The organism is Micromonospora sp. NPDC048830 (assembly GCF_043198215.1).
Classification (GTDB): Bacteria; Actinomycetota; Actinomycetes; order Mycobacteriales; family Micromonosporaceae; genus Micromonospora.
In genome coordinates this window covers 1-114663 of the sequence record NZ_JBICUP010000017.1, presented here as the reverse complement: position 1 = coordinate 114663, position 114663 = coordinate 1, and the positions used below count along the sequence as shown (strand labels likewise).

At 72.5% G+C, this 114663-nt stretch carries 99 protein-coding genes, 1 tRNA gene, 6 pseudogenes and 1 riboswitch (1 of these 107 only partly in view); of the genes and pseudogenes, 52 read left to right on the top strand and 54 right to left on the bottom strand.

What is annotated here, in order from left to right; translation table 11 throughout:
- From ACGFIZ_RS16940 to pglX, 12 genes and pseudogenes are all read left to right on the top strand, one after another.
- A protein-coding gene (locus ACGFIZ_RS16940) for a metallophosphoesterase family protein (RefSeq protein WP_393420160.1) crosses the window boundary here: on the top strand, nucleotides 1-1112 show its 3' portion. 781 nt of this gene lie to the left of the window's left edge; 1112 of the gene's 1893 nt are visible here — the last part of the coding sequence; its start codon lies off the left edge, out of view; its stop codon occupies nucleotides 1110-1112.
- Between the two features lie 204 nt (nucleotides 1113-1316).
- A pseudogene (locus ACGFIZ_RS16935) lies at nucleotides 1317-1886 on the top strand (terpene synthase family protein); the annotation flags it as partial.
- Nucleotides 1883-3085 (top strand): cytochrome P450, encoded by a 1203-nt coding sequence (locus tag ACGFIZ_RS16930; RefSeq protein WP_393420158.1) that lies wholly within the window; start codon nucleotides 1883-1885, stop codon nucleotides 3083-3085. The pseudogene ACGFIZ_RS16935 and the gene ACGFIZ_RS16930, both read left to right, overlap by 4 nt.
- A gap of 365 nt (nucleotides 3086-3450) precedes the next feature.
- Nucleotides 3451-3816 carry an NAD(P)/FAD-dependent oxidoreductase gene (locus ACGFIZ_RS16925; RefSeq protein ID WP_393420156.1) on the top strand — a complete coding sequence of 122 codons (366 nt, stop codon included), beginning with the start codon at nucleotides 3451-3453 and terminating at the stop codon, nucleotides 3814-3816.
- A gap of 136 nt (nucleotides 3817-3952) precedes the next feature.
- A complete protein-coding gene (gene pglW, locus ACGFIZ_RS16920; RefSeq protein WP_393420155.1) occupies nucleotides 3953-8101 on the top strand; it encodes a BREX system serine/threonine kinase PglW in 4149 nt (1382 codons plus the stop codon).
- Nucleotides 8102-8167: 66 nt separating this feature from the next.
- On the top strand, nucleotides 8168-9310 hold the full coding sequence (locus ACGFIZ_RS16915; protein ID WP_393420153.1) for a helix-turn-helix domain-containing protein: 1143 nt from the start codon (nucleotides 8168-8170) through the stop codon (nucleotides 9308-9310).
- Nucleotides 9311-9481: 171 nt separating this feature from the next.
- The gene (locus ACGFIZ_RS16910; RefSeq protein ID WP_393420151.1) at nucleotides 9482-9871 is read left to right on the top strand and encodes a hypothetical protein; all 390 of its coding nucleotides are present in this window, start codon (nucleotides 9482-9484) and stop codon (nucleotides 9869-9871) included.
- Complete coding sequence (locus ACGFIZ_RS16905) at nucleotides 9858-10040, top strand: hypothetical protein (RefSeq protein WP_393420150.1); 183 nt, start codon at nucleotides 9858-9860, stop codon at nucleotides 10038-10040. The genes ACGFIZ_RS16910 and ACGFIZ_RS16905 overlap by 14 nt, the downstream gene beginning before the upstream one ends.
- A gap of 239 nt (nucleotides 10041-10279) precedes the next feature.
- The gene (locus tag ACGFIZ_RS16900) at nucleotides 10280-11554 is read left to right on the top strand and encodes an AAA family ATPase (protein WP_393420148.1); all 1275 of its coding nucleotides are present in this window, start codon (nucleotides 10280-10282) and stop codon (nucleotides 11552-11554) included.
- Nucleotides 11544-12383: a hypothetical protein gene (locus ACGFIZ_RS16895; protein WP_393420146.1), complete on the top strand. Its 840-nt coding sequence runs from the start codon at nucleotides 11544-11546 to the stop codon at nucleotides 12381-12383. Before ACGFIZ_RS16900 ends, ACGFIZ_RS16895 begins: the two co-directional genes overlap by 11 nt.
- Before the next feature lie 13 nt (nucleotides 12384-12396).
- On the top strand, nucleotides 12397-14130 hold the full coding sequence (locus ACGFIZ_RS16890; RefSeq protein ID WP_393420144.1) for a DUF262 domain-containing protein: 1734 nt from the start codon (nucleotides 12397-12399) through the stop codon (nucleotides 14128-14130).
- A 34-nt stretch (nucleotides 14131-14164) separates the two neighbouring features.
- The gene (pglX, locus tag ACGFIZ_RS16885) at nucleotides 14165-17659 is read left to right on the top strand and encodes a BREX-2 system adenine-specific DNA-methyltransferase PglX (protein ID WP_393420142.1); all 3495 of its coding nucleotides are present in this window, start codon (nucleotides 14165-14167) and stop codon (nucleotides 17657-17659) included.
- Between the two features lie 64 nt (nucleotides 17660-17723).
- Here the strand turns inward: pglX and ACGFIZ_RS16880 are convergent, their stop codons facing one another.
- The 14 genes from ACGFIZ_RS16880 to ACGFIZ_RS16815 all read right to left on the bottom strand — a co-directional run bounded on the left by ACGFIZ_RS16880 (nucleotide 17724) and on the right by ACGFIZ_RS16815 (nucleotide 26195).
- Nucleotides 17724-18287 (bottom strand): PIN domain-containing protein, encoded by a 564-nt coding sequence (locus tag ACGFIZ_RS16880; RefSeq protein WP_393420140.1) that lies wholly within the window; start codon nucleotides 18285-18287, stop codon nucleotides 17724-17726.
- A complete protein-coding gene (locus ACGFIZ_RS16875) occupies nucleotides 18287-18769 on the bottom strand; it encodes a helix-turn-helix domain-containing protein (RefSeq protein WP_393420138.1) in 483 nt (160 codons plus the stop codon). The genes ACGFIZ_RS16880 and ACGFIZ_RS16875 overlap by 1 nt, the downstream gene beginning before the upstream one ends.
- A gap of 544 nt (nucleotides 18770-19313) precedes the next feature.
- Nucleotides 19314-20069 (bottom strand): hypothetical protein, encoded by a 756-nt coding sequence (locus ACGFIZ_RS16870; RefSeq protein WP_393420136.1) that lies wholly within the window; start codon nucleotides 20067-20069, stop codon nucleotides 19314-19316.
- Between the two features lie 5 nt (nucleotides 20070-20074).
- Nucleotides 20075-21100: a hypothetical protein gene (locus ACGFIZ_RS16865; RefSeq protein ID WP_393420134.1), complete on the bottom strand. Its 1026-nt coding sequence runs from the start codon at nucleotides 21098-21100 to the stop codon at nucleotides 20075-20077.
- 247 nt (nucleotides 21101-21347) lie between these two features.
- Entirely contained in the window at nucleotides 21348-21755 is a 408-nt protein-coding gene (locus ACGFIZ_RS16860) for a hypothetical protein (RefSeq protein WP_393420191.1), read from the bottom strand.
- 1 nt (nucleotide 21756) lies between these two features.
- Nucleotides 21757-22416, bottom strand: coding sequence for a hypothetical protein (locus ACGFIZ_RS16855; protein WP_393420132.1), 660 nt, complete (start codon nucleotides 22414-22416; stop codon nucleotides 21757-21759).
- Nucleotides 22413-22673: a hypothetical protein gene (locus ACGFIZ_RS16850; RefSeq protein ID WP_393420130.1), complete on the bottom strand. Its 261-nt coding sequence runs from the start codon at nucleotides 22671-22673 to the stop codon at nucleotides 22413-22415. The genes ACGFIZ_RS16855 and ACGFIZ_RS16850 overlap by 4 nt, the downstream gene beginning before the upstream one ends.
- A gap of 3 nt (nucleotides 22674-22676) precedes the next feature.
- Nucleotides 22677-22940 carry a hypothetical protein gene (locus ACGFIZ_RS16845; RefSeq protein ID WP_393420128.1) on the bottom strand — a complete coding sequence of 88 codons (264 nt, stop codon included), beginning with the start codon at nucleotides 22938-22940 and terminating at the stop codon, nucleotides 22677-22679.
- 166 nt (nucleotides 22941-23106) lie between these two features.
- Nucleotides 23107-23307, bottom strand: coding sequence for a DUF397 domain-containing protein (locus tag ACGFIZ_RS16840; RefSeq protein WP_393420126.1), 201 nt, complete (start codon nucleotides 23305-23307; stop codon nucleotides 23107-23109).
- A gap of 79 nt (nucleotides 23308-23386) precedes the next feature.
- Nucleotides 23387-23671 (bottom strand): hypothetical protein, encoded by a 285-nt coding sequence (locus ACGFIZ_RS16835; protein WP_393420124.1) that lies wholly within the window; start codon nucleotides 23669-23671, stop codon nucleotides 23387-23389.
- Between the two features lie 386 nt (nucleotides 23672-24057).
- Complete coding sequence (locus ACGFIZ_RS16830; protein ID WP_393420122.1) at nucleotides 24058-24696, bottom strand: hypothetical protein; 639 nt, start codon at nucleotides 24694-24696, stop codon at nucleotides 24058-24060.
- 16 nt (nucleotides 24697-24712) lie between these two features.
- The gene (locus tag ACGFIZ_RS16825) at nucleotides 24713-24973 is read right to left on the bottom strand and encodes a hypothetical protein (RefSeq protein WP_347669942.1); all 261 of its coding nucleotides are present in this window, start codon (nucleotides 24971-24973) and stop codon (nucleotides 24713-24715) included.
- 165 nt (nucleotides 24974-25138) lie between these two features.
- Complete coding sequence (locus ACGFIZ_RS16820) at nucleotides 25139-25354, bottom strand: DUF397 domain-containing protein (RefSeq protein WP_393420120.1); 216 nt, start codon at nucleotides 25352-25354, stop codon at nucleotides 25139-25141.
- Between the two features lie 4 nt (nucleotides 25355-25358).
- Entirely contained in the window at nucleotides 25359-26195 is an 837-nt protein-coding gene (locus tag ACGFIZ_RS16815; RefSeq protein WP_393420189.1) for a helix-turn-helix domain-containing protein, read from the bottom strand.
- Nucleotides 26196-26462: 267 nt separating this feature from the next.
- Between ACGFIZ_RS16815 and ACGFIZ_RS16810 the strand changes: the two genes are divergently transcribed.
- The 10 genes from ACGFIZ_RS16810 (at nucleotide 26463) to ACGFIZ_RS16765 (ending at nucleotide 44600) form a co-directional block, all read left to right on the top strand.
- Nucleotides 26463-26792 (top strand): DivIVA domain-containing protein, encoded by a 330-nt coding sequence (locus tag ACGFIZ_RS16810; RefSeq protein ID WP_393420118.1) that lies wholly within the window; start codon nucleotides 26463-26465, stop codon nucleotides 26790-26792.
- Entirely contained in the window at nucleotides 26789-27043 is a 255-nt protein-coding gene (locus tag ACGFIZ_RS16805; protein WP_393420116.1) for a hypothetical protein, read from the top strand. The genes ACGFIZ_RS16810 and ACGFIZ_RS16805 overlap by 4 nt, the downstream gene beginning before the upstream one ends.
- Nucleotides 27040-29082, top strand: a complete 2043-nt coding sequence (locus ACGFIZ_RS16800) for a hypothetical protein (RefSeq protein WP_393420114.1) — start codon at nucleotides 27040-27042, stop codon at nucleotides 29080-29082. The genes ACGFIZ_RS16805 and ACGFIZ_RS16800 overlap by 4 nt, the downstream gene beginning before the upstream one ends.
- Before the next feature lie 257 nt (nucleotides 29083-29339).
- Nucleotides 29340-31811, top strand: a complete 2472-nt coding sequence (locus tag ACGFIZ_RS16795) for an FtsK/SpoIIIE domain-containing protein (protein ID WP_393420188.1) — start codon at nucleotides 29340-29342, stop codon at nucleotides 31809-31811.
- Nucleotides 31808-32479, top strand: a complete 672-nt coding sequence (locus ACGFIZ_RS16790) for a hypothetical protein (protein WP_393420112.1) — start codon at nucleotides 31808-31810, stop codon at nucleotides 32477-32479. The genes ACGFIZ_RS16795 and ACGFIZ_RS16790 overlap by 4 nt, the downstream gene beginning before the upstream one ends.
- A gap of 109 nt (nucleotides 32480-32588) precedes the next feature.
- Nucleotides 32589-36416, top strand: a complete 3828-nt coding sequence (locus tag ACGFIZ_RS16785; protein WP_393420110.1) for a phage resistance protein — start codon at nucleotides 32589-32591, stop codon at nucleotides 36414-36416.
- A gap of 40 nt (nucleotides 36417-36456) precedes the next feature.
- A complete protein-coding gene (gene pglZ / locus ACGFIZ_RS16780) occupies nucleotides 36457-39153 on the top strand; it encodes a BREX-2 system phosphatase PglZ (RefSeq protein ID WP_393420108.1) in 2697 nt (898 codons plus the stop codon).
- Nucleotides 39150-40454: a BREX system ATP-binding protein BrxD gene (brxD, locus tag ACGFIZ_RS16775; RefSeq protein ID WP_393420106.1), complete on the top strand. Its 1305-nt coding sequence runs from the start codon at nucleotides 39150-39152 to the stop codon at nucleotides 40452-40454. Before pglZ ends, brxD begins: the two co-directional genes overlap by 4 nt.
- Before the next feature lies 1 nt (nucleotide 40455).
- Nucleotides 40456-42555 (top strand): DEAD/DEAH box helicase, encoded by a 2100-nt coding sequence (locus ACGFIZ_RS16770; RefSeq protein WP_393420104.1) that lies wholly within the window; start codon nucleotides 40456-40458, stop codon nucleotides 42553-42555.
- A 149-nt stretch (nucleotides 42556-42704) separates the two neighbouring features.
- On the top strand, nucleotides 42705-44600 hold the full coding sequence (locus ACGFIZ_RS16765) for a hypothetical protein (protein ID WP_393420102.1): 1896 nt from the start codon (nucleotides 42705-42707) through the stop codon (nucleotides 44598-44600).
- A 44-nt stretch (nucleotides 44601-44644) separates the two neighbouring features.
- On the opposite strand, the gene ACGFIZ_RS16760 is transcribed toward ACGFIZ_RS16765, so the two are convergent.
- The 8 genes and pseudogenes from ACGFIZ_RS16760 to ACGFIZ_RS16725 all read right to left on the bottom strand — a co-directional run.
- Complete coding sequence (locus ACGFIZ_RS16760) at nucleotides 44645-45064, bottom strand: PIN domain nuclease (RefSeq protein WP_393420100.1); 420 nt, start codon at nucleotides 45062-45064, stop codon at nucleotides 44645-44647.
- Nucleotides 45061-45270 (bottom strand): type II toxin-antitoxin system VapB family antitoxin, encoded by a 210-nt coding sequence (locus ACGFIZ_RS16755; protein ID WP_145820778.1) that lies wholly within the window; start codon nucleotides 45268-45270, stop codon nucleotides 45061-45063. Before ACGFIZ_RS16755 ends, ACGFIZ_RS16760 begins: the two co-directional genes overlap by 4 nt.
- Before the next feature lie 88 nt (nucleotides 45271-45358).
- Nucleotides 45359-46210: an alpha/beta hydrolase gene (locus ACGFIZ_RS16750; protein ID WP_393420098.1), complete on the bottom strand. Its 852-nt coding sequence runs from the start codon at nucleotides 46208-46210 to the stop codon at nucleotides 45359-45361.
- Nucleotides 46211-46297: 87 nt separating this feature from the next.
- On the bottom strand, nucleotides 46298-47743 hold the full coding sequence (locus ACGFIZ_RS16745; protein WP_393420096.1) for an alpha-amylase family protein: 1446 nt from the start codon (nucleotides 47741-47743) through the stop codon (nucleotides 46298-46300).
- A 595-nt stretch (nucleotides 47744-48338) separates the two neighbouring features.
- Nucleotides 48339-49625, bottom strand: coding sequence for a serine--tRNA ligase (serS, locus tag ACGFIZ_RS16740; RefSeq protein WP_393420094.1), 1287 nt, complete (start codon nucleotides 49623-49625; stop codon nucleotides 48339-48341).
- Nucleotides 49626-49738: 113 nt separating this feature from the next.
- Complete coding sequence (locus ACGFIZ_RS16735; RefSeq protein ID WP_393420186.1) at nucleotides 49739-50851, bottom strand: MerR family transcriptional regulator; 1113 nt, start codon at nucleotides 50849-50851, stop codon at nucleotides 49739-49741.
- A gap of 103 nt (nucleotides 50852-50954) precedes the next feature.
- Nucleotides 50955-52127, bottom strand: coding sequence for a saccharopine dehydrogenase family protein (locus tag ACGFIZ_RS16730; protein WP_393420092.1), 1173 nt, complete (start codon nucleotides 52125-52127; stop codon nucleotides 50955-50957).
- A gap of 24 nt (nucleotides 52128-52151) precedes the next feature.
- Nucleotides 52152-52322: pseudogene (locus ACGFIZ_RS16725) on the bottom strand (glutathione-dependent formaldehyde dehydrogenase); the annotation flags it as partial.
- Between the two features lie 113 nt (nucleotides 52323-52435).
- Between ACGFIZ_RS16725 and ACGFIZ_RS16720 the strand changes: the two are divergent.
- On the top strand, nucleotides 52436-55141 hold the full coding sequence (locus ACGFIZ_RS16720; protein ID WP_393420090.1) for a LuxR C-terminal-related transcriptional regulator: 2706 nt from the start codon (nucleotides 52436-52438) through the stop codon (nucleotides 55139-55141).
- A 1-nt stretch (nucleotide 55142) separates the two neighbouring features.
- Here ACGFIZ_RS16720 and ACGFIZ_RS16715 read toward each other — a convergent pair whose 3' ends face one another.
- The 9 genes from ACGFIZ_RS16715 to ACGFIZ_RS16675 form a co-directional block, all read right to left on the bottom strand.
- Nucleotides 55143-55691, bottom strand: coding sequence for a DsbA family protein (locus tag ACGFIZ_RS16715; protein WP_393420088.1), 549 nt, complete (start codon nucleotides 55689-55691; stop codon nucleotides 55143-55145).
- A gap of 65 nt (nucleotides 55692-55756) precedes the next feature.
- Entirely contained in the window at nucleotides 55757-56434 is a 678-nt protein-coding gene (locus tag ACGFIZ_RS16710; RefSeq protein WP_393420086.1) for a BON domain-containing protein, read from the bottom strand.
- Nucleotides 56435-56587: 153 nt separating this feature from the next.
- Nucleotides 56588-56995 (bottom strand): hypothetical protein, encoded by a 408-nt coding sequence (locus ACGFIZ_RS16705; protein WP_393420084.1) that lies wholly within the window; start codon nucleotides 56993-56995, stop codon nucleotides 56588-56590.
- A 132-nt stretch (nucleotides 56996-57127) separates the two neighbouring features.
- Nucleotides 57128-58138 carry an amidohydrolase family protein gene (locus ACGFIZ_RS16700; RefSeq protein ID WP_393420082.1) on the bottom strand — a complete coding sequence of 337 codons (1011 nt, stop codon included), beginning with the start codon at nucleotides 58136-58138 and terminating at the stop codon, nucleotides 57128-57130.
- A 32-nt stretch (nucleotides 58139-58170) separates the two neighbouring features.
- Nucleotides 58171-58935: an ABC transporter ATP-binding protein gene (locus ACGFIZ_RS16695; RefSeq protein ID WP_393420080.1), complete on the bottom strand. Its 765-nt coding sequence runs from the start codon at nucleotides 58933-58935 to the stop codon at nucleotides 58171-58173.
- A 55-nt stretch (nucleotides 58936-58990) separates the two neighbouring features.
- Complete coding sequence (locus ACGFIZ_RS16690; protein WP_393420078.1) at nucleotides 58991-59812, bottom strand: ABC transporter permease; 822 nt, start codon at nucleotides 59810-59812, stop codon at nucleotides 58991-58993.
- Entirely contained in the window at nucleotides 59809-60663 is an 855-nt protein-coding gene (locus ACGFIZ_RS16685) for an ABC transporter permease (RefSeq protein WP_393420076.1), read from the bottom strand. The genes ACGFIZ_RS16690 and ACGFIZ_RS16685 overlap by 4 nt, the downstream gene beginning before the upstream one ends.
- A gap of 68 nt (nucleotides 60664-60731) precedes the next feature.
- Nucleotides 60732-61799: an ABC transporter substrate-binding protein gene (locus tag ACGFIZ_RS16680; protein WP_393420074.1), complete on the bottom strand. Its 1068-nt coding sequence runs from the start codon at nucleotides 61797-61799 to the stop codon at nucleotides 60732-60734.
- Between the two features lie 362 nt (nucleotides 61800-62161).
- The gene (locus tag ACGFIZ_RS16675; RefSeq protein ID WP_393420072.1) at nucleotides 62162-63928 is read right to left on the bottom strand and encodes a GAF domain-containing protein; all 1767 of its coding nucleotides are present in this window, start codon (nucleotides 63926-63928) and stop codon (nucleotides 62162-62164) included.
- Nucleotides 63929-64019: 91 nt separating this feature from the next.
- Between ACGFIZ_RS16675 and ACGFIZ_RS16670 the strand changes: the two genes are divergently transcribed.
- From ACGFIZ_RS16670 to ACGFIZ_RS16655, 4 genes are all read left to right on the top strand, one after another.
- The gene (locus ACGFIZ_RS16670) at nucleotides 64020-64499 is read left to right on the top strand and encodes a cupin domain-containing protein (protein ID WP_393420070.1); all 480 of its coding nucleotides are present in this window, start codon (nucleotides 64020-64022) and stop codon (nucleotides 64497-64499) included.
- A complete protein-coding gene (locus ACGFIZ_RS16665; protein ID WP_393420068.1) occupies nucleotides 64492-65679 on the top strand; it encodes an FAD-dependent monooxygenase in 1188 nt (395 codons plus the stop codon). The genes ACGFIZ_RS16670 and ACGFIZ_RS16665 overlap by 8 nt, the downstream gene beginning before the upstream one ends.
- Before the next feature lie 470 nt (nucleotides 65680-66149).
- Complete coding sequence (locus ACGFIZ_RS16660; RefSeq protein WP_347669967.1) at nucleotides 66150-66512, top strand: STAS domain-containing protein; 363 nt, start codon at nucleotides 66150-66152, stop codon at nucleotides 66510-66512.
- Between the two features lie 49 nt (nucleotides 66513-66561).
- The gene (locus tag ACGFIZ_RS16655; protein ID WP_393420065.1) at nucleotides 66562-67032 is read left to right on the top strand and encodes an SRPBCC family protein; all 471 of its coding nucleotides are present in this window, start codon (nucleotides 66562-66564) and stop codon (nucleotides 67030-67032) included.
- Nucleotides 67033-67041: 9 nt separating this feature from the next.
- Here the strand turns inward: ACGFIZ_RS16655 and ACGFIZ_RS16650 are convergent, their stop codons facing one another.
- The 6 genes from ACGFIZ_RS16650 to ACGFIZ_RS16625 all read right to left on the bottom strand — a co-directional run bounded on the left by ACGFIZ_RS16650 (nucleotide 67042) and on the right by ACGFIZ_RS16625 (nucleotide 73867).
- Nucleotides 67042-67518 (bottom strand): hypothetical protein, encoded by a 477-nt coding sequence (locus ACGFIZ_RS16650; protein WP_393420063.1) that lies wholly within the window; start codon nucleotides 67516-67518, stop codon nucleotides 67042-67044.
- 119 nt (nucleotides 67519-67637) lie between these two features.
- On the bottom strand, nucleotides 67638-68702 hold the full coding sequence (locus tag ACGFIZ_RS16645; RefSeq protein ID WP_393420061.1) for a coiled-coil domain-containing protein: 1065 nt from the start codon (nucleotides 68700-68702) through the stop codon (nucleotides 67638-67640).
- A 4-nt stretch (nucleotides 68703-68706) separates the two neighbouring features.
- A riboswitch (cyclic di-AMP (ydaO/yuaA leader) is annotated at nucleotides 68707-68838 on the bottom strand.
- Between the two features lie 154 nt (nucleotides 68839-68992).
- Nucleotides 68993-69907, bottom strand: a complete 915-nt coding sequence (locus ACGFIZ_RS16640) for a cation diffusion facilitator family transporter (RefSeq protein WP_393420059.1) — start codon at nucleotides 69905-69907, stop codon at nucleotides 68993-68995.
- Between the two features lie 108 nt (nucleotides 69908-70015).
- Nucleotides 70016-72133, bottom strand: a complete 2118-nt coding sequence (locus ACGFIZ_RS16635) for a HelD family protein (RefSeq protein ID WP_393420057.1) — start codon at nucleotides 72131-72133, stop codon at nucleotides 70016-70018.
- 138 nt (nucleotides 72134-72271) lie between these two features.
- Nucleotides 72272-73276, bottom strand: coding sequence for an alpha/beta fold hydrolase (locus tag ACGFIZ_RS16630; RefSeq protein WP_393420055.1), 1005 nt, complete (start codon nucleotides 73274-73276; stop codon nucleotides 72272-72274).
- A 261-nt stretch (nucleotides 73277-73537) separates the two neighbouring features.
- On the bottom strand, nucleotides 73538-73867 hold the full coding sequence (locus tag ACGFIZ_RS16625) for a hypothetical protein (protein WP_145773112.1): 330 nt from the start codon (nucleotides 73865-73867) through the stop codon (nucleotides 73538-73540).
- A 533-nt stretch (nucleotides 73868-74400) separates the two neighbouring features.
- Here ACGFIZ_RS16625 and ACGFIZ_RS16620 point away from each other — a divergent pair.
- The 6 genes from ACGFIZ_RS16620 to ACGFIZ_RS16595 all read left to right on the top strand — a co-directional run bounded on the left by ACGFIZ_RS16620 (nucleotide 74401) and on the right by ACGFIZ_RS16595 (nucleotide 81649).
- Nucleotides 74401-74892, top strand: coding sequence for a DUF3145 domain-containing protein (locus tag ACGFIZ_RS16620; protein ID WP_347669973.1), 492 nt, complete (start codon nucleotides 74401-74403; stop codon nucleotides 74890-74892).
- Nucleotides 74893-75019: 127 nt separating this feature from the next.
- Nucleotides 75020-76750: a glycoside hydrolase family 3 protein gene (locus ACGFIZ_RS16615; RefSeq protein ID WP_393420053.1), complete on the top strand. Its 1731-nt coding sequence runs from the start codon at nucleotides 75020-75022 to the stop codon at nucleotides 76748-76750.
- A 93-nt stretch (nucleotides 76751-76843) separates the two neighbouring features.
- A complete protein-coding gene (locus ACGFIZ_RS16610; protein ID WP_393420051.1) occupies nucleotides 76844-77860 on the top strand; it encodes a glycosyltransferase family 2 protein in 1017 nt (338 codons plus the stop codon).
- A gap of 2 nt (nucleotides 77861-77862) precedes the next feature.
- Complete coding sequence (locus ACGFIZ_RS16605) at nucleotides 77863-80172, top strand: hypothetical protein (protein WP_393420049.1); 2310 nt, start codon at nucleotides 77863-77865, stop codon at nucleotides 80170-80172.
- A 71-nt stretch (nucleotides 80173-80243) separates the two neighbouring features.
- Nucleotides 80244-80720, top strand: a complete 477-nt coding sequence (locus tag ACGFIZ_RS16600; protein ID WP_393420047.1) for a hypothetical protein — start codon at nucleotides 80244-80246, stop codon at nucleotides 80718-80720.
- 2 nt (nucleotides 80721-80722) lie between these two features.
- On the top strand, nucleotides 80723-81649 hold the full coding sequence (locus tag ACGFIZ_RS16595) for a M48 family metallopeptidase (protein WP_393420045.1): 927 nt from the start codon (nucleotides 80723-80725) through the stop codon (nucleotides 81647-81649).
- Nucleotides 81650-81843: 194 nt separating this feature from the next.
- On the opposite strand, the gene ACGFIZ_RS16590 is transcribed toward ACGFIZ_RS16595, so the two are convergent.
- Both ACGFIZ_RS16590 and ACGFIZ_RS16585 read right to left on the bottom strand, forming a co-directional pair.
- Nucleotides 81844-82152, bottom strand: a complete 309-nt coding sequence (locus tag ACGFIZ_RS16590; protein ID WP_393420044.1) for a MerR family transcriptional regulator — start codon at nucleotides 82150-82152, stop codon at nucleotides 81844-81846.
- A gap of 75 nt (nucleotides 82153-82227) precedes the next feature.
- Nucleotides 82228-82944, bottom strand: a complete 717-nt coding sequence (locus ACGFIZ_RS16585) for a class I SAM-dependent methyltransferase (protein ID WP_393420043.1) — start codon at nucleotides 82942-82944, stop codon at nucleotides 82228-82230.
- 562 nt (nucleotides 82945-83506) lie between these two features.
- Here ACGFIZ_RS16585 and ACGFIZ_RS16580 point away from each other — a divergent pair.
- Both ACGFIZ_RS16580 and ACGFIZ_RS16575 read left to right on the top strand, forming a co-directional pair.
- Nucleotides 83507-84013 (top strand): helix-turn-helix domain-containing protein, encoded by a 507-nt coding sequence (locus tag ACGFIZ_RS16580; protein WP_393420041.1) that lies wholly within the window; start codon nucleotides 83507-83509, stop codon nucleotides 84011-84013.
- Nucleotides 84006-84374, top strand: a complete 369-nt coding sequence (locus tag ACGFIZ_RS16575) for a DUF4180 domain-containing protein (protein ID WP_393420039.1) — start codon at nucleotides 84006-84008, stop codon at nucleotides 84372-84374. The genes ACGFIZ_RS16580 and ACGFIZ_RS16575 overlap by 8 nt, the downstream gene beginning before the upstream one ends.
- 58 nt (nucleotides 84375-84432) lie before the next feature.
- Here ACGFIZ_RS16575 and fabF read toward each other — a convergent pair whose 3' ends face one another.
- The 6 genes from fabF to ACGFIZ_RS16545 all read right to left on the bottom strand — a co-directional run bounded on the left by fabF (nucleotide 84433) and on the right by ACGFIZ_RS16545 (nucleotide 90311).
- Nucleotides 84433-85659, bottom strand: coding sequence for a beta-ketoacyl-ACP synthase II (gene fabF / locus ACGFIZ_RS16570; protein WP_347666064.1), 1227 nt, complete (start codon nucleotides 85657-85659; stop codon nucleotides 84433-84435).
- A gap of 2 nt (nucleotides 85660-85661) precedes the next feature.
- Entirely contained in the window at nucleotides 85662-85901 is a 240-nt protein-coding gene (locus tag ACGFIZ_RS16565) for an acyl carrier protein (protein WP_007072348.1), read from the bottom strand.
- An 83-nt stretch (nucleotides 85902-85984) separates the two neighbouring features.
- A complete protein-coding gene (locus ACGFIZ_RS16560; RefSeq protein ID WP_393420036.1) occupies nucleotides 85985-86929 on the bottom strand; it encodes a beta-ketoacyl-ACP synthase III in 945 nt (314 codons plus the stop codon).
- A complete protein-coding gene (locus tag ACGFIZ_RS16555; RefSeq protein WP_393420034.1) occupies nucleotides 86926-88098 on the bottom strand; it encodes an acyltransferase domain-containing protein in 1173 nt (390 codons plus the stop codon). The genes ACGFIZ_RS16560 and ACGFIZ_RS16555 overlap by 4 nt, the downstream gene beginning before the upstream one ends.
- A gap of 101 nt (nucleotides 88099-88199) precedes the next feature.
- A complete protein-coding gene (locus ACGFIZ_RS16550) occupies nucleotides 88200-89438 on the bottom strand; it encodes a PucR family transcriptional regulator (protein ID WP_393420033.1) in 1239 nt (412 codons plus the stop codon).
- A gap of 78 nt (nucleotides 89439-89516) precedes the next feature.
- Complete coding sequence (locus ACGFIZ_RS16545; protein ID WP_393420032.1) at nucleotides 89517-90311, bottom strand: septum formation family protein; 795 nt, start codon at nucleotides 90309-90311, stop codon at nucleotides 89517-89519.
- A gap of 366 nt (nucleotides 90312-90677) precedes the next feature.
- Between ACGFIZ_RS16545 and ACGFIZ_RS16540 the strand changes: the two genes are divergently transcribed.
- Nucleotides 90678-90998, top strand: coding sequence for a hypothetical protein (locus ACGFIZ_RS16540; protein WP_393420031.1), 321 nt, complete (start codon nucleotides 90678-90680; stop codon nucleotides 90996-90998).
- Between the two features lie 140 nt (nucleotides 90999-91138).
- Here ACGFIZ_RS16540 and ACGFIZ_RS16535 read toward each other — a convergent pair whose 3' ends face one another.
- Nucleotides 91139-91783 carry a hypothetical protein gene (locus ACGFIZ_RS16535; RefSeq protein WP_393420030.1) on the bottom strand — a complete coding sequence of 215 codons (645 nt, stop codon included), beginning with the start codon at nucleotides 91781-91783 and terminating at the stop codon, nucleotides 91139-91141.
- A 257-nt stretch (nucleotides 91784-92040) separates the two neighbouring features.
- Between ACGFIZ_RS16535 and ACGFIZ_RS16530 the strand changes: the two are divergent.
- Nucleotides 92041-92241: pseudogene (locus ACGFIZ_RS16530) on the top strand (copper resistance protein CopC); the annotation flags it as partial.
- A gap of 143 nt (nucleotides 92242-92384) precedes the next feature.
- Here ACGFIZ_RS16530 and gltX read toward each other — a convergent pair.
- Complete coding sequence (gene gltX / locus ACGFIZ_RS16525; protein ID WP_393420028.1) at nucleotides 92385-93794, bottom strand: glutamate--tRNA ligase; 1410 nt, start codon at nucleotides 93792-93794, stop codon at nucleotides 92385-92387.
- Nucleotides 93795-93981: 187 nt separating this feature from the next.
- Between gltX and ACGFIZ_RS16520 the strand changes: the two genes are divergently transcribed.
- Complete coding sequence (locus ACGFIZ_RS16520; RefSeq protein WP_393420027.1) at nucleotides 93982-94431, top strand: SRPBCC family protein; 450 nt, start codon at nucleotides 93982-93984, stop codon at nucleotides 94429-94431.
- A 181-nt stretch (nucleotides 94432-94612) separates the two neighbouring features.
- Here ACGFIZ_RS16520 and aceE read toward each other — a convergent pair whose 3' ends face one another.
- Nucleotides 94613-97357: a pyruvate dehydrogenase (acetyl-transferring), homodimeric type gene (gene aceE, locus ACGFIZ_RS16515; protein WP_393420025.1), complete on the bottom strand. Its 2745-nt coding sequence runs from the start codon at nucleotides 97355-97357 to the stop codon at nucleotides 94613-94615.
- Nucleotides 97358-97937: 580 nt separating this feature from the next.
- Between aceE and ACGFIZ_RS16510 the strand changes: the two genes are divergently transcribed.
- From ACGFIZ_RS16510 to ACGFIZ_RS16480, 7 genes and pseudogenes are all read left to right on the top strand, one after another.
- Complete coding sequence (locus ACGFIZ_RS16510; RefSeq protein WP_393420023.1) at nucleotides 97938-98498, top strand: hypothetical protein; 561 nt, start codon at nucleotides 97938-97940, stop codon at nucleotides 98496-98498.
- Between the two features lie 206 nt (nucleotides 98499-98704).
- A complete protein-coding gene (locus tag ACGFIZ_RS16505; protein WP_347666076.1) occupies nucleotides 98705-99109 on the top strand; it encodes a YjbQ family protein in 405 nt (134 codons plus the stop codon).
- Nucleotides 99110-99351: 242 nt separating this feature from the next.
- Nucleotides 99352-99780: pseudogene (locus ACGFIZ_RS16500) on the top strand (MarR family winged helix-turn-helix transcriptional regulator).
- Nucleotides 99781-99831: 51 nt separating this feature from the next.
- A complete protein-coding gene (locus tag ACGFIZ_RS16495) occupies nucleotides 99832-102711 on the top strand; it encodes a transketolase C-terminal domain-containing protein (RefSeq protein ID WP_393420021.1) in 2880 nt (959 codons plus the stop codon).
- Nucleotides 102712-102823: 112 nt separating this feature from the next.
- Entirely contained in the window at nucleotides 102824-103261 is a 438-nt protein-coding gene (locus ACGFIZ_RS16490) for a DUF3052 domain-containing protein (protein WP_347666078.1), read from the top strand.
- 101 nt (nucleotides 103262-103362) lie between these two features.
- Entirely contained in the window at nucleotides 103363-103830 is a 468-nt protein-coding gene (locus tag ACGFIZ_RS16485; RefSeq protein ID WP_393420018.1) for a peroxiredoxin, read from the top strand.
- Nucleotides 103831-103912: 82 nt separating this feature from the next.
- Nucleotides 103913-103987: transfer RNA gene (locus ACGFIZ_RS16480), tRNA-Val, on the top strand.
- Between the two features lie 101 nt (nucleotides 103988-104088).
- On the opposite strand, the pseudogene ACGFIZ_RS16475 reads toward ACGFIZ_RS16480, so the two are convergent.
- Nucleotides 104089-104916, bottom strand: a pseudogene (locus ACGFIZ_RS16475) (PP2C family protein-serine/threonine phosphatase); the annotation flags it as partial.
- 11 nt (nucleotides 104917-104927) lie between these two features.
- The gene (locus ACGFIZ_RS16470) at nucleotides 104928-105107 is read right to left on the bottom strand and encodes a hypothetical protein (protein WP_393420016.1); all 180 of its coding nucleotides are present in this window, start codon (nucleotides 105105-105107) and stop codon (nucleotides 104928-104930) included.
- A gap of 257 nt (nucleotides 105108-105364) precedes the next feature.
- Between ACGFIZ_RS16470 and ACGFIZ_RS16465 the strand changes: the two genes are divergently transcribed.
- Complete coding sequence (locus ACGFIZ_RS16465) at nucleotides 105365-106162, top strand: alpha/beta fold hydrolase (protein ID WP_393420014.1); 798 nt, start codon at nucleotides 105365-105367, stop codon at nucleotides 106160-106162.
- Nucleotides 106163-106192: 30 nt separating this feature from the next.
- Here ACGFIZ_RS16465 and ACGFIZ_RS16460 read toward each other — a convergent pair whose 3' ends face one another.
- Entirely contained in the window at nucleotides 106193-107128 is a 936-nt protein-coding gene (locus ACGFIZ_RS16460) for a phosphotransferase family protein (RefSeq protein ID WP_393420012.1), read from the bottom strand.
- Between the two features lie 112 nt (nucleotides 107129-107240).
- Between ACGFIZ_RS16460 and ACGFIZ_RS16455 the strand changes: the two genes are divergently transcribed.
- The 3 genes from ACGFIZ_RS16455 (at nucleotide 107241) to ACGFIZ_RS16445 (ending at nucleotide 108852) form a co-directional block, all read left to right on the top strand.
- A complete protein-coding gene (locus tag ACGFIZ_RS16455; protein WP_393420011.1) occupies nucleotides 107241-107456 on the top strand; it encodes a hypothetical protein in 216 nt (71 codons plus the stop codon).
- Nucleotides 107414-107629 carry a GNAT family N-acetyltransferase gene (locus ACGFIZ_RS16450; protein WP_393420009.1) on the top strand — a complete coding sequence of 72 codons (216 nt, stop codon included), beginning with the start codon at nucleotides 107414-107416 and terminating at the stop codon, nucleotides 107627-107629. The genes ACGFIZ_RS16455 and ACGFIZ_RS16450 overlap by 43 nt, the downstream gene beginning before the upstream one ends.
- Nucleotides 107630-107700: 71 nt before the next feature.
- Nucleotides 107701-108852 carry a polysaccharide pyruvyl transferase family protein gene (locus ACGFIZ_RS16445; RefSeq protein WP_393420007.1) on the top strand — a complete coding sequence of 384 codons (1152 nt, stop codon included), beginning with the start codon at nucleotides 107701-107703 and terminating at the stop codon, nucleotides 108850-108852.
- A 31-nt stretch (nucleotides 108853-108883) separates the two neighbouring features.
- On the opposite strand, the gene ACGFIZ_RS16440 is transcribed toward ACGFIZ_RS16445, so the two are convergent.
- Complete coding sequence (locus ACGFIZ_RS16440; RefSeq protein ID WP_393420005.1) at nucleotides 108884-109087, bottom strand: hypothetical protein; 204 nt, start codon at nucleotides 109085-109087, stop codon at nucleotides 108884-108886.
- A gap of 82 nt (nucleotides 109088-109169) precedes the next feature.
- On the opposite strand from ACGFIZ_RS16440, the gene ACGFIZ_RS16435 reads away from it, so the two are divergent.
- Both ACGFIZ_RS16435 and ACGFIZ_RS16430 read left to right on the top strand, forming a co-directional pair.
- Nucleotides 109170-109694, top strand: coding sequence for a DinB family protein (locus ACGFIZ_RS16435; RefSeq protein WP_347666086.1), 525 nt, complete (start codon nucleotides 109170-109172; stop codon nucleotides 109692-109694).
- A gap of 148 nt (nucleotides 109695-109842) precedes the next feature.
- The gene (locus ACGFIZ_RS16430) at nucleotides 109843-111228 is read left to right on the top strand and encodes an IS1380 family transposase (RefSeq protein WP_393420003.1); all 1386 of its coding nucleotides are present in this window, start codon (nucleotides 109843-109845) and stop codon (nucleotides 111226-111228) included.
- A 593-nt stretch (nucleotides 111229-111821) separates the two neighbouring features.
- Here ACGFIZ_RS16430 and ACGFIZ_RS16425 read toward each other — a convergent pair.
- The gene (locus tag ACGFIZ_RS16425; protein ID WP_393420001.1) at nucleotides 111822-112799 is read right to left on the bottom strand and encodes a C-terminal binding protein; all 978 of its coding nucleotides are present in this window, start codon (nucleotides 112797-112799) and stop codon (nucleotides 111822-111824) included.
- A gap of 230 nt (nucleotides 112800-113029) precedes the next feature.
- Here ACGFIZ_RS16425 and ACGFIZ_RS16420 point away from each other — a divergent pair, with 230 nt between their 5' ends.
- The gene (locus tag ACGFIZ_RS16420; protein WP_393419999.1) at nucleotides 113030-113935 is read left to right on the top strand and encodes a LysR family transcriptional regulator; all 906 of its coding nucleotides are present in this window, start codon (nucleotides 113030-113032) and stop codon (nucleotides 113933-113935) included.
- 167 nt (nucleotides 113936-114102) lie between these two features.
- Here ACGFIZ_RS16420 and ACGFIZ_RS16415 read toward each other — a convergent pair.
- Nucleotides 114103-114564: pseudogene (locus ACGFIZ_RS16415) on the bottom strand (transposase); the annotation flags it as partial.
- Nucleotides 114565-114663 lie beyond the last annotated feature (99 nt).

Below are 114663 nucleotides of genomic sequence, written 5' to 3'. Positions count from 1 at the left end.
GACTGGCGTTCTTCGCGGGGCTGACCGGCCGGGCCAGCCGGACCATCGCCGGGCGCACCTACCGGGGCGCGCCGCTGATCCAGCACTCGCCGATCTTCCCGGCGATCGGCAACCACGAGGTGATGGGGCGCTGGTCCGACACGGCCGGCCTGGACGCCCAGTTCAACGACCCGCAGCCGGTGGAGGTCGCCCGCCGCCGCTGGCAGCAGACCCGGCCGGGTGGGATCGACGAGGCGACCTGGGTGAACCGGAACTCCTGGGACGTCACCACGTACGAGGAGATGTTCCCGTACCCGCGCAGCGCCGAGGGCGGGCCGCGCTGGTGGTCCCGGACCATCGGCGACGTACACGTGATCACCCTGTTCGCCACCCAGATCTGGCGGTCGGCCGCCCCCAACAGCCGGGGCAAGTTCTCCGAGTCCGGCGCCGACCTGAACGACGAGAGCAGGTGGGGCTACGGGCAGTTCATCTTCGAGCCGATCAAGGAGGGGTCGAGGCAGTACCGCTGGCTGGAGCGGGAGCTGGCCTCCACCGAGGCCCGGCAGGCACGCTACCGGGTGGTCATGTACCACCACCCCGGCCACGGCCTCGGCGACAATTCCGCGCCCCCGTTCACCGACCCGGTCCAGAAGATCACCCGGGACCCGGCGACCGGCGCGGTGACGGCGGTGAGCTACGAGTATCCGCTCGCCGACGACCACATCCTGCGCGACTTGGAGCCGCTGTTCAGTGCCACCGGGGTGAACCTGGTCCACAACGGGCACTCGCATCTGTGGAACCGGTTCCGCAACGCGGACGGGGTCAACTGGCTGGAAACGTCGAACGTGGGCAACAGCTACGGGGCGTACGACGTCGCCAGCGGCGCCTCGCGGAACCTGCCGGCGAGCCCCGACCACATCCGGCAGGGCGACCCGGGCGGCCTCGTCCCGGCGGTGCCGACCATCGCCCCGCTGACCGACGCCGCCGGCAAGCCCCTGCCGTACGTGTCCAGCAACGACATCACCGTCTTCTCGCTGCTCGACTCGGCTGCCGGGGTGGTGCGGTCGTACCGGTTCGACACCCGGCAGCCTGACTCCGCGGTGGTGCTCTTCGACGAGTTCCCGCTGGCCTGACCGGCGCCCGCTGACGGCGGCGGGAGGGCGGGCCAGACCCGGCCGTCCCTCCCGCCCAAGACCGGGCATGTCGGTGCACAGGTCGCGGACCGCCGAACGGCCGGCTCAGCCACCGGTGCAGCGCCCGCCGGTCGGCCGCCGCGTCCAGGTCGTCCGGCAGGCTCCAGACGTCCTTCGCGTACGGGGTGTCGTCGAAATCGCAAGCACGGCCGCACCTGGGACTTCGCTTCATTCATCGAAGAACGTGATCGGTGTATCGCGGGCGGCACCTTCTATCCGTGGGCGGAGTTCACCCTGGACATCGACCTAACCGCCGAACGTGCCCGGTACCCGGAGTACTTCCGGAACCTCGAACGGCTGGCGACCCGGTACCTCTCGCTGACCAACGACGTGTACTCCTTCCGAAACGACCTTCTGGTCGCCGATGACATGCTGAACTCGGTCGCTGTCCTGTGCATGAGCGAGCAGCTGTCGATCTCCGAGGCAATGCAAGAAGTGGCGGCGGCGGCCGAAGCGACCGAGCGGGAGTTCATCCGTCTCCGCGAGGAATTCATCACCGGCCATCCGGAGCTCGGTCCCGAAGCCCGTTCCTATGTGGACTGCCTTGGCGACGTCATGTCGGGGACGGTGCACTTCTTCCGGACCTCGCCCCGTTACCACGGCACCAACCACGACTGGTCCGAAATCGACCACGGCCGGGTCGTGCTGGACAGCGAACGGACCGTCTTCATCGGCGGTCACCGGGCGGAGCACGGCAGCGGACAGCAACGGTGAACGACCAGAGCACCCGCGTATGCCCGTATCCTTTCGGACCGGCCGAGGCGCTCGACCTCCATCCGCGCTACGCGCACCTGCGGTCGCACGAGCCGATCAGCCGGGTCCTCCTGCCCTTCGGCGGCCCGGCGTGGCTGGTCACCCGGTATGAGGACGTCAGGCTGGTCCTCGGAGACCCACGATTCAGCCGCGCGGCCGCGGTGGGCAGGGACGTGCCGCGGACCCGTCCGGCACGACCGAGGGCTACGTCGATCATCGCGATGGACCCGCCGGAGCACACCCGGGTGCGCCGCCTCATCGCCAAGGCGTTCACCGTGCGGAAAGCGGAGCGGTGGCGGGCGCACACCACCGAGATCGCCGAGGGGCTGGCGCGAGGGATGGCGGACCGCGGAAGCCCCGGTGACCTGGTCGGGGACTTCGCGGTCCCGCTGCCCATGGAAGTGCTGCTGGCGGTCATGGGTATCGCGCACGAGGACCGGGCCGCGCTGGCCGCAGCCGCCGGCGTCCTGGTGTCGGCCACGGCCCACACGGAAGCGGAGAACCACCAGGCGAGAAAGGACCTCGCGGGCCTGATCACCGCGGAGATCCGCCGGCGCCGCAGCCACCGGGCCGACGACCTGCTGGGCGACCTCGTCGCCGCCCGGGACTCCGAAGGCGGCCTGAGCGAACCGGAACTGATCGACCTCGCGGTCACCCTGCTCGCCGTCGGCTGGGAGACCACCGCCTGTGAGATCGCGAACTTCACCTACACCCTGCTCACCCACCCGCACCTGCTGGACGGCCTGCGCGGCAGCCGGTCGCGGATCGAGGCAGCGGTCGAAGAGTTGCTGCGCTACGTGCCGTTGAGCACCGCGGCGGAACTGGCCCGCATCGCCACCGAAGACACCGAGGTGGCGGGCACGCTCATCCGCCGCGGGGAGGCCGTTCTGCTCGCCATGCACTCGGCGAACCGGGACAGCCGTGCCTTCGCCCGGCCGGAGGACGTCGACTTCACCCCGCGGGGAACCCGGCATCTGGCCTTCGGCCACGGCCCGCACCGCTGCGTGGGCGCCGAACTGGCCCGGATGGAGCTCCAGGTCGCGCTCGGGACCCTGCTCGCCCGATTCCCCGGCCTGGCCCTGGCCGTGCCCGCCCGGGATGTGCCATGGCGGGCCGGTTCGACATTGCGCGCACCCAGCAGCCTCCTGGTGCGCTGGTGACCCCCGCCGGCATGTTCGGAGGTAGCCGATGGCTCGCCCGCTCAGCGTCACAGAGCTCCCGGCCGTTTCCGGGATCGTCGTCACCCGGCGGCATGGTCCGCCGCTGGAACTCAAGGCCACTCTGGTCGTGGGATCCGGCGGTGCCAGATCCACCGTCGCTCGCCTCGCGCACGCCCGTACGTATCGCGAGTATCCGGCTCTCACCTGCGGTTACTACAGCTACTGGTCGGACCTTGACTGTCCGGCGGGCCTCACCATCCGTGATCGCAGAGCCGCCGTGACCGTGCCGACACACGAAGGCACGACGTGCGTCGGCGTCGCCTGGCCGCGGCGGGAACTGCCCCGCATACGGCAGGACGTCGAGAATGAATACGTCGGGCTTTTTCCGCGAGGCGTGCGGCCCCGGCTGGGCCCTGGTCGGTGACGCCGGCCACCGGACCGATCCGATCGCTGCCAGCGGCATCACCCAGGCGTTCCACCAAGCGGAAATGCTCGCCCGGGCGGCACACCACGGTCTCACTCACCCCAGTGCCATGGATGACGCCCTGCGCTCGTTCTGGAAAACGCGCGACGCACGCAGCGACGCGTTGCACCGCGCCACCGAGGTTCTGGCGAGCCTGGCCTATTCCCCCGAGACCCTCGAACTGATTCAGCGGCCCTTCACCGACGACGGTCAGGGCTCGCTCGCCGGCATCCTCGAGACCCTGGGCGGAGCCGGGTACAGATCTTGAAAGGGTGGTGGAGAGGACCCTGTGGCGTGAACGTGGGCGTGTCGGTGGAGGTGGCGTTCGCTACCGAATCTTTCGCGACCGGTAAGGTGCGGAACCTGAGCCGGCACACGACGGCCGGGGGTGAAGGGGTCGGCCTATGCGTGAGGACTCGCCGCGCTGGGAGCAGATCAACGCCAGCGCCTACACCCATGAACAGGACGGGCTGCGCGAGCTGGGCGGCTACCTGCCGGACGCCGACCCGTACCACGTCTGGGCCAACGTCGAGTTCGTCGGCGCCGACGGCTCGATCAACGAGGTCGACGCGCTGGTGCTCACGCGCAGCGGCCTGTACGTGCTGGAGCTGAAGCACTGGCAGGGCGAGATCCGCGGCGACGGCACGCAGTGGGTGCGCCGGGCGCCGAACTCGCGGCTCATCCCCGAGGACAACCCGTACATCCTGGCCAACCGCAAGGCGAAGCGGCTGGCCAGCCTGATCCGCTACTACGCCAAGCAGCAGGGCCGGCAACACGAGACGCCGTACGTCGGGGCGGCCGTGTTCCTGCACGCCCGCGCGATGCGGGCGGAGCTGGACGCGATCGGCGGCCAGCACGTCTACGGGCTGGACGGGCACGACAAGGAGTCCAACCTCCCCAGCCTGAAGGCGTTCCTCACCGAGCTGCCGCGCAACCCCGACCACCTGGTGGACGAGGCGCGGGGCCGGCGGATCGTCGAGCTGGTGCGCGGTGCCAAGATCCGCCCCTCGGTGGCGGACCGCAAGGTCGGCCAGCTCCTGCTGCACCCGAAGCCGTTCGCCGAGGGGCTCGGCTGGCAGGACTTCCTCGCCGGCCACGCGCTGGACACCTCGCTGGTGCGCCGGGTGCGGTTCTACCTGACCAGCCGCGCCGCCGAGGACGAGGTGCCGGCCATCCGCAAGGCGGCGGAGCGCGAGTTCCGCCTGCTGCAGGGCATCCACCACCCCGGGGTGGCGCGGGCCCACGACCTGGTCGAGCACGCGTGGGGCCCGGCGGTCGTCTTCGACCACCAGCAGGAGTGGGTACGCCTCGACCAGTGGCTGCTGCGGCGCGGCGACTCGCTGACCCTGGCCCAGCGGCTGCAACTGGTGCAGGACCTCGCCGAGATCATCGACTACGCGCACTCGCGCCGGCTCGCCCACCGGGCGCTCTCGCCCCGGGCCGTCTACGTCGGCGACCCGGACGGGTCCCGCCCGACGCTGGTGGTGACCGACTGGCAGACCGGCGGGCGGCTGAGCGGAACGACGCAGCTCACCCGGCTGGGCCCGTCGAGCGACCCGGCCAGCCTGGAGCTGTTCTTCGACGACGAGGTCCGCCGCTACCAGGCGCCGGAGGCGGACGGCGCCACCCGCCTGCCGGGGCACCAGCTCGACGTTCTCTCGCTCGGCGCGCTGGCGTACCGGATCTTCGCCGGGGTGGCCCCGGCCGCCACGCCGGAGGAACTGGTCGACGCCGTCCGCGACAGCGGCCTGCGCCTGGCCGCGGCGGTCGACGCCATGCCGAACACGCTGATTACGCTGGTCTACGACGCGACGCGGGGCGATCCCGCCCAGCGGCTGTCCGGGGTGTCGGACTTCCGCGCCGGGCTGGAGGAGGTGTGGGACGAGCTGACCGCGCCGGAGCCGGAGCCGGTGGTCGATCCGCTCTCCGCGCACCGGGGCGACGTGCTCGACGGGGGCCTGGAGGTGAGGGACCGGCTGGGCTCCGGCGCCACCGCCGTCGCCCTGCTGGTCGCCCGGGCCGGCGAGGCTTCCCGAGAGCTGGTGCTGAAGGTCGCCCGGGACGAGCGGCACGAGGAACGGCTGACGGCGGAGGCGCGCGTACTCGCGGAGCTGAAGCACCCCCAGGTGGCCGCGCTGGTCGACGGCCCGGTCCGGGTCGGCGGCCGGACCGCCCTGCTCATGGAGTCCGCCGGCAGGCGGACCCTCGCGGAGGAGCTGCGCGGCGGCCGGCTCGCCCTGGACCTGCTGGAGCGGTACGGGCGGGACCTGCTCGACATCGTCGACTACCTCGACGGCCAGGGCGTCTGGCACCGCGACCTGAAGCCCGCCAACCTTGCGGCCCGCCCCCGCCCCAAGGACAAGCAGCCGCACCTGTGCGTCTTCGACTTCTCCCTGTCGTCGACGCCGGCCGACCAGCTCAACGCGGGCACCGTCGGGTACCTCGACCCGTTCCTCGGCCCCCCGCGGCGGCTGCGCTACGACGCGGCGGCCGAGCGGTTCGCCGCCGCCGTGGTGCTCTACGAGATGGCGACGGGCACCCCGCCCAAGTGGGGGGACAACGCCAATCCGGCGGCGGTCAGCGAGGAGGTGACCCTCGACCCGGCCGCGTTCGACCCGGAGGTCGCCGACCGGCTCGTGGAGTTCTTCGCCCGCGCGCTGGCCCGGGACGCGGCGGCCCGGTTCGACACCGTCGACGAGATGACCGACGCCTGGCGGGCCATCTTCCAGCAGGTCCCGAAGCCGGGGGCCGCCCCGGTCGGCCCGGTGCCGCTGGTGGCGGGGCTGACCCGCGAGTCGCCGCTGGAGGCCACCGAGCTGACCGCCCGCGCCCGCTCGGCGCTGGAACGGCTCGGCATCCACACCGTCGGCGAGCTGCTGGACGCCGAGCCGTCCGCGCTGACCCGCGCCAAGGGCGTGCCGGACGCCACCCGCCGGGAGATCCTCGCCCAGGCGCGGGCCCTGCGCGCGATGGTGCCCGGCGACACCGCCCCCAGCCCGGCCGACGAGCGGCCGGTGGCCGAGGGCGTGGAGGCGCTGTGCGCCACCCTGCTGCCCGCCCCGACCTCCCGCAACCACCGCGCGGTGGCCGTACTGCTCGGGCAGGCGCCGACCGACGCCGGCACGTTCCTGCGCTGGCCGGCGCAGAGCGAGGCCGCCCGCGCCACCGGCAAGGCCCAGCCGCAGATCTCCAAGCTGCTCACCGCCCAGGTCAAGGCGTGGCTCGGCAGCCCGGCGCTGGAGGCCGTACGCAACGAGATCGTCGCCCTGCTCGACGCCCGCGGCGCGGTGATGGCCGCGGAGGAACTGGCCCAGGCCATCATGGCCTCGCGCGGCTCCTTCACCCCCGACCCGAAGCGGCTGCCCCAGGCGATCGGCCTGGTCCGCGCCGCCGTCGAGGCCGAGCTGAGCACCGGCGGCGACGCCCGGGTTGCCATCCACCGGTTCCGTGGGTCCGGCACCGTCCTGGTCGGCCGGGAGCCGGACGACCCGGCGTCCGACGTCACCGCCGCCGACTTCCTCGAGTACGTCGTGCAGCTCGGCGGCCGGGCCGTCGAGTTGGCCGGCGGCGACCCCCTGCCGACTCGGCAGCGCGCCGTGGAGGAGCTGCGCCGGCTGCCGGTGCCGGCCGGCATGCCCAGCCTCGCCGACCCGCGACTCTTGCAGCTCGCCGCCGCCGGCAGCAACGACCGGGTCGCCGTCAACGCGCAGGGGCAGCTCTACCCGGTCGACATGCCGGCGGAGCGGGCCCTGCGGCTGTCGGTGGGCACCCTCATCGGCCAGCGGCTCACCGAGGAACAACTCCGCGACCGGGTGCACAGCCGTTTCCCGCGCGCGAGGAAGCTGCCCGGCCGGCCCACCCTCAACGACCTGCTGGCGGCGGCCGAGGTGCCGCTGACCTGGCACCCGCAGCAGGGCAGGTACGGCCCGCCGACCGCCCCGGCGTCGGTCACCGGCACCCGCGTGGGCGGCACCACCCACACGCCGCTGCTCGGGCTGTCCGCCGCCGACGAGGTGGGCGACCGGCTCGCCTCGGCCGTCGAGCGGCGGGCGTTCCTCGCGGTGCTGGCGCCGCTGCGCCGGCTCGGCCCCGCCCGGCGGGCGCTGCTGGCCCGGCTGCCGCTGACCGAGGTGGACGTGACGGCGATCCTGCTGGAGCGGCTGCGCGCGCTGGGCTTCCCGTGGGAGGCGATCGTGGCGGCCGACAGCGGCTCCACGCTGGACGCAGACTTCCGCAGCCTGATCGACCTGGTCCGGCACCAGGTCGTGCCGGCGCTGCGCGAGGCGATCGACGCCGCCGACCGGCCGGTGCTGATCACCGAGGCGGCCCCGCTCGCCCGGTACGGGCAGCTCGAACTGCTCCAGGAACTGGCCGACCCGACCCGGTCGCGGCCGGCGGCCCGACTGCTGCTGGTGCCCGCCCGACGTCCCGAGCCGGCGGTGCTGGACGGGGTGCAGTTGCCGCTCACGTCGCTGACCAGCCAGTCACTCTGGCTCGCGAACGAGTGGATCGAGGCGACGCCCATTCCAGCGGAGCCATTCCCTCGTGCCTGATGTCCGCCATGACCCTTTTGGCCTCCATGTCCTTGCACGTCAGCCGCAGTGTGCGAGAATCGCACTGTGGCTGACATCGACGCGAGGACGCTAGGCGAACGCATCCGAGATGCCCGCAAGCGTGCCGGCCTGAGTCAAGAAGACCTCGGGCGAGCGGCTGGTCTTGAGCGCACAGTCGTGAACAAGATCGAGCAGGGCATCCGCAGGATCACGGCACTCGAACTATCGGACGTCGCTGTTGCGATCGGTGTACGCATGTCCACGTTCTTCGAGGAGCCCGTGCCAGCGCTTGTCGCGCATCGGTCCAGCCAAGGGCTCGACACCGCAGACTCGCAGATCGACGCACTGCTCGCGAAGTTCGCCACCGAGGTCGAGTTCGTGGCCTCATTGGGCGTCAACGAGCTAGGCCTTGATGCTGCCGACGTGGTCGCTCGCGCCAACATCACGCGGCCTTTGACGAACACCGAGGCCGAGGCGCTTGCCGCAAAAGCACGCGAGTTGATGGCGCTCTCGGCGGAGGAGCCGATCAACCGGATCTCCGACTGTGTTGCCAAAGTCGGGCTGCTGGCGTTCTCCCGCGATATCGGCACGGACACCGCTGATGCGGGGACGGTTCTGTTGCCTCGTGGAGGCCTCAGTCTCGTCAACAGCGGTATGAAGATCGGTCGTAGGCGGCTCGCGTTGGCACACGAACTCGGTCACTATTTGATCGCGGACGCCTACACCATCGATTGGCGGGTCGCCGACCATCCCGATAACGCCGTCCCCACGGAGGCGTGCCTCGATCGGTTCGCACGCGCATTACTGCTACCCAAGACTGCGGTCACGCGGCAGTGGCCGGAGAAGGTTGCCCGATCTGGTGAGCACGGTGCGGCAACCCTCCTGGCAAGTGAGTTCCAGGTTGATATGGCAACCCTGGCAACGCGCTTGAAGGAATTGAGGTTGGCCGACAGTGAGACAGTCGCTCTGGTGCGTAGGTGTCGCACCACCAAGGCGGACATCGTTGAGATGAACCTGCGCGTTTCTCCCGAGGAGATGGAGGGGACGACAGTTCCCCGACCGTTTGCGGGTGCGGTGCTGCGGCTTGTGCGCGACGAGCGGATCAGCCGTGAGCGGGCTCTGGACTTGCTTCAAGGGACTTTCGACGAGGCGGATCTGCCGCAGATCCGCGAGCGACGCGCCGATGAGATTTGGGAATTCGTGTCGTGACGGTGCCCAACGATGCCTGGGTGTTCGATACGGGCCCGTTGAGGCACTTCGCGACGGAGGGGTGGTTGGGAGTTCTACGCTTCCTCGCCGGGGAGGATCCCATCTACATCCCCGATAGCGTCGAGCGCGAACTCAACAACCGCCGTCGAGCATGCGTCGGGTGCTCGCGCGGTGCTCGACGCTGACTGGATCCGCGTCCATCGATCGACCAGCTTGGACTTCAGCGAAGCGTTCGCTCGCTACGCCGATCGACTGCACGTCGACGGTAAGAACCTGGGCGAATGTGGAGTTCTTGCCATGGGAAAGATCTATGGGTGTCAAGTGGTGATAGACGACGCCGTGCCGCGTCAGATCGCGAAGGAAGAGGGCATTCGAGTTACGGCAACTGTGCCGTTGCTCTGCGATGCGATTCGCGCGAAGAGGCTCACGACGGTGATGGTTGAGGAGTTGGTCGACCGCCTACTAGAAAGCGGATACTATCTGCCCTTTGGTCGCGGCGGTTTCCGTCAGCATGTGCTGGAGCATGGGCTTCTGGAGTGCGACGAGCTTGAGCACGGCTGACGGTGATCGATCTGAAGGCGCGGCAGGCGAGCGGGTCGACGCCAGCTTCGAGGCGGCGCCGCTCGCCCGGTACGGGCAGCGCGAACCGCTCCAGGAGTTGGCCAACCCGACCCGGTCCCGGCTGGCGGCCCGGCTACTGCTGGTGCCCGCCGCCGTCCCGAGCCGGTGATCGCGGTGATTACGTCGCCAATCTGCCGTCATCTTGATATCAAGCGTCGCTCACTCCGCCGGCCAACTGGTCGCTTCACCTCGCCAACGAGTGAATCGAGGCATCTGGTCAGTACCGCGCCGGCGTCGGCTGGCCAGTCCGCGGTACAGGTCAACGTCAGCCTTGGCGGCTCCGCTGTGTCGCATTGCTGACACTCTTTGGGGCGGTTGCTGCCTTCGGGTCCTGCTACAAACGTGTGAATGCCCCTCCGCAGGATCGTGCTCGAAAACTACCGGTGCTTTCGCGACCGCCAGGAGATCGAGCTGGCGCCGGTGACCGTGGTGCTCGGCAAGAACAACACCGGCAAGAGCGTGCTGACCCGTGCGCCGCTGGTGATCGCCACCGGCTTCGACACGACGACGACGGCTCCGCTCGACCTGGATCGCCTCGATCCGCAGCCGGTCGACGGCTTCTCTGATCTGATCTTTGAGCAGACCCCGCATGCCAAGTTCTTCCTCGGCTTCGAGGTCGACGGACCGACGAAGTTCGCGATGGACGCGACCGTCCAGTTGTGGTCCGATCGCCAGACCGCCTTCGTCTCCGACCTTCGGCTCGTCCTCGCGGAGGAGGAGTTCCGTCTCGCCTGGGAGCCGACGTCGACAGCGGACGCGGACGTGGACGCGGAAAGCCTCTCGTACGAGATCAGGGTTCCCGGTCGGTCGCCGGTCGTCAGGCCCGTGCCCTTCGCCGGCCTCCGCCCCCAGGCCCTCGGCATTCCCGAGCTGGCTCCTCTGACGGACCGGCGCCTGGGCCTCTCTCTTGGGCCGATTCGATACCTCAGCGCCTACCGGGACCGTCCTGAGCGTCAACACCGCCTACCGCTCGGCACGCCAGGGGGTATCGGGGAGCAGGGACAGGGCACCCTCGGCATTCTTGCCCACGACCACGCGCGCAGGAAAGGGGAACTGCTCGGCCGGGTGAACGAGTGGTTGGCGCTGATCGCGCCCGGATGGTGGATCGAGGAGATGCCGGCAGGACCTTTGTGGTCGGCCGTGCTGAGGCGACGCGGCAGCCAACTGAAGGTCAATCTCGCCGATGCGGGCACCGGGCTCTCCCAGGTGCTGCCGATTCTCGTCCAGTGCGCGATGGACGAGCAGCGGGGCGCAGGCGACCTCCCGGCGCTGCAGATCATCGAGGAACCGGAGATGCACCTGCACCCGGGTGCGCATGCGGAACTGGCTGACATCTACCTCAGCACGGCAGAGGCCACCGGCACCCGCTTCCTGATCGAAACCCACAGCGAGACGCTGCTGCTGCGCCTGCGCAGACGAATTGCGGAGCAGAAATACTCGCCCGACATGGTCGGGGTCTACGTGGTGGAGCAGACGGACGGCGTGTCGACGGTGCGCCGGGTGGGGGTCGACGAGATGGGTGACCTGGGCGAGGACTGGCCGGAGGGCTACTTCTCGCAGGACTACCACGAGGTGCGGGCGCTCGCCTCCGCTCAGTTGCACCGGAGTGGCTATGCTTCTTGAGATCAAGACGGAGGTCTTCACCACCGGGGACCGATTCACGGTGGCCAAGCTGCTCGATCTGGCCATGACGGGCCGTCACGACTGGCGACCTGACAAGGCGACCGCCGAGAGCGCAGTCCGATTCGCCGAACTCCTGCCGTTCAGGTCGGTCAAGGAGTTCGTCCAGCAGGCGTTGGTGGAGGCGTCCAAGCCCGGAGGCGCGGAAGCCAGCGTGGCCGTCATCACCGTGGAACAGCTCAAGGAACTGCTCGCGGATCTCAGCCGACCCGCCGTGCTGGTGGTTGAGGACGAGATCAATGAGGGGTGCTTCCTTGTCGCGCTGGCGGAGGCGTTCGGCGAGTCCCGCATCCTGCGAGCCCTGCAGGAGGACTGGCTGGCCCTGGGGCATGCCGGCGGCAAGGACCGGATGGAGCAGTTTGTCGCGCGACGGCGGCAGCAGTTCTCGGTGTTGATCCGCGTCGCCGCATTGATGGACAGCGACCGGAAGCACGCGGGGCACCGTACCCGGAACGACACGTATGCCGCGCGCATCCTCGCCATCGACGGCATCACGGAGCTGCACATGTGGGAGTGCCGCGAGCTGGAGAACTACATCCCCTGCCGGGCCTGGGAGGAGAGCTTTCCCGGGCGGGCCCCGAAGGTGGATGCGCTTCGCCGGATGAGCGCGCAGAAGCGGCGCTACCTTGACGTCAAGGAGCACTTCGGCGGCAAGGCCCAGCCCTTGATCCCGGACGGGATCGGGCTCACGGAGGACGACTTCGCCGAGTTGGGGCCGGACGCCGTCGCCGAGCTGCGGGAGTTGCTCGCGATGATCTATCGGATCCTGTAGGACACTGGGCCGCATGCGTAGCGACCAGACCGAGATCCGACCCGATCCCACGGTCACGCTCATCGACAGCCTGCTCGATGACGTGGGCCGTGGGCTGGTCCGGGTTCCGGCGTTCCAACGCCCCTTCGTCTGGCGACCGAGTCAGATGCTGGACCTGTTCGACAGCATCGAGCGGGGCTATCCGATCGGTAGCCTGCTGGTCTGGCAGACCGACGAGCACGTGCGGTCGCTCGACCACATCGGCGGTATGGCGATCCCTCCACCTCCGTCGGGCCAGTCCATCTCCTACCTCCTCGACGGGCACCAGCGGGTGTCCACCCTGTTCGGGGTGCTGCGCCGTGGCGTACGCCCAGCGATAGCAGACGATGAACGGGAGTGGATCTGGCGCATCTACCGGGATCTGCGTAACGATCCGCTCGGAACGGACCGCTACCGGCACCAACGCGGGGACGGACGGTCGGTGCCCTCCCATCTGCTGCCGCTGTCGGTGGTGATGCGGACGATGGATTTCCTCGGGCACTTCCGTCGTGTCGAACTGAAGGCCAAGGATCCACGGCGTGTCGACATGCTGGTCCGGGAGGCGGACGCGGTGGCCCAGCGAATCAAGAACTACAAGCTCACTCTCGTCCGGCTCCAAGGTGCCAGCATCGATCAGGCGGTCAACGTCTACGCCCGGCTCAATCGCACCGGCACGCGGATGGAGCCGGACCAGATGGTGTCGGCGCTGACGTACAAGCCTGAGCGTCCTCCCCTGTCCGACAGGATCGATGAGATCGTCACGTCGATCGCGGAGACCGGCTTCGGTGAGCTGCCCCGGATCGCCGTCTTCCGCGCAATGCTGGCGGTCGCCGGCGAGCCCGACATCCTGTCGCCTCGCTGGGAGGTGGTCGCGCACGACATGCAGAACAAACTGCACGACGCCCTTCCCGACACCGAGCGCGCCGTCGGCCTGGCGGTGCGATTCCTCGAAGAAGAGATCCCGATGCCGCTGGCGCGGCTGTTGCCGTACTCGCATCAGCTCGTGCTGCTGGCCAAGTTCTTCCGACACTGCCCGAAGCCGACCAGGGAGCAGGTCGCGACGCTGCGGCGGTGGTTCTGGGTGACCTCCTGGACCAGCGCATTCGCGGGCGCGACTTCGACCATGCTGCGCCGAGCGCTGGAGGACATGCACAACTACGCGCTCGGCGTGAAGGAGCTGCCGGTCGCCAACGCCGACGTGCAGCCCATGCCGGACACCTTCAACCTCAACAGCGCCCGGACCAGGGCGTACGTCATCTGGGAGCTGAAGGAGTTCCGGCATCGACTCGATGTCATGGGCCAGCCGTTCGACGTGGTCAAGGTACTGGCCTCCGGCGAGGCGAAGAGCTACCGGCAGGTTGTGCCAGGTGACAAGCGTCCGGCAAACCGGCTCGTGATGCCGACAAGACCGGAGGTCCGGCTGCTCGATGCTTTGAGGAACCTTGAGCTGACGGCGGGAAGCCCACGCGTCGGGGTCACCGATCCGGATCCGTGGGGGCCGGTCCTGAGGCAGATATCCGGAGCGCAAGCCCTCTCGCCTGCGAAGCGCGTGTTGCGCAGCCACGGCATCCCGACGAAGGCGTGGCACCGACTCTGCGAAGGCGACAAGGCCCTGTTCCTCGCCGATCGGACGGATTATCTGAAGGAGCGGCTTCGGGTGTTCTGCGAGCAGATCGGCGTGGTGCTGGCAGACAACTTGGAAGGCGTGGCCGACGACGACTCCGAGTAGTGGTGGCCGATGGGATCGGCCGTAGAATCTGGCGGTGGTCGAGCTTAAGGCGCTTCAGGCGCAGGTCAAGATCCTGGTCGACGATCTCCGCGGCCAGGTCGCGGAGGCGTCGGGCCTGCGCGTGGAGCTGCGCCAGGAACACGCCCAGGCGCAGGCCGCCGAGCGGGTCGGTGCCAGCTTCGAGACCTGGCTTGAGGACGTGCTCGACCAGGCTGCCGTGGCCTGGGTGCTGGGCTGTGTGTTCGTCCGTTTCTGCGAGGACAACGAGCTGGTCGACGGGCTGTGGATCGGCGGAGCCGACCCGGCCGCGCCGGCCGATCGGGCGGTCCAGCACCGGCAGGCGTACCTGATCAAGAACTTCCGCAACAACGACCGGGACTGGCTGAAGGAGGCGTTCGGCTACCTGGCCGACCTCCGGGCCACGGGCAAGATCTTCGACCAGCACAACCCGGTGTGGCGGTTCGACATCTCCGGCCCGGCGGCCGAGGAGCTGAGCGAGTTCTTCCGCCGGGGCGCCGGCAAGGAGTCGCTGCGCCGCGACGACCTGAACACCCGCTTCCTGGGCGACATCTACCAGGACCTGTCGACGCACGCGAAGAAGACGTACGCGCTGCTGCAGACGCCGGAGTTCGTGGAGGAGTTCATCCTCGACCGGACGTTCGAGCCGGCGGTCAAGGAGTTCGGCCTCGCGGCTACCAGCGTCATCGACCCGACCTGCGGCTCCGGCCACTTCCTGCTCGGCGCGTTCCACCGGCTCGTGCGCAAGTGGCAGGACCGGGAGCCGGCCACCGACGTCAAGGTGCTCGCCGAGCGGGCGCTCGGCCAGGTGACCGGCGTCGACATCAACCCCTTCGCGGTGGCGATCGCCCGCTTCCGGCTGCTGATCGCCGCGATGAAGGTGTGCGGGCTGTCCAAGCTGGAACGCACCCCAGCCTTCCCCGTACGGGTGGCCACCGGCGACTCGCTGCTGCCGTGGGACGGGTACCGCTCGCGGGCCCAAGGCGACCTTTTTGCCGCATTGGAGGGACGGCCGGTCTTCGCGTACGAGAGCGAGGACATCGACCTGCTGAGGGACTACCTGGCGGAGAGCCAGTACACGGTGGTGGTCGGCAATCCGCCCTATATTACCGTTGCGGACCCTGCCTGCAACAAACTCTACCGGGACATTTATCCGACCGTTTGTCATCGTCAGTACGCCCTAACCGTGCCCTTCGCCAAGCGCTTTTTTGATCTCGCCAAACGGTCTGACGAGCATGGCGAGAGCGCGGGCTACATTGGCCAGATCACCGGCAATGGATTCATGAAGCGAGAGTTTGGCAAAAAGCTGATCAACGATTACTTTGCCCACGAAATTGACCTGACGGAGGTGATCGACACTTCTGGTGCCCATATTCCCGGTCACGGTACTCCGACCGTGATCCTGGTTGGCCGCGCGAATAAGCGACAGCGATCCTCTACCCTTCGGACTGTCCTGGGTGTTCGCGGTGAACCGTCTACGCCAGACAATGCTGCCGAGGGGCTCGTCTGGCGAGCGATTGTCGACCAAATTGAGAAACCAGGCTCGGAATCCGAATGGGTTAGTGTCGCAGACCTGCCGCGTAGCCAACTCGCTGCGCATCCGTGGAGCTTGTCTGGTGGAGGGGCCGTCGAGCTCATGGCGAGCCTGTCGCGTAGTCAGGCCTCTAGCCTGGTTGAGCGAATCGAGGTTGTGGGTCGCACAACGCATACAGGCCTTGATGATGCCTTCTACTCGCCCGATTTCGCCTTGAAGACGAGAGGTCTTTTAGCGGCTGGGGTGCCTGTTGTGCTCGGCGAGGATGTGCGTGATTTCGCGTTATCCGCGAAAACCTGGACTCTTTTCCCCTATGACGAAGAGGGAAAACCTCGTGAGGTGGCGGACAGTGAGCGGCGAGCCTACTGGCGGAACCGCACCGCGCTTCGTCTCCGGGTTGACTTCGAGCAGACCCCCGAGCAGCGAGGGCTTCGATGGTTCGACCATAGCATGTTCTTTCCAAAGCGTTATCGAGTCGCGTTGTCGATCGCTTTTGCGTTCGTGGCGACACATAATCACTTTGTGTTAGATCGGGGTGCCAAGGTCTTCAATCGTTCTGCGCCTGTGATCAAGTTGCCGGAAGGGGCAACAGAGAATGATCATCTGCAACTGCTCGGGGTATTGAACAGTTCGACCGCCTGTTTTTGGCTCAAGCAGGTGAGCCAGGACAAGGGCAACCGAGGTGGCGAACGCTCGACCGCCCGATATGAGTGGGAGCACTTCTTCGAGTTCACCGGCACGAAGTTGCAGGAGTTTCCGTTGCCGGGGGCGTACCCGTTGGAGAGGGCGCGGGAGTTGGATGGGCTCGCGCAGCGGCTGTCCAGCCTGACCCCGGCGGCGGTCGCCGCCTCGGGGGTGCCGACCCGGCAGCGGCTCGCGGAGGCCGAGGCGGAGTACCACTCGGTGCGGGCTCGGATGATCGCGCTTCAGGAGGAGTTGGACTGGGAGGTCTACCGGCTCTACGGGCTGATCGACGAGGACCTGACCTGCGCGAACCCGCCGGAGTTGGCGCTGGGGGAGCGGGCCTTCGAGATCGTCCTGCACACGAGCGGGGCGCAGACCGAGTGGTTCAACCGGCACGGGTCGAAGCCGATCGACCGGCCGCAGCCGCACTGGCCGGCGGAGTACCGGTCGCTGGTGGAGCGGCGGATCGCGGCCATCGGGTCCAACCGGCACATCGGGCTGATCGAGCGGCCGGAGTGCAAGCGGCGCTGGTCCACCGAGGGGTGGGAGAAGATGCAGTCGGCCGCGCTGCGGGACTGGCTGCTGGACCGGTTGGAGGCGCCGGAGCTGTGGGGCGGGCAGCCGGCGCCGCTGTCGGTGGCGCAGCTCGCGGACCGGGTCGGTAGCGACCAGGACTTCCGGGCCGTGCTGGACCTGTGGGTCGGGCACGACAACTACAACCTGACGAAGACGCTGGGCCAGCTCGTCGCGGACGAGCATGTGCCGTACCTGCCGGCGCAGCGATACAAGCCGTCCGGGCTGCGTAAGCGGGCGCAGTGGGAGCGTACCTGGGCGTTGCAGCGTCGGGAGGACGCGGGGGAGAAGGTCGAAATCGAGGTGCCGCCGAAGTACACCTCGGCGGACTTCACGCGGCCGTCGTACTGGCGGGCGCGGGGCAAGCTCGACGTGCCGAAGGAGCGGTTCATCTCGTACCCGCAGGCAGGGCGGGACAGCGATGGCAGCGAGCTGCTGGGCTGGGCCGGCTGGAATCACCTGGAGCAGGCGCAGGCGCTGGCCACCGTCTACCTGGACCGGAAGACGCAGGAGGCGTGGCCCGCCGAGCGGCTGCTGCCGCTGCTCGCCGGGCTGGTGGAGATCGAGCCGTGGCTGCACCAGTGGCACTCGGGCGAGCAACCCGGGTTCCCCGGGTCGCCCGCCGAGTTCTTCACCGACTTCATCAACGCCGAGTTGGCGCAGCTCAGCTCGGACCGGTCGGCCGTGGCTCTGTTGCGCGGCGTACCGGAACTGCTCTGAGGGCTCTCGGCTGTCGTACGGGCGGGCTGTCCCAGCTCAGCTCCTATCGCTCGGCGCTGGCGAGCTACCGTCCGTTCGCCAGCTCTACAGAGACTCGGTGGGCGAACCGAGTTACCCGGCATCCGGCAAGACCGTTCAGGACGTCATCGATGCTGAGCCTCGGGCGCCCGCCTCTCCCGGTGGCCTCTGCCTGTAGTGCGATGATGTTCGTGATGCGATCCGGGGCGGCGTCCAGCAAGGTGCAGAGAAAGTCGTCCGGATGCAGAGCCTCGATGGCGTACGGCGCAAGTGCATGGTCCGGGAAGTCACGAAGGTTGGCTGTGACAATTGCTTCCGCGTCGGCGGCAACAGCCGCAGCGAGCACATGGCGATCCTTGGGATCGTTGGTCATTTCGGTGATGAACCGCTCATACCCCGAAACCATCGCCTCCGGAAAATGCTCTCGCATGACCTCGACGCGGCGTTCCGCCTTGGTGCCGCGAACCGAGGGCGGAAGATTCCGACGTACCTCGTTGAGGATCGCCCGGGACCAGACCGGGCGATACAAGTCCTGCTCAGCGCAACGCAGCAGGGTGTCGGCAAGCACACTGGGAACGAGAACGCAGGCATCCAACACGGCAACGATCATCAGAGGCGGTCACTGCCCGGCTGATCATTTGGCGACTTGCGACCGCGCTGAATCGCCTCGTCGTAGACGCCCATATCGATCGCGTCGGTGGTCAGCTCGTCCAGTGCCTCACGGCGCGCCCTCGATCGTCGCTCCTTGTAGGCCAGAACGTCATGTAACGCGACCCGGCGGCTGGAGTTGGGGCGGGTGTAGGGCAGCACACCATCGTTCATCAGCTTGACCACCGTTGGCCTCGTCACGCCAAGGATCGCAGCGGCCTCTCCGGTCGACAGCTCAACGTTCTCCGGCATGACCCGGACCGGTCGCCCGCGGCCAAGGATCGACACAACCTCGGCCAGGGCCTCGCCCACCACAGGCGGTACGTCGACCGGCTCTGACCCGTCGACAATCAGTTGAAGGCGTCGCCCGCGAAGAGGTCGCCGGGCAAACCGCCTCAGCTCTTCACCGTTGGGCTCCAGACCGCCCGCAGGCACCACCGTCACAAGATCACCCTCCGGCCACTTCGATCCTGGCCCTACCATACCCCTTGAAGCGAAAAAAACGATAGAGATGAAGCGGTGTGCGGACGGGAGCGTCGCCGGAGCGAGTACGCCGACTCCGGTCACCGTCACGAGGCTGCGCCGAGCAGGTGACGCCGATCCTGCAGTCGGTTCCGGCGGTCTTATCACCGGCTCTCGATCGGGAGGTATCCCACACATCCGCTGGGGCGCCGGCTGGCTGGTCATGGGCGGCTCAGGGTACTAGGTTTGATCGATTCCGCGTCCCGCCTCCGGCCGGCACCCGAGCCTTGTCCGCAGGCAGACGGTTCGCGGGGTGACCGCGGTGGCAGGGTATGGACTTCATGCCCTGCCACCACACGCGTGCGGCAGCAGACGAGATCCAGCCGGTCGCCCAGGTGGTGGTTCCCGACGACGAAGTCGTGGATCCATCCGACCCTGCGTCACCTTCATAGGCGGCGGTGGGACTCGGCAACGCGCGATCGCGATGCGACGGCCGTCGAGGGTCAGCAGCCGTCGGCCCGGGTGGTCAGCCGCCCAGCGTGACCGCCGTGAAGTGGTAGTTGCCAGGGCCGACCGACTTGTCCAGGGTGCGCATGATCCGGTCTGGGTTGTCGTACGGGCCCTGCTGGAAGTAGGGCTTGCCGTCCAGGCCGAACGTGATCCGGCTCGGTGGCTCCCACGTGCCCAGGTGGGGTGCCGCGCTGTAGAAGTCACGATGCGGGTCGAAGCCGAGTTCGCGAGCATAGTCGACGGCACCGAAGACCAGGTGGCGGGCAAGCTCGATGGGCGCCTCGATCATCGCGGAGTCGTAGGCCGCGAAGAAATCCTCAAGGAAGTACGGCAGGTCGTCGAACGTCGAGGCGGCCGGCGGCACCGCGTTCTTGACCCCGAGGCAGTACGTGTCGACCAGGAATCCGCAGACGGACGCTGAGTCCCCGTCGGCCCGGGCCACGACGACGCTCACCAGGCCGGCGCCGACCGCCATCCGCCGGAGTTTGCGATCATCGACCCAGTCGGCGGGCCGATCCGTGATGGTCAACCCGTTGCTCCACTGGCGGCTGATCCAGCAGCCCACCAGTGGCAAATCCGAGGGGCGGACGCGGTTCGGTCGCTCGACGGCGACTCCCCGCACGAGAGGGGTAACCACAGCGCGGGTGACGCCCAACTCGCGGGCGATCTGCTTGGGGGTCTTGCCGGCCGCGCGAAGCGCCTGCGCCCGTACCTTCAGTTCCTCGGAAATCACCCGGTCATCTTCGTGCCGGTCGCGATCGTGGTCAAACACCCACGTCAGTGCATGGCGAGGCCGCGGACTGCCTCGCGTAGCGGGTGCAGGAACGGGGCCTCCTGCCATCGTCCCGGCCCGTATCGGGCGTAGGCGTACATGACGGCGTAGCACCAGGTGGACGGGCCCGAGAGCCGCAACGGCTCGACGTCGGCGAAGGAAAGTACGCAGCTCGGGCCGTCGATGACGAATTCCAACGCCGTGTCATGGCCGAACGGCAGCCACCGGCCTGCCACGCAGCACCACGTCGTCGTTGGCGTCACCACGACCCGGACGTACGCGAACTCGCGCCATTGTGCCCGCGCCAGGTTCTCCGCCCGCGCCCGCGCGATGCCGTTGCCGACGAGGTTGCCGACCACCGCGCCGGTGACGAAAGCTGGCGACCCATAGGCGTACGTCCAGCCCTGTTCGTACGTGACCGTGGTGCCGTAGAAGCGGGCGTAGTGAAATGGGGCGTCCAGGTAGACGGGGCCGGGATCGAGGAACCCGGGCGCGATCACGAAAGGTGGCAGTTCGCCCCTGGCGAGTCGCTGGTACAGCCGGAGCGCTTCCTGCCAGCCCCGATGCAGCGCCACCTCCGACGGGCGAGGTCTTGGTGGCCGACGCGCGGGTAGCAGTCGGCCCAGCCCGTAGGCGAGAGCGTAGGCGAGAAGCGCCCACGGTCCGGTAAGGCCAACCACGACCACGCAGACCCAACGGCCGTACGCGAACGTACGCCTCGCCCGCCCGTCGACGACCCCGAGGACGAAACCGACGACGGTGGTCACCAGCACTGCGGCGTAGAAGGCAAGCGAGATGCCGCCCGCCCACATCGTGACCTGGAAACACGGGCCGGGCACGCCGTTGCCCCTGTCGGTCGACGCCAGTCCGTGCTCGGCAACGCATGCCTCGTACTGTTCGCCAAGGCGGAAGACAGGCACCGCCAACACAGGCACGAGGGGCATGCCGACGGCGGTGACCACCCAGTGCCGTCCGTCCCGCCGGCGAGATTCTGCCGACTGTGGGACGTTGACCCGGTTCGGTCCACCCATGACGTCCGCCCTCCTCACCGGTCGCGATCGACTATCCGCAGGCAAACAGGCACTTCGAAGATCACTGACGGGCTGCGAGCCTTCACGCTCGGGTCGGCTCAGCCGCGAACCCCGCTCAAGTTCGAAGAGTCGGCAAACGTCGCCGCGCGTCGTATGAACACCGCCAGAACCGCGCACAGTAGGCGCGCCGGGGCACTCTACGGTGGGCAGCGTCGAGAAGTCGGCCGCCCAGCTCTGATCACGGCTCCTACAGCCGGTTCGCCAGGTCAACGGCCTCGGTGAGGAGTGCGTTGAGTTCGTCGTCGGAAACCTGCTCACCACCGAGGACGTGCAGGATCGCCAAGCCCTGGATACGGCCGGCCAACTTCGGGTCGATGTCCGTGTCGATGCTTGGGTCGAGCGCGGCAGCGACCAGTTTCTCGGCACTGCCTGCGTCGGTCTCAGGTCCGCCGGTCATCGTGCTGCGCATCTCGCTGACGAACCGGATGATTTCATCCTGGCTTGCCCCTCGCGAGAAACGACGATTGACCGCCATGTAAAAGACGGCACCGAGCAGCACCCCGAAGCCCTCCCAGCCCTGTGCATCAAGGCGTGCCTCGATGCGGTCGTTCTCGGCGTGCTCTCCGTTCACCATAGTCCGGATATAGGCGACCATGTCAGGACTGATCGTCACGGTGCTTCCTCTCGCGGCGTTTCTTGATCATGTTCGATAGGCCCTTGAGGCCGATAACAACAGCTCCCGCCGCCATGATGACGGACGTGACGGGGTGCTCCAACTGAGGTCGCTCGGCGGGCGCCACGGGCGTCGGCTGACTGGTTGAGGTGGTGGCGCCACCAGGGCGGTTCTTAATCTGCTGCATCAGCTCGCGGAATCCGTCTGTCACGGCCTTCTCGGCTGACTGAAGGTTCCCCTCCGTCTCCTCCGCCTTTTTGACGTGTCGGCGCAAGAACGCTTCCGCTTTGCTGCCCCTGCTCTCCGATTCCGTCACGACGCGCTCGCCGGACGGCAGGGCTGGCTCGGCTGCGTCTCGGAGGGGTGCTGAGCCGGGGGCGATCTCGTTGACGTAGGCGGCCAGGTGTCGGGCGGCGTCGCTGTTCAGCTTCCCGAGGCGGCCAGCCTTGTCCATGGCGGTCCGGCTCTGCGTGACCGCAGCCCGGATGTCCGGGTGTTTACTGCCGTGGCCGGCAGCCGTAAACCGCTGGTACGCCTGTTCGACATCGGCCTGGGCTCGCACTGCCCTGATCGCGATCTCGTCCAGCTGCGTGGTTGCCGAGTTGAGTTGTGCCACGACCTGGGCGAGCAGTCCACTGCTCATCCGAGCGCGGTGCGGAAAGCGGCGGCGTGGTCCTTGGCCCTTCCGATGGTACGCAGGGTCAAATCCACCTCGCGGACTGCCTCGGCGAGGGCCCGCCGAGCCTTCTCGGCGTTGGTGTTCCTGCTGTCCTGCAGGGTGGCAACGGCGAGACCGGCAGCCTCGGCCAGATCAGCGCGGATGCGTTCGATGGCTGCGGTGGCGTGATCGAGGGCGAGATCGCCGTCTCGTAGGGTTGCCTTGACCTCTTCGACGCTCACCGATCAGCCCAAAACGCCGATGTATCGCCGAGCTGCCTCGCCGCTGCCCTGAAGGATCGTGGCGGCTTCGATGAGTCGTTGTTTGCTCTGCTCGGCACGGGCGATCGCCTTCCCGATCATCGGGTGGCCGGTGCCAGCGGCGATTGCCCGCAGCCGAGCAAGTACCTGTTCGGTCCCGTCGATCGCGGCTCGGATCTGGCCAATCGTTGTGTTGCTCCGGTCGACCGATTGGGCGAGAGCGGCCTTGACTTCCTCGATGCTGGCCATGCCGTCCTTTCAGATCGGCTGTGGGTAGGCGACCGGCAGCGGTCGGTGTCGCTCCGGTGTGGACGAACACTACCCAAAGCGCATCGGGTTGTGCAGCCCGGGATGGCCTGCCGGCAGTGGCGGGGCGTGCCCGGAATCTGCGCAGCGCCCCCGAGACGTAGGACCGTCAGCGGTCGAGGTTTCCCCGCCTGACGGCTGCGATGAAGTGCGCCCAGGCCCCGGACTCATAGGTGAGGACCGGCCCGCTGGTGTCCTTGCTGTCGCGCACACCGACGATGTCAGGGAGGTTGTCGGTGACCTCGACGCAGTTGCCGCCATTGTTGCTTCGGGCTGACTTGCGCCAGACGGCACCGGTCAGGTCAGGCACCGGAGTACTCCTCTGCGATCTGCTGAATCAGGCCCTTCGACCGCGACTCGTTGAGAACACGGCCTATCATGTCGGCGCGTCAGAGCCGCGTACGGTAGGCATTGAGGGCTTCCTTCGCCACCATCAGCAGCCCCGCCGAGTCGTGGACGAGACCACGGGACTTGGACAGGTTGGCCTCAGTGGTGCGGACGACCTCAGGCCGGCTGCCGGCGAGTACGCCGAGCAGGGCGTTCTGACTCGCCCACATTCTGCGGTGGATCTCGGCGAGCTGCTTCGAGGCCTTGTCGACCTGCTCGATGACATCTTCGAGCCCACCGATGACCTGCCCCGCGATACTCGACGCGGCACTTCGGCGGCTCGACATAGTCCGGGGCCCGCGAAGCGGGCCATGACTTGCGGCCCCTGACACACGGTGTCTCGTGCTGGGTGGCACCCGCGGCGTTGCGCCGCCATTGCGGGCAGCGGCAGCGCGTCGCTCGTCACGGCGTTCGCGGAGATGATCGAACCCGGCAACTACCAAGGCTTTGCCCTGCGAGCCGACCATGCCGCCGATGACCGCACCGCCTGTGGAAGCGACCGTCGGTGACACGGGTAGGCCGTAGCGGGCACTGGCGAGACCGACAAGCATGCCGACTGCGGCGCCACCCCATTCGACCAGCTTGCCCAGCGTCTCCTTGGCACTCTCGTACTTCAGTCGCCGGGCAAACGGCCTCTCCCTCTTCTGGGTGGCCCTTTGCCTTCGTCCGTATCTCATTGACCGGGGACAGGGTCCAGGAACGCGCAGCCGGTTGAAATCATGACGGGCAGGTTGAGAGCGGTGTCGCGCGCAACCTCGGCGGGAGTCAGGTTGAGAAGCTCCTCGCCTGCTTGCGCCTCTTCGGACTCATCCGCGTAGTAGGCGCAAGCTTCCCAGAGGTTCGGGTGAAGAAACGCATAGGACCATTGCGCGTAGACCTGGACGGGAACGGCGATCTTGGGTTGGCCGGAGTGACCTATCCGGTGCAGGTGAGGTTCCTCCGCCGTGGAGCCGAGTCCTTCTCCGAGGGGAAGCAGTTTGTGACGGCGGAAGACGGGTTCGAGGTCGCCATCGGTGTCGAACTCGACCAGCAGCCCGCGCTGGAGCAAGCTGTCGACCAGTTCGCGGGCCTGCGGCTCCGGGCTGGGTGCCGTCTCCAGTAGCCGGATCAGCGAGTCGCGGTCGACCTCAAGTTTTGCGTGCCGAGCGGCGTCCATAAAGGCCGCCGCCCAGACCGCCGCCTCCGTCTCGCTCAACTCCACGAGGTCGTCGCCGAGGTGAATCTCGTAGCACTCCGGCGTCGGGTCCGGCGGGCGGACGTAGCGGTAGCGCGGTCCCATCGACAGCCCGGCCGGCACGATGACGCGTGGCATGCGGTGTCTCCTCGGATCAGAAGCTGGCAGCGTAGTGCCGGGTCGCTTCGATGGAGCCGGCGGCGAGTTGTGACGCCTCGTTGATCTTCGCCTTGGCCTGCTCCAGCCGGGCGATTGCCTCAACGACCCGAGGATGGGCGGTGCCGCTGGTGACGGCGCGCAGTTGAGCCAGGCTCTGATCAATGGAGTCGTGTACCGCCCTGAGCTGCGCCACCTGCTCCTGCGTGGATCGGCCGAACTGGTTGATCCCGGCCTTGATCTCCTGGATCGATGCCACCGCGTTCCTCCGATCGGCAACGGTCGCTTCCGCTGCGACCGTACCGGATCATGCACGCTACGTCAGCCCGGGGTCGCTCATCGGTCAGACCGGCTGGGGTGGGAAGCAGCAACGAGGTTCGGGGTGCTCTCCGGTGACCCGGCGCGCACCCCGACAGGTGTCCCGTCAGCGAATGAACGAGTCGTGCCTTACGCCAGCGACGAAGCGCGCCCAAGCCTGTGGATCGAAGGTGAGGACCGGGCCGTTCGGGTCTTTGCTGTCCCGTAGCCCGACCATGCCTCCTAGGCCGTCCGCCACCTCGACGCAGTTGCCGGAGCCGTTGCTGCGGGCGCTTTTCCGCCAGGTCACGCGGGCCGTGCCGACCTCTTCCACCCGCGCCATCCTCTCATAGCTCGTCGATCGCCCCCTGGATCAGTGCGCGCGACTCCCGAGTGCTGGCAGCCGTGGCGACCAGGTGCTCGAAGACCCGGCTGTACTCCCTGACCTGTTGGCCTTCGAGGTAGAGGCTACCCGCGCGGGTTTCGACGTAGACGACCCCCGGATCGGCCGGCTCTGGGAAGGTCAGCAAGCTGAAGGCGCTGCCCATCGACCCGTACTCGCCAGCGGCGAAGGTCAGGATCTGGATGGTGTTGCCGGGCCTGTCAGCCTCCTCGACCAGCCGCCGCAACTGCGCCCTGAACGGCTCGACGCCCCCGATCGGCCGCCGAAGTGCCGCCTCGTCCAGTACCACCCACAGCTTGGGCGGGCTGTCGCTGGCCTGTCGGCGCATTCGCAGCTCGATACGGCGCTCGACCTCCTCTGTGGAAGCGTCTGGATGCTCAGCGCGGATGACCGCGCGGGCGTAGTCGGCGGTCTGGAGCAGGCCCGGGATCAGTTGCGGCTCGAACGCCCGGACTTCCGACGCCTCCGCCTCCAGTCCGACGTAGACCTCGAACCACGCCGGTAGTACGTCGTCGTACGCCTGCCACCAGCCGCGCTTGCGGGCGTCCCGAGCCACCTGGACGAGCGCGTCGACCTCGTCTCCTTCCACGCCGTACAGCTCAAGCAAGCCGCGGGCAACCGGTGGCATCACGGAGACCTGCGCGTTCTCGATCCGGCTCAGCGCGGATTTCGAAATGCCGATCTCCTTGGCCGCCTGGTCGGCGGTCATGCCGGTCTGCTCCCGCAGGCGGCGTAGGGCTGCGGCGAGGCGCCGCCGACGGACGGTCGGGCTTCCAGTCATGTCGAGCATTGTGGACCGCCAGGGCGGAGTGCGCAACGACCCCGGACTGAATCGGGAGTTGCGTAAAGGAACTGTGTCGGTGCACGATGAGTGAGGCTGCGAGTCGGTTGAGTGATCGAGTTCGCGTGGCTCGACAGCCCCTGAGCTGCCCTGCTGTCGTACTGCTGATTGAAGGCTGCGGTGGTAGGTGCTGGTGGGTCCGTCGATGCGCGGAGGGTCGACGGCCCCACCGTCCAGGTGGCATTCACGTTCGAGAGGTAGGTACCCATGCGTGTTCTCTTCCGGCGGCTCGGGCGCCGCGAGCGGCCGGCGCCGGCCACCTGCTACCGGTCCGCTTCCTACCAACCGCTGCGCCCCTGGCAGGTGCGCGAACGGCGGTTCAGCCGCAGCCCGTTCGGCCGGCGGGGCGTGGACCCGGACGAGGTGGCGCTGTTCCTCGACCGGGTGGCCGGCGACCTCGCGACGGTCTACGACGCGCTGGCCCGCAGCCGCCAGGAGACCGACCGGATCCGGGACGCGCTGCGCCGCTGGCAGTCCGAGCAGGCCCGGGCCCGCTCGGCGGGGCAGTGGCGCAACGAGCGGGGGAGCGGGCGGTGACCGGGCGCTGGGTGGTGCACCTGCCGGTGGTCGCGCCGGACCTGCCCGCGGCGCAGCGGATCGCCCGGGTGGTGGCCCGGTGGACGCTGATCCTGCCCCAGACCGACCCCGGCGAGATCACCGTGTCGGCCGAGGACGCGCAGGGCGTACGGCATCGGGTGTTCTGCGACCTGTTGCTGCCCGGCGGCCGGCGCTGCGTGCTCCGGGCCGACCACGACGGCCCCTGCGCCCGCCGGCTGGTGATCCAATGAAGGGTGTTCCGACGGTCGCCTGTCCCGACTGCTCCGGGCTGGGCTTCCAGGTCCGGCGGTGCCGGTGCACGGACGGCGGCGACCGGTTGCTGGTCGACGGGGACGCCTACGCCGACGAACCGTACCGCGAGTGCCGGCTGTGTCGGGGTGACGGCAGTGTCGCCGTACCGTGCCCGGGGTGCGAACGGACCGGCCGGCGGCGGGCGGAGGTGGTGGTGTCCGTGGTCAACCTGGACACCGGCGCGGTGGCCTCCGAGCGGTTTCGGCCCGGCCGGTTCGCCCCGGTGCGCACCCCCGACGGGCTGTGGGAGGTGCCGCTGCGGCCGGTCGCGGCCCGCCTGGCCGAGCGGGTCGGCGCGCGGGACGTGCGCGGGATCTCCCCGACCGGCCGGGCGCTGGACGCGCCGCTGCTCTGGCTGCCCCGGACGTGGCGGCCGGACCTGCCCGCCGACCAACGGTACGCGGCCGAGGCCGAGGCGCTGGCCCGCGCGGACCACACACCCTGGGTGGTGCTGCTCGGCCGCGCCGCCGAGCCGCCCCCGCCACCCGCGCCGGGGCGGCACCTCGGTTGGCTCTGCGGGGTGGCCGGGCTGCTCCACCTCGACCTGGTCGTGGAGGCCCGGCGGCGGCACGACCAGGTGTGCTGGGACGTCCGGTTCGAGCTGCCGGGCGGGGACGTGCCGGACGCGCCGCGCCGGCAGGGTTTTGATCTGCCGGCCGCCGTCGTGGACACCACGGTCGCCGCCGCGCTGGCCGGGCTCGCCGAGTCCGGGCTGACCGCGCCGGCGTACACGGTGCGGTCGTCGCTCGGCGTGCCCGCCGCACCGTCCGACGTGGACGTCACGGCGCTCGGCGGGCGGATCCTCACCGAGCTGGCCGGCGGGCCCGGCGCGCAGGCGATCTGGCGGGACGGCCGCTGGTGGCACACCCTGCTGCGGCCCGGTGGGCGCGTCGAGGTGCTGCACGAGCACGACACCGGGCAGATCGTCCGCTGGACGACTACCGCGCTGCTGCGGGTGACCGAGCCGCCGGACCCGGCCTGGTGGGGCGCACCCATCACCCACCGGGACTGCCCCGACTGCCGGCCCGGCAGCCGGCTGCGCCGCTGTGCCTGCCGGGTCGGCGCCGCCGGCCCGGACCCGGACTGCCCGGACTGCGCGGGCGCCGGGATGGCCCCCGGGTGGGGCCCCTGCCCCGCCTGCGGGGGCAGCCGCCGCGTCTACTCGGCGCTGACCCTGACCGTCACCGATCTCACCCGGGTCACCCACCGCCTGTGGCAGCCGGCGGCGGGCGAGCCAGCGAGGCGAATCGGCGCGCAAGCCAACGGCACGCCGGTCGTCCAGCTCCGCGAGCACTACCGGGCCGCGCGGCTGGCGGCCCCCTTCGGCGTACGCCCGGAGCACCTGATCCGGCTCGACCAGCCCGGCGGCTTCTGCCTCGGCCAGGACCTGCTGGAGGGCACCGTGACCCTCGACCGGCCCGACGACGACCCGGCGGCGCGCTACGTCGCGGCGGCCGCCCGCGGGGCGCCCGGCGCCCGGCTCGTCGTGCTGGCGCAGCCGCCGGACGTGCCGCCGGTGGCCGACCTGGTGCGGCTCGCGGCGGGGCTGGACCTGGCCGTCGCCGTCACCGCCTGCGATCATCGGCGCGACGCCGCCGACCCGACCCGGCTGCACGGCGTCCGGTGGCAGCTCGACATCGTGCCCCGGGACGCGCCGTTCGGCCTCGCCCAACCCTGGTGGCCCAGCCCCGAGACCGCCGTCGCGGACTGCCTCGACCGGCTGGGCGGCGCGCTGCTGGAGGCCGTGCCCCGGAGCCCGGACCGGCCGGTGCCGGCGCCCACGGCCACCGCACCGGGGGCGGTCGGCGACCCGGCGTCGCTGCTGCGCCGGCTCGCGCGACGGTACGCCGGGCAGGTCGTCGCCGTACGCGTCGACCGGGCCGGCTGCCAGTTCTGGCTGGCCGAGGAGGCCGGCGCGCGGGCACTCACCGGCGCGGTGACCCTGGTGGAGGCGGTGGCCGCCCTGCGGCTCGATTGACCATCTCGACACATCGGACGGTGACCCGGGTCTGACGCGCCGTGGCGATTGTGGATAGGGTCGGCCGGGTGGCCGTGATCCATGGGCTTGGGGAGTCGTTTGTGGAGTCGGTGGCGTCGGCGTTCGGGCGGGCAGTGGCGGCGCACCGGGAGGCCGTGTCGCATGTGGAGGCCGCCCGTGCCCGGTTGCGGGACGCGGCGGCCACCGTCGGCCCGTCGTCGCAGGCCGGAGCGGAGGCCCAGCGGCTGGCCGCCGGCATGCGGCAGCTCGCCGTCGCGTTGACCCCGGGTTGGCTGGGCTGCCGCTGGGAATCGGCCGCCGACCTGCCCACCGGGGTCGACGCGGCGGTCGGCCGTCCGCTGCCGGTCCGGCTGGGGGACGCGTCGGCCGGCGCCGAAGCCGGGTTTCCGGTGGTGGTGCCGTTCGTCGGCGCCGGGCACCTGGCGATCGACGCGGACGCCCGCGACCCGGCCGTGGCCCGGTGGCTTCGCGGTGTGCTGCTGCGGGTGCTGGCCGCGCTGCCCGATGGCGCGTTACGGGTGGCCGCGGTGGACGGCGCGACGCTGGGCGCGGTGTTCGGGCCGTTCCGGGCGATGGTGGACGCGGAGGCGTGGCCGCGGCCGGCGACCGACCTGCCGGGCTTCCAGCAGGTGCTGGCCGAGGCGGAGGAGCGCATCGAGCGCGCCCAGGCCGGTGAGTCGGACCGGTCGGTGCTGCTGGTGTGCGTCGCGGCGCCGCCTGAGGGCGCCGGGCGCACGGAGTGGTCGCGGCTGGCGGCCATCGCGCACGCGGGGCCGGCGGCGGGCGTGTTCCTGCTGCTCGCCGGGTACCCGCCGCCGCAGCACCCGGGGCTGGAGGCGGCACCGCGGCTGGAGAACTGCACCCACCTGACCGCCGTGGGTGGTGGCGCGTTCGCGGTGTCGGACCCGCCGGGCCCGCACCGGTTCGGCGCCGACGGCTCGGGGTTGCCGGTGCCGGTGCGGTTGGCCGCCGGGCCGCCGGACGACCTGGTGGAGGCGGTCTGCCGCAGGCTGGCGAAGTCCGCGCGGGTGCAGGCGTCGACGGACTTCGCGGCGCTGATGCCAGCCGAGATCTGGCGGGAGTCGTCCGTCCACGGCCTGCGGACGGTCGTGGGCCGGGAGGGCCGCGCCGACTGCGTGCTGGCGCTGGACGACGCGACGCCGCACTGGCTGGTGGGTGGGCGCACCGGGTCGGGCAAGACCGTGTTCCTGCTCGACGTGCTCTACGGGCTGGCGTCGCGGTACTCGCCGGACGAACTGGGCCTGTACCTGCTCGACTTCAAGGAGGGCGTGTCGTTCGCGGAGTTCACCCCGACCGCGGTGGACCCGTCGTGGATTCCGCACGCCCGCACGGTCGGCATCGAGTCCGATCGGGAGTACGGGTTGGCGGTGCTGCGGGCGCTGTCGCGGGAGATGACTCGGCGGGCGACCGAGCTGAAGCGGGCCGGGGTGACCAAACTGGCGGACCTGCGCGCAGGGCGGCCGGACGTGGCGATGCCGCGGCTGCTGGCGGTGATCGACGAGTTCCACGTGCTCTTCGAGGGCAACGACGCGGTGGCCCGGCAGGCGGTGGCCCTGCTGGAGGAGTTGGCCCGCAAGGGCCGCTCGTACGGCATCCACCTGATCCTGGCGTCGCAGACCATCTCCGGGGTGGAGGCGCTGTTCACCAAGACCGAGTCGATCTTCGGGCAGTTCCCGCTGCGCGTGGCGCTCGCCGGTGGCGGCGGGATCCTCGACGAGCTCAACGACGGCGCGGACGATCTGCCGATCGGCGTGGCGGTCGTCAACGCCGCCGCCGGCATAGCGGGCGCGAACCGGGTCATCCGGTTCCCGAACGCCGACGCCGGATCGGTGACGGCCCAGCGGCACCTGCTCTGGAACGCCCGGCCACCCGGCGACGCGCCCCCGGCGGTGTTCGCCGGGTACGCCGAGCAGCACCCCGACCAGGATCCCACCTTCGTGCGCCTGACACCGGACGTGCGGCGCCGGCGGGCCCTGGTCGGCCGGGCCGTCGACGTGGGCCTGCCCAGCGCGGGCTTCACCCTGGAGGCCACCCCCGGCAGCCACCTCGCCGTGCTCGGCACGTCGCCGGTCGGCGCCGACATCCTGTACGCGGCGACCGCTGGCCTGGCCCGCCAGCACGCACCCGACACCGCGCGGTTCCTGCTCGCGCCGCTGGTCGCGGCGGCCGACGACGCCGCCGACGCCACGGCCGCGGCGATCACCGCCGCCGGGCACTCCTGCGAGACGGTCACGGCCGCCCAGTTCCGGGCGCGACTGGCGGAGCTCGCGCAGTCGGGCAACGCGGGGAGCGAGCCGACCGGGGGTACGACGTACCTGGTGGTCTTCGGCGCCGACAGCGCCAGCAGCCTCCTGGCCGCCAGCGACCCCACCACCTACCGTTCCGGGCGCGACGACCTGCGCGACGTGCTCGCCAACGGGCCCACCCACGGCCTCCACCTGCTCGGCTGGTGGCGCACCCTGAGCCGCTTCGCCGACGACATCGGCTCCACCGGCGGCGAGATCGGCTGCCTGGTCGCCCTCAACCTGCCCGCGAACGACGTGGGCTCACTGCTCGGCGACTACGCGGCCGACTGGCGGTACCGGCCCAACCGGGCGCTGCTGATCGACCGGCACGAGAACCGCCGCGCCCTCATCGTTCCGTACGTCCGCCCCGGGACCCTCGACCAAGGCGACGACCTCGCATGAGCGACCACCCCTTCACCCCGATGCCCCGAGACGGCGGCTGGGCCGCCTACACCGAACAGTCGCGCCGGCTGGCAGCCCTGCTGGGCGACGAACGCGCCCGCATGGAGCAGACTGCCGCCGCCAGCCGCAGCGGGCGGGCCGCCGTCGACCACCTCACCCATCGGCTCACCGCGCAGCGGCACCACCTCGTGGCGCTGGCGGCCACCCTCCGCCTGCCCGAGCCGCACGTCGGCGCGATCGCGCCCAGCCCCGTGGCCGACCCCGCGGACGCCCTGCGCCGTGCCGGCGCCGCCGCCGACGCGGCCGACGCCGCCGCGGAAGCCGCCCACCGGCGTGCCGCCCAACCGCCGCTGCTGCCCAGCCTCACGCCGCTGGCCCGCAACGCCCTCGTCTACACCGCCGTTGCGGCGGTCGGCACCTGCGCGTCCCTGCTGATGTTCGCCGTCAGCCCCGACACCGAATTCGGTCGTATCCCGTGGCAGCTCGTGCCCTGGTCCCTCTGCGGCCTACCGGCACTGGCATTCTTCGCCGGCTACCTCACGATCAGCCTCGTCGGCCAACCCCGCATCGGGGGCGGCGGCACTCGCTCGGCCCGGGCCGGCGGGGTGATCTGTTTCGTCGGCATGCCGATCCTGTGGTTCGTCTTCATCGCCGCCACCGGAGGCTGACCACGGCACGGACGCGCTCGGCTGGGACGGGAGGTGGCCGGGCACTAGGATTCGGCGGGTCAGGCGGTGCCGCCGACGGCACGGAGGGCAGTGGGGGGCGAAGAGCGGCATGACCCTGTTACGGGACGTGATCGACATTCCGGCCTCGGTCGGCGACGGCGACTTCGTCGTACGCGCCGCCGAGGGCGCCGACCTGCGCCGGTACGTCGTCACCGACCAGCTCCGGGACAACTTCGCCGACGCGCTGCGCCGCATCGGTCACGCGGTGACGACCGGCCGGTCGCAGGCGGTGTTCCTGCACGGCTCGTTCGGCTCCGGTAAGTCGCACTTCATGGCGGTGCTGCGGGAGATCCTCCAGCACAACCCCGATGCCCGGCAGGTGCGCGGCCTGGCCGAGCCGGTGCTCGCCGCCGACTCCTGGCTGCGCGACCGGAGGCTGCTCAGCCTCACCTTCCACATGCTCGACGCGCGCTCGGTCGAGCAGGCGATCCTGGAGGGCTACCTCCGGCAGGTCACCGCGCTGCACCCGGAGGCGCCCGTTCCCGCCGTACACCGGTCGGACGCGCTGCTGGACGACGCCGCGCGGCTGCGCGAGCGGATGGGCGACGACGCCTTCTTCGCCGCGCTGCACGACGGCGGCGGCGCCCCCGCCGCCGGTGGCGCGGGCCTGGGCCTCGCCGCGCACGTCGCCCGCGCGGCCGGCTGGACCCCCCAGACGTACGCCGCCGCCGCGGCGGCGGCCCCCGGCACCGCGGAGCGGGACCGGCTGGTCAGCGCCCTGACCAGCACGTTCTTCACCGGAGCGGTGCGCAGCGCCGAGTATCTGGACCTCGACACCGGCCTCGCGGTGATCACCCGGCACGCCAAGGCCCTCGGGTACGACGGCCTCGTGCTCTTCCTCGACGAGCTGATCCTCTGGCTCTCCACGAAGATCAGCGACCACACCTTCGTCAACACCGAGGGCGCGAAGCTCAACAAGCTGGTCGAGTCGGCCGACGCCACCCGGCCGCTGCCGCTGGTCTCGTTCGTCGCCCGGCAGCGCAACCTGGAGGACTTCCTCGGCCCCCAGGTCGGCGGCACCGAGCGGGAGGCCCTGGCGCACGTCATGCGCAGCGTGCAGGGCCGCTTCGGCGAGATCGTCCTGGCCGACACCAACCTGCCCGAGATCACCGAGAAACGGCTGCTCAAGCCGCTCACCGACGAGGGCAGGGCGGTGATCGACAACGCGTTCGCGGCGGTGAAGGGCAACCGGGAGGTGTGGGACGCCCTGCTGCTCGGCGCCCAGTACGGCGACGCCGGCATCGGCTCCGACGCCGCCGCCTTCCGCAAGCTGTACCCGTTCTCGCCCGCGCTGGTGGCCACCCTGGTCGCCCTGTCGCAGGCGCTCCAGCGCGAGCGGACCGCGCTCAAGGTGATGACCGAGCTGCTGGTCGACCGCCGGGACACGCTGCGGGTCAACGACCTGATCGGCGTGGCCGCGCTGTTCGACCCGCTGGTGCTGCACGGCGAGCTGCCCGACCGGCCCAAGCTCAAGCAGCTCTTCCAGGCCGCCCGCACCCTCTACAGCCAGAAGCTGCGGCCGATCCTGCTCAACCTCAACGGAATCACCGAGGAGCAGGCGGCCGGGCACCAGCAGTTCCAGCTCGACGACAAGCTGATCAAGACGGTGCTGCTCGGCGCGCTGGTCCCCGAGGTGCCGGCGCTGCACAACCTCACCGCCGCCAAGCTGCACGCCCTGAACTTCGGCTCGATCACCTCGCCGATCCCCGGCTACGAGCGGCAGATCGTGCTCAACCGGCTCAACCGGGTCGCCGACAGCGCGGGTGAGCTGCACCTGACCAAGACCCCCGACCCGGTCGTCTCCCTCAAGCTGCACGCCGTCGACTACGACAAGCTGCTCGACCTGGTCCCCGAGGACGAGGCCACCACCACCGGCGTGCGGCAGCAGCTCATCCGCGAGCTGGTCACCGCCGAGCTGGACATCAGCGGGGCGGAGGGGCAGCTCGGCGAGCTGCTGGTCCCCCGGGACTGGCGGGGCCGGCGGCACACCGTGCAGGTGAAGTTCGGCAACGTCCGCGACCCCGACACGATGCCCGTCTCGGCGCTGATCGCCACGGGCGAGGCGTGGCGGATCGTCATCGACTACCCGTTCGACCCGCAGAACCTGGAGCGCAGCCACGACCGCGCCCGCATCGGCAGCCTGGAGCGCGGCTCGCGGACGGTCTTCTGGCTGCCCTTCTATCTGACCGACGAGATGATGGGCAAGGTCGCCCAGCTCGCGAAGATCAACTATCTGCTCGGCAACGGCAGCGGCGACCGGCTCAACTCGCTGGCCGCCGACTGGCCGCTGGCCGACCGGCAGCAGGGCCGCGTCTACCTCCAGCAGCGCCAGACGCAACTGCGCGGCACGCTGCTCAGCGCGCTCATGCAGGCGTACGGGGCCGCCACCTCGCGCGGCGCCGACGTGCAGGACGACAGCATCGGCGTCTTCCACACCCTGGCCGAGGGGCTGCACGTCGGCGACCCGCGCGGCGGCACCCTCGCCGAGGCGTTCCGCAACCTCACCGGCGAGCTGCTCGCCTGGTCGTACCCCGGCCGGCCGGCGATGCCCGACGACGAGAAGCCCGTCACCCGCGGCGAGATGACAAAGGTCCTGGAGTACGCGGCGAAGGCCGCCGCCGACCCCGCCCGGGGCGTCAGCGTGCCCAACCCCGCCGACCAGCGCACCCTGCGCCGGATCTGCAACAACCTGCGCCTCGGCGAGTACACCGACGGCCGGTACGTGCTGAACACCACCACCTGCCGGTGGAGCCAGCACCTGCTCCAGGCCGCCGCCAACGCGGGCTACGTCGACCACTTCCCCGTCCACGAGCTGCGCAGGCTCATCGACGAGCCCGCCGCGTTCGGGTTCGACCGGGAACTCCAGAACCTGATCATCATGGTGTTCGGGCTGGAGCAGCAGCTCGCCTGGTACCAGCACGGCGGCAAGGTCGACGTGGCCAGCGTCGTCGCCGTACGGGACGACCTGGAGCTGCGGCACCCGCCGATGCCCGGCGAGCGGGCGTGGGCCGGCGCGGTGGACCGGGGGTCGCGCCTCTTCGGCGCGGCGCTGCCCGTCTGGCGCACCCCGGCCAACCTCGGCGAACTCGCCGGCACCCTGCGCCGGGAGGCGGACGCGCGCAGGAAGGCGGCCGGCGACCTCGTCCAGGCGCTCGATGCGCACGCCGACGTGCTGGGCCTGGACGCGTCCGCGACCAGCGGCCGGCTCGCCACCGCCCGCCGGGCCGCCCGCTTCGTGGCCGACCTGGCCGGCGAGCGCGACGACGTGGTGCTGGTCGAGACGGCCGCCCGCGCCGACCTCGGCGACATCGACGACAAGGCGGTCGGCGCGCTGCTGGGCCAGGCCGGCGAGCTGGTCAGGGCGCTGGCGAGCACGCAGTGGCCCCTGCTGCGGGCGATCGTGGCCCGGTCCGAGCGGGACGACCAGGCGCGGACGATTGTCGCGCGGCTCCGGGACGTGGCGGGGCACCAGCAGCACGGGGAGGATCTGGCCGACGCCCTCAGGACGGCCGTCGAGACGGCGGCGGCGCTGCTCGCCGCGGACAAGCCGCGGCCTTCGGACGACCGGCGGGTGACCCCGCCCCAGGACGGGCCGTCCGGCGGTGGTCCCGGCGGGAGCGGCCCCGGGAACGTGCCGCCGCAGCGCCCGCCCGCCGACCGCGACCCCACCCTGGTGCCGGCCGGCGACGGCGGGCCCGCCCTGCCCGGCGACCGGACGCTCGGCACGCCGAACGGCGGCGGCGCGACCGGGCCGGACTCCGGGAGCGCCCAGCGCCGGGAGGTGGCCGACGCGGCGGCGTGGCAGACGGTCGCGGCCGAGATCGCGCAGGAGATCGCCGCCGGGCGGCGGGTCACGGTCACCTGGGAGGCCCGGTGACGGTGGCTGTCGAGCCGGCCGGGGCCCTGGGGGTGCGGCGGTGAGCGTGCCGGTCGGCGAGGCCCAGCCGGACGCCGTCCGGCGCAAGGTCGAGGCGTGGCTCGCCGAGGGCGACCAGGCGGACGCCATCGCGCTCACCGCCCGCCCCGACTGGCCGGCCGATCCGCTGCTCACCGTCGACGGCACGCCCGTCCGGGTGGTCCCGTGCCAGACCCCGTTGGCGGCCCGCGCCGCCCTGCACGACCGGGCCGAGGGCGAACGCCTCGTGCTGCTCACCGAGCTGACGGACGCCGAGCTGGGCGACGGCCTGCTCGCCCACCTGAGCGGGCAGAGGGTTCGCAAGATCGACCCGTGGGAGCTGGTCCGGCAGATGTTCGGCGTACGCGAACTCGACCCCACGCTCGTGCGCGTCGGGCGCTGGGTGGCCAACGCGCTCAGCGACCACGCCCCGCCCGACGGCTGGCCCGCCCCGCCCGGCGCGATCCTCACCCGCGACCACGCGCTGCGCAGCCTCACCGCCGAACTGCTGGACCTGCCGCCGGCCCAGCTCGACGACAGCGGCCTGGTGCAGTGGAGCACCGACGCGAGGCGGCAGCTGCGGTTCACCACGCTGGCCGAGGACGTGGCCGGAGGCGTCACGGCGTACCTGACCACGGTCGCCGGGTACGTCGCCGCTCCCGTCATGGCCGCCGTACGCGCCGGGCACGGGGTGGACGTGATCCCGCTCGGACTGCTGGCCGGCCTGCTCTGGCCCAGCAGCGGCGGTCGGGCCGCCGAGATGGAGGCGGCCGTCGGCCGGACCCGGCTGGAGCCCCGGTTCGGCGGGTACCTGCTCACCCCCCGGCAGGCCGAGGCGCTGCACCAGGCGGCCGAGGCGTGGGTCTACCGGACGGTCGACTCGGGCGGTCGGGAGGAGGCGATGCGGACGCTCCGGCGGGCGGAGGCCATCGCCGCCGAGATCGGCGTGACCGGGCTGCTCGGCGCGTCGACCATCCTGCCCAGCGGCTTCGTCCAGCGGCTGCGGGCGTTCGCCGACGCCGTACGGCTCGCCGTGCCGGCCGGCGCGTCGGCGCTGCCGGCCGCCGTGGCCCGCGCGCAGTCCGCGCTCGCCACGGTCGAGGCGCACCGGGCCGCCGAACCTCGCCGGGTGGAGACCGCCCGGATGGCCGTACGCCTGCTGCGCTGGCTCAGCGCCACCGACGGCCCGCCGCCGGCCACCCTGCTCGACGCGCTGCACCGGCAGGTACGCCAGGACGGCTGGGTCGACCGCGCCCGGCTCGACGTGTTCGCCGGCGATGCCGACCCGCAGGTCGCCGAGGCGTACCGAATGCTGCACCGCGCCGTCGACGCCCGGCGGGCCCGGCACGACCAGCAGTTCGCGCGCCTGCTCGCCGACGCGACCGCCGCCGAGGCCGAGCCGGGGGCGCTGCTGCGCGTGGAGGACGTGCTCGACGGGGTGGTACAGCCGATCCTCGACCACGGTCGCCGGGTGCTGCTGCTCGTCATGGACGGCATGGGCGTCGCCGCCGCCACCGAACTGGCCGAGTCGGTCACCCGCAGCGGCGCCTGGGTGGAGGTCACCCCGGGCGGCGGGCAGCGCACCGGCGTCCTCGCGGCCCTGCCGACCGTGACCGAGGCGAGCCGGTGCAGCCTGCTGAGCGGCCGGATCGCCGCCGGTGGGCGGCAGGCCGAGCAGAAGGCGTTCCACGCCCGCTTCCCGACGGGGAGGCTGCTGCACAAGGCCGACCTGCGGGCCGGCGCGGGGGCGGCGCTCGACCCGGAGGTGCTGGCCGCCCTCGAAGACGTCGCGACCCCGCTCGTCGCAGCCGTCGTCAACACGATCGACGACGCCCTCGACCGCAGCGACCCGGGCACCACCGTCTGGGGGCAGGAGACCATCACCGCCGTCGGCGACCTGCTCGCCTCGGCCACCGACCGGGTGGTCGTCCTCGTCTCCGACCACGGGCACGTCGTCGACCGGGGACCGGAGTCGGTCACCCTGCCGAGCGCCAGCAACGAGAACCGGTGGCGCCCCGCGAGCACCCCGGCCGGCGAGGCCGAGGTCACCGTTACGGGCAGCCGCGTCGCGCTCGGCGGCGGCACGGTCGTCCTGCCGTGGCGGGAGGAGGTCCGGTACGGGCCCCGCAAGGCCGGCTACCACGGCGGCGCGGCCCCGGCCGAGGCCGTGATCCCGCTGCTCGTGCTGACCGCCGGTGACGAACTCGCCGTACCGGGATGGGCGGGCGCCCCCGTGGCCAGCCCGGACTGGTGGCGGGAGCCGCTGCCCGAGGGCGAAGCGCAGCCGTGCCCTCCGGTCGCCGCGCCCCGGCGGCCGTCCCGCCGCCCGGTCGAGCAGCAGCCCGAGGGCCTGTTCGACCTGGCGCCGGCCGCCGCCCAGCCGGCCGAGCCGGAGCCCGTCGCGACCACGCCCGACCTGGTCACGGCCCTGCTCGCCAACGAGCGGTACGCCCAGCGGCGGCCCTCCCGGGCGGCTCTGCCCGACGAGCGGGTCGCCGCGCTGTTGCGGACGCTGCTGGCCGGCGGCGACCGGGCCACCCTCGACACGCTCGCCGCCCGAGCCGAGGTGCCGGCGCACCGCATCGCCGGCACGGTCACCGCGCTGCGCCGGCTGCTCCAGGTCGAGGGCTACCCCGTGATCACCCTCGACCCGGACGGCCGCACGGTCCACCTCGACCGGGCGCTGCTCGTCGAGCAGTTCGGGCTGGAGCCGCGGTGACCCCGGAGATCTCCGCCCGCCGCCGCCGGGACATCGTCGACGCCCTGCGCCGCGGAGTGGTGCCCAGCAACGGGCTCGACGCGCTCGCCGTCGGGCTGGACCGGTTCACCGCCGCCCTCGACGACGACCTCGACCGGGTGGCCGGCGGCGGCAGCGTCGTCAAGGCGGTCCGGGGCGAGTACGGCGCCGGCAAGACCTTCTTCACCCGGTGGCTGGCCGAACGCGCCAAGCGGCGCGGCTTCGCCGCCGCCGAGGTGCAGGTCTCCGAGCTGGAGACGCCCCTGCACCGGATGGAGACCGTGTACCGGCGGCTGGTCGAGCACCTCGGCACCGAGCAGTTCGCGCCCAGCGCGCTCCGGCCCGTACTCGACAACTGGATCTTCGCGCTCGAGGAGGACGTCCTCGCGGAGGGCGCGGTCGCCGAGGACGACGCCGAGGCGCTGGAGCGTGCCGTCGACGACCTGCTGGAGCGCCGCCTCGGCGACATCTCCCGCAGCACCCCCGCCTTCGCCGCCGCGCTGCGCGGCTACCGGGCCGCCAACGCCGCCCGCGACCACCTCACCGCCGACGGGCTCGCCGCCTGGCTCGGCGGGCAGCCGCACGTCGCGGCGTCGGCCCGGCGCGCCGCCGGGGTGAAGGGCGACCTCGACCACTACGGCGCGCTGAGCTTCCTGCGGGGGCTGCTCACCGTCCTGCGCGACAGCGGCCACCAGGGGCTGCTGCTGGTGCTCGACGAGGTCGAGACCCTGCAACGCGTACGCTCCGACGCCCGGGACAAGGCGCTCAACGCCCTCCGCCAGCTCATCGACGAGGTGCACGCGGACCGGTTCCCCGGGCTGCTGCTGGTGATCACGGGAACGCCGGCGTTCTTCGACGGCCCGCAGGGCGTCCAGCGGCTCGCGCCGCTCGCGCAGCGGCTCGCCACCGACTTCGGCCCCGAGCCGCGCTGGGACAATCCCCGGGCGGTCCAGTTGCGGCTGCCCGGCTTCACCTCGGACGCCCTGGTCGAGCTGGGCCAGCGGGTCCGCGCGATCTACGGGAGCCCGGCGGTGGACGCCCGCGTCGACGACGCGTACCTCGCCACGCTGGCCCGGGCCGTCACCGGGGCGCTCGGCGGCAGGGTCGGGGTGGCCCCCCGGGTCTACCTGAAGAAGCTCGTGGCGGACGTCCTCGACCGGGTCGACCAGTTCGCCGACTGGGACCCGCGCCGCCACTACGAGCTGACCCTGCGGGCCGACGAGCTGACCGAGGTCGAGCGCAACGCCGCCGCCTCGGCAGACGACATCGAACTGCCGATCTGACATGTCCGTGGACCTCGACCCGGTCGTGGTGCACCACCTCGTCAACACCCTCGGCTGGCGGGACCTGCGGCCGATGCAGCGCGCCGCCGTCGCGCCCGTGCGCGGCGGCCAGGACGCCCTCCTCCTCGCGCCCACCGCCGGCGGCAAGACGGAGGCGGCCCTGTTCCCGCTGCTGAGCCGGATGGCGGAACAACGGTGGACCGGCACGTCCGTGCTGTACCTGGCGCCGCTGAAGGCGCTGCTCAACAACCTGCACCCCCGGGTCGAGCAGTACGCGGGCTGGCTCGGGCGCCGGGCGGCGCTCTGGCACGGCGACGTGAGCGGCTCCCGCCGCCGGGCCGTGCTCTACGAGCGGCCCGACATCCTGCTCACCACGCCCGAGTCGCTGGAGTCCATGCTGGTCAGCACGAAGGTCGACCACCACCTGTTCTTCGCGGGGCTGCACGCCGTCGTCGTCGACGAGGTGCACGCCTTCGCCGGTGACGACCGCGGCTGGCACCTGCTGGCCGTGCTGGAACGGCTGAGCCGGGTGGCCGGCCGCCCGCTGCAACGGATCGGGCTGTCCGCCACCGTCGGCAACCCCACGGAACTGCTCACCTGGTTGCAGGGAGCGGAGGCGGGCAGCCGGCCGACGCAGGTGGTGGCCCCCGACGCCGTCACGGTGGCCGAGCTTCCGCCGCCGGGCGACATCGAGTTGGACTACGTCGGCTCGCTGGCCAACGCCGCGACGGTCATCGCCGGGCTGCACGCGGGGGAGAAGCGTCTCGTCTTCTGCGAGTCCCGGCAGACCGTCGAGGAACTCGGGCAACTGCTGCGGGAGAAGGGTGTGCGGACGTTCCTGTCCCACGCCTCGCTGTCCGCCGACGAGCGGCGGCGCGCCGAGCAGGCGTTCAGCGAGGCCCGGGACTGCGTGATCGTGTCGACCAGCACACTGGAGCTGGGCATCGACGTCGGCGACCTGGACCGGGTGATCCAGATCGACGCCCCGGCCACGGTGGCGTCGTTCCTGCAACGGCTCGGCCGGACCGGGCGGCGCCCGGGCAGCAGCCGGAACTGCCTCTTCCTGACGCGGGACGGGAAGGCGCTGACCGAGGCCGCGGCGCTGCTGCTGCTCTGGTCGCGCGGCTGGGTCGAGCCGGTGACCGCACCGCCGGAGCCCCGGCACATCGTCGCCCAGCAGATGCTCGCGCTCTGCCTGCAGGAGCACCGGGTCGGGGACCAACTGTGGGCCGGGGCCTGGAACGGGCTGCCCCCGTTCGACGAGAGCGCGAAGCCGATCGTCCGGCACCTGGTCGAGCACGGGTACCTCGACCAGGACGGGGGGATGCTGTTCATCGGCCCGGCCGCCGAGGAACGCTTCGGGCGTCGCCACTTCATGGAGATGACCGCCGTGTTCACCGGGCCACCGGAGTTCACCGTCCTGCTCGGGCGCGACGAACTGGGCCGGATCGACCCGAGCCTGCTCACCGAGAAGGTGTCGGGCGAGCGCCGGCTCCTGCTGGGCGGGCGGAGTTGGCGGGTCACCTACATCGACTGGCGCCGGCGACGGTGCTTCGTGGAGCCCGCCGACGGCGGGGGACGGGCACACTGGCCGGGCAGCGGCTGGGCGTACCTCGGCTTCGACCTGGTCCGGGCGGTACGCGAGGTGCTGCTCGGCGCGGACCCACCCGTCACCCTGACCCGCCGCGCCGTCGACCGGCTCACGCGGGAACGGTCCGAGAAGCTGCACCTGGTGCACCCGGGCGGCACCGTCGTCGTACGCGAGGGCGAGGGGGACCTGCGCTGGTGGACCTGGGCGGGCTTCCGGGCCAACGCCACCCTGACCGCCACCCTCAGCGAGGTGGTCGACCCCGTCGGGCGGTTCGACGACGTGGCCATCCGGCTCCGGGAGGACCTGTCCCCGGCCGCCTGGCGGGCGCTCACGGCCGACGCCGCCGGCCGGCTCTGCCTGCCGGAGATCCACGAGAAGGCGCTCGCCGGGCTCAAGTTCAGCGCCGCCCTGCCCACACGCCTGGCGGCGGCCACCCTCGCCGCCCGGCTGGCGGACCTCGACCGGGCGGCGGCGGTACTCGCCGAGCCGACCCGGTTCGTCATCACCTGACTCTGTCCGATCCATGACGCAAAAAGCGTCGGTCGGCGATCCGTCGATACTCTGCCCAGCATCATTCGGCGCGTGCCAGTGCGGGAAGAGGTCAAACCTTGGCTCAGCCTGCCCCACAATCATCCACTTCGGCCGTGGGAGGGTGACCCATGAAGCCACGCCGCACGATCGCCGCGACCGTCGTCGCAGGTGTAGTTGTCGCGTTCGGAGCGGCGTGTACCTCCGGCGGGGACTTCTCCGAGTCGAACGCCAAGACCGGCGTCGTGGTCGAGGGCCCGAAGCGGGCCCTCGACGGTGATCTGACGGTGGAGGAGGCATCCGGCCCGCCCGCGATGCCACCGGGGTTCACACAGGTCGGCGCCGTCACCAAGGTCACCGGCAGGCTCAAGGACTACGTGACCATCACCCTGCCGATTCCGCAGGGGGTGGACGACCAGCAGGTGTCGGACCTGCGCGTCATGCGGCACGACGGCGCGTCGTGGGGCGCAATGCCCCCGCAGCACGTCGACCTGAAGCGGCGGCTGGTCAAGGTCACCACCAGGGAGTTCTCGCTGTGGGGCCTGGGCATGTGGGACGTCGAACAGGCGGTGGCCGGTTTCCTGGCCGGCGCGCGCAACCTGCTGAGCAGCGGCAGCTGGTGGCTCCTGGGCTCGGTGGGCAGGTTCGCCGTCAACCCGCCGATCACCGAGTGCCGCCACCCGGCGCTGACGCTCCAGCTCGACACGTCCCAGTTCGTCGACGAGGCGATCCTGTGCCCCAAGTTCGTCATGGAGGACAAGGAGCGGCACACCTACCGCCTGCACATCAGCAACCTGCGAGGGTTCCCGGTGATGCTGCGGCTTCCGGCAGGCCTGAAGCCGCACAGCGTCACCCCTCAGGCGGCCAACCCCATCACCCAGCTCATGGTGCAGGTGGGTCAGAGTCACGGCTTGGCGGTGCTGCCGGGCGGCGGCGAACTGGTGCTCGACGTGAACGCACTCGACATTTCCAAGGGCGCCCGGATCACCGGGGCACTCGATCTGACCGGCGTCATCATGGACGCCGGCTTCGCCATCCTCCGGGTGGTCACGGGGTACGACCCGAACGACAAGGCCCTCGAGGCGATCGGCAAGCGACAGGAGTTCGTGGATGCCGTCGCGTGCGTCATGGACCAGAGCGAGCGTATCGCCAAGCAGTTCCACAGCATCGGCGCCGCGAAGTTGGCCTGGGAGATCTTCTATGCCGCCTCGGGCTGCATGTCGACCAGGTTGTTCGTGGCGGCCGTGTCGGTGTACGCCGAGCTCAACTACGAGGCGTACCACTACGACGAGGAATTTCGGAAAGCCGTGCAGGCCGCCGTCAAGCGGGTGGTGACGGTGATCGAGAACGCCCCGGTCCTCACCCAGATCGCGGCGACCATGCTGGCGGCGCACAGGGGCAAGACGACCTTCGCGCTCGGCGTCGAGGTGGAGGACCCGGCCGTCAGCAACCTGTACAAGGCGCTGCCCACCCCGGGCGACGGCGGCTTCCAGCCCACTCAGGGGCGGTCGGTCGGCCCGGCCAACGGCGGTCAGCTCACGTACGTCGGCACGCCCTGCATGGTCGAGAGCCAGGCACAACCCTGGGCGACCTGGACGCAGGGGGCGGCCTACGCGCGGTACGACCGCGACGGGTCCATCGGCACGTCGATGCAGGTGGCGTACGTCCGGGCGGAGCACAGGAAGGCCGTGCAGGCGCTGTTCACCAATCTCGCCGGCAACGCTGCGAAGTGCGACCAGCGCAAGGGCGGCAGCATCGTCGTACTGGAGAACCACGACGGCAGGCAGTACGGCGGTCTGACCGATTACCGTGTCGGTCAGTTCGGCTGGGAGAACAGCGAGTACCTGCCCTACGGGGTGGTGGCCGCGTACGACCCGACGAAGGGCGTCGTGGTGCACATCAGCCTGAGCGCCGATTCCTACTCGGACGTCGACCTCGACGACATCAAGGAGGAGTTGGAGGCGGCCCTCGACTACGCGGCCAACAAACTGGACGTCTCCCTCGGAACGACCTACACCCTGAGGTAGGCGCGGCCAACGGGGCTGAGCGCGGGTAAGCGGCTGTTGCCGCGTCAGTCGGCGGTGCCGGCCGGCACCACCCATGTGGTGGGTTGGCCGGTGATCGCGGTGATCAGGTCGAAGTCGCCGTCGTAGTGCAGGACGGTGACCCCGTGCCGCTCGGCGGTCGCGGCGATCAGCAGGTCCGCCATGGACAGCGCCCGGTGGTTGCCCCTGTGCAGCGCCTGCACCTGGACGTCGATCGCCCGATCCCAGACCTCGTCGGGCATCGGCAGCCACCGGAAGCCGCTCAGCAGCCACCGTGCACGCTGCGCGTCCTTCGCGGTGCGGGCGCTGTGGATGACCTCGATCTCGACCGCCCCGCATACCGCGAGCAGCCCGCGCTCGGAGAGTTCTTCGAGCACCGGCGCCACGCGTGGCTTGGGCCACCGGGCGAGGGCGGACTTGTCCAGCAGGTAGTGCTCGTGGGTCACGCGGCGTCCGGCTTGGTCGCCTCGACCGGGCCGGTCAGGTCGGGCAGCCCGCCGCTCTTGAGCCAGTCGGCGAACTGCCGCCGCTTCTCACGGTCCACGACCGCCTTGAGGGCGGCGTTGACGGTGGCCTTCTTCGTCGTGGTGCCCAGAATCTTGCCGGCCTCAGCGAGCAGTTCGTCATCGACGTCAAGGATCGTCCGGCTCACGGCAGCTCCCTCCGATAGGCGGTACCCGTCGATGATATCAACCCGGGCTTCCCTTGATATCAAGCCTGGCTGTCACCAGTGGGGGGCCTCACCAGTGGGGGGCCTCGCCGACGATCGCCGGGGCGCGGGTGTTCGCCATCTCCACCGACCAGTCCAGGGCGTAGTCGGCCACCTGCTCCCAGCCGGGCTCCCCGACCGTGAAGTGCGACCGCCCCGGGAACCCGTGGTAGTAGGTGACGGCCCGGGACTTCTGGTACAGGCCGGCGACCGCCTTCACCACCGCCGCCGGTACCACGTGGTCCAGGTCGCTGCCAATCAGCAGCAGGGGCCCCCGCTCGTTGTTGCCGTTGTCCACCCCGGCGGCCGAGTCCGGGTTCAGGTTGGCGAACGCGCCCTCGAAAAGTACGTGCCCCGCCGCCGGTACGGCGTACCGCTGCCAGGCCCGGTCGGAGTCCTCGGCGCTCATGGTGTTGCCGAAGGCGTACCGGAACTCCTCGGGGGTGATCGGCACGGCCCGGTGCCGGTTCCGGGGGCTGCGGAGCACGGGGTACGCGGCGCGCAGCGTGCTCACCGGGAGCCGGACCACCCCCTTGATCGGCGCGGGGTGCACCCCGACCGCGACGGCGCCGAGCCCTCGGTCGAGCAGGACCTGGGCGAACAGACCGCCGAAGGAGTGGCCCATCACGATCGGCGGCGTCGGCAGCTTCCCGATGATCGCGGCGTAGTGGTCGATGATCTGGTCCATGGTCAGGCTTGCGATGGGGCCCGGATCCTTCCGCAGCGCCTCGACCTCGCGGTCCATTCCCGGCCAGGCGGGGGTCAGCACCCGGAAGCCGCGCGACCGGTAGCGGTCGGCCCAGTTCTCCCAGCTCCGGGGCGTCATCCAGAGCCCGTGGAGGAGCACGATCGTGTCGACCCGTCCCTTTCGCGTGGTATTCATCCCCTCAACCCCCCGCTGTCGCGACGCGGACCCGGCTCGGTTACCCGCCCTCGGGGGCGGGGAACGCGGAGACTCGGTACGGCCGGGTCAGCTCAGCCTGGCGCCGACGTGGATGGCGATCGCGTCGTGGGCCGGGACGTTGGCGGCGAACCAGCCGCTGCCGTCCACCGTGATCACCGGCCCGCTGCACGTGCCGTTGCTGAAGTCGCCGTGGATGATGTCGCAGTACCGGCCGGCGGGCAGCCCGGTGTAGTACGACCGGCCGTTGACCGCGAAGTCCTCGTCGTTGATCGTCAGGTACCCCTTGCCGGACCGGCTGAAGGCGATGTGCTGGTAGCCGTTGTCGTACCAGTTGGCGACGCCGGCGCCCTGGGTGGCGTTGTTGAAGCCCACCATGTTGAGGATGACCCGCCAGCGGTGCTCGCACTCCCAGCCGGAGTAGCAGGTGGTGTTCAGGGTCTTGTTGCTCCCGTCCGACGGCGGGCCCTGGTCGCGGTTGCTGAACGTGTAGCTGGACATGACCGTGGGGGAGCCGTACGGCCAGCCCAGCATGAAGGCGTTGGCCAGGGCGTAGATGCCCCGGTCGTGGTAGGTCAGCACGCCGCCCTCGCGCTGGGTGTCGTGGTTGTCCACGAACACCGCCGACACGCCGGTCGGCAGGTGGCCCCATCCCTCGCCGAAGTTCTTCAGGTACGCCAGCCGCTCGCTGCGGAACACCCGGGCCAGGTCCTTGCCGTACCGGAACTCGTGCACGTCGCCGTTGCCGGTGTACTCGGTCGGCAGGATCGGCTCGCCCGGGCCGTAGATGACCTCCTGCACGATGTACGCCGACCGGGAGAGCTTGGCCTTGATCCCGGCGACGTCGGCGGCCGGCATGTGCTTGCTGGCGTCCAGCCGGAACCCGTCCACGCCGAGCGAGAGCAGGTCGTTCATGTACCCGGCGATCTTCGACCGGACGTAGTCCGACTCGGTCTTGAGGTCGGCGAGGTTGACCAGCTCGCAGTTCTGCACCTCCCACCGGTCGTAGTAGTTGGTGATCTCGTTGCCCGCGTTGCGGCCGCAGTAGTGGAAGTCCTGCGACTGGTAGATGCCCGGGTAGTCGTAGTGGCCGTACGACGAGCCGGCCCAGCCGGTGCCGCCGGCGTCCTGGCCGGACATGTGGTTGATCACCGCGTCCACGATGACCTTCACCCCGGCGGCGTGGCAGGTGTTCACCATGGACTGGAACTGCGCCCGGGTGCCCTTGCGGGACTCGATGCGGTAGCTGACCGGCTGGTACGCCACCCACCACTGGTTGCCCCGGACGTGCTCCTGCGGCGGGGAGACCTGGACGTAGCCGTACCCCTTCGGGCCCAGCACGTTGGTGCACTCGCTGGCTACACTCGGCCAGTTCCACTCGAACAGGTTGGCGATGACCTTCTTCGTGCCGGACGGGGCCGCGGCGGCCGGGGGCGCCGACACGGCGGCCGGTGCGAGCAGGCCGGCGATCAGGCCCAGGGCGAGCGCCGCGGAGCGGCCTCGACGTCGACGCATCGAAACTCCTACGGGATCGGGGGATGGGGCGGTGCGGCGGGGGAAGACGCCTCGGTGCCGGAATCTTGCAGGTCAGGGCTGAAATTTTCGGCAAGGTTACAAGCGCGCTGCAGAACCTGTCAACGCATGGAGATTCATCACTGCAGTGGCGGCCTGTGGGCCACTCTCTGTGCTTGGGCCTGGGTGGTCACCTACAGTGGCGGGCCTTCCGAGCCGGCCGGCTCGGTTTCGTCCCTTTGCTCTGCACCTGCGGACGCATCGGTGCAGCTACCAGCGGAAACATCCGTCGGTCGCGTTGCGCCCGCCGCCGTAGCGGTCACTCACGGTGCCTGTCGCCTCGGTGGGTGCAGAGCAAAGTGCTGGCGTGTGGTGGTGGGGGTGGGCCGGTCCGTCGCTCCCCGTCATCGCCGCCCTTGCGCGAGCGATGACGCCCCTGCGCGAGCGATGGCGCCTACGCGCGAGGGATGGCGCCGGCGCGCGAGCGATGACGCCGGCGTCGGGCCGTACGGCAGGGGCTGCCGAGTAGCGGCGCAGCGCGGCCGGGAAACGGCTCGGCGGGGGTCGGGTGAAACCCGACCCCCGCCGACGAAAGTTGTCAGCGGATCGGCGTGAGCCGATCGGTGCCCAGCCGGTCGCGGAGCACCTCCGGCACCAGCACCGAGCCGTCGGGCTGCTGGAACTGCTCCAGGATCGCCGGGAACAGCCGGCTGGTGGCCAGCGCCGAGCCGTTCAGGGTGTGCACGAACCGGGTCTGCTTGCCGCCCGGCTCCCGGTAGCGGATCGCCGCCCGGCGGGCCTGGTAGTCGCCGCCCCAGGAGACCGACGACACCTCCTTGTACTTGCCGGTGCTCGGCATCCAGACCTCGATGTCGAGGGTCTTGCGCATCGCGGCGCTGGCGTCGCCGGCCGCGAGCAGGCTGCGCTGGTAGTGCAGCCCCAGCCCCTCGACCAGGCTCTCCGCGTGGCCGACCATCTCCTCCAGGGCGGCGTCGGCCTGCTCGGGAAGCGTGAACTGGAAGATCTCCACCTTGTTGAACTGGTGGCCGCGTACCGTGCCACGCTCGTCTGAGTGCGAGCCGGCGGCCTCGCGCCGATAGCACGGGGTGTACGCGAACACCTTCAGCGGCAGCTTCGTGACGTCCATGATCTCGTCCTGGAACGCGCCGAGGATCGCCGTCTCCGCCGTGGGCAGCAGGAACTGCCCGCGCGGGGCGGACCGCTTGTCCAGGTGGTAGACGTCGTCGTAGAACTTGGGAAACTGACCGGCGGCGAAGCCGGCCGTGTCCAGCAGCAGGTGCGGCGGCAGCAGGAACTCGTACCCGGCCTCGACGTTCCGCTCGATCAGCCAGTTGACCAGCGCCCACTCCAGCCGGGCGCCCATGCCCGTGTACATCCAGAAGCCGGAGCCGCCGAGCTTGACCCCGCGCTCGTGGTCGACCAGGCCGAGCGCGCGGCTCAGCTCCACGTGGTCGCGGACCTTCTCGATGGCCGGCGGCTCGCCGAACGTCTTGACGACCCGGTTGGCCTCCTTGCCCCCGGCGACCACGTCGTCGGCGGGCACGTTCGGCAGCTCGCTCATCCGCTCGCGCAGCCGGGACTGCACCCCGTCCAGCTCCGACTCCAGCTCCGCGAGCTGCTTGCGCCCGGCCTCCGGCGCGGAGACCTCCGGCTCGGTGCCGGCCCGCTTTGCCGCCGCGTACGCCCGGGCCTCCGCCTTGCGGCGCTGCCGCTCGGCGTCGATCTCGGTGATCAGGGCGCGGCGCTCCTGGTCGAGCCGCTGGATCTCGTCCAGCGCCCGGTTGACCTCGGCGGGATCCAGTCGCTTCGCCAGCGCGGTCGCCACCGCCTCGCGATCCTTCCGGATCAACTCCATGTCGAGCATGCTGCTCCGTACGCCTCCGTCCGGGGAGTCAGGTGGGACCCCCAGATGCTACCGTCGCGGCCCTCCGCGGCCGGTCCGGCCCGGAACGACGGGCCCGGGCCGCTCCCGGCCGGTCAGAGCCGGATCGGCATCAGGATGGAGAACGCGTCCTCGTCGTCCGGTCGGCGCACGGCCAGCGGGGTGATCGGCCCGTCCAGCTCCAGCACGAGCTGCCCCCGACCGGCCGCGTCCAGCGCGTCGAGCAGGTACCGCCCGTTCACCCCGATGCGCAGCTCGTCCGGCCCGGCGGCGGCCAGCGCGTCGCCGTCGAGGACCCGCAGCGCGCCCCGGTCGTCCAGGCCGAGCACGGTCACCGCCACGTCGTCGCCCTCGTACCGGCGAACCAGGGTCGGCCCGCCGTCGCCGAGCGCCGCGCGAAGCGCCGGCACGTCAACGGGGGTCAGCGCCGCGCGAAGCGCCGGCACGTCAATGGGAATACGGTACGCCGGCGCGTCGCCGACCGACGCGTGCAGCAGCCGCCGGTAGTCGGGGAAGTCGTACGGCAGGGCGGTGCCCGCGATCTCCCGCCCGGCGACGGAGACCGCCACCGTGGTCCCGTCCACCCGCAGGTGCGCCTCCGTCTCGTCGCTGCTGTCCAACAGCGCGCGTACCCGGTCGACCAGGTCCACCGGGGCGAGCGCCCGCACCGGGGACCCGTCCGGTCGCCCGGGAACCCGGGACACCGCCATCCGGTGCCGGTCGGTGGCGACGAGGCGTACGCCGTCGTCGGAGACGTCGAGCAGCACCCCGGACAGCACCGGCAGCTCCGGGTCGGCGCCGACGGCGAAGCGTACGGCGTCGATCGCGGCGGCCAGGTCGGCGCGGGACAGGACGAGACGGGTGGCCATGGGACTCTCCTCGGGGGTGATCAGGGCGCGGACCCGGGAGAGCTCGCGGCGCGCGTCGGCGAGGCCGTCCTCCAGCCGGCGGAGGTGCCCGTCGAGCAGCCGGCCCACGACGGCCGGCTCGGCGCGGTGCCGGACGGCGGCGGCGATCTCGGCCAGCGGCATCCCGACCCGGCGCAGCCCGGCCACCAGCCGGGCGGGGGCCACCTGGTCGTCGGTGTACCAGCGGTAGCCGGTCACCGGGTCGACCAGGGCCGGCACCAACACCCCGGAACGGTCGTAGAACCGCAGGGCGCTGACGGTCAGCCCGCTGGCCCGGGCCAACTCGCCGATGCTGCGCAGTTCGCTCTCCACGGCGGTGATCCTGTCGCCTCAACCTGCTTGAGGGTCAAGCCCGCCTCACTCCATCGCGCGGAAGCCTGCCTCACTCCAGCGGAGGCCTGCCTCACTCCAGCGCGCGGAAGGTCAGGCCGGCCGCCGTGAGGCGGGCGAGGAGGGCGTCGCCCATCGCCGTCACCGGGGTCACCTGGCCCGAGGTCGGCGGCAGGTCGTCCAGCGCCAGGCAGAGCGCCGACTCGGCCAGCATCTTGGCGGTCTCGTCGTACCCCGGGTCGCCGCCGGACACCTCGGTCAGCACCCGGCGGCCGCCGCCGGAGCCGAGGAAGCGCACCCGGAACCACGACTTTGCCCGCTGCTGCGCGGTCGGCCCCTGGCCGGAGGCGAGCCGGCCGAGCAGCCAGCGCCGGGCCGGCGGGAGCTTCGTCAGCCCGGCCAGGCCGCCCAGCGCGGCGCCGCCGAGCAGGATCGTCGGCAGCCGCTTCACCGCCGCGAAGTGTCGGTACCGGAAGTCCGGCCCGTACTCGGGGCGGGCCGCCGCCGACCGCCGCACCACCTGCGGGTCGATGGTCGGCAGCGGCACCGCCCACATGCCCAGCTCCCGGGAGCGCCCCACCCGGCCCGGCACGGCCCGGACCCGGCGGCCCGCGGGGCGCGGCTCGACGGCCCGGCGTTCGCGCGCCGCCCGTTTTGTCTCCGCCGTCCGGGAGAACGCGAGCAGCGCCGAGTGGTACGTGCCGGCGGAGATCCGGCCGCCGGCCCGGACGAACCCGTCGACGGTGATCGGCGCGTCCGGCGGCAGCCGCTTGACGGTGAACCAGGCCCCGAGGTCGTGCGGGATCGAGTCGAAGCCGCAGCTGTGCACCAGCCGGGCGCCGGTGCGCACCGCCTCGGCGTGGTGGCGCACGTACATCTCGTCGACGAACTCCGGCTCGCCGGTGATGTCGACGTAGTCGGTGCCGGCGTGGGCGCACGCGGCGACCAGCGGCTCCCCGTGCCGGACGTACGGGCCGACGGTGCTGGCCACCACCCGGGCGGCCTCGGCGACCGCCCGCAGCGATCCGGGGTCGCCGGCGTCGGCGGTCAGCAGCGGCAACTCGGCCAGCGCCGGGTCGACGTCGGCGAGCCGGTCCCGGACGGCGGCCAGCTTCGCCGGGTTGCGCCCCGCGAGCGCCCAGCGCAGCCCGTCCGGCGCGTGCCGGGCCAGGTACTCGGCGGTGAGCGCGCCGGTGAACCCGGTCGCGCCGAACAGGACGAGGTCGTACGGCCGCTGCGTCCGCATCCCCCGAGTCTCCCACCGACCGGGTCAGGGAGTGAAGACCGCGCGGAGACAGCCGTCGGCGCGGTCGCGGAACAGGTCGTAGCCGAGCGGGGCCTCGTCCAGGGGGAGGCGGTGGGTGGCCAGGTGCCCGGTGGCGATCTCGCCCCGGGCGATCCGGTCCAGCAGCATCGGGATCCAGCGCTGGCCGTGCTGCCGGGCGCGATCGTCGCGCCGGTCGGGGTGAAGCGGGTTCCCCCCGAAGGGGTGAACCGGCCGGGGCGGGGTAACCGCCCGCCGCACGACCCGGGGGAGCGTGGGGGTGGGGCCGGATGCCGCAGGGCGACAGCGAGATCATGGTCGGGGCGGCGGCCGGGCCGGCGCCGCTGTTGGCGTCCCGGCTGGCCCCCGCCCCGCTGCCCGAGCCCGTGCTCGTCCGGCCCCGGCTGCTGCGCCGGCTCGACGAGGGGACGGCAGGGGCGGTCACCGTGGTCTCCGCCCCGGCGGGGTGGGGCAAGACCACCCTGCTCGGGACGTGGGCCCGCTCGGTCGAGCCCGCGCCCGCCTGGGTGTCCGTGGAGGCCGGCGACACGGGGGCGCGGCTGTGGGCGTACCTGGTGGCGGCGCTGCGGACGGCGGCGGGGCACCGGGGAGACCAGGCCGAGCCGCCCGCCCCGCCGGTGCCCGACGTGCCGCCCCGCCCGGACCAGCTGGAGCCGCTGGCCGCGGCGCTCGCCGCCCGGGACCGCCCGGTGCTGCTGGTCCTCGACGACCTGCACCGCGTCGGCGACCCGGCGGCGCTGGCCGGCCTGGAGTTCCTGCTGCGCCACGGCGGGCAGCGGCTGCGCCTGGTGGTGGGGGCGCGCGCCGACCTGCCGCCGGGGCTGCACCGGCTGCGGCTGGCCGGGGAGCTGACCAGCGTCGGCCCCGACGAGCTGGCGTTCACCGACGACGAGGTGGCCGACCTGCTCACCGCGCACGGCGTGCCCGTGCCGGCGGACGTGGTGCCCCGGCTGCGCGAGCGTACCGGCGGCTGGCCGGCGGGGCTGCGGTTCGCGGCGCTGGCCCTGCGGGCGCGCCCCGACCCGGCCGGCGCGGTGGAGCAGTTCGGCGGCGACCAGCCGGACGTGGCCGGCTACCTGCGCGAGGAGGTGCTCGACCCGCTGGACGAGGCCGCCCGGGACGCCCTGCGCCGGGGCGCGGCGGTGGGGGCGTTCCGGGCCGACCTGGTGGACGCGCTCACCGGCCGGTCCGACGCCGAGCCGGTGCTGACCGCCCTGGCCAACCCCGGCGGGTTCGTGCGCCGCGACGACAGCCGCCCGCCCTGGTACCGCTGCCACCCGCTGCTGGCCGACCTGCTCCGCGCCGAACTGGCCGGGCTGGCCGACGGGCAGCGGCGGGAGCTGCACCAGCGCGCGTCCGACTGGTACGCCGCGCACGGCCGGCCCGCCGAGGCGCTGCGGCACGCCCTCGTGGCCGGCCACTGGGCCCGGGCGGTCGGGCTGCTGGTGGAGCGGTGGCCGGACCTCGCACCGTACGACCGGGAGACCGCGGCCGGCCCGGCGCCGGCCCCGCCGCCGGCCGACGCCGTCCGGCGGGATCCCGAGCTGGGGCTGGCCGCCGCCGTCGAGCGCGCCCACGCCGGCGACCCGGCCGCCGCCGCCGAGCAGGCGCGCCGTGCCGGCGGGCCCGCGCGGTCGCTGCCCGTGCCGCGCCGGGACCGGTTCCACCGGCTGGCCACCGCCGTGGAGGTCACCCTCGCCCGGCTGGCCGGCGACCACGACGGAGTACGCCGCGCGGTGGCCCGGCTGCTCGCGACGCGTACGGCCGGCGGCCCGGCGGACGACCCGCGGACCGCCGGCACCGACGACGCCGACGCGCGGGCGACGGCCGGGGCGGCGCTCGGCCTGGTCGCGCTCGCCGAGGGCGACCTGCGTGCGGCGGGGGAGGAGTTCGCGCGGGCGCTCGCGGCGGCCCGGGAGGCGGGCCGGCCCCGCACCGAGCTGCTCTGCGTGAGCCGGTCCGCCCTGCTGTACGTCGCGCGCGGGGAGCTGCGGGCGGCCGAGCGGGCCGCCCGGGAGGCGCTGGCCATGCCGGCCTGCCAGGGCTGGTCCTGCCGGTTGGACTGCGCGCACGGCCACCTGGCGCTGGCCGTGGTGGCGCTGCACCGGGACCTGCCCGAGGAGGCGGAGGCGCACCTGGCGCTGGCGGCGCCGGCGACCGGGGAGGCGACGGCGGGAGCCCTCGCCGCGCTGTGCCGCGCCGCGCTGCTGCGCGACCGGGGCGACCCGGGGGAGGCGCTGCGGGTGCTCGCCGCCGCCCGCGACGGCCTGCCCGGCGCGGGGGAGCTGGCGTACGCGCTGCTCGCCGCCGAGGCGGACCTGCGGGCCGCCCACGGCGACCTGGACACCGCCCGCGCCCTGCTCACCGAGCCGCCGCCCCCGCCCGACGGGCGGCTCCCGGCGCTGGCCGTCGCGTTGGCCCGGGTGGAGCTGCGTGCGGGCGACCCGCGTGCCGCCGGGTACGCGCTGCCCGACTGGGACGGCCCGGACGCGGCCGCCTGGCCGCTGCCCGTACGCCTCGACGCCGGCGTGCTGGACGCGGTGCTGGCCCGCCGGACGGGCGACGAGCGCCGGGCGGGGCGCGTGCTGGAGCGGGCGCTGGAGCTGGCCGAGCCGGACGGGTACCGCCGCGTCTTCACCCACGCCGAGCCGGGCGTGCGCGACCTGCTCGCCGCGCACCTGGACTCCGGCACGGCCCACTGGCCGACGGTGAGTGACCTGGTCCGGGGTGCCGGGGAGCCGGCCGACCGGCGGGCCGCCGCCGCGCCCGAGCGGGGGCTCGACGAGCCGCTCACCGAGCGGGAGCTGACCATCCTGCGCTACCTGCAGAGCATCCTGTCCAACGTGGAGATCGCCAGCGAGCTGTCGCTGTCGGTCAACACCGTCAAGACGCACGTCCGCAACATCTACCGCAAGCTGGACGCCACCCGGCGCCGCGAGGCCGTGCGCCGGGCGCGCGAGCTGCACCTGATCTGAGTCAGGCGGTGGCGGCCTGGTCGACGGCGGCGAGCAGCTCGGGCAGCGCGTACCCGCCCTCGTAGCGGACGTCGTTGACGAACAGGGTCGGGGCGGCGGCCACGCCGCTGCGGATGCCCCCGACGAAGTCCCGCCGGACCCGGTCGGCGTGCGCGTGCCGCTCCACCTCGTCGCCCACCTCGTCGGCCGGCAGGCCGAGCTGTTCCACGCCGAGCGACAGGTGCACCGGGTCGAGCTGGTCCTGGTGCTCGTACAGCCAGTCGTGCATGTCCCAGAACCGGTTCCGCAGCCCGGCCGCCTCGGCCGCCTCGGCGGCGCTCTCGGCGTACGGGTGGAGGTTGCTGATGGGGAAGTGCCGGTAGACGTGGCGCACGATGTCGGCCCGCTGGCGCAGCAGCTCCGCGATGTTCGGGTACGCCAGGCCGCAGTGCCGGCACTGGAAGTCGCCGTACTCGACGAGGGTCACCGGGGCGTCCACCGGCCCCCGGGAGTGGTCGGCCTCGGTCACCGGCATCCGCAGCCGCGGGGTGACCTGCAACGGCGTGGTCATGAGCGTCAGCCTCCCGCCCGGCCGGGTGAGCGCGGGTCACCCGGCCCGGGTGGTTCTCCGGGTGGTCAGTCGGACACGGTGAGGTGGTTGTGCACCGAGTGGATGCCGGGGGCGGACCAGACGGTCCGCTCGATCTCCTCGCGTTCGGGCACCGAGTGGACCAGGCCCTCCAGCCGTACGCTGTCGCCGTGTACCAGGACCGTCACCCGCTCGCCGTTCACGGCCGCGTTGCGGGCCAGCGCGTCGACGATCCGGTCGGTCAGCTCGCCCGAGTCGGGCCGCGTCGCCGGGCGTACCGTCAGGCCGTTGCTGAGCCCGCGTACGCCGGTCAGCCGGCCGACCGCCCGCTCCACGGCCCGCCGCTGGTACTCCCACTCCACCTCGCCGTGTAGCGTGACCCAGCCGTTCGAGACGGTCACGTCGACGGGTTCCACCGGCACGAACGCGTCCCACTCCAGCGCCCGGCTGACCGCCGTGGCGAGTTCCGCGTCGGTGCGTTGGGACGGCCCGGGTAGCCGGACGGTGACGTCGTTGGCGACCGCCCGGACCCGGGCGACCCGGTGCGCGGCGCGCTCCGCCGCGTACTTCTTGGCGTAGCTGTCGACCCAGCCGGTCAGCGTGACGACGCCCTCGGTGACGGTCACGCCGATCTCGTTCGGTCGGACCCGTGGCTCCCAGGTCAGCTCGTCCAGCACGTCGGTCTGGATGTCCTGGTCGGTACGGGTGGTCGCCGAGGTGGCCATCGCTCGCTCCTCCCGGTGGTCGGGCCGGTCCGTGCGGGCGTACGCCCGCCTGGTCCGAGCCTGCCGACGGCCCGGGTGAGTTGGACTCACCCGGCCGGGGTGAGGGCGGGGCCACGGCCCGGGCGTCGTTTCGACCGACGCCCGGGCCGGTCCTCAGCCGTCCAGTCCCACGGGGGAGTTGGGCCGGTCGACGTCGACGAACTCGACGTCGTCCGCGTCGTAGTCGGTCCGGCTCCCGGCCGCGCGGGCGGCCGTGCCGGCGGCCCAGCCGACGGCGGCGCCGACCAGGGCGGCGCCGATCAGCAGGGCCCACGGCAGGGCCGGGCGCCGCCCGGCGAGCGAGTCGAACGCCAGCACGGCGCGGCGGCGGGCCTCGTCGGCGGCGGAGCCGACCAGGTCGCCGGCCTCCCCGGCCAGGCCGGAGCCGCTCCGGCGGGCCGAGCGGGCCGTGTCACGGACGGTGTCCCCGGCGGAGCTGACGGCGGAGAGCAGGTGCTGCCACGCCTGGTCCGTGATCCGTTCGGGTTTGCCGCGGCGTTCCAGCAGGTTCGTTCCCAACATGGTGCATACCTCCTCGGGGTGCCAACCCCGGCAGTGCCCCGGGCGGCGCCGCCGCAAACCCGGCCCCGGGGTGCCCGTGTCGGGCCCTATCGGTCCGGCACCCAGCGCACGGGCAGGTCGCCGTCGCCGTGCTCAGCCGTCGAGCTTCAGCAGCCGCGCCGCCGTCCGACCGCGGATGGCCTTCCGCTCGTCGTCGCTGAGCCCGCCGGCCGCGTCGAGCTGACCGAGCGGGTCGTAGTGGCCCATGTCGAACGGGTAGTCGGTGCCGACGACCACGTGGTCGGCCCCCATCTGCCTGACCAGGAACTCCAGGTGCGGCGCGTCGAACACCAGGCAGTCGACGTACACCTGCCTGAGGTAGGTGCTCGGCGGCCGCGAGATGTGGTGCCGGCCCTCCGGGCGCAGCTCGTAGGCGTGGTCCATCCGCGACGAGTAGAACGGCAGGTAGCCGCCGCCGTGCACCGCGACCAGCTTGAGCTCGGGGTGCTCCTCGAGAACGCCGCCGTGGATCATCCGGGTCAGCGCGACCGTGGTGTCGAGCGGGTTGCCGATGACGTTGGTGAGGTAGTACCTGCGGAACCGCTCGCCGCCGGTGAATCCGTTGGGGTGCAGCATGACGACGACGTCGAGCTCCTCCGCCTTGGCGAAGAACGGCCGGAACCGGCGGTCGTCGAGGTCCATTCCCATGACGTTGGTGTTGATCTCGACGCCCCGGAAGTCGTACTCCCTGACGCACCGCTCGAGCTCCTCGACCGCCGACCGCACGTCCTGCATCGGCACGGTGGCCAAGCCGACGAACCGGTCGGGATGGTCGGCGACGATCTTGGCGAGGTTCTCGTTCTGCATCCGGGCGAGCGTGCGCGCGAGTTCGGGGTCGGCCCAGTAGAAGTAGCCCGCGGGGGCCACCGAGATCGCCTGGACGTCGATGCCCATCCGGTCCATGTCGGCGATCCGGATCTCCGGGTCGGTGGCCCGCGGCATGATCGCCCGGACGTGGTCGCGCTGGTAGGCGTTGGTCTCGTCGCCGCCGAAGTAGCTGAACGGCTCCATCTCCGGCGCCATGAGCCCCTCCACGAGCGGCTGGCAGTCGGGGAGGATCACGTGGGCGTGGATGTCGACGGTGCGATCGGATCCGTTGGGCATCTGTCACCTTCTGTTCGGTTGAGCTGGTGCGGTCAGGCCACGGAATGCGTGGTGCTGCTCGCCGACTTCATGGCCTCGAGACGCGCGAGCACCTGGGCCTGGAGGGTGGCCACCGTGGGATCGGCCTGACGGCGCGGGCGGGGCAGGTCGATGGTGATGTCCTCGTAGATCCGGCCACCGGGCTGGAGCACGATGATCCGGTCGGACAGCTCGACCGCCTCGACGACGTCGTGGGTCACGAAGACGACGGTCTTCTTCGACTGGGTCCAGATGTCCTGTAGTTGTGCGCGAAGTCCGCGGGCGGTGATCGCATCGAGGTGGCTGAACGGCTCGTCCATCAACAGCAGATCGGGCTCCACCGCGAAGGCCCGGGCGATCCCGACCCGCTGCTGCATGCCGCCGGACAACTGCCCGGGGTAGAAGTCGCCGTGCTTCGCCAGGCCCACCATCGCGAGGTACCGCTGGACCCGCGCCACGGTGGCCTCGCTCTGGTCGTCCTGGACGTACATCATGTTCCGCAGCACGGTTCGCCAGGGGAGCAACCGCGGGTCCTGGAAGACGTAGCCCAGGTGGGCGGGACGCCCGTCGTCGCTGGTCAGGCTGATCTCGCCCGAGGTGTGCTCCTCCACCCCGGAGATGATGTTGAGCAGCGTGCTCTTGCCGCAGCCCGAAGGCCCGACGATCGACACGAATGTCTGGCCGTGCACCTCGAACGAGATGTCGTCGAGGATCCGGCTGGCCCGGGGCGTACCCACGTTGAAGGTCTTGGCGAGGTTCTTGACGGTCAGGACTGCCACGGGAACTCCCTGGGGCTGGGGGTGAGCAGGGTCTGGTCGCAGTGGAGGGTGGTCATCAGCCGTCCCGCCAGCGGAAGGCGCGTTTGATGGCGCGGTCGAGCACGAGCCGGTCGAGCAACACGATGAAGCCGACGAAGAGCACCACCCAGGCGGCGAACCCGCCGAACCGGTTGGCGTCGTACCAGAAGCGCGCGCGGTAGCCGACGCCCCCGCTGCCGCCGAACCACTCGGCGAGCAGGACGCCGTTCCAACCGATGATGATCGCGAAGCGCACGCCGGCGGCGACGTATCCGGTGACGGCCGGGAGGACGAGGTGACGGATGCGGCGGGCCATCGGCACGTGGTACGTCGACGACATGTCGCGTAGGTCGCGGGAGACTCCCCGCACGCCCTGTGCGACGTTGACGGCCACGAACGGCACCGAGGTCAGGAACGTGGTGACGATCGGACTCAGGTCGCCGAAACCGAACCACATCACCGTGAGGAACGACCAGATGATGGCCGGGATCGAGAGGGCGACCAGCACCGGGCTCTCGAAGAACGCCCACGACAGCGGGGAGAGGCCCATCAGGACGCCGATCGCGACGCCGACCACGGCCGCGAGCAGCACCCCCATGCCGAAGCGGTAGAGCGTGGAGCCGAAGTTCCCGAAGACCTCGCCGCGGGAGAACTCGTCGACGAGCCGCCGCAACACCTCGACAGGCCCCGGCACGCGGCCGAAGAGCAGCGACATCAGGACCCAGAACAGGAGGAAGGAGAGCAGCGCGGCGACCCGGGCGGCTCCGTCGGAGGTGAGCCGCCTCCGCCAGGCCGGCGTGCTCTGCTCGATTTCGGTGCTCGACCGGCGCGGGTTGACGGTGGCCTGGGCGACACTCACAGCGCGGAGCTCCTCTGCTCGGGACGCCACGCGAGGAGCCGAGCCTCGGCCTTGGCCAGGACCAGCCGCTCGATGACGAGCATGAACGCGATGAACAGGAACATCCACGCGAGTACCGCGCCGATGTCGTAGAGCTGGTACTCGGTGCGGATCTGGAAGCCGACGCCGTTGCGGCCGCCGAACACCTCGGTCAGCGCCTCGACCTTCCACGCCACCGCGAAGCACATCCGAATCGCGGCGAACACGAACGGCACGATCGTCGGGAGCAGCACCTCCCGCCGGATCTGCCGCGGGGTCCGTCCGAAGGCCTCGCTCATGGTCACCAGGGATCTGTCGACGCCGCGAATGCCCTCGGCGACGTTGAGCGCGACGTACGGCGCGGAGACGAGCGCGACCGCGAGGATCGGCCCGAGGTTCGACAGGCCGAACACGACGAGCGAGACGACCGCGTAGACGATCGCCGGAATCGTGCCGGCGATGGTCACACCGTCGTGGAAGAACGCCCGCCAGTAGTCGTACCGGCCCATCAGGTAACCGACCGGCGCCCCGATGGCGGCAGCGGCCCCGAAGCCGGCGAAGGTCTTCAGCACGCTCGCCGAGAAGTCGGTGACGAAGTTCCCGCTCTCGACGATCTCGACCGCCGCCAGGACGACCTCGTACGGGCGGGGCAGCAGCCGGGAGCCGAACCACCACGAGCCGAGCTCCCACAGCAGGAACATCGCGAACCAGCCCAGGAACAGCAGCCCGTGCTGGCGCCAGCGCCGCCGCCGGGCGGTCCTGCGGGCACCCGCCTCGCTGTCCCGGTCGGCCGTGGGGGCGGCCAGGGCCGGACCCACCAGCTGATCGGTCATGATCTCTCCTTTACTCGGCCCGGCCGGGCCGACTCGAAAGGCCAACGGGCTGTCGGGACGGACGACGGTCAGGGCTTCCGGAGGATGGTGAAGTGGGGAGCCGGGGTGTCCTCGGGGACGAAACCGGTCTCCTTCATCAGGTCGAACAGGTGGGTCTCACTGTCCACCCACGCCTGGTCGAGGTACGGGGTGTCGACGAACCAGTCGTACCTGTTGGTCAACCAGTCCTGGATGAACGCCTTCTCCGCGGGTGTCTCGGCGGCGAAGTCCTCGGGGTAGGCTTCGATGATCTTGTTACGGTTCTTGGCCCACTCCTGCACGCCGCGGTCCCACACCTTGATCAGGAAGGCCGCCTCCTCGGGGTTCTTCTCGACCCACGCCTTGCGGGCCACGAAGACGTTGTTCTGGGGGTGGGTGGCGTCCCGGGGGTCGGACGAGAACTTCTCGGCGTATATCTGCGAGGCCGACTTGGCGTCGTAGAGCGGTCTGATCCTGCCGCTGGACAGCTGCGGAATCGAGAAGTCGGGCAGCAGCAGGCCGCCCTCGGCGTCACCGCGCTCGATGAGGCCGGCGGCATTCTGCGGGTCGGTCACGACGAGCTCGAAGTCGCCGCCCCCGGCGCGCAGGTCCAGGTCGCAGAACTTGCGGGCGTAGACGCTCCAGATGATCGTGATCGAGACGGCGCTGTGCGTCACGATCTTCTTGCCCTTGAGATCGCAGAGGTCCTTCGCGCTGCTGTCGGCGCGCACGGCCACGATGCTGCGGTCGGAGTTGAACTTGCCGAAGATCGTCGTCTTCTCGCCGGTCTGCTTCTCCAACTCCGGCACCTCGTACGCCGCCGCCGAGACGACGTCGGCATGGCCGCCGGCGTACACCCCGAACTCGTCCCAGGACGACGAGGTGAGGATCTTGATCCCCGCCTCCTCCTCCATCTCCTTCCTGATGCCCTGGTCGTCCAGCCACTTCCAGACCGGGTCGGGGGCCATCACCATGTTGACGACGCCATTGGCGTCCCGGGCCCCGCCGTTACCGGCGGCCCCGGGCCGGGAGCCGCAGCCGGTCGCCACCAGGGCGACGGCGCCCGCGGCGGCCACGAGGCGCCAGCGGTTCGAGCCGATGGTCCGTGCTGTTCGCATTGCTACCTCTCAGAGTCGTTCGCCAGGTCCGTGGACGGGGATGTCGGGCCGCGACGGGGGCCGGCGCCCGCTGGGCTCGGCCGTCGTCACCGGCGACCTGGCAGGTCGCCCTGGGACTCCGGCGTTTACATCGCGTTTACGCGGCACAGCCTCGCCGCGTAACGCAGCACGCCACCATGTGTGGCCACCCAGTTCTGAGGTGGCCGCGTGGTGAGCAGCACAGCGGCGCGGATCCGTGGGCGGCGGGACCGTGGCCGCCCGGCCCCTGTCGCGACCAGGTGACAACCCGCGCCGACCCGGCCGCGGGCGGGTCGAGACGCAGAACGGCGGGCCTTGCCCGCGCCGCCGAGCGTCGCCGCTGCTCAGCGGAGCCTTGCGCCGCCGTCCTGACCGCGGGTCCCCAGCGCGTCGGCCACGTCGTCGGCGCTCAACGCGAGCTGGAGCTCGGCGATCGACCGCACGTGCGCGGTGGACACCCCCAGCAACTGCTCGATCTTGCGGATGCGCAGACCGACCGTGTTGGGGTGCACGAACAGCGCCGCCGCGGTGGCAGCGGTGTTCAGGTCGTGCGCGACGTACGCGCGGAGCGTCTGCTCGAGCGCGGTCCCGCGCGCGGCGTCGTGTGCGCGGATCGGGGCGAGCGTCTCGGCGGCGAAGCGACGTAGCTCCGAGACGTCCTCCAGTTGCAGCAGCAGCCCGTGTACGCCCAGCGACGTGACGCTGGCGGCGGTCCCGGTCTGCCCGCGGAGCCGGGCGATCGTCGCCGCTCCGCGGGCACGCCGGTAGGCCGACGGGTAGTCGGCAAGCGCCGTGCAGAGCGGCGAAACCGCCACGCCGAGCTCCGGCCCGACGCCGACGCGGCGCAGCTGGCGCTGGAGCTGGCCCGCCCGTTCCGAGGCGTCAGCCTCGTCCTTCGCCGGCCACAGCAGCACGACGTCGTTCGCGATCGCGCTGACCAACGCGCGGGGCTGAGCGGTGGCCGCCAGCGACCTCGCGACCGAGAGGACGCGGGCGAACGCGGCGCGCTCCGTGTCGCCGTGGACCACGATCACGGCATGCGGGTTCGTCAGATCGAGACCAAGCCGGCCGGCCCGCTCGGCGGCCGTCACCAGACCCGCCGGGTTCCCGGTCAGCAGATCCGTGACGATCTCGCCGGACAGACGCCACTCGACCTCGAGCGCCGTACGGGCCCGCAGCACCTCGAGGGCGCAGACCGTGGCGGCGTGCTCGATCGCGCGGACGTCTATCGCGAGCAGGGGCAACACGGTACGGGGCACCCAGATGCGCGCAACCGTGTCGTGACCGAGCACCACCGGCGTCGAGTACGCCTCCGCTTCCTCCGTGACGAGCGGATGCCCGTCACGGCTCACCTCGGCCAGCGTGGTTCCGGACGGTTCCTCGGTCACCACGACCGACGTGCCGAGCAGCTTCGCCAGCGCCGCCGCGACGCCTGCGACGCCGCCGCCCCGGAGCGCCACCTGGGTGAACTGCTCGTGCACCGCCTCGCCGCGGCGCAGCAGCTCGTGCTGTTCGGCGAGAGCGGTGTTCGCGGCGAGCAGTTCGGCGATCGTCGCAGCCTCACGGTCGCGCAGCCGGGCCGTCTCGATCGCGACGCCGGCCTGGTCGGCGAGGAGGGAGAGCAGATCCTGCTCGTCCGGGCCGAAGTCGTGGGGAAGGCGGGTGTAGCCGTTGAGCGTGCCGACGGGGACGCCCGACGAGACGACGGGGACGGAGATCATCGAGCGGTAGCCCTGCTGGCGCGCCACCCCGCCCCAGGGGACGAAGGTCGCATCGGCGACGGTGTCGGCCACCTGCACCGACGTGCCGGTGAGGAACGCCTTGCTGGACGGGGCCTGCAGCTCGTCGTCCGGGTCCAACACGACCGGATGGTCGGCGTTGACCTGTTGGACGTAACTCGGTGAGAGGCCGTAGGCGCCCGTGATGGTCAGGGCGTTGCGCTCCTCGTTCACGAGTAGGACGGCGCAGAAGTCGTAGCCGAGCAGGCGGGACGCCGTCTCGGACACGAGGTCGAGCACATGTGGCAGGGAGACCGGGCGATTGAGCGCGGTGGAGATCGCCGCGATCGCCTCCAGCCAGGGGCGCAGTTGCACGGCATCGCTCGCCTGCATGGGCGTGACTGTGCCACGACACCTGACTGAGCGCCATACCTGGGTGGCGACACATGTCCCGGACGCGGCCAGCGGGGCCACAGTATGCGCCATGAGCCACCACGATCTGTCCGGAGCCTCGTCGCCCGGGGCATCCGGCGAGGCCGGCGTGCACGTCATCCGCGCCGACGACCTCTCCGACGACACTCCCCAGACCTCCGGCCTGAAGCGCTTCGAGGCCGTCTCCGCCCGTCGCCTCGGGTCGGAGGACCTGTGGATGGGACTCTCCGTGCTGCCACCGGGCAGCCGGACCGGTGTGCACCACCACGGCCAGTCCGAGACGGCGCTCTACGTCGTCAGCGGGGTGGGCCGCTGGTGGGTCGGCGACACGCTCGACGAGGTGCGGGAGGCACACCCCGGCGATTTCGTCTACATCAAGCCCCACGTCGTGCACTGGGAGGAGAACCCCAGTGACACCGAGCCGGTGCGGATGATCGTCGCCCGGACGACGCAGGACGCCATCGTCGTCAATCTCGAACACCACCCGTACGGACCAGCACTGGACGAGAGCGAGAGGTACGACCATGACTGAGGGGCGCCGCGCGGTCGTGGTCGGCGGATCCTTCGCCGGCCTCACGGTGGCCTTGCTGCTGCGCGAGCAGGGCTTCGACGTCGATGTCTTCGAGCGGACCCCCACGTACCTCGACGGCCGGGGCGGCGGCATCGTCCTCCAGCCCGACACCGTCCGCTGGATCGCCGAGCGACCGCACGGCTTCGGCGTCGACGACATCAGCATCGGCTCGTCGGCGCTGCGCTATCTCGGCGTCGGGAACAAGGTCGTCCATGAGGAGCCTGCCGCGTGGCGGTTCAGCTCCTGGACGACGATGTACCGCGTCCTGCTCGACGACTTCGGCACCGACAACTACCACCTCGGCGACTACGCCGTGGGAGTCAGTCAGGACGACGAAGGCGTCGACGTCCGCTTCACCAGCGGCCGCGTCGAGCGTGCCCAGCTCGTGGTGTTCGCCGACGGCATCTCGTCGGTCGGGCGCCGGCGGCTCCAGCCGCGCGTCCAGCCGCGCTACGCGGGCTACGTCGGCTGGCGTGGGACCGTGCCCGAGCGCGAGGTGTCCGCCGAGACGGCCGACCTCCTCCACGACGCGACGACGTACGCCGTCATCGACACGTCGCACATCTGCATCTACCCGATTCCCGCGGCCGACGGGAGCCTCTCCCGAGGGAACCGGCAGCTCAACTACGTCTGGTACCGCAATGTCGCGGAGGGCCGGGAACTGGACGAGATGGTCACCGACAAGCGCGGGTTGACCGCATCCGTCTCGGTGCACCCCGGACAGGTCCAGCAGCGGTACGTCGACCAGATGCGGTCCGACGCCGCTGAGCTGCTGCCGCCCGCCGCGGCCGAGGTGGTGACCCGGACCGCCGAGCCCTACATCCAGATCGTTCTCGACATCGCGGTTCGCAACATGGCCTTCGGGCGCGTGGCCCTCCTCGGCGACGCCGCGTTCGCCGCGCGACCGCACGCCGCCGCCGGCACCGCCAAGGCGGCCGCCGACGCCTGGGCGCTCGCGGCCGCGCTCGCTGCCGAGCCCGACATCCCACGCGCGCTGTGCGCCTGGGAGCCGGCCCGGCTGGCACTGGGAAACGACCTGCTCGGCCGCGTTGCCGAGATGGGCGCCCGGTCGCAGTTCACCAACACCTGGGAGCCGGCTGACCCGGCGCTGCACTTCGGCCTCTACGGCCCGGACCGGTAGGACACCCGACCGCATGCCGGGCGACCTTCACAGTCGGAAAATGCCAGGCCGGGCAGGAGAGAATGCTCTCCGCCCGGCCTGGCTCCGCTCGTCGTCCCGCCGGCCGTCCGGCAACTGTGGCGCCGCCTGTCGCGGGGCGCCGCACCGTCCGCGGGCCGTCGCGCGCCCCAGGCGGGGCACGCCCGGTACGCGAGGTGGCGCGCAATGGTCGGTGGGGACCGCTACCCTGGGGCGGCGAGATCGGCCATCGGGGCCGGCCCGAGCGCCGCTCCCGGCCGAGGAACATGTTCGTGTGCCGAACCAGATGTGACCGAACCAGATATGAATAGTCCGGATGGGGCGTTTCCTGCGCCCTGATCCACGAAATTGCTCATCCCGAGGGGTGGCGACCGAGGCCGTCGGAGGAATACTCTCGGTCGCGGCCCGCGTACTGATGAGGCGCCCGTGAACGGGCGAGTGGAGGTGCTCGCGTGAGCCTGTCGATCGTGAAGTCGGTACTGTCGGGTGGTGTCATCGAGATCGCCCCGCGCGGTGAGATCGACGTCGACACCGCGTACGAGGTGCGCGAAGCCGTCGCCGAGGTGCTCGCCAAGGGGCGGCCCACCCGCATCGAGCTCAACATGCGCCTCGTCACCTTCATCGACTCCGTCGGCATCAGCGCGATGGTGGCCGGCTTCCAGACCGCCGAGGTCAGCGGCGTGAAGCTGGTCGTCACCGAGCCGAGCCGGTTCGTCCACCGACAGCTCTGGGTCACCGGCCTGCTCGGCCTGTTCGGCGCCCCGGAGCCGTACTACGCCGGCAACGCCACCCCGGAGGTCCTGCCCGGCGCCTGACGGCGTCGGACCCTTCCGTCGCCGGCTCCGCTGGGGGATGATCGTGGGCATGCTCCGGCGCGACAGCTTCCAGTACTCCGTCCAGGCGCGCTGCCCGCGCGCCGAGGCGGTGGCGCTGCTCGGCGACCTTTCCCGGCAGGGCGAGCTGCACCCGCTGATCACGCGGGTGCGCCGGCTGCCGCCCCGGCCGGGCGCCCGGGCCAGCTACGCGATCACCGACCGGCTCGCCGCCGGCCCGCTGCGCTTCTCCACGACGTACCAGGCGGACGTCCTGGTGGTCACCGAGAATGAGGTCGTCATGGCGGCCCGGCAGTGGCCGGCGACGACGGTGCGCAACCACACCCGGCTGCGCGACGAGCCGGACGGCGTGGTCCGGATCGACGTCGAGATCACGCTCTCCGCCCCCGCCCCGCTGTTCGGGTACGCCTTCCGGCAGGCCCGCTCGGCGCACCTCGGCCTGGCCCGTCGGCTCGCCGAGGTGCTGGACCGTCCGCCGGACGGTTCCGCCTCGCGGGCCTGAGCCCTCCGGCTAGCGGCCGCCCGACCTCCGCAGCCGCCCCCACGGCTTGTACGTGGACAGCACCGTGGCCACCACCAGGAGGGCGGACGACACGCTCGGGGCCACCACCAGGTCGACCATGTCGTGCGCGGAGGCCGCCCCGGCCAGCTCGCCGAGCAGCCGCAGCTTCGGGGTGAGCAGGAACAGCACCAGCCCGGTCATCACCGTGGTGAGCAGCAGCTTGACCAGCACCCAGCGGTACCGCAGCAGCCCCCACGGGGTGAGCAGCGAGCTGGCCACCCCGACCAGCCAGACCGCCACGCTCAGCGGCGCGAACAGCCAGGTGCCGACCAGCGCGGCGGCGGGGTAGACGGCGGCCGGGTCCGCGCCGCGCAGGCCGGCCACCCCGAGGGTGAGCAGGACGAGGTCCGCGCCGAGCCAACCGAGCGCGGTGACCAGGTGCAGGGTGAGCAGGGCCTTGCGGGCGCGGGGCGGGAGTCGGGTCATGTCCCGATGCTCGCCGCGCCGGCCGCCCGGGTCGTGGGCCCACCGGCGACATCCCGCGTACGCCCGGAGGCGTAGCGCCCCGGTGGCCGGCCGCGCGGCCGGCCACCGGGGGACGCGGGTCAGTACACCGACAGGTGCACGTGGTTGGTGTGGTCGCTCGACGGGTCCCCGTTGCCGCCGCTGTACGCCTTCCAGCCGCTGCTGGGCAGCCAGATCTGCTTGAACCAGATCACGTACAGCACGGCCAGGTTGTCCGCGTTGCGGACGAAGTACGCCGCCAGGTTGTTGCCGTACGTGCGGTCGCCGCCGGTGGCCACGCCGCCGAAGCCGTCCTTTTGGGCGGCGAAGTCGCAGGCCCGCCCCTTGGGGTGCTCGCCGGAGCCGCCCGGGCGGTAGCAGGAGACGTACCGGGTGAAACCGGCGGCCTTGGCCTGCTGGAGCGCGTGCAGTGTGCGCGGGGTGATGCAGCCGTTGGCCGGGGTCGGGTCGTTGACGCTGCACGACTCGGCCGGCCAGGAGCCGTCGGGGTTGCGCTTGGCGGGGGTGGCGGTGGCGCCGGAGGTGCCGCCGGGGCTCGACCCGCCGCTGGCCCGCTCGTTGGCCACGGCCAGCGCGCGCTCGGCCTGCTCCTTGCGCTTGCCCATCACCGTCACCTGCCGGCGCTGCTCGCGGATCTCGCCGTCGAGCGCCTGCTTCGTCCGGTTCGCCTGGTCGCGGGTCTCCAGCAGGTCGCGCAGGATGCGGTCCTCGTTGCTGGCGACCTGGTCGAGCGCCGCCGCCCGGTCCATGAACCCCTCGGGCGAGGCGCTGTTCAGCAGCGCCGACGCCGCCCGGAGCCGGCCCGTCTTGTACGCCACGCCGGCGATCTCGCCGACCCTGGCGTCGCGCACGGTCAGCTCCGCCTCGATCGTCTTGAGCTGGGCGCCGAGCTGCCGCTGCCGCTGCACCGAGCGGTTCAGGGCGGCCTTGGCGTCGAGGTAGCCCTTGCTGGCCGCCTCCAGCGCGGCGCGCAACGCCGGGGTGCCGCCCTCGTCGTCCTGGCCGGGCGCGGCGGCGAGCAGGGCGGCGGCCGGGGCCCCCTGTGCCGGGCCGGCGGGGGCGACCGCGAGGGCGCCGGCGAGCGCCAGCGCGAGCAGGGCCGCCACCCGGGCGGCCGTCCTTCGTACAGGTGCCACTACTGGCATACGCGTGTCCTTCCGTCAGCCGCCGACCGGGTTAGCTGACGGGTTCGGGACGGAAGATCCCTACCGCTCACGCGGATGCACCCCACGAACGTGGTTCCCCGGCTCGCCCTCGCGGGCGATTAGGCGACGGCCGCCGCGGGCGCCGGTGGGCGCCACCGGAGCGGAGGCCGGGATCGAGCCTACCGGTGCTGGTGGGGTCGGCGCTGCGCCCGTGACGCACGGTACTTGGATCAAACCCATCAAATCCGGCATGCCGGCACAATATCCCACCGGATCGACGGAGCTGGGTATCACCAGGCGGTCGGACCGCAGTTTCCCGGCGATGTTCCCGGCTCGACCTGCAGCGTGGCGTGCTCGATGTGGAAGTCCTCGTGCAGGGCCGTGCGGGCGGCGGTCAGCACGGCGCCCACCTCGGCGCCCGGGGCCATGGTCAGGTGCGCCGAGGCGACCTCCATCCCGGAGGTCAGCGTCCAGACGTGCAGGTCGTGCACCTCGACCACGCCGGGCACCGCCGCCAGCCGGTCGTGCACGGCGGTGACCTGCAGGTGCTCCGGGGCGGCCTGCACCAGGATCCGGACGGCGGCCCGGCCCAGCCGCCAGGTGCGGGGCAGGATGAACACGCCGATCGCGACCGCGACGAGAGGGTCCGCCCACCACCAGCCGGTCGCCCAGATCAGGGCCGCGGCGGCGATCACCCCGACCGAGCCGAGCAGGTCGCCCACTACCTCCAGGTACGCCCCGCGCAGGTTGATGCTCTCCTCTGCCGCGCCGCGCAGCAGGGCGAACGCGACCAGGTTGGCGAGCAGGCCCAGCACCGCCACCGCGAGCATCGGGCCGGTCGTCACCTCCGGCGGGTTGCCGAACCGGCGCACCGCCTCGACGAGGACGTACACGGCGACGCCGCTGAGCAGCAGCGCGTTGCCGAGCGCCGCGAGCACCTCCAGCCGGTACAGCCCGAAGGTGCGCTGGGGGGCGGCGGTGGCGCGGCGGGTGGCGGTGATCGCGGCGAGCGCCATGCCGATGCCGAGCACGTCGGTGAACATGTGTCCGGCGTCGGAGAGCAGCGCCAGCGAGCCGGTGACGTACGCGGTGGCCGCCTCGACCAGCATCAGCGCGCCGAGCAGCCCGAACGCCGCCCACAGCCGGCCCCGGTGGCGCTCGGCGGCGTACGCGACGCCGTGGTGGTGGTCATGACCTGCGCCCACGCCCACACCCTCCGTCCCTGTCCCGCTGCCGGCCCAATCTATGCTCACATCGCTATGTGTGCAAGTAATCGTCGGCACTCCGACCGGCGACCCCGTCCGGGTACCCGGTCAGCCGGTCGGGTCGACCGTGGTGAGGCGCTGGGTGGCCCGGGACAGGGCCACGTACAGGGTCCGGACGCCGGAGCCCGGGTCGGCCCGGATCTCGCTCGGGGCGACCAGCACGACCCCGTCGTACTCCATGCCCTTGGCCTGGAGGCTGGTCACCACCTGCAGGCGCGGGCCGGCCTGGCCGGCGAGCCAGCCGGCGACCTCGTCCCGGCGCGGGACCGGCGTGATCACCCCGACCGTCCCCTCCACCTCGCCCAGCAGCTCGGCGACCGCCGCGCCGACGGCCGGCCGCAGCTCGGCCAGCGGGACGGTGCGCTGGACCGGCTCGACGCCGGTGGTCCGGACCGCGCTGGGCAGCGCGAGGTCCGGGTAGAGCCGGCGGATCTCCGCCGCCGCCACCGCGAAGATCTCGGCGGAGTTACGGTAGTTGGTGGTGAGGGTGAAGTGGTGCCGGCGGCGCCGACCCAGCGCCTGGTCCCGGGCCCGGGTCAGCTCCTCCTCCTCGCCCGTCCACGCCGTCTGTGCCGGGTCGCCCACCACCGTCCAGGACGCCAGCCGGCCGCGCCGGCCGATCATCCGCCACTGCATCGGCGAGACGTCCTGGGCCTCGTCGACGACCACGTGCGCGTACTCGCGGTAGTCCTCCGGGCGCTGCCGGGCCGCCTCGCGGGCCGCCCGCTGCCGCTCGGCGTGCGTGCTCAGCTCCCGTACGCCGCCGGTCAGCTGGAACGGGTCCCGCTTCGGCCGGGCCGGCCGCACCGGCTTGCCGAGCAGCGCGTCCAGCTCGTCGAGCAGGGCGAGGTCGGCGATGGTGAGGCCCTCGGTGTCCAGCGTCCGGTACGCCTCGACGAGCAGGCCGATCTCCGCCCGGCTCAGCACGCCCCCGGCGTACCGGCGCAGCCGCTCCGGGCGGGCCAGCCAGCCCAGCACGTGCCGGGGGTGCAGGCGCGGCCACCACGCCTTGAGGAACTCGCGGAACTCGGGCCGGTCGGCGATCTCGTCCTCGAACGCGCGCTGCTCCGGCAGCCGGGCGATCTCCAGCCGGCGGGCCTGCGCCCACAGCGCGGCGAACACCCCGTCGAAGCCGGCCCGGCGCACCTCGTTGCGGCGGGCGCCGCGGGGCAGCGCCCGGTCCCGGATACCGTCCAGCTCGCGGCGGTCCAGGCGCAGCAGCGTGCCCCGGTAGAGCAGCCGCAGCTCGCCGGGGCCGCCCGGCACGGCGTCCCGGACGGCGCGCTCCAGCACCCGCCGCATCCGCAGCGACCCCTTCACCGCGGCCACCTCCTGCGGGTCGGTGCGGGTGGCCGACATGCCCGGGAAGAGCGAGCCGAGCGAGTGCAGGGTGGCGGCCTCCTCGCCCAGCGACGGCAGCACCGAGGAGATGTACTCCACGAACACCGCCGACGGGCCGACCACCAGGATGCCGCCGCCGGCGTACCGGCTGCGGTCGGAGTAGAGCAGGTACGCCGCGCGGTGCAGCGCCACCGCCGTCTTGCCGGTGCCCGGGCCGCCGGAGACGAGGGTCACCCCGGAGCCGGGGGAGCGGATCGCCTCGTCCTGCTCGCGCTGGATGGTGGCGACGATGTCGCGCATGCCGCGGCCGGTGGCCCGGGACAGGGTGGCCAGCAGCGCACCGTCGCCCACCACGGCCATGTCCGGCGGGGCCGCCCCCGGATCCAGCAGGTCGTCCTCGATCCGGGTCACCCGCTCGGCCGAGGACTGGATCGTGCGCCGCCGTACCACGCCCAGCGGCTGCGCCGGGGTGGCCTGGTAGAACGCCGCGGCGGCCGGGGCCCGCCAGTCCACCACCAGGGTCTCGGCGTCCTCGGCGCGCACCCCGAGCCGCCCGACGTGCAGCACCTGGCCGCCGCGCAGGTCCAGCCGGCCGAAGACCAGCCCCTCGTGCTCGGCGTCGAGCAGGTGCCGCCGCTGGGCGGCGTGGAAGACCATGGCGTCCCGCTCCACCAGGGCACCGAAGTTGCCCACCCGGGCCAGCCGGTAGCCCTCCTTCTCGGCCAGGGCGGCCGAGCGGCGCAGTTCGGCGAGACGGGCGTACACCCGGTCGAGATGCCGTTGCTCGACGGCGATCTCCTGCTCCAGGGTGGTCCGGTCGGTCAACGTACGGGCTCCTCGCAGACGTCGGCGCCGGTCGCGCCGGGGTGTCCGGGTGAGGGTACGGCCAGCGGCCCGGGCCGTCGCGGGGCCATGCCGGTCCCGCGATCCGCCCCACGTCCCGGCGGCGCGGGCCGGCGACGGTCAGCCGGCCGGGACGGTGCCGGATTCGGCGGCCTCCCCGGCGGTCGGGCCGGCCTCCCCGGCGGTCGTGTCGGCCCCCGCGGCGGGGGCCGGACCCGTGGCGGGCGCCGTGGCCAGCACCCGGCGCAGCACGCCGGCCAGCGCGGCGTTCACCTCGTCGGGCCGCTCCATCATGAGCATGTGCCCGGCGCCGGGGCAGACGGTCAGCGTGGTCTCCGGCAGCGCCGCCGCGATCGACTCGGCGCACGGCGGCGGGGTGAGCCGGTCCCGGTCGCCCACCAGCGCCGCTGCCGGCAGGTGGGCCAGCGCGGCGAGGGTGTCCAGCCGGTCCTGGGCCCCGATCGAGGCCCGGAAGCCGCCGATCGAGCGCAGCGAGGCGCGGGCCACCGCGGAGGTGACCAGCCGGATGTCGGCGGGATCGCAGCGGTCGCCGAACAGCAGCCACCGGATGCTGGGGCGCAGCGCGCGCAGCAACGGCCGGGGCGGGCACCACGAGCCGCAGCGGGCCAGCACCCCGGCGCCGGTGGTCTCCGCCAGCCGGATCAGCCGGGCGACGCGGGGCGAGAGCCCGTAGACGGTGTGGGCGTGGCCCTCGGCGGTGGTGGAGACGAAGACCAGCCCGGCCGTCCGGGCGGCGAAGTGCCCGGGGTGACGGTGCGCGTACTCCATGATCGTCATGCCGCCCATCGAGTGCCCGACGAGCACCACCGGGCCGGCCGGGGCGGCGGCGTCGACCACCGCGGCGAGGTCGTCGCCGAGCTGGGCCAGGGTGGCGGTACGCAGCGGCATGCAGCTGGACCTGCCGTGGCCGCGCGCGTCGTACGTGAGCACCCGGACCCGGTCGCCGAACCCGTCCCGGACCGCGGCGAGCTGGCGGTGCCAGCCGCGCCCGTCCAGCGTCCAGCCGTGCAGCAGGATCGCGGTGACCTCGGCGTCGGCCGGCCCGGACGCCTCGACGTGCAGGCGTACGCCGTCGGGCAGCCGTAGCTCCACGTGCTCGGGCATCGCCGCCTCCCCTTGGCCGCCCGGAAATACACCGGCTACCCACCATGGCTCCACGCCAACCGTCCGGCTGACGGAAAAGGAAGGGCCCCTTTTTGACGCCTGCGGTAGAGAAGGGTTCCCCTCTCACCCTCGGTCTCACCCCCGGTCTCACCCCCGGCGCGGCGGGGGCGGGCCGGGTGGAGCGGGTGGGCGGGGCAGGAGACGACGAACCGCCCGCCGGGGTGACCCGACGGGCGGTTCGTGTGTCGCGTGGGGGAGGGCTCAGCCCTCGAAGACGCCGGCCTCGACGAGGCGCTTCTCGGTGGCGTCCCAGCCGTGCTCCGGGTGGGCGGCGGCGAGGCCGTTGATCTCGGCCCGGATCTTGGCGGCGTGGCCGGCGGCGGCCAGCACCCGGATCTCCTCGATGAAGGCCTCGGAGTCGGTGCGCAGGTGCGCCGTCTTGCCGTTGGTCAGGTTCCGCAGGTAGGCGTGCTTGCCACCGTTGAGCGGAATGATGTACTTGAACTCGCCCAGCACGCTGAGGGCGCCACCCTGGCCAGCCTGGCCGGCCCGGACTGACGCGCGCGCGGTCTTAGAGGTGTTGCTCGCCACGGAGGTACTCCTTGAGACGTACGGGAGGACGGTAACGTCCGGGGGCTGGTGACGGGTGACGCCCGGCTGGAGCCTCGACCCGTCGAAGATGTGCGCGGCACAGGCCGCCGATGGAACTGTACACGACCACGGCGCCTGGCTGGTCGCCGTGCCTGTTCGAAGGGCACAACCGGGTGGGTCGCCCGGCTATTCCGACCCGCCGGCGGACCGGGCCTGGCGCCCGGGGCCGCCCGCCCGGTTCAAGATCCGCGCTACTTCGGTGAAACTGTCCCATCCCGGCGGGTGGAGGCCGCTGTTTCGGTGAAGTTGTCCGGATCTTGGGCTCGGATGCGCGCTCCCGAGTCGGGTGGTGTGCCTGGCGCCCGCCCGGGCCGGGACGTGGCGCCCGCCCGGGCCGCACGGCGCACCTACCGCAGGGCAATTTTCCGATTCCCTGGCGTACCATCCGTCACACCAGTCATCATGTGTTCCAGTGACATCTCCGGTGGTCGAGGTCGTAGGGGAAGACGCACCTCGCTCTCCGGGAGGTCTCCGTGCCAACGCGTGGCGTCGTATACGTCCACTCGACCCCGCTCGCCGTGTGCCCACACGTCGAGTGGGCGATCGCGCGCGTCCTCGCCGCGCCGGTCAACCTGCACTGGACGGCGCAGCCCGTCGACCCCGGCGCACGCCGCGCCGAGTGCGGGTGGACCGGCCGTCCGGGGACGGGTGCCGAGCTGGCCGCTGCCCTCCGGCAGTGGCCCATGATCCGTTTCGAGGTGACCGAGGAACCGAGCGCCGGTGTCGACGGGGAACGGTTCATGTACGTGCCGGGCCGGGGCCTGTTCCGGGCCACGGTCGGGGCGGCCGGCGACATCCAGCTGGGCGAGGACCGGCTGCGCGCCATCATGGCCGCCGCCCGCGCCCCGGAGGCGCTGACGCACGCCCTCGACAAGGCGCTCGGCACCGCCTGGGACGCCGAGCTGGAGCCCTACCGGTACGCCGGCGACGGCGCCCCGGTGACCCTGCTCACCCGCGTCGGCTGAAGCCCCGAGCCGCCAACCCCGCCGCCGGCCCCGCCATCCGCCCCGCCACCCGCCACCCGCCACCCGCCGCCCGGCGGGCGGCGGTCGCCACCAGGCCAACTTGCCCCGATAAAGGTGAACTGGTGGGATGGGCGGCGTGTCGATTACCCCTCGACGTGCCGCCCTCGCGCTCACCGCCCTGACCGCACTGCTCGTCACCGGGTGCGCGGGGCCGGCGGACGGGCCGGGCGTCGCCCCGCCGACCACCACCCCGGCGGCGACGCCGACCCCGTCCGGGTCGACCGCCGCCGACCCCGCCGCCCGCGCCGCCACCCTGGCCGGCGCCCTCGCCGACGAGGACCTGGTCGGTCAGGTGCTGATGCCCTACGCGTACGGCAGCTCGGCGACGGACGTGTCGGACGCCTCCGCCGCCGGCAACCGGGCCCTGGCCGGGGTGGCCACCCCGGCCGAGATGGTCGCGAGGTACCGGCTGGGCGGGCTCATCCTCGTCGGCTTCAGCGCCGACGACCCCACCTCCGGCAACCAGGTCACCACCAACGTCGACAACCCGCAGCAGGTCCGCGAGCTGACCGGCGGGCTGCGGGAGGCCGCCGCGAAGCTGGCCGCCGGCCCGTCCGGCTTCCTGGTCGGCACCGACCAGGAGTACGGCGTGGTCACCCGGGTCACCGACGGCGTCACGCTGCTGCCCAGCCCCCTCGCGGCCGGGGCGGCCGGCGACCCGGCGCTCACCGAGGCCGCCTGGCGCGCGGCCGGCACCGAGCTGGCCGCCATGGGAATCAACATGGACTTCGCCCCGGTCGCCGACGTGCTCGCCAAGCGCAGCACGGTGATCGGGTCCCGGTCGTTCGGCGCGGACCCCGAGCGGGCCGGAGCCCAGGTGGCCGGTGCGGTCCGCGGGCTGCAGGGCAGCGGCGTGGCGGCCACCGTCAAGCACTTTCCGGGCCACGGCCTCAGCGCCGCCGACTCGCACAAGGATCTGCCGGTGGTCGGCCAGTCCCGCAAGGTGCTCGACAGCGTCGCGTTCCCGCCGTTCGCGGCCGGCATCGAGGCCGGGGCGCTCGCGGTGATGTCCGCGCACCTCGACGTCACCTCGATCGACCCCGGCGTTCCGGCGACCTTCTCCCGCAAGGTCCTCACCGACGTGCTGCGCGGGCAGCTCGGCTTCAAGGGCGTCGTGGTCACCGACGGAATGAACATGGCGCCGGCCAAGCGCTGGTCGCCGGGGGAGGCCGCGGTGCGGGCGCTCAACGCCGGCAACGACCTGATCCTGATGCCGCCCAACGTCGCCCAGGCGTACGACGGGCTGCTCGCCGCGCTGCGCGACGGGTCGCTGCCCCGGGCGCGGCTGGTCGAGGCGGTCACCCGGGTGCTGACGATGAAGTTCACCCTGGCGGACCGCCCCGCGCCCGCGATGTCCACGCTCAACAGCCCGGAGCACCGCAGGGCGGCCGAGGCACTGGCCGCCGGCGCGGTGACCGTGCTGCGCGGCTCCTGTGCCGTCGGCGTACGCGGCCCGGTGACCGTCACCTCCTCCGGCGGGCGGGACCGGACCCGGGCGCTGCTGACCGAGGCGCTGACGGCGGCCGGCGTCGAGGTGAAACCGAGCGGCGGGACGAAGGTGCACCTCGTCGGGTACGGCGACGGCGCCGGCGACCTGAGCGGGGACGCCGACGTGACCGTCGCGATGGACACCCCGTACGTGCTGGCGCACGCGAAGTCGCCCACGCTGCTGGCCACGTACTCCTCCAGCCGGGCGTCGATGACGGCGCTGGCGGGGGTCCTCGCGGGCAAGGCCCGACCCGCCGGCCGCTCGCCCGTGCCGGTCCCCGGCCTCCCCGCGACCACCTGCGGCGACTGACGCCCCGACGGCGCCGGACGAGCCTGCGCCGCCCCGCCCGGCTGGTAGCGTTCGGCTGTCCCGACACCGCCGGCGAGGACGGAGGCCAGCGCCGTGACGCGACCGGAGCCGGCAGTGTCGGTGGTGGTCCCGATGTTCAACGAGGAGAGCGTGCTGCCGCTGTTCGCCCGGCGGCTGCGCGCCGTCCTCGACGGGCTCGACGAGCCGTACGAGGTGCTGGCGGTCGACGACGGCAGCACCGACGGCACCGCCGCCGGCCTGGCCGGGCTGCGCGCCCGCTGGCCGCAGCTGCGGGTGCTGCGGCTGCGTCGCAACAGCGGCCACCAGGCGGCGCTGGTCGCCGGGGTGCTGCGGGCCCGCGGGCGGTACGTGGTCAGCATCGACGCCGACCTGCAGGACCCGCCGGAGGCGATCGTCGAGATGCTGCGCCGGGCCCGCGCCGAGGGCCTGGACGTCGTGTACGGGGTACGCGCCGACCGCAGCCGGGACACCCGGTTCAAGCGGTGGACGGCGGCCGGCTACTACCGGCTGATGCGGCGGCTGGTCGGCAAGCAGGTGCCCGCGCAGGCCGGCGACTTCCGGCTGCTCAGCCGGGCGGCCGTGGAGGCGCTGCGGGAGCTGCCCGAGCGCAGCCCGGTGCTGCGGCTGGTGGTGCCCTGGCTCGGCTTCCCCAGCGCGGAGGTCAGCTACGAGCGCGAGGAGCGCGCGGCCGGCCGGACGAAGTACCCCCTGTCCCGGATGGCCGGCCTGGCCGTCGAGAGCGTCACGAGCTTCTCCGCCGTACCGCTGCGGGTGGCCACCTGGCTCGGGCTGGCCGGCGTGGCGGTCTGCGGCGTCCTGGCGGTCGTCGCCGTGGTCGCCTGGCTCGCGGGCGCCACGGTGACCGGCTGGCCCTCGCTCTACGTGGCGGTCCTCTTCCTCGGCGCGGTGCAGCTGCTCTGCCTCGGCCTGCTCGGCGAGTACGTGGCCCGCGTCTACACGGCCGTGCAGGGCCGCCCGGCGTACTTCGTGGCCAGCGACACCGGCGCGGACGGCGCCGACCGCGACCCCCGTGGCGGGGTGCCGACGGCGCCCGACGATCCGGCCGAGCTGGCCGACAGCCTCCGGTGACGGTGCTGGCCACCGGCGGCGCCGAGCCGTCCGGCCCGCGCGAACCCGACGCCGCCGCCGGGCCGGGCGGCGCCCCGCCCGCCCGCCGCCCCGCCGCGGCGCGCTTCGCCCCCGCCGCCGCGGGCTACGCCGCCGTCGTGGTCGCGCTGCTCGCCACCGGCACCCCGGCGCTCGACGTGGCCCGCTGGACCGGGTACGTCCTGCTGGCCGTGCTGCTGCCCGGCACGCTGGTGTTCCGGGCGCTGCGCCGCCCCCCGCACACCCTGGTGGAGGACGTGGCGCTGGGCGCCGCGGTCGGGCTGGTGCTGGAACTGGTCGGCTGGGCGGCGTTCACCGCGCTCGGGCGGCCCGGCTGGCTGTGGCTGTGGCCGCTGGCGGTGCTGGTGCCGTTCGTGGCCGTGCCCCGGCTGCGCCGGCACTGGCGGCCGGCCGGGTACGTCCCGGTCCCCGCCGGCTGGGCCTGGTCGCTGGCCGCCGTGGTCGCCGGCTTCACGCTCTACCTGACCGAGTCGTTCCTGCGGGTCAACCCGGTGCTGCCGACCGACGAGGGCCAGGCCCAGTACATCGACCTGGCGTTCCAGCTCTCCCTGGCCGGCGCGGCCACCCACCAGGTGCCACTGGAGGTGCCGCAGGTCGCCGGGGAGCCGCTGCACTACCACTGGTTCGGCTTCGCCCACTTCGCCGCGGCCAGCCTGGTCAGCGGCGTCGACCTGCCCACGGTCTTCTTCCGGCTCGGCGTGCCGAGCCTGTGCGCGCTCGCCGCCGTGCTGGTCGCGGTGGTCGGCTGGCGGGTCAGCGGCCGCCCGTACGCGGGGGTGGCCGCCGCCGCGCTGATGTTCACCGTCGGCGAGTTCGGCTACGAGAACGGGATACGCCAGCTCTTCGGCACCCAGGCCACGTTCATCGTCTGGGGCAGCCCGTCGATGACGTACAGCTGGGTGCTGCTGCTGCCGCTGGTCGCCGCGCTCGGCGAGGTCGCCGGCCGGGCCCGGGGGTCGACCGTGCCGGCGCTCGGGCCCGGCCGCTGGGCGCTCGCGGCGCTGTTCCTGGCCGCGTCGACCGGCGCGAAGGCCAGCTCCGTGCCGGTGGTGCTGGCCGCGCTCGCGTTCACCGCCGCGGTGGGGCTGCTCGCCCGCCGCCGGCCGCCCCGGGCGGTGCTGGCGGCGGCGGGGCTGGCGCTGGCCGCGCAGCTGTTCGCCACCGCCGTGCTGTTCGCGTTCGAGAGCCACGGGGTGACCGTCGACCCGTTCTCCGGGCTGCGCCCGTACGTCGGGACGGGCCACCCGGCGGGGGTGACCGCGCTGCTCTGGGCGGCGGTGTTCGGCGCGTTCCTGCTCAACCTCCAGCTGCGGCTGGCCGGCGCGCTGGCGCTGCTGCGGCTGCGCCGGTGGCGGCTGGAGCCGGTGCAGGTGTTCCTGCTCGGCGGCGCGCTCGCCGGGCCGGCGATCTACCTGCTGGTCGGCCACCCGGGCAGCAGCAACCAGTACTTCACCCGGGCCGGGTTCGCGTTCGGGGTGATCCTGTCGGCGTGGGGCTGGGCGGAGCTGCTCGACCGGGCCGCGCTGGGCGTACGGGGCCGGGCGCTGCTCGCGGCCGGGGCGGCCGGGTTCGCCGTGCTGCTCACCGCCGTCCAGTTGCGCCACCCGGCCCCCGCGCCGGCCGGCCCGGCGTACGCGGCGGTGCTGCCGCTGCTGACCTGGGCGATGGCGCTGCTGGCCGTGGCGGTGCTGGTGGCGCTGGGCTGGCCCGCGCTGGTCGGCCGGTGGCCGGGGCTCGCCGGCCGGGGCGGGGCGGTGCTGCTCACCGCCGCCCTGGTCGCCGGCGCGCCGGGGCTGGTGCTGGACGCGGCGGCGGCCCACCGGTATCCCAACGGCGGGGCGTACCCGGTGGAGCGGATGCCCGCCTCCCGGGTGGCGGCGGCCCGCTGGGTGCACGACCACAGCGAGCCCGGCGACGTGGTGGCGACCAACGCGCACTGCCGGGCGGTGGTGCGGGGCTGGTGCGACGCCCGGTCGTTCTGGCTGAGCGGCTACGCCGAGCGCGCGGTGCTGGTCGAGGGGTGGGCGTTCGCGCCCCGCATGGTGGGCCTGCCCGGCGGCCCGTACGCCCCGTTCTGGGACGCCGGGCGGCTGCGGGCCAACGACGAGGCGTTCACCGCCCCCACTGCCGCCGGCCTGGCCCACCTGCGCGACTCGTACGGCGTGCGCTGGCTGGTCGTCGACCGCCAGGTCGGGCGGGAGTCCGAGGCGCTGGCGACGCTGGCGGACCTGCGCTACACGAACGCCCGGATGGCCGTGTACCGCCTGCGCTGAAAGGGCGCCGTTGTGACGGTTTGCCGCGCTGTCCTTTACTGGAGGTCCTGAGTGGAGGTGGAGGCGGTGTCGTGGTCGCAGTCCGGGATGTCGTGCGGGACGTGGTGGCGGAGGTCGCCCCCGAGGAGCTGCCACTGGTGGACGGGCTGGCGTCGTACGACGACGGGACCGTCGTGCGCCGGCTCAGCCGCACCGGGCCACGGCGCGAGCCGCTCGGCTTCGGCTGGGGCGAGGTCGTCGGGCTGGCCACCCCGGTGGTGTGGCTGGTGCTCGACCAGGTGGCGCAGCGGCTCGCGGACGCGGCGGTGGACGGCACGGCCAAGGGGGCCAGGGGGCTGCTGCGCAGGCTCGTACGCCGCCGCCGGCCGCCCGCGACCCTCCCGACGCTGACCGCGGAGCAGCTCGCCGAGCTGCGCCGGGATCTACTGGACCTGTCCATCCGGAGGGGGCTGGACGCGCAGATCGCCGCCGAGCTCGCCGACACGGTCGTCCGCAGGCTGGGTCCGGGCTCCGGCGACAGCCCCGGCGAGCCGACCCCGGCGAGCTGACCGTGGCGGGCGGGTCGTCACGGGTCGACGAGCGGGCGCTGGGCGCGGGCACGACCGCGAGGTTCACGCTGCTGGTCGCCCTGCTGGTCGCCACCAGCAGCGTGATGCTGCTCTACATCGCCCTCGCCCTGACCGCCACCGACGGCTTGAGCTGCACCTTGGCGGCCGGGGCCGACCCGGGCACCGACCCGGCGGCCAACGTGATGGCCAGGCGCAGCCTGCAGTGGGAGGCGTACGCCGCGTGCAGCGAGCGCTACGCCCCGCCCCCGTCCGGGTGGTGGCTGGTCGGCTGGTGGGCGCTGCTGGCCGCGTGCACGGCCGCGCTGTTCTGGGCGCTGCCCGCCTGGAAGGCCCGCCGCGGCCGGGTGGTGGTGCCGCTGGCCGCCGTCGACCGGGACGGCGAGATCGGGCGTACGGTGGCCGAGTTGTCCGCGACCGCCGGCCTCGCCCGCCCGCCGCGCGTGGTGGTCGACCCCGCCGCGGCCTCGGCCGGGGCGGTGGTGTTCGGCCGGACCGGGCGGGCGACGGTGTGCCTGCACGGCGGTCTGGTCGTCGCGCGGACGACAGACCCGGGGTGGTTCCGGGCGGCGCTGCTGCACGAGCTCGCCCACATCGCCAACCGGGACGTGACGATCACCTACCTCACCGTGGCCCTGTGGCGGGTCTACGCCGCCGTGGCCGTTCCCCCGTTCCTGCTGTGGGGCGCGTGGAGGTTCAGCACGGCGTCCGGGGCGAGGCTGTGGTCCGCCGACGCTCCCATCGTCACCCGCGGCCTGCTGGTCACCGGCCTGCTCGCGGTGCTGGTGTACCTTGCCCGGTCCGACGTGCTGCGCAGCCGCGAGGTCTACGCCGACCTGGCCGCCGTGCGCTGGGGCGCGGACCCGGAGGGTGCCAGCACGGCGGGTTCCCGTTGGCCGGGTCGTCGGTGACCGGGAAGATGCCGGCCTTGAACACGGTGGAGGTGTCGGCCGAGTTCCCCTTCGGGTCGACGATGATCTCCACGCTGTCGGTGACCTGGACGAACACCTTCAGCGCGTCCTCGGTCCAGGCGATCCGGCCCGTCGCCGAGCCGTCCTGCGGCGTGGTGGCCGCCCCCTCCCAGATCCGGGACACGTCCAGCTCCTCACCCGGATACTCGCCGCGTCCGGATCTCGGCGTCCAGCGCCCGTACGTGCGCCCCGGCGACGTCGGCCACGCTCGCCTGGCGGTCCAGGATCCGGCGGGCGGCGTCCAGCCCGATGCCGAGGTCCCGCAGGGTCCGCAGCAGGTCGAGCCGGGCCACCGCCGCCGCGTCGTACAGCCGGTAGCCGCCGGAGGTACGCGTGGTCGGCGGCAGCAGGCCGAGATCGGACCAGAAGCGGATGGTGCGTACGGTCAGGCCGGTCCGCCGGGCGAGTTGCCCGATGGCGTACAGCTCGGTGCGGTCGGTCACCCGCCCAGCGTGCACCCTCCAGCCGCTGGAGACTCAAGCCGCCGCCGCGCGGCGGCGGGGTCGGCCCTGGCGGGGTCAGCCGTCGGTGGGGCGGTGGGCGCGCAGCATGAGGGACACGCCGGGCAGCGACCGCACCGGCAGGTACCGCTCGGCGGTGATGACGGCCCGCAGGCCCAGGTTGAGCACGGGATGCGGGTCGTCCAGGTCGCTGCCGGTGGACCTGCGCCGCCGCCAGGCCGCCGCCGGCCGCAGCAGCACGTTCCAGCTCCACAGCTCGTCGACCACCAGCCCGGGCTTCTCCACGACGGCGCGCAGCGACGCGCGGTCGTACCGCCGGACGTGGCCGACGGCCTCGTCGTGCGCGGACCACAGCGCCATGTCGGCGGGTACGGCGATCAGCGCGGCGCCCCCGGGGCGCAGGGTCCGGCGGATCTCGGCGGCGGCCAGGTGGTCCTCGTCGAAGTGTTCCAGGATGTCGAACGCCACCACCAGGCCGAGGCTCGCCGAGGGCAGCGGCAGGTGCCGGGCGTCGGCCTGGACGACGTCGAGCCCGCGCTCCCGCGCCACCGCGGCGCCCTCCGGCGTGTACTCCAGCGCCACCGGACGCCAGCCGTGCGCGCGCAGCACCCGCGTGTTGCCGCCGCCGGCCGCGCCGACGTCGAGCGCCCGCCCGGGGCGGTGGCCGGCGGCGGCCAGCCGGCGCAGCGCCCGGGCCAGCAGGACGCGCCGCTCCCGGTACCACCAGTGGCGGTCCTCCAGGGCGGCGAGCTTGCGGACTTCCGTCGCTTCCACGTCGTGCTCCTCGCGGTTCTCGGCGGCCCTCACCCTAGTCGGGCGCCGCCCCGTCCGCTCGCCTTGCCGCGAGGTTCCGGACGGGCCGGCCGAGGAAACGTGCGACCCGGGCCTGGCGAGGTGAGCATGGCCGGTTCCGGGGCGCGGCGGGCGAGTGCGGGGGCACCTGGACGCGGCCCCTCTGGAGCTGCCCCGTCTGTGCGCCCAACAGAACCCGCCCCCACCCGCCGCCCCCGCCCCGCCCCCACCCCCCACCCCCCGCCTCGCACCCGCCCCCGCGCGTCTCCGCCCCCCGCCCCCCACCGCCCCGCCCCCTCGCACTGCCGACGCAGGAATGATCATGGAGTTGGCGGGGCTTTCGGAGATCGACACGACCGTCAACTCCATGATCAACCTGACCGGGTTCGGCGTGGGGGGAGGGGTGTGGGGGAGGGGGGTGGGTTGGCGGGTCCGTGTGCGGGTGCCCCGTTCGTGCGGGCAGCTCCACAGGGCTCGGAGAGGGCCGTGGGTCGCGGCAGGGCCCGTTCCCTATTGCTCCCTATCGGGTCTAGGATGGGGAACGATGGGGAATGAAATGTACTCGGTCGAGCAGGTGGCCGAGGTGCTCGGACTGCACGTGCGTACCGTGCGGGGCTACATCCGGGCCGGCCGGCTCAGGGCCGTACGGATCGGCAAGCAGTACCGGATCGCCCGCGCCGACCTGGACGCCCTGACGGGGCGGGCGGCGCAGCCGGCCCCGGTTCGGTCCGCGGCCGTCGCGCCGGTGGAGGTGTCGAGCATCGTGCAGGTCGACGGCGTCGACCGGCGCGCAGCCGACCGGCTGGCCACGCTCGTCCTGGCCGCGGCGCACACCGGCGCCGAGCCCGCCCGGCCGCTGCGCGTGCAGACCGTCCACGACGAGGAGCGGAGCCGGATGAAGATCGTGATACTCGGTGGCGCCGCCGCCACCGCCGAGATGCTGCACCTGGTGGAGGCCGTCCTGGACGGCGGCAACGGCCTGCTCGACCAGGAGAGCGCGACGGATCGACCCCTGCGTCCGGCGTCGACATGGGAGGCCGGGGATGCCTGACGTGGTGCGGGAACGGGCCGGGGCGCGGGTGCTGGAGTGCGACCCGGACGGCCCGCCGGTGGCCACCGTGCAGGACGCGCTGGACCTGATCGGTGCGGCGTTCCTCGGCGCCGAGGTGGTGGCTGTGCCGGCGGGCCGGCTCGACGGCCACTTCTTCGACCTGGGCACCCGGTTCGCCGGTGAGGTCATGCAGAAGTTCGTCAACTACCGGCTGCGCCTGGCGATCATCGGCGACATCTCCCGGCACCTCGCGACGAGTCCCGCCCTGCGAGCCCTCGTCCACGAGTCCAACCGGGCCGACCACGTCTGGTTCCTGCCCGACCTGGACGCGCTCGACGCCCGCCTGCGCGCCGTCGCCTGACGGCGGGGGTGCCCTCGATCCCGCCGCGGGACCGGAGCACCCCTCCGTGGCCGGGTCGTCAGGCTCGCGTGAAGACGAGCGCCACGTTGTGCCCGCCGAAGCCGAACGCGTTGTTCAGCGCGGCGGGGATCTCCATGTGGCGCGCCTTGTGGGCGGCCACCTCCAGGTCGAGGCCGTCGTCCGGGTCGTCCAGGTTGATCGTCGGGGGGACGACCCCGTCGCGGATGGCCAGGATGGTGGCGATCGACTCCAGCGCGCCGGCCGCGCCGAGCAGGTGGCCGGTCATCGACTTGGTGGCGGCGAGCACCGGGTGGTCGCCGAGCGCGGCGCGCAGCGCGCCGATCTCGAGCATGTCGCCGACCGGGGTCGAGGTGGCGTGGGCGTTGACGTGCACGATGTCCTGCTTGGCCACGCCCGCGTCGGCGATGGCCCGGCGGATCGCCCGGATCGCGCCCTCGCCCTCCGCGTGCGGCTGCACCATGTCGTACGCGTCGGAGGTGACCCCGGCCCCGGCGAGCCGCGCGTACACCCGGGCGCCCCGGGCGGCGGCATGCTCGGCCCGCTCCAGCACCACGATGCCCGCGCCCTCGCCGAGCACGAACCCGTCCCGGCCCTTGTCCCAGGGGCGGGACGCCCGCTCGGGCTCGTCGTTGCGGGTGGACATGGCCCGCATCGAGGCGAACCCGGCCATCGGCAGCGGGTGGATGACCGCCTCGGTGCCGCCGGCCACCACCACGTCGGCCCGACCGGCGCGGATGATGTCCAGGCCCAGCGCGATCGCCTCGGCGCCGGTGGCGCAGGCGCTGGCCACCGAGTGCACGCCGGCCTTCGCGCCCACCTCCAGCCCCACCCACGCGGCGGGACCGTTCGGCATCAGCATCGGCACGGTGTGCGGGGAGACCCGGCGGGGGCCGGACGCCTCCAGGATGTCGTCCTGCGCGAGCAGGGTGGTGGCCCCGCCGATGCCGGAGCCGACGCTGACCGCCAGCCGCTCCGGGTCCAGCCCGGAATCGGCCAGGCCGGCGTCGGCCCAGGCCTGCTGCGCCGCGACGAGCGCGATGGCCTGGGAACGGTCGAGCCGGCGCAGCTTGACCCGGTCCAGCACCTCGGACGGCTCGACGGCGAGCTGCGCCGCGATCCGGACCGGGAGCTGCGCGGCCCACTCCTGGGTGAGCGGACCCACCCCGGAGCGGCCGGCGAGCATGGCGTCCCAGGTCGACGCGACGTCCCCGCCCAGCGGGGTCGTCGCGCCGAGCCCGGTGACGACGACGTCGGAGCGACTCATGATCAGGACTGCGCCTCGATGTAGCTGACGGCGTCCCCGACGGTCTTCAGGTTCTGCACCTCGTTGTCCGGGATCTTGACGCCGAACTTCTCCTCGGCCGCGACCACGACCTCCACCATGGAGAGCGAGTCGACGTCCAGGTCATCGGTGAAGGACTTCCCCTCGGCCACGTCGTCCGGGTTCACCCCGGCAACCTCTTCGAGGATCTCGGCGAGGCCGGCGGTGATCTCGTCACGGGTCATTGCGGTTGGGTTCCTCTCAATGGGGTTGGTCACCGGGCGGCACAGGGCCCGCCCGGTGCGCACGGCACGGTGGGAGCCGGACGTCAGGGGCAGCGGACGACCTGACCGGCGTAGGTCAGGCCGCCGCCGAAACCGAAGAGCAGCACCGGGGCGCCCGAGGGCACCTCCCGCCGCTCGACGAGCTTGGACAGCGCCAGCGGCACGCTCGCCGCCGAGGTGTTGCCGGACTCGACGATGTCCTTCGCGATGATCGCGTCGGGGATGCCGAGCCGCTTGGCGATGCCGTCGATGATCCGGGCGTTGGCCTGGTGCGGCACGAACGCGGCCAGCTCGGACGGAGCGACCCCGGCCCGCTCGCACGCCTGCAGGGCCAGCGGGGCCAGCTCGGTGGTGGCCCAGCGGAAGACCGCCTGCCCCTCCTGCTTGATGTACGGGCGCCAGCCCTCGATGCGTACCGCGTCGCTCTTCTCGGGCACCGAGCCCCACACCACCGGGCCGACCCCGGCCGGCTCGCCCTCCGCGGTGGCGGTGAGCACCGCGGCGCCGGCGCCGTCCGCGAAGATGATGCAGGTGGAGCGGTCGGTCCAGTCGGTGAAGTCGGACAGCTTCTCCGCGCCGATGACAATCGCGTTGCGCGACGCCCCGGCCCGGATGGCGTGGTCGACGGTGCCCAGCGCGTACGCGAAGCCCGAGCACGCGGTGTTGATGTCGAACGCCCCCGGCGCGGTGATCCCGAGTTTGGCGGCGACCCGGCAGGCGACGTTCGGGCTGCGGTCGATCGAGGAACAGGTGGCGACCACGACCAGGTCGATGTCGGCGGCGGTGAGGCCGGAACCGGCCAGCGCCTTGCCGGCGGCGGCCGCGGCCATGTCGGCGACGGTCTCGTCCCCGGCGATCCGGCGGGTGACGATGCCGACCCGGTCCCGGATCCACTCGTCGTTGGTGTCCACGAGCTGGGCGATCTCGTCGTTGGTGACGATCCGCGACGGCTGGTAGTGCCCCAGCGCGACGATACGACTTCCTGTCATGACTGCTGACCCCCGATCCGGGCGAGTGGTTGGCCCGGCGCGACCGGGTCGTCGTGGTGGGCCAGCCACTCGGTGAGCAGGCCGCTGTCGTGCGCGGTCACCTCGACCGGCCCCTGCCGGGTGGCGACGTGCCCGATCACCTGCCCGGTCCGCAGCGCCGCACCCTCGGCCAGCCCGTCGAGGGGCGCGAAGGTGCCCGCCGAGGGGGCGACCACGACCCGGAACCGGAGGGTCGGCTCGTGGCTCGGCGCCGTTCCGTGCCGGGCGATCAGGTCCCGTGCGGCGGGCAGGTCGTCCGGCGTGTTCAGGGTGACGATCTCGGGGACACCGGACTCCTTGAGATCCCGCTTGACCAGGCCGGCGAGCGTGCCGGCGGGCGGGAGCTCGATCACCCCGGTGACCCCGAGGTCGGCGAGCGCCCGCATGCACAGGTCCCAGCGCACCGGCGCGGTGACCTGGCGGACCAGGCGCTGCACCATCTCCCGGCCGTGGCTGACGGCGGTGCCGTCGAGGTTGGACAGCAGGATCCGGGCCGGATCGGCCGGGGTGATCCCGGCGGCCACCTCGGCCAGCGCGGCCTCGGCCGGACCCATGTACGGGGTGTGGAACGCGCCGGCCACCTTCAGCCGGACCACCCGGGCCTTCGCCGGCGGCTCGGCGGCGAGCTTGTCCAGCCCGGCGACGGAGCCGGCGGCGACGATCTGCCCGGCGCCGTTGCGGTTGGCCGGGTGCAGACCCTGCGCGTCGAGGGAGGCGAGCACCTCGTCGGTGTCCCCGCCCAGCACGGCCGCCATGCCCGTCGCCTCCAGCGCGCAGGCGGACGCCATCTCCCGGCCGCGGACCCCGGCGAGCGTGATCGCGGTCTCGGCGGGGAAGACCCCGGCCAGCGCGGCCGCGGCCAGCTCGCCGACGCTGTGCCCGGCGGCGAGCGCCACGTCGTGCATCGGCAGGTGCTCGGCGGCGAGCAGGGCCGCGGCCACCAGCAGCGGCTGGGTGCGCGCGGTGTCCTTGATCTCGTCCGCATCGGCCTTGCTGCCCAGGTGCACCAGGTCGACCCCGGCCAGCGCCGACCACCAACGCAGCCGCGCCTCGGTGCCGGTCACGTCGAGCCACGGTGTCAGGAAGCCGGGTTTCTGGGAACCCTGTCCGGGAGAGAGTAGGGCGATCACGCTTATGACTCTCCCGGATACTCGGCAGTCACGTGTGTGCCGAGCGCCACCAAACCGCACTAGCACCTTTGTGGGGTTCCCACAAAAATCGGCGGCGATCGTCACCTATCTGTGGCGTTCTGCCGGCCGGTGGGGCCCATTGTCTGGGTCGGGACCACCGTTACCACCGGGTCCAGACGGCCGACCGTCAGCGCCACCTGCAGGGCGAACGCGTCCCGGGGCGCCAGCGGCGAGAAACCGGTGACCTCCGCGATCCGCCGCAGCCGGTAGCGCACCGTGTTGGGATGTACGAACAGGGCGCGGGCCGCGCTCTCCAGCGTCCCGCCGGCGGCGAAGAAGGCGTCCAGGGTCTCCAGCAGCTCCCCGCCGGCGCGGACCAGCGTGGCGTACACGTCGTGGCGCAGCCGGCGGCGGGCCTCGGCGTCCCCGGCGAGGGCCCGCTCCGGCAGCAGCTCGCCGGCCGGCACCGGACACGGCGCGGCCGGCCAGGCCGGGGCGGCCCGGAACCCGGCCAGCGCGGCGCGGGCGGAGTCGGTCGCCTCGTCCAGGCTCGGCACCGCCGGACCCACCACCACCGGCCCCTCCCCGAACGCGGGCAGCAGCTTCCCGGTCGCGGCCATCGGGTCCGCCGCGCCGCCGAGCACGATCACCAGCCGGTCGCCGTGCACGCCGCCGATCACCTCGACGCCGATCCGCCGGGCCAGCCGGTAGACCGTGTGCAGCACGGCGGCCACCTCGCCGCCGGGGGAGCGGCCCACCGCGACCGCCACCGGCGGGGCGTCCGACCAGCCCAGCGCCGCGGCGCGGCTGGCCAGCACGTCCGGGGAGTCCCCGCGCAGCAGCGCGTCGACCAGCAGGGCCTGCAACCGGGCGTCCCAGGAGCCGCGGGACTCGGCCGCCCGGGCGTACACCCGGGCGGCGGCGAACGCGATCTCCCGGGAGAAGCGCAGCACCGCCTCCCGCAGCTGCTGCTCCTCGCCCTCGGCGGCCAGCGTCCCGACCTGCTCCTCGACCACCTCGATGGTGACCTTGATCAGGGCCACCGTCTGTTGGAGGCTGATCGAGCGGGCCAGCGCCTGCGGTGCGGTGGCGAAGACCTCGTCGGAGACCTCCTGCGTGCTGTCGGCCGTCCCGCCGCCGTCGCGCAGCCACTGCACCAGCGACCGGGCACCCGCCTGGGCCACCAGCATGACCCAGGAACGCTGGTCCGCCGGGAGCGCCCGGAACCAGGGCAGGGTCTCGTCCATCCGGGCCACGCTGGCGGTGGCCAGCGCCCCCGCCGCCCGCTCGATCCGGCGCAGCGTGGCCGACAGTTCCCCGCCCTCCGGCTCGCTTCCCACCCGTACAGCCTGGCAGAAGGGAAGGGCCCCCTGTTAACGGCCCCGGTAGCGGAAGGGACCCGTCCCACCTGTTGGTGCCTACCCGGGCAGGCCGCGCCGGCCCACCCCCGCCAGCGATCTGCGCAGCGGCGCGCCGTCCGTGTGCAGGAAACAGAGCACGCCCGAGTCGCCGACGCCCCAGTCCTCGTCGCTGGGCAGCAGGAAGTACACGTACGTCTGGTCCCCCAGATCCTCAGTCGGCACGCCCACGTAGTCGGCGGCGACTCCGAAGCACCCGTCGATCAGGTCCTCCTCGGAGGGCGAGGTGCCGGCCGCCAGGGCGTCGCTCCACCAGACCCCGACGAACTCGGTGCTGTGCGGGCCCGTGCAGGCGGCCGGCGGCATGGTCTGGAGCCTGTCGTCCGGGCCGAAGGTCGGGCTGTTGTAGCAGCCGTGGTGGAACGGCGACGGCGCGCGCAGCGCGCCCGCCAGGCTGTTGGCGCGCGGCGAGGGCTCCAGCACGTCCAGCGCCAACAGTTCGACGACGTCGCAGCGGAACCAGCGTTCGTCCGCCGCCCACCCCTTCGCGGTGGGCAGCACCACCCGCAGCGACAGCCGGGACGTCTGCCACACGTCGCCGACGAACTCGTTCAACGCCGTGCTGCACGACGCGTACGCCCGCCGGCCTGCCTCGGATCCCGGCGCGGGCGGCTCGCTCAGAGCGGCGTCGGCCCCGGCGAAGCGTCCCACGTGGAAGGTCTCCGCCTCGTGCCGCTCCTGGCACCCGACCGGCCGGTAGCCGTCCCCGCTGGCGTTGTCGCCAGGACGAGGTGACAGGCGCCGGCCTGCGGAACGAACCCGGACGGGCGGTTGCCGCCCGGCAGCAGGGCGCACCCGGCCAGGGCGACGGCCAGCGCCACGGCCAGCGGCAGAACACTTCTGGTGCGCACCGGTCCTCCAGCCGTCGATCTTCGCGCGGCGGGAGCATACGGCAGCGAACCGCTCGGCGCGGCCCCGATGCCCGCCGCCGGGAGTACGCGGATCTCAGCGTGCCCGCCGCCGGGAGTACGCGGATCTCAGCGTGCCCGCCGGGGCCCGGGCCCACGCGGGCGGCATGCTGGGCGCCAGGGGGAAGGCCCTCCCGCGCAACCCGCGGGACTGACGAGGGGTACGCCCCGCGCGGGTCGGCCGGGGCCAGTACGGTGACAGGGCGCGCGGGCCGGCCGGCCCGCGCGTGTCGCGAGTGTGAGGAGACGGGGGATGGCGCACGGGGAGGCCGAGCACGGCTGCGCCCAGGGAGAGTGCTGTCGTCCGGGCCACCACGAGCCGCCGGCGGCGGCCAAGCACCACCGCCGGGCCGCCGGCCCGGCCCACCTGCCGGAGCCGGTCCCGACCTGGGGCGACGACGACCTGCCGGTACCCCGCCAGCGCACCCCCGAGTCGCCCGTCGGCGGCGAGCTGGCGCGGGCCGGTTCCTGCCTCAGCGAGCTGCCCGGCTGGGCCGGTGCCCACCGGCACGGCCCGGTCCGTCCCCGGCACCGCGCCATCCGCCGGGAGCGCCCGCCGCGCCGCTGGTGCTGACCCCGCGCCCTCGGCTGGCTGTTGACCCCGCGCGCTCGGCCGGCTGTTGACCCCGCGCGCTCGGCCGGCTGTTGACCCCGCGCCCCCGGCCCGCTGCTGACCTCGCGCGCTCGGCCGGCTGTTGACCCCGCGCCCTCGGCTCAGCGGGTGCGACGGCGGATCAGCAGCGCGATTCCCGCCAGCCCCATGGTGATCAGCACCATCACGCCGACGTTGAGCAGCAGCAGCCGCTGCAGCTCGCCGACGGCCTCGCCGAGGTCCTTGCCCGGGTCCAGCGACTCGTCCGGCAGCACCCGCTCGCCGCCGCCGACGCCGCCGGTGACGGTATCGAGCTGCCGCTCCAGGGGCACGCCGGCCGTCCGCAGGGTCTCGGACATGTTGAGCCGCCCGAGGAACCAGCCGGCCTTGGCCCGGTAGGCGGGGTCGGGCTGCTTCGCCGGCCGGTACACCCGGGGCCCGCCCACGGCCAGCGGGTAGAGGTCGTACGTCTGGGTCGGGGTCTCCCCGGCGAGCACCACGACCGTGTACTTCGGCCCCAGGTCGTCCGGCTTCGGCCCGATGGCGGCACCGGCCCGGCTCAGCCAGTTCACCTGGTCGATCACGGCGACGACCTCGGTGGGCTGGGTGGCGGTGCGTAGCCGCAGCGGCTCGGCCAGCTGGTGGCCGGTGATGTCGACCCCCGCCGGGGGCTTGGGCGCGGCCTGCGCCGGGCCGGCCCAGGACACTCCCAGCGCCATCAGCGCGCCCGCGGCCGCCAAGACCAGCCGCCTCACCAGTCGGACCATCGCCGCCTCCTCGCCCCGTCGATCTGGATGGCTTCGCTGCAGGTCACGCGTTGGTTGGCCGACGGCGGTGACCGTGCCCCGCCAGGACAGCGGGGACACTTCACCTCAAAGACTGCGCAGAACGTCGATCGGTTGCAGCTGCTGGATCGGGAATTGGAACTATTTGCGATCCCGGCCCGACTAATGACCAGCCGTTCATCAGCGGGCGGATAGTACCTTTACGGAGGGGTTCATGGGGGGGCAGCGTCCCACCCGCGGTGCAGACCGTGTCAACCGTTCTCGGCGTGGCGCTCGGGGCGTCACTGGCGCTACCGGCGACGCCGGCGGCGGCCCACAACTCGCTGACCGGCAGCGATCCGAAGGACGGCGCACGGATCGCCGTCGTGCCCGAGAAGATCGAACTCCGGTTCCTGGCGAAGCCGGACCCGAATACGACGAAGATCACAGTCACCGGACCGGACAACGTGCCCGCCCTTGCCGGCGCCGCGCCAGCAGCCGCGATCTTGCACTTTGTGCCCCCGGGAATGGGGGAGTTGCCCTATTTGTCGGAGCCGAAAGTGCAAGATCGCCGAAAGGGGAGGGTGCCGGGGCGGGCGCCAGGTCAGGGGAGGCGGACGCGGGCGGCGCGGAGGCGGGTCAGGGTGCGCTCGCGGCCGAGGACCTCCAGGGACTCGAACAGCGGCAGGCCGACCGTACGGCCGGTGACCGCGACCCGGACCGGGGCCTGGGCCTTGCCGAGCCTGAGCCCGCGCTCGGCGCCGACCGCCTCCAGCGCCGCCTTCAGCGACTCCGCGTCCCACGGCTGGAGCGCCTCGAACGCCGCGATCGCCGCGTCGAGCAGCTCGGCCGCGCCCTCCTTCATCGCCTTGGCCCACGCCGCCTCGTCGATCAGCGGCGAGGCCAGGAAGAGGAAGTCGACGTTCGCGACGATCTCGCTGAGCACCGCGATCCGCGTCTGGGCCAGCGGGGCGACCGCGGCGAACGCCTCGGCGTCGAACTCCTCCGGCTGCCAGGGCGGCGGCGCGATCGTCTCGGTGCCGGTGAGCCACGGCCGGCAGGCCGCGACGAACTCCTCCAGCGGCAGGGCCCGGATGTACTCGCCGTTGAACGCGCGCAGCTTCTTCTCGTCGAAGAACGCGGGGGAGGGGTTGACCTCCTCCAGCCGGAACTCCTCCTCGATCACCGACCAGGGCACGATCTCCCGGTCGCCCGACGGCGCCCAGCCGAGCAGCATCAGGTAGTTGCGCATCGCGTCGGCGAGGTAGCCCTCGTCCCGGTACGCCTCCAGGGCGACCTTGTCCCGCCGCTTGGACAGCTTCTGCCGCTTCTCGTTGACCACCACCGGCACGTGCGCCCAGACCGGCGGCTTGACCCCGAGGGCGTCCCAGAGCAGCTGCTGCTTCGGCGTGTTGGGCAGGTGTTCCTCGGCCCGGATCACGTGGGTGATCCCCATGGTCATGTCGTCGACGACGTTCGCCAGCAGGAACACCGCGGACCCGTCGCCCCGGGCGATGACGAAGTCCTCGATCAGTTTGTTCTCGAACGTCGGCTCGCCGCGGATCAGGTCGACCACCACGGTCTCGCCCTCGTCGGGCGTACGGAAGCGCAGCGCCCGGCCCTCGCCCGGCGGCAGGCCCCGGTCGCGGCAGAAGCCGTCGTAGCCGGTGTACTGGGAACCGGTGCGGGCCTGCACGGCCTCGCGGGTGCAGTCGCAGTAGTACGCCCGGCCCGCCTCGTGCAGCCGCTGGGCGGCGGCGCGGTGCTCGGCCGCGTACGACGACTGGAAGTGCGGGCCCTCGTAGCTGCCCCGGGCGATGCCGATCCACTCCAGCGCGGAGAGAATGCCCTCGGTCCACTCGGGCTTGTTGCGCGCCGCGTCGGTGTCCTCGATGCGGAGCACGAACACCCCGCCCTGCTGCTTGGCGTAGATCCAGTTCTGCAGGGCCGAGCGGGCGCCGCCGACGTGGAACATACCGGTCGGGGAGGGGGCGAAGCGTACACGTACCGTCACGTCCCCCAGCCTACGGCGGCAGGCCAGTGGGTTCCGCCAGGGGTGCGTGCCCGGGCGGCGCCATAGGCCGTCGGCGGTCGTCGCGCAAGGTCGATCGGCGTGTCTTTTCCGGTCCCGTCCTAGTACGTCCGTTTTTGCGCATAGAGTGCTGAATATCGCGGATGTCCTCAGTGGGGGAAGAACAGAGATGATCCTCGTGGAACGCAGTGCGCACGTGGCGGCGCCGGTGGAAGCGGTCTGGGACGTCGTGCAGCGGGCCGAGCAGTTGCCGGCCTGGCTGGCGGGGGTCCGCGCGGCCGAGGTGCTCTCGGGTGAGGGCTTCGGCCGGCGGCAGCTGGTCCAGGCCGGGCGCGGCGCGGCGCACGAGGCCGAAGTGATCGCCTACCAGGAGCCGACCCTGATCGGCTGGCGGGAGCGTGCCAGGGGCGCCGGTGCCCGGGCCGAGGCCCGCACCGAGATCTACGTCCAGCTCACGCCGGACGACGAGGAGGAGGGCGGGACCATCGTGCGGCTCATCGTCGTACGCTGGCCGGCCGGCCCGGTCAAGGCCGCCCTGCTCCGGCTCGGGCTCCGCCGGGTCGGCGCCGACCTGGAGGAATCGCTGGCCCGGCTGACCGACCTGGCCGCCGTCGGCTGAGGCGGGCCGGTCCCGGCGTCACCCGCGACGGAGATGGTCCGGCGCCCCCGCCAGGGGTGCCGGACCATCGCCGTTTCCCGGTGAGGCGACCGTTTCCCGGTGCGGCGACGAAGGGCCTGACCGAGACGAGGAAGGGCCCGGCGCGGTTTGAGCACCGCGCCGGGCCCCGCCGTCGTACGGCCTAGCTGTCGCCGCCGGTCTCGCCGACCGGGGCCGCGTTGACGTCGTCGATCGCGTACTTCTTCGCCGCCTCGGCCGGGACGGTGGCCGGCACCGCGCCGCGCAGCGCGAGCTGCTGCAGCGTCGCGACCGCGACCGACTCGGCGTCGACGCGGAAGTGCCGCCGCAGCGCGTGCCGGGTGTCGGACAGGCCGAACCCGTCCGTGCCGAGCGAGGTGTAGTCACCCGGTACCCAACGGGCGATCAGGTCCGGTACGGCGCGCATCCAGTCGCTGACCGCGACCTTCGGGCCCTCCGCGTCGGCCAGCTTCCGGGCCACGTACGGCACCCGCTGCTCGGTGCCCGGGTTGAGCAGGTTGTGCTCCTCGCACTCCACCGCGTCCCGGCGCAGCTCCGTCCAGGAGGTCACCGACCAGACGTCGGCGGCCACCCCCCAGTCCTGGGCCAGCAGCTGCTGCGCCCGCAGCGCCCACTGCATGCCCGTGCCGGAGGCCAGGATGTTGGCCCGCGGCGCGTTCCCCTCGACCTGCGGCGCCGGGGCGTAGCGGTAGATGCCCTTGAGCAGCCCCTCGACGTCCACATCGGCAGGCTCGGCCGGATGGTGGATCGGCTCGTTGTAGATGGTGAGGTAGTAGAAGACGTTCTCCTGCTTCTCGCCGTACATCCGGTGCAGGCCGTTCTCCACGATGTGCGCCAGCTCGAACGCGAACGCCGCGTCGTAGGCGACCACCGCCGGGTTCGTGGCGGCGAGCAGCAGCGAGTGGCCGTCCTCGTGCTGCAGGCCCTCGCCGTTGAGCGTGGTCCGTCCCGCCGTCGCGCCCAGCACGAAGCCCCGGGCCATCTGGTCGGCCGCGGCCCAGAAGCCGTCGCCGGTGCGCTGGAAGCCGAACATCGAGTAGAAGATGTACAGCGGGATCATCGGCTCGCCGTGGGTGGCGTACGAGGTGCCCGCGGCGGTGAACGAGGCGACCGAGCCGGCCTCGTTGATGCCCTCGTGCAGGATCTGCCCGGTCGTCGCCTCCTTGTACGACAGGAACAGGTCCCGGTCCACCGACGTGTACCGCTGTCCGTGCGGCGAGTAGATCTTCTGCGTCGGGAACAGCGAGTCCATGCCGAAGGTGCGGGCCTCGTCCGGGATGATCGGCACCCAGCGCTTGCCGAACTCCTTGTCCTTCATGATGTCCTTGAGCAGGCGGACGAAGGCCATGGTCGTGGCGATCTTCTGCTTGCCCGAGCCGCGCTTGACGTCCGAGAACCGCTCGGTGGCCGGAATGGCCAGCGCCTTCTGCTCGGTCCGCCGCGTCGGCAGGTACCCGCCGAGCTGCTGGCGGCGCTCCTTCAGGTACGCGATCTCCTCGGACTTCTCGCCCGGGTGGTAGTACGGCGGGAGGTACGGGTTCTCCTCCAGCACCTTGTCCGGGATGTCCAGGTAGAGCCGGTCGCGGAAGAGCTTCAGGTCCTCCAGCGTCAGCTTCTTCATCTGGTGCGTGGCGTTGCGGGCCTCGAAATGCGAGCCGAGCGTCCAGCCCTTGATCGTCTTGGCCAGGATCACCGTGGGCTGACCCGTGTGCTCCATCGCCGCCTTGTACGCCGCGTAGAGCTTGCGGTAGTCGTGGCCGCCCCGCTTGAGGTTCCAGATCTCGTCGTCGCTCAGGTGCTCGACCATCTTGCGCGTGCGCGGGTCGCGGCCGAAGAAGTGCTCCCGGACGTACGCCCCGGACTCCGCCTTGTAGGTCTGGTAGTCGCCGTCCGGCGTGGTGTTCATGAGGTTCACCAGCGCGCCGTCGGTGTCGGCGGCCAGCAGCGGGTCCCACTCGCGGCCCCAGACCACCTTGATGACGTTCCAGCCGGCGCCCCGGAAGAACGCCTCCAGCTCCTGCATGACCTTGCCGTTGCCCCGGACCGGGCCGTCGAGCCGCTGGAGGTTGCAGTTGATCACGAAGGTGAGGTTGTCCAGCTCCTCGCGGGCGGCAATGCCGATTCCGCCGAGCGACTCGACCTCGTCCATCTCGCCGTCGCCCAGGAACGCCCAGACGTGCTGCTGGGAGGTGTCCTTGATGCCCCGGTGGTGCAGGTACCGGTTGAACCGCGCCTGGTAGATGGCGTTGAGCGGGCCGAGGCCCATGGAGACGGTGGGGAACTCCCAGAAGTCCGGCATCAGCCGCGGGTGCGGGTACGACGGCAGCCCGCCGCCCGGGTGGGACAGCTCCTGCCGGAACCCGTCGAGCAGGTCCTCACTCAGCCGGCCCTCGAGGAACGCGCGGGCGTACATCCCGGGGGAGGCGTGCCCCTGGTAGAAGATGTGGTCGCCGCCGCCCGGGTGGTTCTTGCCGCGGAAGAAGTGGTTGAAACCGACCTCGTAGAGCGACGCGGAGCTGGCGAAGGTCGAGATGTGGCCGCCGACGCCGATCTCGGGACGCTGCGCCCGGTGCACCAGCATCGCCGCGTTCCACCGGATGTACGCCCGCAGCCGCCGCTCGACGTGCTCGTCACCCGGGAACCACGGCTCGCGCTCCGGCGGGATGGTGTTGATGTAGTCGGTGGTGGTCAGCGACGGCACCCCGACCTGGCGCTCGCGGGCCCGCTCCAGCAGGCGCAGCATGACGTAGCGGGCGCGCTTGGTTCCGCGCTCGTCGATGACACCGTCGAGTGACTCGACCCATTCGCTGGTCTCTTCAGGGTCGATGTCCGGAAGCTGGCTCGGCAGACCAGCGGTGATCACCGGGCGCTTGCGTTCCGTAGCCACAGGCGTTCCCTCGGTTCTGTGTGGGATAGGTCTCTAGCGCCATCCTGCCCCCTCGCGGCGGCCCCCGTCACGTCTGGCTCCCCCAGACGCGACGTCGAACACAGGTACCCACCAGTAACTTTGCGTCGACCCGTCGACCCGTCGACCCTTCGGCTCTGTCGGCCCCGTCGGCCGGTTGGGCGGTCGGCCGGTTGGGCGCGGTTGGTCGGGCGCGGTCGGCCTGGGCGGTCGGCCGGTTGGGCGCGGTCGGTCGGGCGCGGTGGGTCGGGCGTGGTCGGTCGGGCGTGGTCGGTCGGGCGCGGTCGGCCGGTTGGGCGCGGTCGGTCGGGCGCGGTGGATCGGGCGCGGTCGGTCGGGCGCGGTCGGCCGGTTGGGCGCGGTCGGCCGGTTGGGCGCGGTCGGTCGGGCGCGGTGGGTCGGGCGTGGTCGGCCTGGGCGGTCGGCCGGTTGGGCGCGGTCGGTCGGGCGCGGTCGGTCGGGCGTGGTCGGGCTGGGCGGTCGGTCGGGCAGGCGGTCGGGCGGGGGCGGTGCGGTGTCCTCCCGCCCATCGGGGTTGCCCGGCCCCCCTACCGTTCGGGTCATGACGACGCGACGGGCGGTGGGGAGCGTACTCGTGCTGGCCGGCGGGCTGCTCATCCCGCTGGCCGTGGCCGGCCTCGCCGGCGGCAGGGCGGGGATGGTCCCGCTCGGGCTGCTCGGGCTCGCCCTGCTGGCGGCCGGGCTGGCGGGCCTCTCCTCGGTCGGTGACCGCCGGCCCCGGTACGGCTACGCCTCGGCGACCTCGACCAGCGGCCCGGGTGGGGGCTGGTACGGCGGGGGCCTGCCCACCGGCACTGTCGGCGCCGACACCCACTACCCGGGCGGCTCGTCGGGCGGCGGCTCGTCGGGCGGCGACTGGTCGGTCGGGAGCGACTGGTCGGTCGGCGGCTCGTCGGGCGGCGGCTCGTCGGGCGGCGGCTCGTCGGGCGGCGACTGGTCGGGCGGCGACTGGTCGGGCGGCGACTGGTCGGTCGGGAGCGACTGGTCGGGCGGCGGCTCGTCGGGCGGCGGCTCGTCGGTCGGGAGCGACTGGTCGGTCGGCGGCTCGTCGGGCGGCGGCTCGTCGGTCGGGAGTGACAGCGGCGGTGGCGGCGGCTGGTGACCGGAAGGGCCGCGGTGCCCTGCGTTCCTGGACGGTGGCTGGCCTTGGCGGTGGTCGCCGGTGATCGACTCTATGTCGGCGACATGGGGGTGTCCGAGGCGGCGGGAGGCCTCCTTGTCGGCGACATGGCGCTGCCCGAGGCGCCGGGAGGCCGCATGTCGGCCACATGGCGCTGTCCGAGGCGCCGGCTGCGGCACAATGCGGGGGTGCGCACTGAGGTGATCACCGTCCAGACCGGGTCCCGGCCGACCGTCCGGGACATCACCGCCGAGGCGGAACGGTTCGTATCCGGCCAGGGCGACGGGCTGCTGCACGTCTTCGTGCCGCATGCCACGGCCGGGCTCGCGGTGATCGAGACGGGGTCCGGCTCGGACGACGACCTGCTGCGTGCCCTCGACGACCTGCTGCCCGCGGACGGCCGCTGGCGGCACCGGCACGGTTCGCCCGGCCACGGGCGGGATCACGTGCTGCCGGCCTTCGTCCCCCCGTACGCGACCCTGCCCGTGGTGGGTGGGCGGCTCGCGCTGGGCACCTGGCAGTCGATCTGCCTGGTGGACACCAACGGCGACAACCCCACCCGCCAGGTCCGCCTCTCCTTCCTCCCAGGCTGACGAGCCTCCCGCGCAAAGCACCTACCGGGTTCGCAACTTCGGGGAAGTTGCTGGATTCTGACGCGTCGAGGGAACATCTTCCCCGAAGTTGTCGCTTCCCGACGGGCGCGGCGGGCGCCAGCGGAGCGCCTGCTCCGCTTACTCGTCAGCAGGATGTTCGGCATGGCCCCGTCGTCTTCTCGCAGCTCAGGGTCCGGGGCGGGCGACCGCGTGGGCCTCGCGCGGGAAACCGTCGGCGGATCATGGACGTCGCCTCGGCCGTGCGGCATCACCAGGACGTGGAGATCGCCGAGCTGGGCCTCACCGGCGGTCACCCGTGCCCTGCACCAGCTCGACCCGGACGCCCGCTGCCGGGCGCGCGACCTGGCCGAGCAGCTGCGTTGCGACCGCTCGAACGTGACGGGTCTGGTCGACAAGCTGGAGCAGGCCGGCCTGGTGGAGCGCCGGGTGGATCCGGTCGACCGCCGGCAGAAGACGCTGGTGGTGACCGACGCCGGGCGGCGGATGCGCAGCCGCGTCGATCAGGTGATGGCGGCCGCGTCGATCAGGTGATGTCGGACTCCCGACTGCTCGCCGGGCTCTCCGAGCAGGAGCTGACCATCTTCGGCGAGCTGGTCCGCAAGGTCTCCGCCGGCGCCCGCCCGGAGCAGGGCGGGCCGGAGCGAGCCTGAGCCGTCCCGGGCGGATCGTGTCCGGGTGGGCGAGGTGAGCCCGCGTCGGTAATGCTGTCCGACGTGACCACCCCGCAAGATCTCGACGACCGGCTCCGGGAGGCCCTCGGCGCGCTCGCGCCCGCGACGCGGCGGGCCGACCCCGCCGAGCCCGTCCGCGACGGCTCGCCGTTGACCGGAGCCCAGTTGCTGGACCTCTTCGACGCCCAGGTCACCAGCCGGCAGCTCGACCTCGCCGCGCGGTGGCTGCGCAGCTTCGGCGAGGGCTTCTACACCATCGGCTCGGCCGGCCACGAGGGCAACGCGGCCGTCGCCGCCGCGCTGCGCCCCGGCGACCCGGCGCTGCTGCACTACCGCTCCGGCGCGTTCTACTGCCTCCGGGCGGCGCAGTCCGCGGGCGAGGTGGCCTTCCCGCCGGCCGCGGCGACGACCGGAGATGCCGTGGGCGGGGACGAGGCTGGGCCCGGCCCTGACTGGCCCGCCGTGGGTGGGGGTGGGGTCGGGCGCGGCCCTGACCGGCCTGCCGTGGGCGGGAACGAGGCTGGGTCCGGCCCTGACTGGCCCGCTGCGGGTGGGGGTGGGGTCGGGCCCCGCCCTGACCGGCCCGCCGCCGCCGGGGACCGGGACGCCCCCGACCTCGCCGCGCTGGCCGGGGGCGCGACCGTAGCAGAGGACCCTGCCGGTCCGGCAGAAGGCCCTGCCGGCCCGGGGAACCCTGCCGCATCCGGCGACCCCGCCGCGCTGGACGGGAGCCCGGCCGGAGGGGAGGGCGCCGGGCCTGGAGGGGAGGGCGCCGGGCCTGGAGGGGAGGGCGCCGGGCCCGGAGGGGAGGGCACCGGGCCCGGAGCCGAGGGCGCCGTCGTCCGGGCCCGGGCCGCCGGCGGATCGGCGAGCGACGGGGAGTCCACCCCCGCCGGCGTCGGGCCGTTCGGCGCCACCGTCGCCGGGGACGGCCCCGAGGACGCGTACGCGAGGGCGGCCCGGGACGTGCTGCGCGGCGTGGTCGCCTCCGCCCGGGAGCCGATCGCCGGTGGCCGGCACAAGGTGTTCGGCCACGCCGACCTCGCCGTCGTGCCGACCACCTCCACCATCGCCTCGCACCTGCCCCGGGCCGTCGGGATGGGCCTGGCGCTGGAGCGGCTGCGCCGGCGGGATCCGGCGGCGCGGCGGGCGGCGGCCCGGGCGGGCGACGACGGTGCGACGCCCCGGTCGCCGTGGCCGCCCGACGCGATCGTGGTCTGCTCGTTCGGCGACGCCTCCGTCAACCATGCCAGCGCCACCGCCGCGTTCAACACCGCCGGCTGGTACGACCACACGGGACTGCGTATCCCGGTGCTCTTCGTCTGCGAGGACAACGGCCTGGGCATCAGCGTCCGCTCGCCGGGGGGCTGGGTGGAGGCGACCCTGCGGGCCAAGCCGGGGATCCGCTACTTCGCCGCCGACGGCACCGACGCGATCGGGGCGTACGAGGCGGCCGTGGAGGCGGCGGGCTGGGTGCGCCGGCACCGGCGGCCCGCCGTGCTGCACCTGTCAACCGTACGGCTGATGGGGCACGCCGGGGCGGACGCGGAGACCGCGTACCGCAGTCCCGGCGAGATCGCCGCGGACCTGGCGCGGGACCCGGTGCTCGCCACCGCGCGGCTGCTGGCCTCGGCCGGCGTGGCCACGGGGGAGGAGTTGCTGGCCCGGTACGACGAGCGCGGCTGGCAGGTACGCCGGATCGCCGAGGAGGTGATCGGCGAGCCTAAGCTGGCCTCGGCGGCCGACGTGGTCGCCGAGATCGCGCCCCGGCGGCCGGCCCGGGTGGCCCGCGCGGTGGCCGACGCGGCGGTGCGGGCCGGCGGGCCGAACTCGGCGGCTCGCCTGGCGGCGTTCGGCGGCAGGCCGCCCGAGCTGGCCGGCCCGCTCACCCTCGCCCAGAGCATCAACGCGGCGCTCGCCGACGGCATGCTCGACCACCCCGGCGTGGTCGTCTTCGGCGAGGACGTGGCCGCCAAGGGCGGCGTGTACGGGGTGACCAAGGGGCTGCGCGACCGCTTCGGCCCGGCCCGGGTCTTCGACACGCTGCTCGACGAGACCTCGATCCTCGGCCTCGGGCTGGGCGCCGGCCTGGCCGGGCTGCTGCCGGTGCCGGAGATCCAGTACCTGGCGTACCTGCACAACGCCGAGGACCAACTGCGCGGCGAGGCGGCCACCATGCGGTTCTTCTCCTCCGGGGCGTTCCGCAACCCGCTCGTCGTCCGGGTGGCCGGGCTGGCGTACCAGGAGGGCTTCGGCGGGCACTTCCACAACGACAACTCCCTCGCCGTGCTGCGCGACGTGCCGGGGCTGGTGATCGCGGTGCCGGCCCGGCCGGACGACGCGGCGCCGATGCTGCGTACCTGCCTGGCCAGCGCCGCGGTGGACGGCAGCGTGTGCGTCTTCCTGGAGCCGATCGCGCTCTACCACACCCGCGACCTGTACGCCGACGGCGACGGGGAGTGGCTGGCCGGGTACGCGGAGCCGGGCGCGTGGGCCGGCGCCCACGTGCCGGTCGGCCGGGCCCGGGTGTACGGGGTCGGCTCGGCCGAGGACGTCACGATCATCACCTTCGGTAACGGCGTACGGATGTCGCTGCGCGCCGCCGCGACCCTGGCGGACGAGGGGGTCGGCACCCGCGTGGTGGACCTGCGCTGGATCGCTCCGCTGCCGGTGGCGGACATCGTCCGGGAGGCCTCGGCGACCGGCCGGGTGCTGATCGTGGACGAGACGCGCCGCTCCGGCGGGGTCGGCGAGGGGGTGATCGCGGCGCTGGTCGACGGCGGGTACGTCGGCGCGGCGCGACGAGTTGCCGGAGTTGACTCGTTTGTACCATTAGGTCCGGCGGCCCGCCAGGTGCTGGTCTCCGAGGAAGCCATCACCCAGGGTGCCCGTACGCTGCTGGCGCGGTAAATTCCGTTCCACCCGGTGCGCCACTTGCGCAGGGAGGCACAAGTGTGTGGACTTTGCCTGACGGCGTCGCAGCGATGCCGCGAGCAGGGATGAGATGAGGAGGCACGCGACAGTGAGCGCGACCGCTGGTCAGGCCGCCGACGGGGTACGCAGCCTGGCGGACCGGTTCGGGATCGAGCCGGGGATGGTCGTCATGGAGATGGGGTACGACGAGGACGTCGACCAGGATCTCCGGGACGCCCTGACCGACCGCTGTGGAGAGCTGGTCGACGAGGACACCGACGAGGTGGTCGACGCGGTGCTGGTCTGGTACCGCGACGGCGACGGTGATCTCTTCGAGCTCCTCGTCGACGCCCTCGGCCCGCTGGCCGACAACGGCGTCGTGTGGCTGCTGACGCCCAAGGCCGGGCGGGAGGGTCACGTCGAGCCGAGCGAGATCGCCGAGTCCGCGCCCACCGCCGGCCTGCAGCAGACGTCCACGGTCAACGCCGGCCGGGACTGGAGCGGCGCCCGGCTCGTGCTGCGCCGGGGCACCAAGGCCAAGAAGTAGTCGGCGTACCGGCCCCTCCGCGGGCCGGGCCACAGTAGACGGGGCGTGCCGGGTATGGCAGGCTGACGCCACCCCTAAACCTGACACCCCCAAGGAGTACCATGCCGATCGAGGTTGGCGCCGAGGCGCCGGACTTCGTGCTGAACGACCAGAACAACCAGGAGGTCCGGCTGTCGGACTACCGCGGCAAGCGGACGGTGCTGCTGGTCTTCTACCCGCTCGCGTTCACCGGCATCTGCCAGGGTGAGCTCTGCGAGGTGCGGGACAACCTCAACGAGTACGTCAACGACGATGTCCAGGTGCTCACCGTCAGCGTCGACTCGGTCTACAGCCACAAGATCTGGGCCGACAAGGAGGGCTACCAGTTCCCGCTGCTGGCGGACTTCTGGCCGCACGGCGCGGTGGCCCAGGCGTACGGCGTCTTCAACGACGTCGCGGGCATCGCCAACCGGGGCACGTTCGTGATCGACAAGGCGGGCGTCGTCCGCTTCGCCGAGATGAACATGCCCGGCGAGGCGCGTGACCAGCAGGGCTGGCGCAAGGCCCTCGCGGAGGCCGCGGCCGCCTGATCCCACCCAGATACGCCGTTGCGACGGGCCGGGGCCCGGCAGGTAAACTTGCCGGACTCCGGCCCGCCGCGCGGGGCGTTCCGGGCGCGTAGCTCAGTGGGAGAGCACTCGCCTTACAAGCGAGGGGTCGCAGGTTCGAAACCTGCCGCGCCCACCACCAACCACCAGCACCCCGGCCGTGGTGGCCTGGTCGGACACCCGGCGGATGGCCAGCATGGCGATGTCGTCGGTCGGACGCTCGGTGTCGAGGGCCGCCATGACGGCCGCGCACACCTGGTCCGCAGGTGCCAGCGGGACGGCGGCCCGCAACCGGGCGAGGCCGGCGTCGATCAGCTCGCCACGGCGTTCGACGAGCCCGTCGGTGTAGCAGACCAGCACCGCTCCCGGCGGGAAGTCCAGGGCCGCCGTGCGCCGGGCCGGCGGCCGTCGGCCGGTGCCGAGCGGGAGGTCGACGTGCGCGGCGAGCAGGGCGGCCGGTCGGTCGGGCGCGACCAGCACCGGGCGCAGGTGCCCGGCCACGGAGATGCGGATGGTCGCGCCGTCGGGAGAGATCATCGCGTACAGGGCGGTGGTCAGGCTGCCGGTCTCGAAGTGGACCACCTTCCGGTCCAGCAGGCTCAGCGCCTCCGCCGGGTCGTCGCAGACCAGCGCGTACGCGCGCAGCGCGCTGCGGATCCGGCCCATCACCACCGCCCACTGCAACCCGTGGCCCGACACGTCACCGATGACCACCCCGACCCAACCGGACGGGAGAGTGAACACGTCGTACCAGTCCCCGCCCACTCCGGAGACGTGGCCGGGCACGTAACGGGCGGCCATCTCCAGTCCGGGTACGTCGGGCAGTTCGGTGGGGAGCAGGCTGCGTTGCAGGGCCAGGGCGGCGTTGTGGTCCAGGCTGTTCGCCCGGGCCCGGCTGGCCTGGCCGACCCGGTCGGCGACCAGTTCGAGCAGCCGGACCTCGTCGGGGGTGAACCGGCGTAACGTGAGGGTGCCGACGTGCAGGACGCCGGCGAGTTCGCCGTGCGCGAAGACCGGTACGCCCAGCAGGGACCGGACGCCGGTCTCCAGCAGGATCGGGTTGACCACCCGGTCGGGGGTCACGTCCTCGATGATGACCGGTGGCGGGCCAGGGCGATCCGGCCGGCGAACCCACCGCCGACGGAGACCCGGAAGCCCTGTCGCACCTCCTCCTCCAGCCCCTTGGCGGCGGTGGCCACGAGCTGACGGGCGTGCACGTCGAGCAGGAGGATGGCGGCGGTCGACGTGCTGCAGGTCACGGACCCGGTCGAGCAGCTCGTCGAAGACTCTCGGTGGACAGCCCGGCGGGGCCCCGCGCCGGCAGTGCGGCGGGGCCGGCTCGGCCCGGCTCGTCGTCCATCCTGAGAATCATGCCCCAGCCGTCGGCCGGCCGCCGCCACCGCACGGCGGGTTCGGACGGGTCGGGGCGGGACGCGGCCGGCGGTCGGCCCGGACGTCGTACGGCTGGTGTTGGATCGGTCCCGACGAGTTACCCGCCGGAGCCGGAGGTGCCCCGATGCCCCATGCCGACGTCAACGGGCTGTCGCTGTGGTATCAGGTGCACGGCTCCGGCCGCCCGCTGGTCCTGCTGCACGGCGGGTTCGGCGCGGCGGAGACGTTCGCGCCCGTCCTGCCCGCCCTGACCGGGCGACGGCGGGTGATCGCGGTCGACCTCCAGGGGCACGGCCGCACGGCCGACGTCGACCGCCCGCTGCGGTACGAGTCGATGGCCGACGACGTCGCCGCGCTGATCCGCCGTCTCGACCTCGGCGAGGTCGACCTGATGGGCTACTCGCTGGGCGGCGGGGTGGCCCTGCGTGTGGCGATCCAGCACTCCGCGCTGGTGCGCCGGCTGGTGGTGGTCTCCGCGCCCTGCCGCAGCCAGGGCTGGTATCCCGAGGTGCTGGCCGCCATGGCCGCCCATGACGAGCAGGCCGCCGAGCGGATGCGCGGCACCCCGTCGCACGAGCTGTACGCCCGGATCGCCCCCCGTCCCGAGGACTGGCCGGCGCTCTGGGTCAAGTCCGGCGACCTGCTCCGCCGCGACTACGACTGGTCGGCGGAGGTGGCCGCCCTGACCGTCCCCGTCCTGCTGGTGTTCGCCGACGCCGACTCGGTCTCCACGGCCCACGTGGTGGAGTTCTTCGGGCTGCTCGGCGGCGGCCGGCGCGACGCCGGCGGGGACGGCGCGGCCCGGCCGGCGTCCCGCCTCGCGGTGCTGCCGGGGCTGACCCACTACGACATCGTCCGCTCGCCGGCGTTACCCGCCGTGGTGCTCCCGTTCCTCACCACCCAGGTGCGCGAGCCGGCCTGAGCCGGGCCGCCGCGTGGCGCCGACGTGCGGTCAGCCGAGACGTGCGGCGAGCCAGGGGAGGAGGGCGTCGGCCTGGGCCTGCTGGAACGCCCGCAGGCCGGGGATGCCCGCCGGCGCCGGGTACCGTGCCGCGTCGACGAAGAAGCCGGCCAGGCCGACGAGTACGCCGGTGACGTCGGCCGGGTCGGCGTCGGCCGTCATCGGCCGGGTGCGCAGCAGCGCCTCCGTGTCGTGGCCGCCGTGCAGCCGCACGTTCACCAGCAGCAGGACGGTGTCCAGCCAGGCCGGCCCCCGGCACGCCCACGGCCAGTCGACGACGCTCACCCCGCCGTCCGCGCCGATCAGCAGGTTGTCCGCGCGCAGGTCGCAGTGGCAGAGCGTGTCGCCGGCCAGGGCGGCGACACCCCGGTCGGCGCCGGCACGCAGCTCGTCGAGGTGGGCCCGCGCCCACGGGTCGAGGCGTTCGGGCGGGTCGGCGGCGATGCGGTGCCAGCCGGCGAAGTCGTACCCGAGGCGCTCGGCGGCGGTCGGCGCGTGCGCGACCGGCGCGGGGGTGAGCGCGGTGGCCATGGCCTCCAGGGCGGTCAGCACGGCGTCCAGTTCCGGGCCGCTCCACGGGGTGGCCGGGTGCCGGCCCGCCACGTCGTCGAAGACCAGGGCCACCCACTCGCCGTCGTCGTGGCAACCCCACAGCCGGGGCGCGGGGGCGGACGCGGGCAGCGCCGCGGCGTTGCGCGCCTCGGCGCGGTGCATGCCCGGGCTCCGGTCGTTCTGCGCCGGGCTGACGGCCTTGACGAAGGCCCGCCGGCCGCCGGCCGTGCGCACCCGGTCGGCGCTGCCGGGGGACCAGCCGCCGGACTGCGACTGCGCCGCCACGACCCGGTCGCCGATGATCCGCTCCACCCCGGCCCGCACGTGCTCGGGAAGGTCCGTCCAGCCGATCCGGGTACGCGTCGTTTCGCCCATCGGGCCACCGTGGCGCAGGCTGCACCGGTGGGGCAACCGATTAGCCGCCCGAGGCGGGCGCTTCCGGTTGTCTCGGGCCGCCCCGCCTGACGACCCGGCGACGTGGCGCATCATGACCGGCGCCGAGGCCGCCCTGCGGATCGGCCAGCTGCTGCCCGACGGGGTGGCCACCCCCGGCACGCTGCTGCGGGTGGCCCTGGACGACGGGGTGGAGGTCGGCTGGATCTGGGTCAGCCTGCCCGGCCCCGGGCCCGTCCGAGCACGCCCTGGATCCACAACATCGAGGTGCATCCGGCGCACCGGGGACGCGGACACGGACGGCGGATGATCCCGCTCGCGGAGGCCGAGGTGGGCCGACTCGGGCACGACCAGCTCGGGCTGAACGTCTTCGCCCACAACACCAGGGCGATCCGGCTCTACGAGAGCCTGGGCTTCGAGGTCACCAACCAGCAGATGCGCAAGCCGCTCACCCCGGACTTCGGCGGGGCGCCGCCGCGCTGACCGCCCCGGGCATGCCCCCGGGCGCAGCGGGAACGCCACCCGGAAGGCACCCCGCTGGGAGGAGCGAGGCGATGGCGGACCGCACCGGGCTGACGATCGGTGTGCTGGGCTCGTACGGCGGGCGCAACCTCGGCGACGAGGCGATCCTCACCGGCCTCCTGGCCGACCTGCGACACCACGAACCGGACGCGCGGATCGTCGTCTTCTCGCGCAACCCGGAGCACACCGCCAGGGAGCACCCCGACGTCCAGGCGGTGCCGTGGGAGGGGGTCAGCCGGGTCGACTCGGCGCAGGTGCTCGCCGGGCTGGACCTGCTGATCCTCGGCGGCGGCGGCATCCTCTACGACCGGGAGGCCCGCCGCTACCTGCGGGTGGTCCGGGTCGCCCAGGAGCGGGGGCTGCCCCTGCTCACGTACGCGGTCGGGGTAGGCCCGCTCTCCGAGACGGTGGACACCGGAATGGTCCGGGAGACGCTGGCCGGCGCCGTGGAGGTGACGGTGCGGGACCAGGAGTCCCGGATGGTGCTGGAGGAGGCCGGGCTGACCAACCCCGTCACGGTCACCGCCGACCCGGCGTTCCTGCTGGAGCCGCAGGAGTTCCCCGAGGAGCTGCTGCGCGAGGAGGGGGTGCCGGCCGGCAAGCGGTTGGTCGGGATGAGCGTCCGTGAGCCGGGCCGCGCCGCCGAACGGCTCGACGTGGACGGCTACCACCGGCTGATCGCCCAGATCGCCGACTTCCTGATCAACCGGATCGACGCGTACGTGTTGTTCGTGCCGATGGAACGCGACGACATCCGGCACTCGCACGGGGTGATGTCGCACATGACCGCCGCCGAACGCGGCCGGGTCCTGCACGGCGACTACTCGCCCCGGCAGGTGCTCGGGCTGATGCGGCACTTCGACCTCGCCGTCGGCATGCGGCTGCACTTCCTGATCTTCGCGGCGATGGTGAACACGCCGTTCCTGCCGCTGCCGTACGCCGGGAAGGTCTTCGACCTGGCGCAGCGGCTCGGCGTGCCGGCGCTGCGCGGGGTGGAACGGGAGGTGGAGGGGCCGCTGCTGGCCGAGGTCGACCGGCTCTGGGACGAGCGGGAGCAGCGCGCCGCGCAGACCGCCCGCCGGGTGGCCGACGTCTGCGACCAGGCCCGGGGCACCTCCCAGGTGACCGGCGCGGTGCTGGAGAGCCTGCGTTCCCGGCGGCTGGCGGTGCCGAGCCGCAGCTGAGGCCGGGGCGGAGCGGGGAGGACGCGCCGGATCAGACGGCAGGGCCCCGCCACCGGTAGAGCCACCCGTCCCGGTCGCCCACCGACTCCAGCTCGTAGATGTCGGCCTCGGCCAGCCCCCGCTCCCCGACGTGGTGGTGGGTCAGCGGCGGGCGGCCGTTGCTGTCCAGCTCGACCGTGACCGTCTGTCCGTCGGCCGCGCCGCCCGCCAGCGGGATCTCTGCCGTTGATGCCATGGGCCCATCCTGCCCCGGCGGCGGTCGCCCCGCAGGGTGATGGCCGTGCCGCCGCCGGGTGCCGCTGGGCTACCGTTCGGGAATGGCCGGAATACCTGTCGATCCCATCGTCGAGCCGGTGGTGCGGGCCCGCGCCGGCGACGAGCGTGCCGTGCTCGAATCGTTCCTCGACTTCCACCGCGCGATCGTGCTGCGCAAGGTGCGCGGCCTCACCGACACCGACGCCCGGCGCCGACTGGTGCCGTCGGCGACCACCCTGGCCGGGCTGCTGAGGCACCTGGCCCTGGTCGAGCGGAACTGGTTCGTCTGCCTGCTCGATCCGGGGCCCGGCGACGTCTACCTGACCAGCGAGGACGAGGCGACGGCGAGCTTCGCCCTGGACGGGTCGGACACCATCGAGTCGCTCGCGGCCGGCTACGAGCGGGCCTGCGCCCGGTCCCGGGAGATCGCCGCGCGCTTCGACCTCGACCACGTCGTGCCCCATCCGCAGCTCGGCGAGGTGTCGCTGCGCTGGATCCTCACGCACATGATCGAGGAGACCGCCCGGCACGCGGGCCACGCCGACATCCTGCGCGAGCTGACCGACGGTTCGACCGGGGCGCTCTGACCCGGATCCGCGGTTAGGAGGACAAAACCGTGTGGCATAGATGAACGGATGCCTTGCCAGCAGGGACAATTGGGATTGTCGAGACACCAATCCGTCGCTGCGGAAGGACACCCGTTCGGTGAGGAAGATACCTGGTTTGGCTGGCCGGGTGGGTATCGGCGCTCCGGACGCGTCGTTGACCCCGGTCTCGGGTGTGGTCGCGGTGGCCGAGTTGGTCGGTCGGCTGGGTGTGATCGCCGTGTTGGATGACGCGGTCGGTGTGATCAAGCAGCGGGATCGGGGCCTGCCCGCGGGCGGGTTCCTGGTCGCGGTGTCGCAGGCGCAGATGTTCGGGGCCGAGTTTTGGACTGGGTTGGATCGTCGCCGGGCGGATACGACTGGGGAGGCATTGTCGGTGGTGACGACGCCGGCCTCGACGACCGCGGTGGGTCTGGCCGGCCGGTTCGGCCCGATGCAGCTGGCCGGCATCGAGGAAGGCATCGGGGAGATCGTCTGCCGGGTGCTGGGGTTGTTGCCGGCCGCCCGTCGGGCCGCGCTGCGCGGTGGGACGGCCACGATCGATCTGGACGGCACCGACGTCGAGTGCTACGGGTCGAAGAAGGCAGGGATCGCCTACAGCTACAAGGGCGCCCGGGCCGGGCGGCCGCATGTGGCCTGCTGGGCGGAGGCCGGGGTGGTGACCGCCGCGGACCTGCTTGCCGGCGATGAGGATCCCCGCTCCGGGGCAGGGTCGCTGATCGAACGTAGTGTGGCCACGCTGCGCGCGGCCGGGGGCACTGTCCGGCCGAGGGTCCGCGGTGATGTGGGCTACTTCGCTAAGGACATCGCGCAGGCCGCGGTCAAGGCTGGCTGCGACTTCTCTCTCGGGGTGACCCGCAACCCCGCGGCTTGGCGGGCCGCCGCCGCGATCCCGGATCGTGCGTGGCGCAAGGCCAAGCGGATGAAAGGCGCCCAGGTCGCCGTGTGTGACTACGCACCGGCCGGCTGGCCGCCGGGCACCGTGTGCGTGGTGCGGCGGGTGAAAGTCCGCGCGCGGGACATCTCCACCGACCCGCGCGCCCGCCGCCGGCGCACCATCCCCAAGGGCCAGCTCGCCCTGGCGTTGGACGGCCTGGTCGAGCACGTGTACGCGTACTCGTTCATCGCCACCAACCTGGACGTGTCCACTCCCGCCAAGGCGGTCGAGGCCGAGGCCTGGCACCGGATGCGCACCGACATCGAGGATCGTATCCGCGATGCCAAGCACGGCGCTGCACTGCGGCACCTGCCCTCGGCCAGCCGGACGGCCAACACCGTGTGGATGTGGGGCGCGCTGCTGGCTGTGAACCTGTCCGCCTGGTTACAGGAGTTGGCAGGCCTTGACGGCGGTGACGGCCGCAGCCGGGCACACCTGGGAACTTTGCGCCACCGGCTGCTGATCGTGCCGGCCCGGCTGGTCCGCCACGCCGGACAGATCACCCTCCGGCTACCACCCGGTCAACAACTACTGGCCCAGGTCCTGGCCCGACTACGCCGGCTACCCATCTGGACCTGACCACCCGCCCCTATCGGCCCTCGACCCAGCCCATGGAGACCAGCGAACCCGGCGCAACCCGGGCCACCGGCATACCCGCCGACCGAAACACCACACCACTCATCAGCCACCGCCCATCTATCCCGATCATGCCTCTGCTATCCGCGGATCCGGGTCTGACCACGGAAGCGGTCGTGGCCATGCTGTGGGAAGGCGCCCTGCCCCGGAGCGGGTACGGGCCGACGCCCTGGTCTCCGTGGCCAGTCAAGAGGGCGTGATTGCCGCCGTCGACACTGAGATCAAACTCCTCGACGCGGTACACAACCTGAACAGGATCTTTCGCCATGACGCCAGACAGAGGACCACTTGACAGTTGAAGATCGAAAGCTGTGCGACAGGCTCGCGCCTGAACCGCCGCCGCGCGAAACCCGCCCGGCCAGGACCCGGACAGCCACCCGGATCGCCCAATCGCCAACCCACCCGCCGCTGCGATGTCCACACCGTCACCAGAAGCGAAGCCGGGAAACCGACCCCCGAGAAGGAGAAATCCACCAATTCCCGGCCGCGCCGCGCAGGTTAGAGATCCAGTTGGGAATGGAGTGGGCGCCGACTGGTCAGGTGACCACGTCGAGAAGCGGCTCTCCGAGGAGCGCTTTCCGTGCTCTCTCGATCACGCCGTTCTGTAGCGCGTCGAGTGCCCGATTGGAGCGCCAGGCCATGTGCGGGGTGAGGATGAGATTCGGCGCCGATCGCAGGGGATGCTCGGAGGGGAGAGGCTCCTGTCCGAAGGTGTCGAGGCCGGCGCCGGCGATTCTCCCGGTTCGTAGAGCTTCGGCGAGCGCGGATTCATCGATGAGGCCGCCGCGTGAGACGTTCACGATAACCGCGCCGCGTGGCATCCGGGTCAACACGTCCGCTGAGATGAGGCTGGCAGTGTCCTTGCTCAGCGGGACGTGGAGCGAGACGATGTCGGATGTGACGAGCAACTCGTCGAGTGGAGCCGCCGGGAAGTCCGAGACCTCGATGAATGGGTCGTAGACGCGGACGTCGGCGCCCAGTGCGCGATACCAGAGCGCGACCTGTCGGCCGATGCGGCCCATGCCGATCACCGCCACCCTCAGCTCGTCGAGCTTTGGGGCGTCGAACGCGAGATTCCCGGCCCATCCACCTGAAGCGATGGCGTTCTGGCCTTGTGGAATCCGCCGCACGAGGGCGATGCCCATCGCAAGGGCGTGTGAGGCGACTTCAAGGCTCGATGCTCCGGGGACGATCGACACTGGAACACGGGCACGGCGAGCGGCGTCGACGTCGACGTTGTCGTAGCCGATGCCGTAGCGGACAACGGCGCGGCAATGGCGCATGGCTTCGAAATCCCGCGCCTCGATCTTTGCGTACGGGGTCAGAAGGATCACCGCTGCCTCAGGGATCCTCGCTCGGAACTCCTGGACGTCGCGAGCGGCGACGAGTTCGATCCCGAACTCCTCGGCGAGGCGCTTCTCGCGTTCCAGCCCGGGGAACTGATGGGGGGCGACGAGGATCACGCCGGAGAGCCTCTCCTGCGTAACAGTCGTTGTGCTGTGCGTCTGAGACATCTGGCCTTCTTTGGATTTTCGGTGGGGTCCGTGGCAATGGCTTCGGTGCTCGGCGTCCGACGAACCCATCGGTGCGTCAGTCGAGTCTCCTGCCTCCTGGCGTGACGTCCCGTTCCCTTTCGCAACCGGTTATAATCCGTTGTCTTTTGCGGAAGAATCGAGATGCGCTCTCGTATGCGTGCGCCTCGCGCGGCAGGATGGAACGTCGACGCGGGTGCGGAGGAGGGACGATGGAGGTCAGGCAACTGCGGGCGTTCCTTGCGGTCGCTGAGCTACTCCATTTCGGTAGGGCCGCGGAGAGTCTCTTCATGGCCCAAGCGCCGCTGAGCCGCACGATCAAGAGCCTCGAGAACGAACTCGGCGCGGCATTGTTCGAGCGCACCACGCGTTCGGTTGAGCTCACGCCCGCGGGCGAGGCGCTTCGCGAGCCGGCGATTGCCGCGCTGGAGGCGCTGGATCGTGCCGAGGCGGCGGTTCGTGGTGCGATCAGCGGCGAGATCGGGCGCGTTGCGATCGAGTTCAGCGGGGTCGCGGCGCACCCGATCATCGCCCGGCTCGCGCGCATGATGAAGCGCAACCACCCCGGCGTCCGGCTTGACTTGTCGTCGCAGACGCTGTCGCGTCCCTCGATGGAGCGGCTGATCGACGGCAAGATCGATCTCGCGTTGGGCCGATGGGACCACACTCCGCCCGGTATTGGTACACACCTGATGCGCCGCGACGGGCTGGCCATCGCGATTCCCGCCGCTCATCGACTGGCGGCCATGGCGGCAGTGTCGTTCGAGCAGGTCAAGAACGAGTCGTTCGTGGCGCTGCCCGCCGCCGGCGGCTCTGTCACGACCGATCGGCTGCGGCGGCTGGCGTACGCCACGGGCTCGTCGATCGATCGCGTCCAGTTTGCGCCCGACACCCATTCGTGCATTGCCCTGGTGAGCGCGGGCGTCGGCCTCCACCTGGCGCTGTCGTCGGTCGGGCAGCGGCTGGGCAGCCCTGACGTCGTCTTCCTCCCGCTCGCCGAGAGCGACGCGGAGCGGATGCCGGATGTGCACCTGCGTGCTGCATGGCGCGTCGATGACGCGCGACCTGCCGTGCGGATCGCTCGCCACACTCTCCTGCTGCTCGCGGAACGAGCGTAACTGTTCAGCTGGTTCCGGGGGTCCAGGCGTGTCCGTTGTGGAGTTGAGTGAGGGCGTCGAGAGCGCTGTTTCCTGTTTGCGGGCGGTGGACAGGTAGCTGCGGATGGCGCAGAACGTCTGGGCTCCGGTCCAGGTACGTAGCCCGCCGCTGGTCGGAGTTTGACCATGCGGATGTCCCGTTCGGCGAGGGAGTTGTCGAACGGCACGCGTAGATCGTGGGCGAAGCGCATCACGTCGGTGGCGAACCCGCCGAGACGGGCGAGCAGGTTCACCGCCGGGGACCGGGCCCCGTGTCCGGCCGGGCGGGGATTGGCTGCCCTGCCAGCGGCGATGATGGTGCCGTAGCGGCGTCGGTAGGTTTCCAGTAGCCGATCGTCGATGGCATGGGCGCCGACGGTTCGGGCGTACCGGGTGGTGTCGTTGATCTCGCACAACAACCGAATCATCTGCTCGGCCCACACCTGTCCCGGGTCGGTATCGGGGATCCCGGCGAGTTCGCGCAGGTGGTGGGCGTTGCAACTGGTGAGCGAGGCCGTGGCGGCGGTAGGGGGTGTAGCCGTCGTGCACGGCGATGCCGGTGACGACGGGCAGCACCCCGACGGGGCCTGTCCGATTTTCGGCTCTGACACAGAGACGGTGGTCGGGGTGACTGGTCTATGCGAGCAGGATTCGTTGTCGTAGGAGCGCGAAGCCGGCTCGGCCGTACATCTGCCGCTTCAGGAACTTGA

Bases quoted from the DNA above. Each gene is read 5' to 3' on its own strand.
- ACGFIZ_RS16925 (WP_393420156.1), top strand. From the start codon at position 3,451: ATGAATACGTCGGGCTTTTTCCGCGAGGCGTGCGGCCCCGGCTGGGCC.
- pglW (WP_393420155.1), top strand. From the start codon at position 3,953: ATGCGTGAGGACTCGCCGCGCTGGGAGCAGATCAACGCCAGCGCCTAC.
- ACGFIZ_RS16900 (WP_393420148.1), top strand. From the start codon at position 10,280: ATGCCCCTCCGCAGGATCGTGCTCGAAAACTACCGGTGCTTTCGCGAC.
- ACGFIZ_RS16895 (WP_393420146.1), top strand. From the start codon at position 11,544: ATGCTTCTTGAGATCAAGACGGAGGTCTTCACCACCGGGGACCGATTC.
- ACGFIZ_RS16890 (WP_393420144.1), top strand. From the start codon at position 12,397: ATGCGTAGCGACCAGACCGAGATCCGACCCGATCCCACGGTCACGCTC.
- ACGFIZ_RS16880 (WP_393420140.1), bottom strand. From the start codon at position 18,287: ATGATCGTTGCCGTGTTGGATGCCTGCGTTCTCGTTCCCAGTGTGCTT.
- ACGFIZ_RS16865 (WP_393420134.1), bottom strand. From the start codon at position 21,100: ATGGGTGGACCGAACCGGGTCAACGTCCCACAGTCGGCAGAATCTCGC.
- ACGFIZ_RS16860 (WP_393420191.1), bottom strand. From the start codon at position 21,755: ATGGTCGCCTATATCCGGACTATGGTGAACGGAGAGCACGCCGAGAAC.
- ACGFIZ_RS16855 (WP_393420132.1), bottom strand. From the start codon at position 22,416: ATGAGCAGTGGACTGCTCGCCCAGGTCGTGGCACAACTCAACTCGGCA.
- ACGFIZ_RS16845 (WP_393420128.1), bottom strand. From the start codon at position 22,940: ATGGCCAGCATCGAGGAAGTCAAGGCCGCTCTCGCCCAATCGGTCGAC.
- ACGFIZ_RS16835 (WP_393420124.1), bottom strand. From the start codon at position 23,671: ATGTCGAGCCGCCGAAGTGCCGCGTCGAGTATCGCGGGGCAGGTCATC.
- ACGFIZ_RS16830 (WP_393420122.1), bottom strand. From the start codon at position 24,696: ATGCCACGCGTCATCGTGCCGGCCGGGCTGTCGATGGGACCGCGCTAC.
- ACGFIZ_RS16820 (WP_393420120.1), bottom strand. From the start codon at position 25,354: ATGGCGCGGGTGGAAGAGGTCGGCACGGCCCGCGTGACCTGGCGGAAA.
- ACGFIZ_RS16815 (WP_393420189.1), bottom strand. From the start codon at position 26,195: ATGACTGGAAGCCCGACCGTCCGTCGGCGGCGCCTCGCCGCAGCCCTA.
- ACGFIZ_RS16810 (WP_393420118.1), top strand. From the start codon at position 26,463: ATGCGTGTTCTCTTCCGGCGGCTCGGGCGCCGCGAGCGGCCGGCGCCG.
- ACGFIZ_RS16800 (WP_393420114.1), top strand. From the start codon at position 27,040: ATGAAGGGTGTTCCGACGGTCGCCTGTCCCGACTGCTCCGGGCTGGGC.
- ACGFIZ_RS16795 (WP_393420188.1), top strand. From the start codon at position 29,340: ATGCGGCAGCTCGCCGTCGCGTTGACCCCGGGTTGGCTGGGCTGCCGC.
- ACGFIZ_RS16790 (WP_393420112.1), top strand. From the start codon at position 31,808: ATGAGCGACCACCCCTTCACCCCGATGCCCCGAGACGGCGGCTGGGCC.
- ACGFIZ_RS16785 (WP_393420110.1), top strand. From the start codon at position 32,589: ATGACCCTGTTACGGGACGTGATCGACATTCCGGCCTCGGTCGGCGAC.
- ACGFIZ_RS16770 (WP_393420104.1), top strand. From the start codon at position 40,456: ATGTCCGTGGACCTCGACCCGGTCGTGGTGCACCACCTCGTCAACACC.
- ACGFIZ_RS16765 (WP_393420102.1), top strand. From the start codon at position 42,705: ATGAAGCCACGCCGCACGATCGCCGCGACCGTCGTCGCAGGTGTAGTT.
- ACGFIZ_RS16750 (WP_393420098.1), bottom strand. From the start codon at position 46,210: ATGAATACCACGCGAAAGGGACGGGTCGACACGATCGTGCTCCTCCAC.
- ACGFIZ_RS16745 (WP_393420096.1), bottom strand. From the start codon at position 47,743: ATGCGTCGACGTCGAGGCCGCTCCGCGGCGCTCGCCCTGGGCCTGATC.
- serS (WP_393420094.1), bottom strand. From the start codon at position 49,625: ATGCTCGACATGGAGTTGATCCGGAAGGATCGCGAGGCGGTGGCGACC.
- ACGFIZ_RS16730 (WP_393420092.1), bottom strand. From the start codon at position 52,127: ATGCGGACGCAGCGGCCGTACGACCTCGTCCTGTTCGGCGCGACCGGG.
- ACGFIZ_RS16720 (WP_393420090.1), top strand. From the start codon at position 52,436: ATGCCGCAGGGCGACAGCGAGATCATGGTCGGGGCGGCGGCCGGGCCG.
- ACGFIZ_RS16715 (WP_393420088.1), bottom strand. From the start codon at position 55,691: ATGACCACGCCGTTGCAGGTCACCCCGCGGCTGCGGATGCCGGTGACC.
- ACGFIZ_RS16710 (WP_393420086.1), bottom strand. From the start codon at position 56,434: ATGGCCACCTCGGCGACCACCCGTACCGACCAGGACATCCAGACCGAC.
- ACGFIZ_RS16705 (WP_393420084.1), bottom strand. From the start codon at position 56,995: ATGTTGGGAACGAACCTGCTGGAACGCCGCGGCAAACCCGAACGGATC.
- ACGFIZ_RS16700 (WP_393420082.1), bottom strand. From the start codon at position 58,138: ATGCCCAACGGATCCGATCGCACCGTCGACATCCACGCCCACGTGATC.
- ACGFIZ_RS16685 (WP_393420076.1), bottom strand. From the start codon at position 60,663: ATGACCGATCAGCTGGTGGGTCCGGCCCTGGCCGCCCCCACGGCCGAC.
- ACGFIZ_RS16680 (WP_393420074.1), bottom strand. From the start codon at position 61,799: ATGCGAACAGCACGGACCATCGGCTCGAACCGCTGGCGCCTCGTGGCC.
- ACGFIZ_RS16675 (WP_393420072.1), bottom strand. From the start codon at position 63,928: ATGCAGGCGAGCGATGCCGTGCAACTGCGCCCCTGGCTGGAGGCGATC.
- ACGFIZ_RS16670 (WP_393420070.1), top strand. From the start codon at position 64,020: ATGAGCCACCACGATCTGTCCGGAGCCTCGTCGCCCGGGGCATCCGGC.
- ACGFIZ_RS16665 (WP_393420068.1), top strand. From the start codon at position 64,492: ATGACTGAGGGGCGCCGCGCGGTCGTGGTCGGCGGATCCTTCGCCGGC.
- ACGFIZ_RS16655 (WP_393420065.1), top strand. From the start codon at position 66,562: ATGCTCCGGCGCGACAGCTTCCAGTACTCCGTCCAGGCGCGCTGCCCG.
- ACGFIZ_RS16650 (WP_393420063.1), bottom strand. From the start codon at position 67,518: ATGACCCGACTCCCGCCCCGCGCCCGCAAGGCCCTGCTCACCCTGCAC.
- ACGFIZ_RS16645 (WP_393420061.1), bottom strand. From the start codon at position 68,702: ATGCCAGTAGTGGCACCTGTACGAAGGACGGCCGCCCGGGTGGCGGCC.
- ACGFIZ_RS16630 (WP_393420055.1), bottom strand. From the start codon at position 73,276: ATGCCCGAGCACGTGGAGCTACGGCTGCCCGACGGCGTACGCCTGCAC.
- ACGFIZ_RS16615 (WP_393420053.1), top strand. From the start codon at position 75,020: ATGGGCGGCGTGTCGATTACCCCTCGACGTGCCGCCCTCGCGCTCACC.
- ACGFIZ_RS16580 (WP_393420041.1), top strand. From the start codon at position 83,507: ATGGGGAATGAAATGTACTCGGTCGAGCAGGTGGCCGAGGTGCTCGGA.
- ACGFIZ_RS16575 (WP_393420039.1), top strand. From the start codon at position 84,006: ATGCCTGACGTGGTGCGGGAACGGGCCGGGGCGCGGGTGCTGGAGTGC.
- fabF (WP_347666064.1), bottom strand. From the start codon at position 85,659: ATGAGTCGCTCCGACGTCGTCGTCACCGGGCTCGGCGCGACGACCCCG.
- ACGFIZ_RS16565 (WP_007072348.1), bottom strand. From the start codon at position 85,901: ATGACCCGTGACGAGATCACCGCCGGCCTCGCCGAGATCCTCGAAGAG.
- ACGFIZ_RS16560 (WP_393420036.1), bottom strand. From the start codon at position 86,929: ATGACAGGAAGTCGTATCGTCGCGCTGGGGCACTACCAGCCGTCGCGG.
- ACGFIZ_RS16540 (WP_393420031.1), top strand. From the start codon at position 90,678: ATGGCGCACGGGGAGGCCGAGCACGGCTGCGCCCAGGGAGAGTGCTGT.
- ACGFIZ_RS16535 (WP_393420030.1), bottom strand. From the start codon at position 91,783: ATGGTCCGACTGGTGAGGCGGCTGGTCTTGGCGGCCGCGGGCGCGCTG.
- ACGFIZ_RS16520 (WP_393420027.1), top strand. From the start codon at position 93,982: ATGATCCTCGTGGAACGCAGTGCGCACGTGGCGGCGCCGGTGGAAGCG.
- ACGFIZ_RS16510 (WP_393420023.1), top strand. From the start codon at position 97,938: ATGACGACGCGACGGGCGGTGGGGAGCGTACTCGTGCTGGCCGGCGGG.
- ACGFIZ_RS16495 (WP_393420021.1), top strand. From the start codon at position 99,832: ATGCTGTCCGACGTGACCACCCCGCAAGATCTCGACGACCGGCTCCGG.
- ACGFIZ_RS16485 (WP_393420018.1), top strand. From the start codon at position 103,363: ATGCCGATCGAGGTTGGCGCCGAGGCGCCGGACTTCGTGCTGAACGAC.
- ACGFIZ_RS16465 (WP_393420014.1), top strand. From the start codon at position 105,365: ATGCCCCATGCCGACGTCAACGGGCTGTCGCTGTGGTATCAGGTGCAC.
- ACGFIZ_RS16460 (WP_393420012.1), bottom strand. From the start codon at position 107,128: ATGGGCGAAACGACGCGTACCCGGATCGGCTGGACGGACCTTCCCGAG.
- ACGFIZ_RS16455 (WP_393420011.1), top strand. From the start codon at position 107,241: ATGACCGGCGCCGAGGCCGCCCTGCGGATCGGCCAGCTGCTGCCCGAC.
- ACGFIZ_RS16445 (WP_393420007.1), top strand. From the start codon at position 107,701: ATGGCGGACCGCACCGGGCTGACGATCGGTGTGCTGGGCTCGTACGGC.
- ACGFIZ_RS16440 (WP_393420005.1), bottom strand. From the start codon at position 109,087: ATGGCATCAACGGCAGAGATCCCGCTGGCGGGCGGCGCGGCCGACGGA.
- ACGFIZ_RS16435 (WP_347666086.1), top strand. From the start codon at position 109,170: ATGGCCGGAATACCTGTCGATCCCATCGTCGAGCCGGTGGTGCGGGCC.
- ACGFIZ_RS16425 (WP_393420001.1), bottom strand. From the start codon at position 112,799: ATGTCTCAGACGCACAGCACAACGACTGTTACGCAGGAGAGGCTCTCC.
- ACGFIZ_RS16420 (WP_393419999.1), top strand. From the start codon at position 113,030: ATGGAGGTCAGGCAACTGCGGGCGTTCCTTGCGGTCGCTGAGCTACTC.